113 protein-coding genes (1 of these 113 running past the window's edge) are annotated in these 115,343 nt (G+C 43.6%); 109 read left to right on the top strand and 4 right to left on the bottom strand.

All coding sequences use genetic code 11. The features are described from left to right. From rimM to EJP82_RS09430, 10 genes are all read left to right on the top strand, one after another. Nucleotides 1-401, top strand: partial view of a ribosome maturation factor RimM gene (rimM, locus tag EJP82_RS09475; protein ID WP_127191810.1) — the 3' portion only. 118 nt of this gene lie to the left of the window's left edge; the window shows 401 of its 519 coding nt (coding positions 119-519); the start codon falls outside the window, past its left edge; the stop codon is at nucleotides 399-401. Between the two features lie 2 nt (nucleotides 402-403). Further along, complete coding sequence (gene trmD / locus EJP82_RS09470; protein ID WP_127191809.1) at nucleotides 404-1,189, top strand: tRNA (guanosine(37)-N1)-methyltransferase TrmD; 786 nt, start codon at nucleotides 404-406, stop codon at nucleotides 1,187-1,189. 599 nt (nucleotides 1,190-1,788) lie between these two features. Beyond that, on the top strand, nucleotides 1,789-2,133 hold the full coding sequence (gene rplS / locus EJP82_RS09465) for a 50S ribosomal protein L19 (protein ID WP_127191808.1): 345 nt from the start codon (nucleotides 1,789-1,791) through the stop codon (nucleotides 2,131-2,133). Nucleotides 2,134-2,236: 103 nt separating this feature from the next. Further along, nucleotides 2,237-2,860, top strand: a complete 624-nt coding sequence (gene lepB / locus EJP82_RS09460; RefSeq protein ID WP_127191807.1) for a signal peptidase I — start codon at nucleotides 2,237-2,239, stop codon at nucleotides 2,858-2,860. A gap of 46 nt (nucleotides 2,861-2,906) precedes the next feature. Continuing rightward, nucleotides 2,907-3,770, top strand: coding sequence for a ribosome biogenesis GTPase YlqF (gene ylqF, locus EJP82_RS09455; RefSeq protein WP_127191806.1), 864 nt, complete (start codon nucleotides 2,907-2,909; stop codon nucleotides 3,768-3,770). Nucleotides 3,771-3,918: 148 nt separating this feature from the next. Further along, a complete protein-coding gene (locus EJP82_RS09450) occupies nucleotides 3,919-4,857 on the top strand; it encodes an MraY family glycosyltransferase (protein ID WP_370877744.1) in 939 nt (312 codons plus the stop codon). 639 nt (nucleotides 4,858-5,496) lie between these two features. Then, entirely contained in the window at nucleotides 5,497-6,114 is a 618-nt protein-coding gene (locus EJP82_RS09445; RefSeq protein WP_127191804.1) for a ribonuclease HII, read from the top strand. 57 nt (nucleotides 6,115-6,171) lie between these two features. Then, nucleotides 6,172-8,208: a flagellar hook-length control protein FliK gene (locus tag EJP82_RS09440; RefSeq protein WP_127191803.1), complete on the top strand. Its 2,037-nt coding sequence runs from the start codon at nucleotides 6,172-6,174 to the stop codon at nucleotides 8,206-8,208. Continuing rightward, a complete protein-coding gene (locus EJP82_RS09435; RefSeq protein WP_127191802.1) occupies nucleotides 8,205-8,513 on the top strand; it encodes an EscU/YscU/HrcU family type III secretion system export apparatus switch protein in 309 nt (102 codons plus the stop codon). Before EJP82_RS09440 ends, EJP82_RS09435 begins: the two co-directional genes overlap by 4 nt. Next, nucleotides 8,503-8,895, top strand: coding sequence for a YraN family protein (locus EJP82_RS09430; protein ID WP_246054025.1), 393 nt, complete (start codon nucleotides 8,503-8,505; stop codon nucleotides 8,893-8,895). Before EJP82_RS09435 ends, EJP82_RS09430 begins: the two co-directional genes overlap by 11 nt. Nucleotides 8,896-9,047: 152 nt before the next feature. Here EJP82_RS09430 and EJP82_RS09425 read toward each other — a convergent pair whose 3' ends face one another. After that, on the bottom strand, nucleotides 9,048-10,628 hold the full coding sequence (locus tag EJP82_RS09425; RefSeq protein WP_127191801.1) for a YifB family Mg chelatase-like AAA ATPase: 1,581 nt from the start codon (nucleotides 10,626-10,628) through the stop codon (nucleotides 9,048-9,050). Between the two features lie 618 nt (nucleotides 10,629-11,246). On the opposite strand from EJP82_RS09425, the gene sucC reads away from it, so the two are divergent. The 98 genes from sucC to pduL all read left to right on the top strand — a co-directional run bounded on the left by sucC (nucleotide 11,247) and on the right by pduL (nucleotide 112,312). Continuing rightward, nucleotides 11,247-12,413 carry an ADP-forming succinate--CoA ligase subunit beta gene (gene sucC, locus EJP82_RS09420; RefSeq protein ID WP_127191800.1) on the top strand — a complete coding sequence of 389 codons (1,167 nt, stop codon included), beginning with the start codon at nucleotides 11,247-11,249 and terminating at the stop codon, nucleotides 12,411-12,413. 46 nt (nucleotides 12,414-12,459) lie between these two features. Next, entirely contained in the window at nucleotides 12,460-13,389 is a 930-nt protein-coding gene (gene sucD, locus EJP82_RS09415; protein WP_127191799.1) for a succinate--CoA ligase subunit alpha, read from the top strand. Between the two features lie 152 nt (nucleotides 13,390-13,541). Further along, nucleotides 13,542-14,627 (top strand): DNA-processing protein DprA, encoded by a 1,086-nt coding sequence (gene dprA, locus EJP82_RS09410; protein WP_127191798.1) that lies wholly within the window; start codon nucleotides 13,542-13,544, stop codon nucleotides 14,625-14,627. 86 nt (nucleotides 14,628-14,713) lie between these two features. After that, nucleotides 14,714-16,813 carry a type I DNA topoisomerase gene (gene topA, locus EJP82_RS09405; protein WP_127191797.1) on the top strand — a complete coding sequence of 700 codons (2,100 nt, stop codon included), beginning with the start codon at nucleotides 14,714-14,716 and terminating at the stop codon, nucleotides 16,811-16,813. A 26-nt stretch (nucleotides 16,814-16,839) separates the two neighbouring features. Continuing rightward, nucleotides 16,840-18,165 (top strand): methylenetetrahydrofolate--tRNA-(uracil(54)-C(5))-methyltransferase (FADH(2)-oxidizing) TrmFO, encoded by a 1,326-nt coding sequence (gene trmFO / locus EJP82_RS09400; RefSeq protein ID WP_127191796.1) that lies wholly within the window; start codon nucleotides 16,840-16,842, stop codon nucleotides 18,163-18,165. A 62-nt stretch (nucleotides 18,166-18,227) separates the two neighbouring features. Further along, complete coding sequence (gene hslV / locus EJP82_RS09395) at nucleotides 18,228-18,770, top strand: ATP-dependent protease subunit HslV (RefSeq protein ID WP_127191795.1); 543 nt, start codon at nucleotides 18,228-18,230, stop codon at nucleotides 18,768-18,770. A gap of 217 nt (nucleotides 18,771-18,987) precedes the next feature. Next, the gene (gene hslU / locus EJP82_RS09390; protein WP_127191794.1) at nucleotides 18,988-20,391 is read left to right on the top strand and encodes an ATP-dependent protease ATPase subunit HslU; all 1,404 of its coding nucleotides are present in this window, start codon (nucleotides 18,988-18,990) and stop codon (nucleotides 20,389-20,391) included. 366 nt (nucleotides 20,392-20,757) lie between these two features. Continuing rightward, entirely contained in the window at nucleotides 20,758-21,165 is a 408-nt protein-coding gene (gene flgB / locus EJP82_RS09385; protein WP_127191793.1) for a flagellar basal body rod protein FlgB, read from the top strand. Between the two features lie 29 nt (nucleotides 21,166-21,194). Next, complete coding sequence (gene flgC, locus EJP82_RS09380) at nucleotides 21,195-21,644, top strand: flagellar basal body rod protein FlgC (protein WP_127191792.1); 450 nt, start codon at nucleotides 21,195-21,197, stop codon at nucleotides 21,642-21,644. Between the two features lie 30 nt (nucleotides 21,645-21,674). Continuing rightward, nucleotides 21,675-21,983: a flagellar hook-basal body complex protein FliE gene (gene fliE / locus EJP82_RS09375; protein WP_127191791.1), complete on the top strand. Its 309-nt coding sequence runs from the start codon at nucleotides 21,675-21,677 to the stop codon at nucleotides 21,981-21,983. 32 nt (nucleotides 21,984-22,015) lie between these two features. Continuing rightward, nucleotides 22,016-23,605: a flagellar basal-body MS-ring/collar protein FliF gene (gene fliF / locus EJP82_RS09370; RefSeq protein WP_127191790.1), complete on the top strand. Its 1,590-nt coding sequence runs from the start codon at nucleotides 22,016-22,018 to the stop codon at nucleotides 23,603-23,605. An 11-nt stretch (nucleotides 23,606-23,616) separates the two neighbouring features. Further along, nucleotides 23,617-24,636: a flagellar motor switch protein FliG gene (fliG, locus tag EJP82_RS09365; protein WP_127191789.1), complete on the top strand. Its 1,020-nt coding sequence runs from the start codon at nucleotides 23,617-23,619 to the stop codon at nucleotides 24,634-24,636. Next, nucleotides 24,629-25,480: a FliH/SctL family protein gene (locus EJP82_RS09360; protein ID WP_127191788.1), complete on the top strand. Its 852-nt coding sequence runs from the start codon at nucleotides 24,629-24,631 to the stop codon at nucleotides 25,478-25,480. Before fliG ends, EJP82_RS09360 begins: the two co-directional genes overlap by 8 nt. Further along, a complete protein-coding gene (gene fliI, locus EJP82_RS09355) occupies nucleotides 25,467-26,786 on the top strand; it encodes a flagellar protein export ATPase FliI (protein WP_127191787.1) in 1,320 nt (439 codons plus the stop codon). Before EJP82_RS09360 ends, fliI begins: the two co-directional genes overlap by 14 nt. 10 nt (nucleotides 26,787-26,796) lie before the next feature. Next, the gene (gene fliJ, locus EJP82_RS09350; protein WP_127191786.1) at nucleotides 26,797-27,240 is read left to right on the top strand and encodes a flagellar export protein FliJ; all 444 of its coding nucleotides are present in this window, start codon (nucleotides 26,797-26,799) and stop codon (nucleotides 27,238-27,240) included. A 45-nt stretch (nucleotides 27,241-27,285) separates the two neighbouring features. Next, a complete protein-coding gene (locus tag EJP82_RS09345; RefSeq protein ID WP_127191785.1) occupies nucleotides 27,286-28,230 on the top strand; it encodes a MotE family protein in 945 nt (314 codons plus the stop codon). A gap of 35 nt (nucleotides 28,231-28,265) precedes the next feature. Next, complete coding sequence (locus EJP82_RS09340; RefSeq protein ID WP_127191784.1) at nucleotides 28,266-29,660, top strand: flagellar hook-length control protein FliK; 1,395 nt, start codon at nucleotides 28,266-28,268, stop codon at nucleotides 29,658-29,660. Nucleotides 29,661-29,678: 18 nt separating this feature from the next. Then, nucleotides 29,679-30,221: a flagellar hook assembly protein FlgD gene (locus EJP82_RS09335; RefSeq protein WP_127191783.1), complete on the top strand. Its 543-nt coding sequence runs from the start codon at nucleotides 29,679-29,681 to the stop codon at nucleotides 30,219-30,221. Then, entirely contained in the window at nucleotides 30,218-30,598 is a 381-nt protein-coding gene (locus EJP82_RS09330) for a TIGR02530 family flagellar biosynthesis protein (protein ID WP_211350071.1), read from the top strand. The genes EJP82_RS09335 and EJP82_RS09330 overlap by 4 nt, the downstream gene beginning before the upstream one ends. A 90-nt stretch (nucleotides 30,599-30,688) precedes the next feature. Next, nucleotides 30,689-31,507, top strand: coding sequence for a flagellar basal body rod protein FlgG (gene flgG, locus EJP82_RS09325; RefSeq protein ID WP_127191781.1), 819 nt, complete (start codon nucleotides 30,689-30,691; stop codon nucleotides 31,505-31,507). A gap of 115 nt (nucleotides 31,508-31,622) precedes the next feature. After that, nucleotides 31,623-31,847, top strand: a complete 225-nt coding sequence (locus tag EJP82_RS09320) for a flagellar FlbD family protein (protein WP_127191780.1) — start codon at nucleotides 31,623-31,625, stop codon at nucleotides 31,845-31,847. After that, nucleotides 31,844-32,317, top strand: coding sequence for a flagellar basal body-associated FliL family protein (locus EJP82_RS09315; protein ID WP_127191779.1), 474 nt, complete (start codon nucleotides 31,844-31,846; stop codon nucleotides 32,315-32,317). Before EJP82_RS09320 ends, EJP82_RS09315 begins: the two co-directional genes overlap by 4 nt. Before the next feature lie 40 nt (nucleotides 32,318-32,357). Then, nucleotides 32,358-33,356 (top strand): flagellar motor switch protein FliM, encoded by a 999-nt coding sequence (fliM, locus tag EJP82_RS09310; RefSeq protein ID WP_127191778.1) that lies wholly within the window; start codon nucleotides 32,358-32,360, stop codon nucleotides 33,354-33,356. Further along, the gene (fliY, locus tag EJP82_RS09305; protein ID WP_127191777.1) at nucleotides 33,346-34,524 is read left to right on the top strand and encodes a flagellar motor switch phosphatase FliY; all 1,179 of its coding nucleotides are present in this window, start codon (nucleotides 33,346-33,348) and stop codon (nucleotides 34,522-34,524) included. Before fliM ends, fliY begins: the two co-directional genes overlap by 11 nt. Nucleotides 34,525-34,551: 27 nt before the next feature. After that, the gene (locus tag EJP82_RS09300; RefSeq protein WP_127191776.1) at nucleotides 34,552-34,917 is read left to right on the top strand and encodes a response regulator; all 366 of its coding nucleotides are present in this window, start codon (nucleotides 34,552-34,554) and stop codon (nucleotides 34,915-34,917) included. Between the two features lie 9 nt (nucleotides 34,918-34,926). Then, complete coding sequence (locus EJP82_RS09295; protein ID WP_127191775.1) at nucleotides 34,927-35,460, top strand: flagellar biosynthetic protein FliO; 534 nt, start codon at nucleotides 34,927-34,929, stop codon at nucleotides 35,458-35,460. After that, nucleotides 35,457-36,218, top strand: a complete 762-nt coding sequence (gene fliP, locus EJP82_RS09290) for a flagellar type III secretion system pore protein FliP (protein WP_127191774.1) — start codon at nucleotides 35,457-35,459, stop codon at nucleotides 36,216-36,218. Before EJP82_RS09295 ends, fliP begins: the two co-directional genes overlap by 4 nt. A gap of 36 nt (nucleotides 36,219-36,254) precedes the next feature. After that, nucleotides 36,255-36,524 (top strand): flagellar biosynthesis protein FliQ, encoded by a 270-nt coding sequence (gene fliQ / locus EJP82_RS09285; RefSeq protein ID WP_127191773.1) that lies wholly within the window; start codon nucleotides 36,255-36,257, stop codon nucleotides 36,522-36,524. Between the two features lie 12 nt (nucleotides 36,525-36,536). Beyond that, complete coding sequence (fliR, locus tag EJP82_RS09280; protein ID WP_211350075.1) at nucleotides 36,537-37,325, top strand: flagellar biosynthetic protein FliR; 789 nt, start codon at nucleotides 36,537-36,539, stop codon at nucleotides 37,323-37,325. 20 nt (nucleotides 37,326-37,345) lie between these two features. Then, entirely contained in the window at nucleotides 37,346-38,434 is a 1,089-nt protein-coding gene (flhB, locus tag EJP82_RS09275) for a flagellar biosynthesis protein FlhB (protein WP_127191772.1), read from the top strand. Nucleotides 38,435-38,454: 20 nt separating this feature from the next. Then, nucleotides 38,455-40,491: a flagellar biosynthesis protein FlhA gene (gene flhA, locus EJP82_RS09270; RefSeq protein WP_281278188.1), complete on the top strand. Its 2,037-nt coding sequence runs from the start codon at nucleotides 38,455-38,457 to the stop codon at nucleotides 40,489-40,491. Continuing rightward, nucleotides 40,488-41,864, top strand: coding sequence for a flagellar biosynthesis GTPase FlhF (gene flhF / locus EJP82_RS09265; RefSeq protein WP_127191770.1), 1,377 nt, complete (start codon nucleotides 40,488-40,490; stop codon nucleotides 41,862-41,864). The genes flhA and flhF overlap by 4 nt, the downstream gene beginning before the upstream one ends. Beyond that, nucleotides 41,864-42,751 carry a MinD/ParA family protein gene (locus tag EJP82_RS09260; protein ID WP_127191938.1) on the top strand — a complete coding sequence of 296 codons (888 nt, stop codon included), beginning with the start codon at nucleotides 41,864-41,866 and terminating at the stop codon, nucleotides 42,749-42,751. The genes flhF and EJP82_RS09260 overlap by 1 nt, the downstream gene beginning before the upstream one ends. A gap of 29 nt (nucleotides 42,752-42,780) precedes the next feature. Further along, the gene (locus EJP82_RS09255; protein WP_127191769.1) at nucleotides 42,781-44,214 is read left to right on the top strand and encodes a protein-glutamate methylesterase/protein-glutamine glutaminase; all 1,434 of its coding nucleotides are present in this window, start codon (nucleotides 42,781-42,783) and stop codon (nucleotides 44,212-44,214) included. Between the two features lie 28 nt (nucleotides 44,215-44,242). Beyond that, complete coding sequence (locus EJP82_RS09250; protein WP_127191768.1) at nucleotides 44,243-46,318, top strand: chemotaxis protein CheA; 2,076 nt, start codon at nucleotides 44,243-44,245, stop codon at nucleotides 46,316-46,318. Nucleotides 46,319-46,386: 68 nt separating this feature from the next. Then, nucleotides 46,387-46,848: a chemotaxis protein CheW gene (locus EJP82_RS09245; protein WP_127191767.1), complete on the top strand. Its 462-nt coding sequence runs from the start codon at nucleotides 46,387-46,389 to the stop codon at nucleotides 46,846-46,848. A 23-nt stretch (nucleotides 46,849-46,871) separates the two neighbouring features. Next, a complete protein-coding gene (locus EJP82_RS09240; protein WP_370877725.1) occupies nucleotides 46,872-47,480 on the top strand; it encodes a chemotaxis protein CheC in 609 nt (202 codons plus the stop codon). After that, nucleotides 47,473-47,970 carry a chemotaxis protein CheD gene (locus EJP82_RS09235; protein WP_127191765.1) on the top strand — a complete coding sequence of 166 codons (498 nt, stop codon included), beginning with the start codon at nucleotides 47,473-47,475 and terminating at the stop codon, nucleotides 47,968-47,970. The genes EJP82_RS09240 and EJP82_RS09235 overlap by 8 nt, the downstream gene beginning before the upstream one ends. A gap of 2 nt (nucleotides 47,971-47,972) precedes the next feature. Then, nucleotides 47,973-48,395, top strand: coding sequence for a hypothetical protein (locus EJP82_RS09230; RefSeq protein ID WP_127191764.1), 423 nt, complete (start codon nucleotides 47,973-47,975; stop codon nucleotides 48,393-48,395). 15 nt (nucleotides 48,396-48,410) lie between these two features. Then, on the top strand, nucleotides 48,411-49,199 hold the full coding sequence (locus tag EJP82_RS09225) for a FliA/WhiG family RNA polymerase sigma factor (RefSeq protein WP_127191763.1): 789 nt from the start codon (nucleotides 48,411-48,413) through the stop codon (nucleotides 49,197-49,199). A 34-nt stretch (nucleotides 49,200-49,233) separates the two neighbouring features. Then, nucleotides 49,234-50,631 (top strand): flagellar assembly protein A, encoded by a 1,398-nt coding sequence (locus tag EJP82_RS09220; protein WP_127191762.1) that lies wholly within the window; start codon nucleotides 49,234-49,236, stop codon nucleotides 50,629-50,631. Between the two features lie 56 nt (nucleotides 50,632-50,687). Next, the gene (locus EJP82_RS09215) at nucleotides 50,688-51,008 is read left to right on the top strand and encodes a hypothetical protein (protein WP_127191761.1); all 321 of its coding nucleotides are present in this window, start codon (nucleotides 50,688-50,690) and stop codon (nucleotides 51,006-51,008) included. A gap of 16 nt (nucleotides 51,009-51,024) precedes the next feature. Beyond that, nucleotides 51,025-51,648, top strand: a complete 624-nt coding sequence (locus EJP82_RS09210; protein WP_246054024.1) for a hypothetical protein — start codon at nucleotides 51,025-51,027, stop codon at nucleotides 51,646-51,648. Next, entirely contained in the window at nucleotides 51,645-52,262 is a 618-nt protein-coding gene (locus EJP82_RS09205) for an endolytic transglycosylase MltG (protein ID WP_127191760.1), read from the top strand. Before EJP82_RS09210 ends, EJP82_RS09205 begins: the two co-directional genes overlap by 4 nt. Nucleotides 52,263-52,479: 217 nt before the next feature. Then, complete coding sequence (gene rpsB / locus EJP82_RS09200) at nucleotides 52,480-53,178, top strand: 30S ribosomal protein S2 (RefSeq protein WP_127191759.1); 699 nt, start codon at nucleotides 52,480-52,482, stop codon at nucleotides 53,176-53,178. A 209-nt stretch (nucleotides 53,179-53,387) separates the two neighbouring features. After that, the gene (gene tsf, locus EJP82_RS09195; protein ID WP_127191758.1) at nucleotides 53,388-54,038 is read left to right on the top strand and encodes a translation elongation factor Ts; all 651 of its coding nucleotides are present in this window, start codon (nucleotides 53,388-53,390) and stop codon (nucleotides 54,036-54,038) included. 138 nt (nucleotides 54,039-54,176) lie between these two features. Beyond that, nucleotides 54,177-54,905, top strand: a complete 729-nt coding sequence (gene pyrH, locus EJP82_RS09190) for a UMP kinase (RefSeq protein WP_127191757.1) — start codon at nucleotides 54,177-54,179, stop codon at nucleotides 54,903-54,905. Then, nucleotides 54,905-55,459: a ribosome recycling factor gene (frr, locus tag EJP82_RS09185; protein ID WP_127191756.1), complete on the top strand. Its 555-nt coding sequence runs from the start codon at nucleotides 54,905-54,907 to the stop codon at nucleotides 55,457-55,459. Before pyrH ends, frr begins: the two co-directional genes overlap by 1 nt. Nucleotides 55,460-55,529: 70 nt before the next feature. Beyond that, nucleotides 55,530-56,297: an undecaprenyl pyrophosphate synthase gene (locus EJP82_RS09180; protein WP_127191755.1), complete on the top strand. Its 768-nt coding sequence runs from the start codon at nucleotides 55,530-55,532 to the stop codon at nucleotides 56,295-56,297. A 21-nt stretch (nucleotides 56,298-56,318) separates the two neighbouring features. Next, complete coding sequence (locus tag EJP82_RS09175) at nucleotides 56,319-57,119, top strand: phosphatidate cytidylyltransferase (RefSeq protein ID WP_127191754.1); 801 nt, start codon at nucleotides 56,319-56,321, stop codon at nucleotides 57,117-57,119. Between the two features lie 52 nt (nucleotides 57,120-57,171). Beyond that, on the top strand, nucleotides 57,172-58,311 hold the full coding sequence (locus tag EJP82_RS09170) for a 1-deoxy-D-xylulose-5-phosphate reductoisomerase (RefSeq protein WP_127191753.1): 1,140 nt from the start codon (nucleotides 57,172-57,174) through the stop codon (nucleotides 58,309-58,311). 116 nt (nucleotides 58,312-58,427) lie between these two features. Then, the gene (rseP, locus tag EJP82_RS09165; RefSeq protein ID WP_127191752.1) at nucleotides 58,428-59,705 is read left to right on the top strand and encodes an RIP metalloprotease RseP; all 1,278 of its coding nucleotides are present in this window, start codon (nucleotides 58,428-58,430) and stop codon (nucleotides 59,703-59,705) included. Between the two features lie 33 nt (nucleotides 59,706-59,738). Further along, on the top strand, nucleotides 59,739-61,190 hold the full coding sequence (gene proS / locus EJP82_RS09160) for a proline--tRNA ligase (protein WP_127191751.1): 1,452 nt from the start codon (nucleotides 59,739-59,741) through the stop codon (nucleotides 61,188-61,190). 1,032 nt (nucleotides 61,191-62,222) lie between these two features. Beyond that, nucleotides 62,223-66,542, top strand: a complete 4,320-nt coding sequence (locus tag EJP82_RS09155) for a PolC-type DNA polymerase III (protein ID WP_127191750.1) — start codon at nucleotides 62,223-62,225, stop codon at nucleotides 66,540-66,542. A gap of 228 nt (nucleotides 66,543-66,770) precedes the next feature. Beyond that, nucleotides 66,771-67,232, top strand: a complete 462-nt coding sequence (gene rimP, locus EJP82_RS09150; RefSeq protein WP_127191749.1) for a ribosome maturation factor RimP — start codon at nucleotides 66,771-66,773, stop codon at nucleotides 67,230-67,232. Nucleotides 67,233-67,269: 37 nt separating this feature from the next. After that, nucleotides 67,270-68,367: a transcription termination factor NusA gene (gene nusA, locus EJP82_RS09145; protein ID WP_127191748.1), complete on the top strand. Its 1,098-nt coding sequence runs from the start codon at nucleotides 67,270-67,272 to the stop codon at nucleotides 68,365-68,367. A 27-nt stretch (nucleotides 68,368-68,394) separates the two neighbouring features. Next, on the top strand, nucleotides 68,395-68,709 hold the full coding sequence (rnpM, locus tag EJP82_RS09140) for an RNase P modulator RnpM (protein WP_127191747.1): 315 nt from the start codon (nucleotides 68,395-68,397) through the stop codon (nucleotides 68,707-68,709). Then, nucleotides 68,702-69,025: a L7Ae/L30e/S12e/Gadd45 family ribosomal protein gene (locus EJP82_RS09135; protein WP_127191746.1), complete on the top strand. Its 324-nt coding sequence runs from the start codon at nucleotides 68,702-68,704 to the stop codon at nucleotides 69,023-69,025. Before rnpM ends, EJP82_RS09135 begins: the two co-directional genes overlap by 8 nt. Next, nucleotides 69,018-71,654, top strand: a complete 2,637-nt coding sequence (infB, locus tag EJP82_RS09130) for a translation initiation factor IF-2 (RefSeq protein WP_127191745.1) — start codon at nucleotides 69,018-69,020, stop codon at nucleotides 71,652-71,654. Before EJP82_RS09135 ends, infB begins: the two co-directional genes overlap by 8 nt. A 15-nt stretch (nucleotides 71,655-71,669) precedes the next feature. After that, nucleotides 71,670-72,020, top strand: coding sequence for a 30S ribosome-binding factor RbfA (gene rbfA / locus EJP82_RS09125; protein WP_127191744.1), 351 nt, complete (start codon nucleotides 71,670-71,672; stop codon nucleotides 72,018-72,020). A gap of 19 nt (nucleotides 72,021-72,039) precedes the next feature. Then, a complete protein-coding gene (locus tag EJP82_RS09120; RefSeq protein WP_127191743.1) occupies nucleotides 72,040-73,017 on the top strand; it encodes a DHH family phosphoesterase in 978 nt (325 codons plus the stop codon). Then, nucleotides 73,014-73,934, top strand: a complete 921-nt coding sequence (gene truB, locus EJP82_RS09115; RefSeq protein WP_127191742.1) for a tRNA pseudouridine(55) synthase TruB — start codon at nucleotides 73,014-73,016, stop codon at nucleotides 73,932-73,934. Before EJP82_RS09120 ends, truB begins: the two co-directional genes overlap by 4 nt. Before the next feature lie 38 nt (nucleotides 73,935-73,972). After that, nucleotides 73,973-74,914: a bifunctional riboflavin kinase/FAD synthetase gene (locus EJP82_RS09110; protein ID WP_127191741.1), complete on the top strand. Its 942-nt coding sequence runs from the start codon at nucleotides 73,973-73,975 to the stop codon at nucleotides 74,912-74,914. Nucleotides 74,915-75,110: 196 nt separating this feature from the next. Then, complete coding sequence (rpsO, locus tag EJP82_RS09105) at nucleotides 75,111-75,380, top strand: 30S ribosomal protein S15 (protein ID WP_127191740.1); 270 nt, start codon at nucleotides 75,111-75,113, stop codon at nucleotides 75,378-75,380. 225 nt (nucleotides 75,381-75,605) lie between these two features. Continuing rightward, nucleotides 75,606-77,699, top strand: coding sequence for a polyribonucleotide nucleotidyltransferase (gene pnp, locus EJP82_RS09100; RefSeq protein WP_127191739.1), 2,094 nt, complete (start codon nucleotides 75,606-75,608; stop codon nucleotides 77,697-77,699). Between the two features lie 178 nt (nucleotides 77,700-77,877). Further along, nucleotides 77,878-78,864, top strand: coding sequence for a polysaccharide deacetylase family protein (locus EJP82_RS09095; RefSeq protein ID WP_127191738.1), 987 nt, complete (start codon nucleotides 77,878-77,880; stop codon nucleotides 78,862-78,864). Between the two features lie 128 nt (nucleotides 78,865-78,992). Beyond that, a complete protein-coding gene (locus EJP82_RS09090; protein ID WP_127191737.1) occupies nucleotides 78,993-80,246 on the top strand; it encodes a M16 family metallopeptidase in 1,254 nt (417 codons plus the stop codon). Next, nucleotides 80,236-80,685, top strand: a complete 450-nt coding sequence (dut, locus tag EJP82_RS09085) for a dUTP diphosphatase (RefSeq protein WP_127191736.1) — start codon at nucleotides 80,236-80,238, stop codon at nucleotides 80,683-80,685. The genes EJP82_RS09090 and dut overlap by 11 nt, the downstream gene beginning before the upstream one ends. A 163-nt stretch (nucleotides 80,686-80,848) precedes the next feature. Further along, nucleotides 80,849-81,748 (top strand): dipicolinate synthase subunit DpsA, encoded by a 900-nt coding sequence (gene dpsA / locus EJP82_RS09080; protein WP_127191735.1) that lies wholly within the window; start codon nucleotides 80,849-80,851, stop codon nucleotides 81,746-81,748. Further along, a complete protein-coding gene (locus EJP82_RS09075) occupies nucleotides 81,745-82,338 on the top strand; it encodes a dipicolinate synthase subunit B (RefSeq protein WP_127191734.1) in 594 nt (197 codons plus the stop codon). Before dpsA ends, EJP82_RS09075 begins: the two co-directional genes overlap by 4 nt. 71 nt (nucleotides 82,339-82,409) lie before the next feature. After that, nucleotides 82,410-83,444 carry an aspartate-semialdehyde dehydrogenase gene (locus tag EJP82_RS09070; protein WP_127191733.1) on the top strand — a complete coding sequence of 345 codons (1,035 nt, stop codon included), beginning with the start codon at nucleotides 82,410-82,412 and terminating at the stop codon, nucleotides 83,442-83,444. An 85-nt stretch (nucleotides 83,445-83,529) separates the two neighbouring features. Next, a complete protein-coding gene (gene dapG, locus EJP82_RS09065) occupies nucleotides 83,530-84,753 on the top strand; it encodes an aspartate kinase (RefSeq protein WP_127191732.1) in 1,224 nt (407 codons plus the stop codon). 74 nt (nucleotides 84,754-84,827) lie between these two features. After that, nucleotides 84,828-85,703, top strand: coding sequence for a 4-hydroxy-tetrahydrodipicolinate synthase (gene dapA, locus EJP82_RS09060; RefSeq protein WP_127191731.1), 876 nt, complete (start codon nucleotides 84,828-84,830; stop codon nucleotides 85,701-85,703). Nucleotides 85,704-85,934: 231 nt separating this feature from the next. Next, nucleotides 85,935-87,614, top strand: a complete 1,680-nt coding sequence (locus EJP82_RS09055) for a ribonuclease J (RefSeq protein WP_127191730.1) — start codon at nucleotides 85,935-85,937, stop codon at nucleotides 87,612-87,614. Nucleotides 87,615-87,911: 297 nt separating this feature from the next. Further along, on the top strand, nucleotides 87,912-88,676 hold the full coding sequence (locus EJP82_RS09050; protein ID WP_127191729.1) for a ClpP family protease: 765 nt from the start codon (nucleotides 87,912-87,914) through the stop codon (nucleotides 88,674-88,676). Continuing rightward, the gene (locus tag EJP82_RS09045) at nucleotides 88,673-88,906 is read left to right on the top strand and encodes a YlzJ-like family protein (protein ID WP_127191728.1); all 234 of its coding nucleotides are present in this window, start codon (nucleotides 88,673-88,675) and stop codon (nucleotides 88,904-88,906) included. Before EJP82_RS09050 ends, EJP82_RS09045 begins: the two co-directional genes overlap by 4 nt. A gap of 129 nt (nucleotides 88,907-89,035) precedes the next feature. Then, nucleotides 89,036-91,645 (top strand): FtsK/SpoIIIE family DNA translocase, encoded by a 2,610-nt coding sequence (locus EJP82_RS09040; RefSeq protein ID WP_170220169.1) that lies wholly within the window; start codon nucleotides 89,036-89,038, stop codon nucleotides 91,643-91,645. A 170-nt stretch (nucleotides 91,646-91,815) separates the two neighbouring features. After that, the gene (gene sleB / locus EJP82_RS09035; protein WP_127191726.1) at nucleotides 91,816-92,652 is read left to right on the top strand and encodes a spore cortex-lytic enzyme; all 837 of its coding nucleotides are present in this window, start codon (nucleotides 91,816-91,818) and stop codon (nucleotides 92,650-92,652) included. A gap of 172 nt (nucleotides 92,653-92,824) precedes the next feature. Next, nucleotides 92,825-94,105 (top strand): EF-P 5-aminopentanol modification-associated protein YfmF, encoded by a 1,281-nt coding sequence (gene yfmF / locus EJP82_RS09030; RefSeq protein ID WP_127191725.1) that lies wholly within the window; start codon nucleotides 92,825-92,827, stop codon nucleotides 94,103-94,105. Between the two features lie 3 nt (nucleotides 94,106-94,108). Next, entirely contained in the window at nucleotides 94,109-95,389 is a 1,281-nt protein-coding gene (yfmH, locus tag EJP82_RS09025) for an EF-P 5-aminopentanol modification-associated protein YfmH (RefSeq protein WP_127191724.1), read from the top strand. A gap of 1 nt (nucleotide 95,390) precedes the next feature. Beyond that, entirely contained in the window at nucleotides 95,391-96,158 is a 768-nt protein-coding gene (ymfI, locus tag EJP82_RS09020) for an elongation factor P 5-aminopentanone reductase (RefSeq protein WP_127191723.1), read from the top strand. Between the two features lie 126 nt (nucleotides 96,159-96,284). Next, nucleotides 96,285-96,539, top strand: coding sequence for a DUF3243 domain-containing protein (locus EJP82_RS09015; protein WP_127191936.1), 255 nt, complete (start codon nucleotides 96,285-96,287; stop codon nucleotides 96,537-96,539). 212 nt (nucleotides 96,540-96,751) lie between these two features. Further along, a complete protein-coding gene (locus tag EJP82_RS09010; RefSeq protein WP_127191935.1) occupies nucleotides 96,752-97,522 on the top strand; it encodes a DUF3388 domain-containing protein in 771 nt (256 codons plus the stop codon). 70 nt (nucleotides 97,523-97,592) lie between these two features. Next, nucleotides 97,593-98,570 carry a helix-turn-helix domain-containing protein gene (locus tag EJP82_RS09005; RefSeq protein WP_127191722.1) on the top strand — a complete coding sequence of 326 codons (978 nt, stop codon included), beginning with the start codon at nucleotides 97,593-97,595 and terminating at the stop codon, nucleotides 98,568-98,570. A gap of 82 nt (nucleotides 98,571-98,652) precedes the next feature. Continuing rightward, nucleotides 98,653-98,820 (top strand): hypothetical protein, encoded by a 168-nt coding sequence (locus EJP82_RS27945; RefSeq protein ID WP_170220163.1) that lies wholly within the window; start codon nucleotides 98,653-98,655, stop codon nucleotides 98,818-98,820. A 196-nt stretch (nucleotides 98,821-99,016) separates the two neighbouring features. Next, entirely contained in the window at nucleotides 99,017-99,508 is a 492-nt protein-coding gene (locus EJP82_RS09000; RefSeq protein ID WP_127191721.1) for a YajQ family cyclic di-GMP-binding protein, read from the top strand. A 142-nt stretch (nucleotides 99,509-99,650) separates the two neighbouring features. Further along, a complete protein-coding gene (locus EJP82_RS27940) occupies nucleotides 99,651-99,812 on the top strand; it encodes a hypothetical protein (RefSeq protein ID WP_170220162.1) in 162 nt (53 codons plus the stop codon). 2 nt (nucleotides 99,813-99,814) lie between these two features. Further along, nucleotides 99,815-100,402: a CDP-diacylglycerol--glycerol-3-phosphate 3-phosphatidyltransferase gene (gene pgsA, locus EJP82_RS08995; RefSeq protein ID WP_127191934.1), complete on the top strand. Its 588-nt coding sequence runs from the start codon at nucleotides 99,815-99,817 to the stop codon at nucleotides 100,400-100,402. A gap of 54 nt (nucleotides 100,403-100,456) precedes the next feature. Beyond that, a complete protein-coding gene (locus tag EJP82_RS08990) occupies nucleotides 100,457-101,722 on the top strand; it encodes a competence/damage-inducible protein A (protein WP_127191720.1) in 1,266 nt (421 codons plus the stop codon). An 866-nt stretch (nucleotides 101,723-102,588) separates the two neighbouring features. Further along, nucleotides 102,589-103,650, top strand: coding sequence for a recombinase RecA (recA, locus tag EJP82_RS08985; RefSeq protein WP_127191719.1), 1,062 nt, complete (start codon nucleotides 102,589-102,591; stop codon nucleotides 103,648-103,650). Between the two features lie 121 nt (nucleotides 103,651-103,771). After that, nucleotides 103,772-104,605 carry a regulatory protein RecX gene (locus tag EJP82_RS08980; protein ID WP_246054023.1) on the top strand — a complete coding sequence of 278 codons (834 nt, stop codon included), beginning with the start codon at nucleotides 103,772-103,774 and terminating at the stop codon, nucleotides 104,603-104,605. 299 nt (nucleotides 104,606-104,904) lie between these two features. After that, nucleotides 104,905-106,446 carry a ribonuclease Y gene (rny, locus tag EJP82_RS08975; RefSeq protein ID WP_127191718.1) on the top strand — a complete coding sequence of 514 codons (1,542 nt, stop codon included), beginning with the start codon at nucleotides 104,905-104,907 and terminating at the stop codon, nucleotides 106,444-106,446. 111 nt (nucleotides 106,447-106,557) lie between these two features. Further along, nucleotides 106,558-107,352: a TIGR00282 family metallophosphoesterase gene (locus EJP82_RS08970; RefSeq protein ID WP_127191717.1), complete on the top strand. Its 795-nt coding sequence runs from the start codon at nucleotides 106,558-106,560 to the stop codon at nucleotides 107,350-107,352. Nucleotides 107,353-107,451: 99 nt separating this feature from the next. Beyond that, nucleotides 107,452-107,712, top strand: coding sequence for a stage V sporulation protein S (locus EJP82_RS08965; protein ID WP_127191716.1), 261 nt, complete (start codon nucleotides 107,452-107,454; stop codon nucleotides 107,710-107,712). A 96-nt stretch (nucleotides 107,713-107,808) separates the two neighbouring features. After that, nucleotides 107,809-108,753 carry a dipeptidase gene (locus tag EJP82_RS08960; protein WP_127191715.1) on the top strand — a complete coding sequence of 315 codons (945 nt, stop codon included), beginning with the start codon at nucleotides 107,809-107,811 and terminating at the stop codon, nucleotides 108,751-108,753. A gap of 237 nt (nucleotides 108,754-108,990) precedes the next feature. Next, nucleotides 108,991-110,754 carry a 2-oxoacid:acceptor oxidoreductase subunit alpha gene (locus tag EJP82_RS08955; protein WP_127191714.1) on the top strand — a complete coding sequence of 588 codons (1,764 nt, stop codon included), beginning with the start codon at nucleotides 108,991-108,993 and terminating at the stop codon, nucleotides 110,752-110,754. Further along, on the top strand, nucleotides 110,754-111,620 hold the full coding sequence (locus EJP82_RS08950) for a 2-oxoacid:ferredoxin oxidoreductase subunit beta (RefSeq protein WP_127191713.1): 867 nt from the start codon (nucleotides 110,754-110,756) through the stop codon (nucleotides 111,618-111,620). The genes EJP82_RS08955 and EJP82_RS08950 overlap by 1 nt, the downstream gene beginning before the upstream one ends. A 119-nt stretch (nucleotides 111,621-111,739) precedes the next feature. Beyond that, nucleotides 111,740-112,312, top strand: coding sequence for a phosphate propanoyltransferase (gene pduL, locus EJP82_RS08945; protein ID WP_127191712.1), 573 nt, complete (start codon nucleotides 111,740-111,742; stop codon nucleotides 112,310-112,312). A 75-nt stretch (nucleotides 112,313-112,387) separates the two neighbouring features. Here pduL and spoVAD read toward each other — a convergent pair whose 3' ends face one another. Genes spoVAD through EJP82_RS08930 form a run of 3 tightly spaced genes read right to left on the bottom strand, consistent with a single transcriptional unit; the run spans nucleotide 112,388 to nucleotide 114,754 of the window. Next, on the bottom strand, nucleotides 112,388-113,392 hold the full coding sequence (spoVAD, locus tag EJP82_RS08940; RefSeq protein WP_127191711.1) for a stage V sporulation protein AD: 1,005 nt from the start codon (nucleotides 113,390-113,392) through the stop codon (nucleotides 112,388-112,390). A 1-nt stretch (nucleotide 113,393) separates the two neighbouring features. After that, nucleotides 113,394-113,882: a stage V sporulation protein AC gene (gene spoVAC / locus EJP82_RS08935; RefSeq protein ID WP_127191710.1), complete on the bottom strand. Its 489-nt coding sequence runs from the start codon at nucleotides 113,880-113,882 to the stop codon at nucleotides 113,394-113,396. Between the two features lie 11 nt (nucleotides 113,883-113,893). Further along, a complete protein-coding gene (locus EJP82_RS08930) occupies nucleotides 113,894-114,754 on the bottom strand; it encodes a DUF421 domain-containing protein (protein WP_127191709.1) in 861 nt (286 codons plus the stop codon). A gap of 176 nt (nucleotides 114,755-114,930) precedes the next feature. On the opposite strand from EJP82_RS08930, the gene EJP82_RS08925 reads away from it, so the two are divergent. Then, nucleotides 114,931-115,137, top strand: coding sequence for a DUF1657 domain-containing protein (locus EJP82_RS08925; protein WP_127191708.1), 207 nt, complete (start codon nucleotides 114,931-114,933; stop codon nucleotides 115,135-115,137). Nucleotides 115,138-115,343 lie beyond the last annotated feature (206 nt).

The following is a 115,343-nucleotide window of genomic DNA, read 5'->3' as shown; positions in this document are numbered from 1 at the left end:
TCTTAATAGTTGATGCTGAGAAGAAAATAAAAATTGAAGTTACTGTAGTTTCTGCACGCTCCAATAATGGAACATATATCGTCAAGTTTGAGGGTTTCGACAATATAAACGATGTAGAGAAGTATAAGGGAAGCGAATTGAAAGTTCCTAAAGAGCAGGCGGTTGAGTTGCCGGAGAATGAATATTATTATCACGAAATTATCGGTTGCCGTGTCGTGAGCGATGAAGATGAGGATCTTGGTGTGATTGAGGAGATTCTGCGTCCAGGGGCAAATGATGTATGGGTGGTGAAGCTTCCTTCTGGAAAGCAACTTCTTCTTCCGGTTATTGACGATGTAGTACTTGATGTGGATGTGAAGAATAAACTCGTGAAGGTTCACCTGATGGAAGGACTGTTATAAAAATGCGCATGGATGTCCTGACCTTGTTTCCAGAGATGTTTGAAGGCGTATTCAATAGCAGTATTCTTGGTAAAGCACAGGAGAAAGGCATTGTATCTCTGAATGCGATTAATTTCCGAGAATACTCAGGGAACAAGCACAATAGGGTGGACGACACGCCATACGGTGGAGGCGGGGGGATGGTACTGAAGGCGGAGCCGATCTTTTCGGCTGTGGAAGATGTACTATCCCGAAGGAAAGAGGAGATGGCTTCGGCAACAGAATCAACCTCTCCCCCGCGAGTCATCTTGATGTGTCCTCAAGGGGAGAAGTTTACTCAAAAGAAAGCAGAAGAGCTGGCGCAGGAAGACCATCTTGTCTTTATTTGTGGTCATTATGAAGGTTATGATGAACGGATTCGCGAGTATCTTGTGACGGATGAATTGTCTATTGGTGACTATGTCTTGACTGGTGGCGAATTACCTGCAATGGTAATCATCGACAGTGTTGCACGTTTGCTACCTGGAGTACTTGGTAATGAGAATAGTGCCGTAAGTGATTCTTTTAGCACTGGCTTACTTGAATATCCACATTATACACGTCCTGCTGAATTTCGCGGCTGGAAAGTACCTGATATACTGCTCAGTGGACATCACGCTAATGTCGAGGAATGGCGGCGTAGAGAAGCGCTACGACGGACTTGGCTGCGTCGACCTGATCTACTAGATCAGGTGGAATTATCCCCACAGGATCGAAAATGGCTGTTGCAATTTGAAGTAGAACATGAGAATGAAGTAGATCCGAATTAATTAGTCTATATACGTACACTCAAGAACCGTGATATATGCGGTTCTTTTTATTATTTTGAAGAGGATAAGCACATTATTGATACTTCGGGAATAAGATAACATATTGTCTTTATTTATTCACGAGGTGCATATGGACTCCTATTGGGTAATAACTTAATGAAGGCTTGAAGTAATTACTTGAAGTGATTTGTTAAAGTTGAGTAGGAGGAAGTAACGAATGGAACATTTGGAACAACAAGAGCAACAAACACAAGAGAACGGGCACAAGGAAGAGGATCGTATAAGAACGGTTGATGATATTCTGAATTATTATGCGGGTCAAAATAACTAAGCTAAATATTCCTTAAAATTAGTGACGGATGCTGACATCATAAATTTACCCAAAATTTGAATGTAACTTCTTCAGAGGAGTAGCCATAACATGCACAATTCGTTCTAGTAAAAAGACAATAATGAGTCAAATGCCTTGATATACTGATGAAAGTATGGTAAAATTGCTTTTGTTGTGAATTCGGTGGTCCGCTGCGGATAATGAAGGAGAAGAACATGAGTTTCTCTGGAAGAGGCAAGAACACCTGAGTGGAAGGAGGAAGTCATATATGAATATTTTACAAGCGATTACGCAAGGACAACTTCGCAAAGATATTCCGAGTTTTCGTCCTGGGGACACTTTGAAAGTGTTCGTTAAGGTTATTGAAGGAACTCGTGAACGTGTCCAATTGTTTGAAGGTGTCGTTATCAAGCGTCATGGCGGTGGAATCAGTGAAACCTTTACTGTTCGTAAAATTTCGAATGGTGTAGGTGTGGAAAGAGCTTTCCCAATCCATTCCCCAAAAATCGAAAAGATCGAAGTATCTCGTCGCGGTAAAGTGCGTCGTGCTAAGTTGTACTATCTTCGTGAACTTCGTGGTAAAGCAGCAAGAATTAAAGAAGCGCGTCGTTAATTCATTAACGATCAAGGGGAGCTTGTATTTATTCAAGCTCCTTTATTATTTTTAGAAACCGAATTTTGTTACATATTTTATGACAAAGAGAGGTTACCGATCTATGGAGCAGCAATTTCAACAGGAGCATTCGGGCCATTCGGGGAATCCCCAAGACCCGCCCAAGAAACAGAAAAATGAGGCGATAGAGTGGTTGAAAGCCATCGTAATCGCTGTTGCGTTGGTTCTGCTGATTCGCTGGATTTTCTTCGCTCCATTTATAGTAGACGGTCCGTCGATGCAGCCGAATTTTCATACCGGCGAAAGAATCATCGTCAACAAAATTCTGTATGATGTCAGACAACCAGAGCATGGAGAGGTCATTGTTTTTCATGTACCATCTGAAGGCCGTGATTTTATAAAACGAGTCATCGGGGTTCCTGGTGATACGGTAAAAGTCGAAGGCGATACCATTACGGTTAATGGAAATGTGGTTGATGAGACATACATTAAAGAAGCCGTAGATGAGAAGCATAATAATAATGAACTGTACAATACCGAAGCTAACTTCCCGAATGAACAGTTTCAAGATGGCAAGGTACCTGAGGGTCACGTATTTGTACTAGGTGATAATCGTTCTAACAGTACGGATAGCAGACGTATTGGATTTGTACCTTTTGAAGATATTGTTGGGCGTGCGGATTTAGTTTTCTGGCCCCTTAAAGATATGAAATTTGTTTCGCATTAATGTAATTCGAAAGAAGAGCATAAACGGGAACTAGAGGTGAAAAAATATGACAATTCAATGGTTTCCCGGGCATATGACCAGAGCTCGACGTCAGATTCAGGATAAGCTGAAGCTTATTGATGTGGTAATCGAGCTGCTTGATGCTCGTCTTCCATTGTCCAGCAGAAATCCGATGATCGACGACATCTTACAGAACAAACCACGCTTAATTGTGTTGAACAAAGCAGATTTGGCAGATGCTTCTGTAACACGCGAATGGATTGAGTACTTTAAGAATGAAGGGCATCTAACGATTGCAGCGGATGCTTCAAGCGGTCAAGGGATTAAGGAAATTTCTCAGCTTGCGAAACAACTGCTGAAGGACAAGATCGACAGACAGATCGCGAAGGGTATTAACCCACGGGCAGTGCGTGCGCTTATCGTTGGAATTCCGAATGTAGGTAAATCCACATTGATCAATCGGCTGGCTGGACGCAATATTGCAGCTACGGGCGATCGCCCTGGGGTTACGAAAGGGCAGCAGTGGATTAAAGTGGGCACAGACATGGAATTGCTGGATACACCAGGGATTTTGTGGCCGAAGTTTGAAGACCAGAATGTGGGTTATCGACTTGCTGTTACTGGTGCAATCAAAGAAGAGATTCTTAATGTTGAAGATATCGCCTTCTTTGCTGTAAAGTATTTGTCCAAGTATTATTGGCCACGTATGCAAGAACGGTTCGATTTAGGGGAGCAACCCCGAGATTTTGATACGCCAGATGAGATCGTAGCCATAATGGAAGCGATCGGTCGTAAACGCGGCTGTATTGTAAGCGGAGGGCGTGTTGACCTAGAGAAAGCATCTTCATTGTTCTTGCGTGAATTACGAGCAGGTAAAATGGGAACTTTTTCGATGGAAGCACCATTTTAAATCATGTTGACCGTCCACCTGATAGTGGGCGGTCATTCTATTTTACAGAGAGACATTCATAGGGAATATCGACAATTTTCTCAGGAGAATGTATAATCGTGTTGATTATATATGATGGGGTGTTATTATTTTATATTTAATTTCGTTCGTGTTGTCGTTTCTTATTGTATATATACTTATTCCACCTTTTGCTAAATTGGCATTTCGGATTGATTTCGTAGATAAGCCGCGGAAGGATGTAGAGCGCAAGCTGCATCGTGAACCGATCCCGCTTACAGCGAGTTATGTTATTTTTATTGGTTTTTTTGTTACGTATTTAATCATTGGTAGAGAGTTTAATATGGAAACGTTAGCTATATTTATTGGTGGAATGATGTTGCTCATTATTGGTACTCTTGACGACTGGTACAAGACGAAAGGCAAAGATTTTCCGGCTCTTCCCAAACTGGTAGTTCAAATTATGGCAGCAGTAGTTGTATATGCTTCGGGTATTTCATTTACAGGATTTGTTAACCCATTTTCAGGCGAATATGTACTTCTTCCCGGGATATTACAATTTTTATTAACTATATTGTGGATTTTCGGTGTAACTACGGTTATAAATTTCTCAGATGGTTTGGATGGACTAGCTGGGGGGCTCTCTGCAATTTCGGCGATTACGCTATTCATCGTAGCCATAACCAAAGGGCAATCAAATTCAGCGATTATGGCCATTATTCTCGTCGGTGTCACCCTTGCCTACTTGCGATATAACAAGGCACCGGCAAAAATTTTTATGGGTGATGCAGGGGCAACGTTTGTCGGCTTTATATTAGCTGTTATCGCGCTGGACGGAGCATTCAAGCAAGCCACGGTATTATCGCTGTTTATTCCTGTTCTTGCGCTAGGTGTTCCGATTTTTGATAATTTGTTTGTTATCATCAAGCGTTTTTCACAAGGAAAATCGATTTATGTGGCAGATGCAAGTCAAGTGCATTACCGGTTACTCCGCGCAGGATTGACGCATCGGCAAACAGTCATGATTCTTTGGTTAATTAGTACTTGTCTCAGTTTATCGTCGATTATATTACTGCTAATTCAAACTTAAAGAATGTTCCCGCTGTAGTAGACGGGGCAATCAATAAAATTCAGCGCGCGTCGATATTTTATCGGTGCGCGCTGTTTAATTTCATTTGAAATCCGTTGATCATATCCGGCATCTACGAAGGTAAAGATTCTATATTCAATATTTCATCTAGATTTCATCTAGATGGAATTACTACTGCTAAATTGCTAAAGAAACCATTTTTTTCTTCAATTAAATGGAATAGCTCCAGTAAATTGAACCATCTCCATCTCATTTTCATGAAAGAGACTAATTTTGATGGAGATATTCCAGTTAAGTCACTTTTGGTGGGAAATAATTCATATTAGATGGAGAAATTCCTTTTAATCATTTTCACCGCATCTGTTATGCCAATGTTTCAGTTAATCAAGATAAACTCTATAAGAATAAAGGTGTTATGCCGATAATAGGGTTATAGACAAGAACTCTACCACTTGATAATTTTGTTCAAGATAAGTAAGATTTAAAGAGGTTTTTGGTATACCAATACTTACGAAGTAAGTTTTGTACGTAGAAGAGTCGTTGAAGTAAAGCTAACAAAACTAAGCGAATGCTTACGATGTAAGTTTTGTACGAAGATGAATCATTGAAGTAAAGCTAACAAATCTTTTAGGAGGAACTATGAGTGATTTGCTGACTTATGAGAGGGAGTATTGGCCCTTATATTCGAATATAGCTGGTATAGATGAGGTGGGGCGAGGATGCCTGTTCGGAGATGTTGTAGCCGCTGCGGTTATTTTGCCAGAGGGTCTTATACTAGAAGGTGTAAATGATTCTAAGAAATTAAGCCCGAAGAAACGCGATTTATTATACGATATGATTATGGAGCATGCTCTGGCAGTGGGGGTTGGGCTAGTAGACTCAGAAATGATAGACCGAATCAATATCAAGCAAGCGGCAAGGCTGGCAATGAAGCAGGCAGTAGAACAACTTAAGGTTACTCCTGATTTTTTGCTAATTGATGCAGAGAAGGTGGATGTGAAAATTCCACAGTTGTCTGTAATTAAAGGAGATGCAAACAGTCAATCGATTGCAGCCGCTTCGATAGTCGCTAAAGTAACGAGGGATCGACTTTGCGAAGGAGAATGGGACGCGCTTTATCCAGAGTATGGAATCGCCATACATAAGGGGTATGCTACGAAGTTACATCGCGAACAAATCTTAGCTTTTGGGGCGACGCCTATGCATCGCAAAAGCTTTTTAACTAATTTATTTCTTCAGGAGCAAACTTTGTTCTAAGAGCCCGCCATTGTTAAGGCGGGTTTTCATATAAATCTGTCTGTGAGGGGTGAGTTGATGAATATTGGACCACTGGTCCGTAGCCTGGTGGGAGATACCAAGGCAGGGACACCAAAGACTTTGGAATTAAAGACAGGTCAAGTCGTTAGGGGTACCGTGCTAAGTGTTTCTGACGACGGCCAGGAGGCGGTTATTCAAGTTCAGGGTGTGAAGCTTCACGCAACATTGGAAACCCCGTTGCAACCTGGACAGACGACGCTACTTCAAGTACAACAACCAAGTGAAGAAGGATTGACGGTACTGAAACCGATGGGGTCACTTCCTGGGACGCAAATGTCGGCGACTTCTTTAGGTGAGGTTCTGAAGACGCTGGGTCTGGAGAATACCGCTTCTAACCGGGAAATGATAAGTCAGATGCAGGCTAACGGGTTACCGTTAACGAAGGAGAGTGTCTCGCAAGTTCTACAGACGTTAGTACACAAGCCGGTGGAGGTTCCACTTTCGGAATGGATTCAAGCTGCAGGCATTGCTAATGGCAGAGGATTACCTATAACGGGTGAGACCGTGGCAGGATTGCATCAGGCAGTATTTGGACCACCACTTCATGAGTTGTTATCTTCCCTTGAAGAAGGGATAGCTAATTTATTACGTCAGGATGTAACTAATGGTGCAAAAGCAGATGTAGCAGGAGGGCGTGGAGCTGTAGGGAATACATTGACAGCTCCGAATGGGGATAATCTGCTCACACAGAATAATATTTCAGCTGAAGCGTCCTCGGCTAAAGCGGCGACAGCTACAGGTGCTAATGGTGCTTCAATGAATGCTTCATCAACAGCTGGCGCAAATGCATTGCTTCTTCAAGGTGCGTTAGGTGGGGAGAAGAGCGCTGAAAGTTTATTAGTGAAATTACAGAATGTATTGCTTGAATTACGTGCGGCTGTTCCACAGGAAGCTTTAGCTAGATCTGGTGCGGATCTAACGGGAGCGGGAATAGCAAAGCCGGGGGCGAACTCGCAGGCAGACATGACAAACCCGCAGGCTGGAATGACAAGAGCTGGGGGGGACCCGCAAGCAACGGGTCCGGCAGGTAGTGCTGCCGCCGGGAATTCCCCGGCGGGAAGCGGCCAGGCCGCTGCCAGCGCAGCAGCGGCAGCACCAGCGCCTGCGGCGCCAGGTGAAGCGGGCCAGTTGGCCGCTTCACCAAGCGCGCGTCCCAGCACGGAGGCGGAGCCGTGGGTGGGACGCGTGCTGAAGCTGCTCGGTGCGGAGCACGAGCAGCAGTCGCTGCGCGCGGCTGCGCCTAGCGCGCCGCCGGCGACGGGGTCAGCGCCGCTTGCCGCAGGCGCGGCGCCTCAAGCCACCGCCGGGGGCGCGAATGCGCCCGGCGGGGCCACTGCCGCCGCCACAGACGATGGCGTGGCGGCACCAAACACGCCAGCCGCCACGCTCCCGCTTGGCGGTGCAGACAAAGCCGCAGCCACTACAGCGGCTTTGAATCCGGCGCTACTAGATAATGCGCCGGATGTCGTGGCAAGCACAGGTGCAGCCAAAGAGACTCTGAAGGGACTCCTGCTGCAGATTGCTGCAGCGGATGATATACCAGCTCCCTTGCAAGAAGCAGCACGTCAATTGATTCATCAGTTGACTGGACAGCAATTACTTCTTAATACAGATCGAACCTCGCCCTTTGCTCAAGTGACCATGTTCCTGCCCTTTTTTGGACCGGATGGACAACAAACCGCTTCCGTTCATATTGAATCGAGACGTGGCCATAAAGGGGAAATGGATCCTGCTAATTGTCGGCTGTGGTTTGACCTTCAAATGAAAGCATTGGGACAAATTATGGTCGATGTACAAGTGGCTGATAAGAAGGTTCTATTGAAAATATACAGTGAACATGAAGCTACCGGCGCCTTTCTTGAATCAAGACAAGACGAAATTGAGGGTGCACTTGAAGCCACGGGCTATCGTTTGCTTTCGATGAAAGCAGAACCGTTAATTCAGCCTGATAGTGAAGAAAGTGTAGGAAGCGAATTAGGTTTGTCGGTTTCTTATACACCGACTCCTTATAAAGGGGTGGACTACCGGGTATGAGCGAGCACAAGGAAGAACGTTCCCTCGCTTTCAAAAGAGCTGTGGCTTTGAGATATGAGCCCTCGAAGAGTGAAGCTCCTGTTGTTATCGCTAAGGGTCGTGGGCTTTTAGCGGAGAGGATCATGGAGAAGGCAAAGGAGCATGGGATTCCAGTACAAGAGGATCCCGCTCTAGTTGAAGTGCTCTCTAAGCTCGATTTGGATCAACAAATTCCACCTGAGTTGTATTCTTTGGTAGCTGAAATCCTCAGTTTCATCTATCGTTCCGACAAATTTGCGGAAAGAAGGGCGTCTCGTGAGGGATGAATTTAAGCATGCATCAATACCAGATGGACGCAAAGCCAGAGGGCAATTAGCCGAGCAAGCAGCGGCGGATTACTTAATTGCTCAAGGATATGAGATCGTTGAGAGAAACTGGCGTTGCCGTTCTGGTGAGATTGATCTAATCGCCCTACAAGATGACGTATTAGTTATTGTGGAAGTTCGTAGCCGCAGTAGTTATGCGTCGTCTTTTGGCACGCCGTCTGAATCCATAACGGTTCGTAAAATGAAGCAGGTCCGTGATACCACGGCCGTGTATTTACATAGTGTTCGGAAAAGTAACGCTAACATACGTTTTGACGTAATGGCTATTACTTTTGAACGAGATGACAGCTTAACCTTAGAACATATTATTGCAGCATTTTAGTCGGACCTTTATTAATAGTAAATAGTCAATATACGATGATTAAATTATACTTCGATTATACCATCTACTGTTTCCATACAGCGCTGAATATGTTTTTGGTCCGAATTAAACCCGCCTATGTTTATGAAATGAACTTGCCCCTGCCCCTACACTTACACCAAATCCCTGTTTCGTCGATCAAGCTGACGATATTGGATCGCCTCAGCTATATGATTCGTTGCAATGAAGTCCTTCCCTTCAAGGTCAGCAATCGTTCGGGATAATTTGATGATTCGGTCGTAAGCTCGCATGCTGAGTCCCAGCGCCTCAAAAGACGACTTCAATAGTAATTCTGCTTCCCGGCTCAGATTGGCAAATTTACGGAGTATGCTTCCAGATAACTCGCTGTTATGCGAGAAGGGCTGGCCTTTGTATCGCTGCAATTGAATTTCTCCGGCTGCATATACTTCGCTTCTCATTTCAGCACTGGTAAGCGGGTTGCTATCGTTCTGCCAATCGGCAGGGCGAGGAACTTCTACATGCATATCGATTCGATCTAATAGAGGACCCGAGATGCGTTCGCGGTATTGAGCAATACGAAAAGGGCTACATGTACACATAGGCAGCGGGGGTTCTGAACCCAAATATCCGCACGGACACGGATTTAATGAAGAAGCAAGTAAAAAATGGGCTGGAAAGGTAAAAGATGCCCGTGAACGGCTGATCGTAACCTTATGCTCCTCTAGCGGCTGACGCAACACTTCGAGAACATTTCGCGAAAATTCAGGCAACTCGTCTAGGAACAACACACCTTGATGGGCAAGACTAACCTCACCGGGCTTTGGAATACCCCCACCACCAATCAACCCGCCAGCAGAAATCGTATGATGAGGTGAGCGAAAAGGACGACGTGTGATCAATCCACTCTCGGATCCTTTGAATTTCCCTGCGGAGCTATAAATCTTGGTGACCTCGAGTGATTCCTCTTGCGAGAGCGGGGGGAGAATAGAAGGTAGCCGACGGATGAGCATCGTTTTTCCAGTGCCTGGTGGACCAATCAGCATGATGTTATGCATGCCAGCTGCAGCGATGGTTAGAGCCCTTTTGACATGGCGCTGTCCAAGGACATCACTGTAATCCTCAATAGATTCCTCTACACACGTGAAAGGACGAGGATGCTTTGTCCTGTTGATTTCAAGATGGGCTAGTGAATCTAGAACAAGCGGGGACATCTTTTGAGTTGTTTGGTTAGTAAGTAAAGGCGGAAGATCATTTAAATGTCGTAGTCCATAGACCTTCATACCCTCAATGAGCAATGCCTCTTCTGCATTGTCAGCTGGCAAGAGCACAGAGTTAATCCCCTGGCGAAAAGCATGATCTACCATCGGCAATACACCACGAACTGGACGTAATGCTCCATCGAGAGATAGTTCCCCAATAATAAGAAGTCGTTCGCTGGGCGGAAGAATGACTTGATCACTAGTAGCAAGAATACCAAGTGCTATTGCCAAGTCGAAGGCTGAGCCCTCTTTCCGGAGATCAGCAGGTGCTAGGTTGATCGTGACCCGTTGCAAGGGAAAAGTATACCCACAATTTTTGACGGCTGCTCGCACTCTATCCACGGCTTCTCTCACAGCTGAATCTGGTAATCCTACGATACTCGTCTGGGGAATGCCACTCGACAAGTCTACTTCAACTTCAATCATTACCCCATCAATACCATATAAACACGCACTGTATAATCTTCCATACATAACAAAAAAACACCCCTTCTTCTGATTCTGCTCATAGTGATTTAGAACTCACCGAACGAGAGATACAGAGGTGCTTCCTCATGAGTATTGTCTTTGACCGTATTCTAGGTTTTTGTCTCTTAAAAGTCAAGAGTAGAATGATTGTTGCTGCTCCTTTAACAGTGAAGGTAACATCCTCCAAAACATAACGTTTCTTCTCGCTTTTGGGTCTGCCAACCGCTGTTTTTGGTTTTGAGCCAAAATAACAGAGTTAATTCTAAAGTAGAAATAAAATGCAAGAGGAAAATTCACAATATTTAATTTCGTCATAATAAGACAATTTATGAGCGATTCATCTCAAATAGATATAGTAACTAGGAATGTAAATGAAGGTGAAGTTGGAGTTGAATTTTAAATTTTCAGGAGTTAAAAGGGAGAACTGATAGATATGCTAAGGTTACTACAAATGAATAGTTTCATCTGATGTTAGGAATTGATCTCAATATTAGATGAGAATGATACAAAAAAGTTGTGTATAAATCATGAACTTTTTAAGGAAAGCGTTTTAAAAACATGATACAATGATCTGAGTTTCATCATTTATCCCTAAAACCGCCTGTTGATCGGAGGATTATAATCATGAATATCCACGAATATCAAGGAAAAGAAGTACTGAAGCAGTATGGAGTTGCCGTACCAAAAGGACAAGTAGCATTTACGGTGGATGAAGCTGTGGAAGCAGCGGTAGCGTTGGGAAGCCCGGTAGTGGTAGTTAAGGCACAGATACACGCTGGGGGCCGGGGAAAAGCCGGTGGCGTCAAAGTGGCTAAAAATCTGGATGAAGTACGCAGCTATGCCGAGGAAATCCTAGGCAAGGTGCTCGTGACACATCAGACGGGCCCAGAAGGCAAACAAGTTAAACGTCTGCTCGTTGAGCAGGGATGTGACATCAAGAAAGAGTACTATGTAGGTATTGTAGTAGATAGGGGAACTGGCTGTGTTGTTCTGATGGCTTCGGAAGAGGGCGGAACGGAGATTGAAGAGGTTGCCGCAGCTACACCTGAGAAAATATTTAAAGAAGTGATTGATCCTGCTATAGGTCTTCAGGCCTATCAGGCTCGTAGATTAGCTTACGCTATTCATATTCCGAATGAACTTGTGAACAAAGCTGCAAAGTTTATGTTGGCATTATACGAAGCTTTTGTTGATAAGGATTGTTCGATTGCTGAAATTAATCCACTTGTCGTAACAGGGGACGGCGACATTATGGCGCTGGACGCAAAACTGAATTTCGATTCCAATGCTTTGTTCCGTCATAAGGATATATTGGAGCTTCGTGATTTAGAAGAAGAAGATGAGAAAGAGATTGAAGCTTCCAAGTTCGATTTGAGCTATATCGCCTTGGACGGTAATATCGGATGCATGGTTAACGGGGCTGGTCTAGCGATGGCTACCATGGATATCATTAAATACTATGGAGGCGACCCGGCTAACTTCCTAGATGTAGGGGGCGGTGCAACGGCTGAGAAGGTGACAGAAGCTTTTAAGATCATCTTATCTGATGCTAAAGTAAAAGGGATATTCGTCAACATTTTTGGAGGAATTATGAAATGTGACGTGATTGCGTCTGGTATTGTGGAAGCTGCTCAGCAAGTTGGGTTGGATCGTCCTTTAGTTGTCAGGCTGGAAGGTACAAATGTCGAATTCGGCAAGCGAATTCTAGCAGGTTCAGGTCTAGCTATTGTTTCAGCAGATTCGATGGCTGATGGAGCCCAGAAGATCGTATCTCTCGTAGAGGCAGTCTAGGCAGTCATAATATAATCACCTTAACCATGAAGTGGAGGCTCTTATCATGAGTATTTTGGTCGATAAAAATACAAAAGTCATCACCCAGGGGATTACAGGCAAAACCGCTCTGTTTCACGCCAAGGGCGCCCTGGATTACGGCACACAAATGGTTGGCGGAACTTCGCCGGGCAAAGGTGGCACTGTAGTCGATATTGCGCTAGAAAATGGCAAGACAGTTAGTTTACCTGTTTTTAATACCGTGCGCGAAGCGAAAGAGAAGACGGGAGCTACCGCAAGTGTTATTTATGTTCCTCCCGCCTTTGCTGCAGATTCAATACTGGAAGCGGTAGAAGCGGAGTTCGACCTTGTCATTTGTATCACGGAAGGAATTCCGGTGTTAGATATGGTTAGGGTGAAGCGTTATATGGAAGGTAAGCAAACGGTTCTAATTGGACCCAACTGTCCGGGCGTTATCACTCCAGGAGAATGCAAGATAGGGATCATGCCTGGTTACATTCATTTACCAGGTCATGTAGGCGTAGTATCGCGTAGTGGAACGCTAACGTATGAAGCGGTTCATCAGTTAACTACGCGCGGAATTGGTCAGTCCTCTGCGATTGGTATCGGTGGTGATCCGGTCAAAGGCTCGGAGTTTATTGATATCCTACGTCGTTTTAATGAAGATGACGCAACAAAGGCTGTCATTATGATCGGAGAAATTGGGGGAACCGCCGAAGAAGAGGCGGCTGATTGGATTCGTGATAACATGACGAAACCAGTGGTAGGATTTATTGGTGGCGTAACCGCACCTCCGGGTAAAAGGATGGGGCATGCAGGTGCTATCATCTCAGGGGGCAAAGGAACTGCCGAAGAGAAAATCAATAAATTGGAATCATGTGGAATTAGAGTAGCTCCAACACCATCAGAGATGGGCTCTACTCTAGTTAGCGTACTTGAAGAGCGGGGAATCCTTAATTTGTGCACGACACAGTAATAGAAGACTGATATAATGAAGCAAAGGTAAGCAACCTTCTGGGTCCATTCGGGCCAGAAGGTTGCTTTTTTTTGTTTTTTAAAGGATTTTTTTTCACAAAATAGGATTTTTGATTGTGCAATATACCATGTGAATGAATGGAGGAAGACGAAGTGGAGAAGAAATGGATATTAGCAGGTTTAGATGATAGTCCAGGTTTAGGGTGGAAGAAAATTTCAAATATATTAACTAGGGATGAAGATTGGGTGAATGCTTTTGATTTCAGTCCTGAGGATTGGATGCAGAGGGGGTTAAGTGCGGAATTAGCACAGACGATGGCGACACGTTTTACTGCTCATTGGGTTCAGGAGCGATTAGATAGGATGAGTAAGAAGGGGATCCAAGTGATTACTTATTTTGATGACGAATACCCAATACTAATGAAGGAAACAGATCAACCTCCCTGGATTCTGTATGCTAAAGGTAATATAAGACTGTTATCCACGCTATCTATTGCGATGGTAGGCACTCGTGTTCCGACCGCATATGGACGTAAGGTTGGTGAGATGCTTGTTACGGAGCTCTGTGCTCATGGCGTTACCATTGTGAGTGGGATGGCTAGGGGAATTGATGGCGTGTGTCATGAAGCCGCGCTGAACTGTGGTGGATCCACAATAGCTGTACTTGGTACAGCCATCGACATTGCCTATCCATCTGAACATACAGCCTTATATCAACGAATTGCAGAAAATGGACTGATTCTATCTCAATATCCTATGGGTACTGCGAGCCATCCAGGTTTATTCCCACAACGAAACCGAATCATTGCCGGGATATCTCGCGGAACTGTCATTGTTGAAGCCGATTCACGGAGTGGTTCCCTAATTACTGCTGATCGCGCGCTTGAGGCAAACCGTGATGTTTTCGCTGTTCCAGGGCCAATTACTTCTCCAAAAAGCCGAGGAAGTCTTGAATTACTTAAGCAAGGTGCCAAAATCGTAACGGAACCAAGAGATATTTTAGAAGAATATGGTCTTTGGTCAGGGGGGAAAGAAGATACGAGTGACGGTATGGCAGATTGCAAGTTGACAGATCAGGAGCAGCGCATATACCATATGTTGGAGCAGGGAATCCGTAATTTTGATGAGCTGATGAATTTATCGGCATGGGATTTTGGACTTTTACATTCAGTTCTGTTATCTTTAATCATGAAAAAAGCGGTGGTTCAACTACCCGGTTCTGTTTATAAACTAATATAGTTCATTCCAACTGAGAGTTGCGTAATAATTTGGTTATATGATATTTAGATAAATACATCTGATATGTTTGAGAGGAGGATGAACCAGTGGCGGATTCTCTCGTCATCGTAGAATCGCCTGCCAAGGCGAAAACGATAGGTAAATACCTAGGAAGCAAATTCATCGTGAAAGCCTCCATGGGTCATGTTCGCGATTTGCCCAAGAGTCAAATTGGGGTTGAGGTGGAAAATGACTTCAATCCAAAGTATATTACTATCCGTGGGAAGGGTTCTATATTAAAGGAATTAAAAGATGCTAGTAAAAAGGTTAAGAAAATATATCTAGCAGCTGACCCGGACCGTGAAGGTGAGGCAATTGCTTGGCATCTGGCTCATGCGCTTGATATGGATGAGACAGAAACATGCCGTGTTGTGTTTAATGAAATTACCAAAGAAGCCGTTAAGGATGCATTCAAGACTCCACGTAAAATCAACATGGATCTTGTTAATGCTCAACAAGCCAGACGGATATTAGATCGTCTTGTTGGTTACAAAATTAGTCCGTTGCTCTGGAAGAAGGTTAAGAAGGGTCTATCTGCCGGTCGCGTGCAATCGGTAGCAGTTAAGATCATCCTTGATCGGGAGAATGAAATTTCAGAGTTCGTTCCAGAAGAGTATTGGAGTATAACAGCTAAGCTCAAAATTAAGGAATCTATTTTCGAAGCTAAGTTTCATCATTATAAGGGTGAAAAGTTGGAGCTCACAAACGAAGCTCAGGTTAACGAAATTCTGAAGTCGATTGAGGGCGCTAAGTTTAATGTAACGAATGTGAAAGAAAAGGAACGTCTCCGGCATCCAGCAGCACCGTTTACTACGAGTTCACTGCAACAAGAGGCAGCTCGCAAGCTAAACTTCCGTGCGGCTAAGACGATGTCCGTTGCTCAGCAATTATATGAAGGTGTGGATCTTGGTAAAGAAGGCACGGTCGGTCTAATTACTTATATGCGTACGGATTCGACGCGGATTGCAGTCTCTGCCCAAGAAGAAGCTAAGGAATTCATCGTAGGTAAATACGGTGAAACCTATGCCCCAGAAACACCTCGTCAATATTCTAAGAAAGCTGCTAATGCTCAGGAAGCGCATGAGGCTATACGTCCGACTTCGGCTTTGCGTGATCCTGATTCGGTTAAGGCGGTTACTACTCGTGACCAGTTCCGTTTATACAAGCTCATCTGGGAACGTTTTATGGCTAGTCAGATGTCCTCAGCTATACTTGATACTTTATCCGTTGACATCGCAGCTGAAGAAACGACGTTTCGTGCGGTTGGCTCCAAAATTCGTTTTCCGGGGTTTATGAAGGTTTACGTAGAAGGTAATGACGACGGAACGACGGATGAAGATAAATTCCTGCCACCACTAAAAAGTGGAGATAAACTCAAGACTGAGGCTATCGATCCGAAGCAGCATTTCACCCAACCACCACCAAGATATACGGAGGCTCGTCTGGTGAAGACGTTGGAGGAGCTTGGAATAGGTCGACCAAGTACGTATGCCCCTACTTTGGAGACGATCCAGAAACGTGGTTACGTAGCAATAGAAGAGAAGAAGTTTATGCCAACAGAGCTTGGTGAATTAGTCATTGAGCAAATGGAACAATTCTTCCCAGAAATTCTCAATGCTGAGTTCACTGCTAACATGGAAGGAAATCTCGACCATGTGGAAGAGGGTTCTGAGGATTGGGTAAAGGTCCTGAGTGATTTCTACGAAACGTTTGAAAAGCGACTTGAGGTTGCGGAAGAAGAAATGAAGGAAATTGAAATTGAGGACGAGGTTTCAGACGAGATTTGTGAGAAATGTGGACGACATCTCGTTTATAAACTAGGACGCTTTGGTAAGTTTCTAGCTTGTTCAGGGTTTCCGGACTGTCGGAATACCAAGCCGATCATTAAGGATATTGGGGTACCTTGTCCTAAATGTAGTGACGGGCATGTGGTAGAGCGTCGTAGTAAGAAGGGTAGAGTCTTCTATGGTTGTGACCGTTATCCTGAATGTGACTTTGTATCTTGGGATAGACCTTCAACGAAACCATGTCCAAAATGCGAATCAATGCTTATAGAGAAGCGGAATAAGAAGGGCGCTAAGTTACAATGTACGGCCTGCGATCATGTGGAGCTTATTGAAGAGAACGACGACGCCTCCGACGAATAAAAAACTACAACTGGGGGTTATTCATTATGACAGATTCAATAAATAAGGTTACCGTTATCGGTGCTGGTCTGGCGGGGAGCGAAGCTACCTGGCAACTTGTGAGCCGAGGGATTCCTGTGACATTATATGAAATGCGTCCGGTTGTGAAAACCCCAGCGCATCATACCGATAAATTTGCTGAACTCGTCTGCAGTAACTCTCTGCGGGCGAATGGCTTAACTAATGCAGTTGGTGTACTTAAAGAAGAAATGCGCATGCTGAATTCGCTCGTGCTTGGTGCGGCAGATCGCAACGCCGTACCTGCAGGTGGTGCGCTTGCGGTGGATCGCGACGGCTTCTCAGGTGAAATTACCCGCATGTTGCATGAGCATCCCCTGGTTACCGTAGTGAAAGAGGAGATCAGAGAAATCCCACAGGATGGAATTGTCATTATCGCTACGGGTCCATTAACTTCTCCTGCATTATCAGAACAGATTCAACGGCTAACAGGTCAGGATTATTTCTACTTCTATGATGCCGCTGCTCCGATTGTGGACAAAGAATCTATCGATATGGATAAAGTATATCTTGCTTCTCGTTATGATAAAGGAGAAGCGGCATACCTCAACTGCCCGATGAATGAGGAAGAATTCGATGCTTTTTATGAAGCACTCATCACTGCTGAGGTAGCTCAACTCAAAGAATTTGAGAAAGAAGTTTATTTTGAAGGCTGCATGCCGATCGAGATCATGATGCGCAGAGGAAAACAAACGGCGCTGTTTGGTCCGATGAAACCGGTAGGCTTACCTGATCCACGCACAGGGAAAATTCCGCATGCTGTCGTTCAGCTTCGTCAAGACAATGCGGCAGCAACGTTATATAATTTGGTTGGATTCCAGACTCACCTCAAGTGGGGGGAACAGAGCCGCGTCTTCTCCATGATTCCTGGATTGGAAAAAGCTGAATTTGTACGGTATGGTGTCATGCACCGTAACACGTTCCTTAATTCGCCGAAATTGTTAATGCCGACTTATCAGCTGAAGAGTCAACCTAAGCTGTTTTTTGCCGGTCAGATGACCGGTGTTGAAGGCTATGTAGAATCTGCGGCTTCTGGTCTGGTTGCAGGGATTAATGCAGCACGGGTTGCATTAGGAGAAGAAGGGATCGTTTTCCCAGAGGATACAACGCTTGGAAGTATGGCAAGATATATAACTACTGCCGACTTTGAGAATTTTCAACCAATGAATGCGAATTTTGGATTATTTCCTAACCTAGACACTCGCTACCGAAAGAAAGCAGAAAAGAAAGAAGCGCTTGCTCATCGTGCGTTGGATAGTATGTCTGCTTTTATCGCGCGTAGCAATTTGATTTGAATGGTTCTCTAAATATAGAATATGATTAAGAGTATACAAGAGATGGAAGGAAGCGATATTCTATGATTCCAACTTTTCATGCCACTACAATTTGTGCGGTTCGTCATAACGGCAAAGGTGCGATTGCCGGTGATGGGCAGGTTACCTTTGGGGAAAGCGTTGTGATGAAGCAGACAGCCAAGAAAGTTCGTAGATTATACCGGGGTCAAGTTATTGCCGGTTTTGCGGGTTCAGTGGGTGATGCAATTACGTTGTTTGAGAAGTTTGAAGGGAAACTAGAAGAGCATCATGGGAATCTGCAGAGAGCTGCAGTGGAGCTTGCTAAAGATTGGAGACAGGATCGGGTACTGCGTAAGCTGGAAGCACTACTGATCGTTATGGATCATTCTGGTATGTTGCTCATTTCCGGCGGAGGAGAGGTCATTGAGCCTGATGATGATCTGTTGGCAATAGGCTCAGGGGGGAATTTCGCCCTCTCAGCAGCTAGAGCTCTTAAACGTCATGCTGTGCATCTAGAAGCTAAGGATATTGCCCGTGAGTCTCTACAAGTTGCCTCTGAGCTCTGTGTGTACACTAACAGTAATATTATTGTTGAAGAATTATGATATAAAGCTCCTACCTAGCGATTACTGTTTTCGCGTGGACTGGGATTATCAATCGACCGTCCGGGTTTCCGGACTTTTTTTGAATGAGGGATTGTAAAGTAATTGCAACTTAATTTTCTCGAGCTCGTACTTATAAAGACAACGAAGCCGTTTCTAATTGCGTGAAAGAGAGTAAAGAATTTATCTCAATCAATAAACCTTTCAGGAGGGACGTCTCATGACAAACGAAAATTTAACACCGAGACAAATTGTTGCTGAATTAGATAAGTACATTGTAGGACAGAAGCAGGCCAAGAAATCAGTCGCTGTTGCACTACGTAATCGGTATCGACGTAGTCTCTTAAGCGAAGATGTACGAGATGAGATCGTACCGAAGAACATATTGATGATTGGTCCAACTGGGGTTGGTAAAACAGAAATTGCCCGTCGACTCGCCAAGCTTGTTGGGGCCCCGTTCATTAAGGTGGAGGCTACTAAGTTTACCGAAGTCGGTTACGTTGGGAGAGATGTCGAATCCATGGTACGTGATCTGATTGAAACTGCTATCAGATCTGTTAAGTTGGAACGTACGGAGAATGTAAAAGATAAGGCGGAAGAACTGGCTAATGAAAGATTGGTGCATATTCTTGTTCCTTCGGATAGCAAGTCAAAGAGCGGGCGAAATCCCTTTGAGATGTTGTTTGGCAATAATCAAAATACTACGACTCCAACACATGACGAGGCTGAAGAAGATAGTAGCTTGACCGAACGTCGTCGTCAAGTTCGGTTTAAATTACTATCTGGTCAACTTGAGGATGATGTGATAGAAGTCGAAGTCGAGGATAATGCACCTAGTATGATGGACATGTTTGCTGGTCAAGGTAACGATCAACTCGGCATGAACATGCAAGAAATGTTCGGCAGCCTACTTCCACGTCGTACTAAGAAGCGCAAGCTTAGTGTCAAAGAAGCACGGAAAGTGCTCACTCAAGAAGAAGCTGCAAAATTGATTGATCAAGAAGATCTAACTCAAGAAGCAGTGAAGCGTGTTGAACAGTCGGGGATTATTTTTATCGACGAAATAGATAAGGTAGCCAGCAAGGGGCAAGGTTCTGGTCCGGATGTATCACGTGAAGGGGTACAGCGCGACATATTACCTATTGTTGAAGGCTCAACCGTGATGACGAAATATGGACCGGTTAAGACGGATTATATTTTGTTTATCGCCGCAGGTGCTTTCCATGTTGCTAAGCCTTCCGATTTGATTCCGGAGCTCCAAGGGCGGTTTCCGATTCGGGTTGAACTTAGTAGCTTATCTCTAGATGACTTTGTTTCGATTCTTACGGAGCCAAAGAATGCGTTAACTAAGCAATATACTGAGTTGCTGCGGACCGAGAATATTGATATCCAATTCACAACGGAAGCAATACGGGAGATCGCTGGAATTGCAGCCACTGTAAATAGTAATACGGAGAATATCGGTGCGAGAAGACTTCATACAATCCTTGAAAAATTGTTAGAGGACTTATCATTTGAAGCGCCGGAGCTTACGCTTGATAGCATGGTTATCACCCCGGAATATGTGCGTGAAAAGTTAGGCGATATCGCTAAAGACAGGGACTTAAGCCAGTTCATATTGTAGATTGGGACTTGTTAGAAAAATCACAGTACAAAAAAATAAGGCCGTTAGACCTATAGAAATTGGTCTAACGGCCTTTGTATTTTCTTTCCTAAAAATATCTGATTTTTTTATAAAGAATTTAACCAAATATTTACTTAAAATGAATGGAATTTCATTAGGATTTTTAAAGATAGGGCTTTTTTCTTATTGTAATAATGTCGAATCTGCTAGAAACTTAGGATATACGACATTAATGTGTTTTTTTCAACAGACTTACCTTTGTGGAAATAAAAAAAAGAAATTTTTGTCGAATAAAAGAGGAACTATGGCTTGTTTTGTTGAATAAGTGGAGATGGCAATTTTGGGAAAACATTGGGGGAGATGTAAATGCAAATACTGAGTGGTGTGGGATTCCAAAGGCTTGAAGCCGCAATTGACGCTGCTAATATTAGGCAGAGTGTTATTTCAAATAACATTGCGAATGAGGATACCCCCTACTTTAAACGTTCATCCGTATCTTTTGAGAGTTTATTACAAGATGAAATGAATAGCGAGATGCCAACACTACGTGGTATAACTACAAATCCTAGGCATTTTGTCATAGGGCCTTCAAACAGTAGTATTCCTGATTCTCAGGTGATCACAGATGAGACCACATCGATGAACAATAACTTGAATAATGTGGACATTGATAGTGAAATGAGTTTGCTAGCTGAGAATCAGCTTCGATATAACTCGTACATAGAACTACTTAATTATCAAATCAAGATGAAACAAACAGCAATTTCTAAGTAAAAATACTGTATTGAGAGGAGATCATTGCATTGAATATTAGTAATAGCTTCAATATCAGTTCCTCTGCATTAACTGCACAACGTCTAAGAATGGACGTCATCTCCTCGAACATCGCGAATGCGGAGACAACTAGAGCGAGTGTGGTAGATGGCAAGGCGGTACCGTATCGCCGTAAGGTAGTAGTTATGGAGCCTAAGCAACAAAGCTTCAGCAGTGCATTGGGTGCTGCAATGAATTCAGGGCAAATTGGCCAAGGGGTCAAGATAACGTCGATCGAAGATGATACATCTGCATTCAAGCCGGTTTATAATCCAACTCATCCAGATGCAGACAGCCAAGGTTATGTTTATATGCCTAATGTCGACACGTTAAAAGAAATGGTAGATATGATTTCAGCAACTCGTTCTTATGATGCTAACGTGACAGCACTGAATGCCACAAAAGCGATGATAACAAAAGCATTACAAATAGGGAAATAGATACTATAACTTTGATAGGGGTGTTGTCTGTTGATTCAAGCGATCAATTTTAATGCTATTAAGCCGCTAGACGGAGTTGCTCAACTTAATAAATCTTCGTCTCCAACTCCAGCTGAGACGATAAAGGGATTCAGTTCTTATTTGAGCGATGCACTAGATGGCGTAGCCGCTCAAGAGAAAAATGTAGAAGCATTAAATGGGCAATTTCAGCTAGGCCAAGTCAACATCGAACAGGTAATGATCGCTTCGGAGCAAGCCTTGTTAAGTTTGCAGCTTACTACGCAAGTCCGAAATAAAGTGATAGAAGCTTATCAAGAGATTATGCGTACGCAAATTTAATAGACTATAGCAGCTTCGAATGAGGTGAAAATGTGAATGAGAGAATCACCCAGTATCTGGGGAGAATAACCGGGTACTGGAACAATTTTAGCAAAAAACAGAGAACGCTCTTGATATCATCGCTTGCATTTATACTTATCGCAGTAATCCTACTGACGGTTCAATTCTCCAAGACGGAGTATGAAGTAGCCTTTACGAATTTGGACTCTGCAGATGCTGCAGGTATCATTAACTACCTCGAAACTGGTGGAGTTCCTTACAAATTAGGACCTGATGGAACAAGTATTTCAGTTCCGAGCAAACAATCAGCTCGTGTTAAGGTAGATGTTGGATCTCAAGGGATCGTTCAAAATGGTTCGATCGGTTGGGGAATATTTAACGAAAGCTCATCATTGATTGGAACAACTGATAATGAGTTCAACGTTAAATACAAAAGTGCTCTAAATGGTGAAGTCGAACAGTTACTTGGACGGATGCAGGGAGTCAGCGAGGCGAAGGTGTTGATTAATCTTCCTTCAGAGAACGTTTTCGCAACTGTAGAAGAGCAGGAGAAAGCATCAGCCTCTATAGTAATTAAGTTCAAACCAGGCTATCGAATCACGCAGGAAGCAGTTGATGGCTACTTCAATCTGGTGAAGACATCTGTTCCTAACTTGCCTGTAGAGAATATATCTATATCTGCTAGTGATGACACTGTTCTGTTACCAACAGGTCAAGGAGGCGGACAAGCTGGTTCGCTAACAACTGCAGTACAGGAGAATATGGCTCTGCAGAAAAAATTTGAGAGCGATGTACGACAAAGTGTTAAACAATTCCTATCCAAACTGACAGGTCCAGATAAAATCGAGGTGCTTGTAGCATCGAAATTGAATTTCGACCAAATCAGTGAAAAAGATAATCTTGTTACTCCTGTTGACTTGGAGAATATGAAGGGTATCGAAATTAGTGCCCAGAAACTTCAAGAAAGTTACACTGGCGAAGGTGATGCTAGTGGTGGTGTTCCGGGAACTGGAACCCAGGATGTACCGGGATATCCAACAACGGATACACAGGGCGGTTCAACTTCTGATAAATCGTCCTCGACAATTAATTACGAGGTTAACCGAATTACGAGAGATATTGTGGCCAGTCCATATGTTATTAAAGATTTAACCATTAATGTGGCCGTTGAACCACCTTTAGGACAAGCAACTTTAGATCCTACTACACAAACGGCAATTGAGAATATTCTTAGCAATATCGTTGGTTCATACTTAGCTGACTCAGGTTCTACATATACAGACGCTGAATTACTTAAAAAAGTTGCTGTTTTCTCACAACCTTTTCATAGTGATGTCGTGAACAAAAGCGTGTTGAGTTTGTCTAACCCATGGTTATGGGGAGTTGGCGCAGCTATACTTCTTGCCGGAGCAGGTATTGGAATGCTAGTGTTCCGTCGTCGGAAGAACAAGGAAGAGTTTGAAGAAGAAGCAATTGCACAACCACTTCTTTCAGAGTTTCCTTCCATTAACTTCGAAAGTGTTACAAACGAAAACCAAGTGCGCAAACAACTGGAAACGCTGGCGAAGAAGAAACCTGATGAATTCGTCAACTTGCTTCGTACCTGGTTGTCTGAGGAATAGAGGTGATAGCAATGTCGAAAGTAGCAACGTCTCAAGGTTTAAGCGGAAAACAGAAAGCCGCGATCTTGTTAATTACACTAGGTCCAGAGGTCTCAGCAGAAATCTTCAAACATCTACGCGATGAGGAGATTGAACAGTTAACGTTGGAAATCGCCAATGTTCGAAAAGTGGACGCTAGCGAGAAAGAGATGATCATGGCGGAGTTTCACCAGATTTGTCTCGCTCAAGAATATATCACGCAAGGCGGCATTAACTATGCCAAAGAAATTTTGGAGAAAGCACTTGGTGTATCCAAGGCATTCGACATTATTAATCGCTTGACTGCAACGTTACAGGTTAGACCTTTCGATTTTGCACGTAAAGCGGATCCTAACCAGATTCTCAACTTTATACAGAACGAGAATGCTCAGACGATCGCTCTTGTCCTGTCTTACCTTCAATTTGAACAAGCGGCTATTATTTTGTCCTCGCTCCCTCAAGATAAACAAGCTGAAGTAGCGAGAAGAATAGCGATGATGGACAGTACGTCTCCAGAAGTTATTTCTCAAGTGGAGCGGGTGCTGGAACAGAAATTGTCTGCTACAGTAACTCAGGATTATACAAGTGCTGGCGGACTCGAGTCGATTGTTCAAATTCTGAATGGCGTCGACCGTGGCACAGAACGAACGATTCTCGATTCCTTGGAAATTCAGGATCCTGAGTTGGCTGAAGAAATCAAGAAACGCATGTTTGTCTTTGAAGATATTGTTAACTTGGATAATCGATATATTCAACGGATTATCCGTGATATTGAGAATGCAGATTTGCAACTTGCGCTTAAAGTCGCTAGTGAAGAAGTTCGCGAAGCAGTCTTCCGCAATATGTCTAAACGGATGGCGGAGACCTTCAAAGAAGAAATGGAATATATGGGACCTGTGCGGCTTCGTGATGTGGAAGAAGCTCAGACACGTATCGTAGCAACAATCCGCAGATTGGAAGAGGCTGGAGAGATCATAATTGCACGCGGCGGAGGAGATGACATCATTGTCTAATTTGATCAAGGTGTCCCAGTACGTTCCGGTGGACATTCTGAAACAACTCAATTTGGGCAAGACTTACCTGTCCCCTGATGAACAAAAATTAGATGATGAATCAATGGCCATTGCCGAGGTTGCGGTCACGGTCGAAGATTTGGCCGCTGAAGAAACAAGACGGCAAATGCTGAGTGATGCCAAAGATTTTGCTGAACGTCAAGTGAGAGAAGCTTCAGAACAAAGCGAGCGTTTGCTCGCTGAGGCTAAGGAACAAATTGAGACGTGGTGGCAAGAGCGAAGAGTACAGGACGAAGATTTGATCGAAGCGCTCAAATCTGAAGGCTTCAGTCAAGGGTATGAAGAAGGCAAAGTCCAGGCGGAACAAACGTTACAAGACAAAATCAATGTAATGATGGCCGAGGCGACTGCTGTGCTGGAAGAGGCGCATATCGAGAAAGGCCGAATCATTCAAGAAGCAGAGCCCTTTCTGGTTGAGCTTAGCTGCGCTATTGCGGAGAAGATCATTGATAAGCAACTGGATTTAGAACCGGAGTACACGCTGGAGTTAATTAAGGGAAATCTTTCTCGTAAACGTGAGCAGGGCCTTCTTACGCTTTGTGTTTCACCATCACATTTTGCTTTTGTTCAAGCGGCTAGAGAAGAACTAAGTTTAGCCATCGACTCACAGGCTGAATTGCAGATTTTACCGGATCCTACAGTGAAGGACCGTGGCTGCGTTATCCGATCATCGTTTGGTAGTGTGGATGCTAGAGTGGATACACAATTGTCGGAGATAAAAAAGGAACTGTTACGTATATCGTTGCAGGTTGAGGATCGAGGACATCAACATGACGAGAATTGATCCGGAGCGATATATTGATCACCTTAAGCAGTTGGATCCTGTACGGATTAATGGGAAAGTGACGCAGGTGATTGGGCTGATGGTTGAGTCAGAGGGTCCGGACGCTAGTATAGGTGATGTTTGTTACATTTATCCTAGCAAATCTTCACAGCCGCTTCAGGCCGAAGTTGTTGGATTCCGTGACAATAAAGTGCTGTTGATGCCCCTTGGAGAGTTGCATGCGATTGGGCCAGGGTGTGATGTGGTTGGAACAGGTAAACCTCTAAGCGTTCAGGTAGGGTCGGAATTGCTAGGTAAAGTACTCGATGGGCTTGGACAACCACTAGATGGTTCCATCATCCCATCGCGTATGAATCACTATTCTACTTATAACAAACCGATGAACCCGTTGAATCGGCCGCGTGTGGCTGAGCCGATAAGTATAGGAGTTAGGGCCATAGACGGTCTACTTACGATTGGTAAAGGACAGCGTGTCGGAATCTTTGCTGGTTCAGGTGTAGGTAAGAGTACATTGATGGGTATGATCGCTCGTAACACTGCGGCGGATGTGAACGTCATCGCGTTGGTTGGGGAACGTGGTCGTGAGGTGCTTGACTTCATTGAGCGCGATCTTGGACCGGAAGGTTTGGAGCGTTCCGTAGTCATTGTTGCAACTTCGGATCAACCAGCATTGATCCGGATAAAAGGAGCACTAATTGCGACTAGTATCGCAGAGTATTTCCGTGACAGAGGATTAAATGTCATGCTGATGATGGACTCCGTCACTAGATATGCAATGGCACTACGGGAAGTGGGGCTAGCTGTTGGTGAACCTCCTGCTATGCGTGGTTATACCCCTTCGGTGTTCGCAGCATTACCGAAGTTAATGGAACGAGCAGGGACAGGGCCCACGGGCTCGATTACAGCTTTCTACACAGTACTTGTCGACGGTGACGACATGAATGAACCGATTGCCGATGCGGTACGGGGGATTCTAGACGGTCATATTGTGTTGAATCGAAATATAGCGAACAAAGGACATTTTCCGGCGATTGATATATTGGCAAGCATAAGCCGCGTGATGAAAGATATCGTAACGGAAGAGCAAAGTGATGCAGCGGATAACTTGAAACGTTTACTCGCGGTGTATAAGGACTCGGAGGACTTGATTAACATTGGAGCGTATCAACAAGGATCCAATGCTGAGATCGATGAAGCGATCAGTTATATACATAGCATTTGGGATTTCTCGAAACAGAAAGTGAATGAGAAAGTAACGTTAACAGAAGTACAAGAACGTTTGATTTCTGAATTTGCGAGGAGCTGACCCTTAAAGAATGAGGTTCCGTTATGTTTATCAAAAAGTAGTAGATTTGAAATCGAATGAGAAGACTCAGGCAGAGTGGATGCTTTCTGCAGCCGTGGGTCATTTGCAATCGGAGCAAAGATCATTAGATAGGTTGTTCGAGGACAAGAGAGCTACTTTTAGCGTGATTCAATCGGAGATGGAGAACAAAGCCTCCGTAATTAAGCTACAAGAGCTACAACGGTATGTGGATTATCTTGAGCAATGTATTACGAGCAAATTAAGAGATGTAAAACGTGCTGAGATCCATGTTGAGAATAAAAAGAGTTTCTTGAACAGTAAAATGCTAGACGAGAAAGTATGGTTAAAGGCAAAAGAGAAGGAACAAGACAAATTTCAGCACGAAATGCTTCTTCGGGAACAAAACGAACTGGACGAGATGGCTACGGTCCGGTTTGCCATGAGAGCCCGTTAAAGCTGTAGCGGGCGATAAGAATGGGCTTGCGAAGGAGGGGATAGGATGGCACAGACAGAGTTGGAAGAAGATTATGAAACAGGAAGCGGTTTTTCAAGATTTTTATTCTTTGTGACACCGATACTGTTTACCGTTGTTTTGCTTGGCGTTCTACTGACGTTGTTTAATATGCCTTTCCGTACAACATTACAGGAAATTGCTAACTCAATACCTATTATCAAAAATTTCGTACCTGACCCTGAAGTTGCGATAACGGATAAAAAGGATACTACGAAGGACAAAGAGGAAGATAATAAGAAACAGCAAGCGAGTACGGATGCTACGATCAAACAGCTAAAAGAACAGGTAACTAAGCAAGAAGCCGACCTGGAAGCAGCAAATGCTCAGGTTGTGGAGCAAGAGAGTAAGTTGAAGGATCTTCAAGCAGAGCTAGAAGCGGATCAGCAGGTAACTGCTAATCAAGAACTAGCTGATGAACAAGTTGCTTATCAGAAAGAGGTTAAGAAGCTTTCGCAGTTATACGCGCAAATGAGCCCCAAGAAAGCGGCCGCTATTTTAGAAAAATTGACGACCGATGAAACACTTCAAATGCTCAGTATGATGAATAACGAAAGTAAGGTAGCTATTCTTGAAAAGATGGACGCTCAAAAAGCAGCTGATATTTCTATTAAACTCAAAGATGTCCAACCTTCAGAAGATCTAGCTATTGCTGCATTACAGTCGAGGTTGAAGAAGGACGCTGAAACGGATGCGGCGAGCACACAAGTTAGCACGGGTCTCAGTGATCAACAGTTAAGCGGGACATTTGCTAGCATGTCGGCGGATTCCGCCGCAACACTGATTCTACAAACTTACAAGATTAGTCCGGATAAAGCGCTAAAAATATTAAATTCGGTCGATGACACGACCCGTTCAAATATTTTAGTAGCCATGACTAAGGTAGACGATGCTCAAACAACTAAAATACTTAACAAGCTTGTTAGTAAATAGAGTGACTGATAACAACGTGAAAGGAGGTGAAAAAGATGAGTCAAATACTATCTAATGTATCAACTGGAACTGCTACGAACGGACTCTGGTATGGTGCAAGCGGTAAAGTTGAATCAGGTCAGGCCACAGTACAAGCATTTGATCAAACACTTTTATCGATGATGATGGGTAATTCTCTGTCTGCGGAGGGTCAAACTTCAGCTCAAGCTTTGACTTTAGCTAGTTTGAATTCAACAGTTGATGTTGAAGGTACTGGAACAGAGAGCGAAGGTGACACGATAAATACCTTGCTTGAAGACTTACTACAGCAACTTGATCAAATGGACAAAGCGCTATCAGAGAATCCTTCACTTCTAGAAGTTTTGCAAGGCTGGCTTCAAGGTATTCAAACCTTAATTCCGCAAAATGGGTCAACTGAAAATGACCAAGAAGGCATTGAAGGTACTGAGTTACCACTTTTGGCGCAGCACTCCGAGACGATGCGTTTCGCAATTCAAGATGCTTTAGTACAGATGCTATCCGCAGCAGATGGTCAGCAATCGACGGCAGCAAGTAGTCTAGGTCAAGCACGAGAGGTTATTCAGTCTCTTCAAAGCGTACTGAGTTCACTGAAATCCGTTCAAACTGAGCTGAACCCTACCGTTGGGAAAGAGTCTAACAATAATAATTTCTCTGTCTTAGCAGCCGCTCTTAGCAAGAGTTCTGAAGCTACAACTGGAGGCAACAACCAACAAGCTGTTCGAGATATTGTCGGTACCCAGACTGTACAAAGTAAAGATACCATCATTTCTGTAACAGGCGTAACTTCTCAAGCTTCCGATTCAACAGATAGTGAAGCTACTTCTGAAGGCGAAAGTCGTTTACATTCTGGAAATATTGTTACAGCAGGGGAATTGACCTTACGTCAAGCAGGAACAACACCACTAAAAACGGTTGCTGCACCTGTACCTGTTGAGAATTTCAGTAAAGAGATGAGCGGGTTTCTAGTCAGCAAAATGGATATTGTTAAACTTCAAGGTATTTCCGAAGCTAAGATTTCCCTATATCCGGAGCATTTGGGACAAGTGGATGTGAAGATTACGATGCGTGATGGCCAGATGATAGCCCAGTTCGTAACCGAAACTGCACTGGCTAAGGAATCATTAGAGCAGCAGATGGGTCAACTCAGGTCCGCACTTCAAGCCCAGGGACTTCAGGTTACTAAATTGGAAGTAACACAGAATTCCTCGTTGTCTTCGCACATGTACCAAGATGGGCGCCAACCTGGTAATGGTACAGGGACAGGGCAACAACAGGGAGGCAAGCGTCGTGAGATTCAAGAGGAAGATGCTTTGCTAATTAGTGATCTGAATGAGGAATGGAACGAGTGGATCTCTGAAGTAAGAAGAAATGAAGTAAACTATGGTAGCTCCTTCGTTGCAAAAGCCTAATAGAAAGGAGGTAGCCTCATGGCGGATGTAATACCAACCAATGTATCGTGGCCTAATTACTCAGCAGGAAATGTGGCCAAAGCTAGTGCGAAGAGTTCTAGTTTAGGTAAAGATGATTTTCTAAAGTTGATGATGGCCCAAATGCAAAATCAGGATCCATTATCACCTATGGACAACACACAAATGGTTGCTCAAATGGCTCAGTTTACTTCAGTTGAACAACTTGTAAAGATTTATGATCAATTGTCTGTTATGAGTCAGTCGCTTGGGAATAATTCAGGGTTGATCGGAAAGGAAGTCAGTTGGACTGTACAAACGAAGACTGGTGACTATTCGATTGAAACGGGTAAAGCAGAAGTTATTACCGAGAAAGCAAGCGGAATTGTGGATTCTATCGTTGTTCGAAGTGGTGTTCACTACGTTAAAGTTGGTGAGAAGGAAATCCCGATCGACGAAATTGTACAGGTGGACAATGCTCCTGAAGTTGAAGAACCAATAGTACCGGAAGAGCCAGCAGCACCGGATGTACCAAGTGATACCAACGGAGTTGGAGAATCATGAATCCTATAAAAGTAGGACAGTTATATCCCGGAAGAATTCAGCCGAATACGTTACAACCAACAAAGAACAGTCAGGCTAACGCTGGACAAGGAACCTCTTTCAAGGAAATGCTGCAAGATCGACTCGTATATTTCAGTAACCATGCGGTTAAACGCTTGGAACAACGAGGTATTGAGTTGAAGCCTGAACAATTGAATCAGATCGAAAATGCTATTGATAATGCCGCTGCTAAGGGAGCGAAGGATTCTCTCATTCTGATGAAGGATATGGCCCTCATTGTAAATGTGGATAATCGTACAGTTGTTACAGCGATGGATGGTAATAGCATGAAAGACAATGTTTTTACGAAAATCGATAGTGCAGTTATTATTTCATAATTGGCTGGCCCGGAGACGGAAAGCCATGAGTCGCGGATCGACTGATGCGGCTCAAGCTATTATTTTAATTCCTGGGAGGAATGAGAACGCATGTTAAGATCAATGTATTCGGGCGTTTCTGGGATGCGCGGGTTTCAAACGAAACTTGACGTAATCGGAAACAATATTGCTAACGTAAACACAGTAGGCTTTAAATCAGGTCGAGTTATGTTCAAGGATATTATGAGTCAGACAGTCTCCGGTGTTACTCCACCAGTAGATGCAGAAACTGGGGGTGCGAATGCGAAGCAAATCGGGCTAGGTGTATCGATTGGTTCGATTGATACGCTTCACACTGGCGGTAGTGCGATGACGACGAATAACCCGCTTGACTTACGTGTTGACGGAGATGGGTTCTTTCTAGTGAAGCTGTCGGGGGATCAAGAAGTTCCATTCCTTACGAGAGCGGGCGATTTTCATCTGGATGCAGCACGCCAGCTAGTTACTTCTGATGGTCTGCTCGTGTGTGATGCTGGAGGCGAGCCAATAACAATCGAAGAGGAAGTGACCGCTTTCTCCATTGCGCAGAATGGTATGATCATTCAGAAAATGAACACGGGAGAAACGGGAGAAGGTCAACAAATTGGTTTAGCTAAAGTAACCAATCCCGAAGGCCTTGAGAAAATCGGTGGTAACTTGTACAGAATCACATTAAACGCTAATGCTGAGGGTGCTCTTGAGCCTACAGTAGCGAATAGTGCTGAATTTGGTACAGGCGCAATCATTTCTGGTCAGTTAGAAATGTCTAACGTTGACTTGACTGGTGAATTCACTGAGATGATCGTGGCACAACGTGGTTTCCAAGCGAATTCACGTATTATCACTACTTCGGATGAAGTATTGCAGGAAGTTGTCAATTTGAAACGTTAAGATAGGGAACAGCGGGGGAGGATTTATCTCCTCCTTCGCCTCCTTTATAAGACGATTCAAACGGTGTTTTCGATAAGAAGCGGGATTTTCCCGTTACCAGGATGGGAGGGTTATCATGATTTCTATAACACGTTTAAACGGCTCACAAATGTGGTTGAACGCAATGATGATCGAGACCGTTGAAGAAACACCGGATACATACGTAACCCTTGTTAATGGCAAGCGTATTATCGTTCTCGAGAAGGCTGCTGAAGTTATCGCGAGGGTGAAGGAATATTCCATTGAAATTGGTATACATGCAGCAACTATTAAAGTGCAACAAACGGAGGAATGGTCATGAAGAAAATGCTGCCATGGTTAATTACGATTTTATTATCAATTACGCTGATCGTAGTGGCCGCCGTCTTGCTGATAAGACCTTTAACACAGCCTAGTCCAGGTAATGAGGTTAGAGCCGCCGTCCAGGATGTAACTGTACCATCAGGTTTGTCAGCGGATGAAATTGTTGAAGTAACTTCAACAATAGATGGGATCAAGACGAACTTGTCGGATCCTAGCTATGTAGTAGTAATAGATTTCGCTTTCCAATTGGATCGCAAAACTTCTAAGGAAGCTTTTGACAAAATCAAAGACTTTAAGATTAAGCCACTTATCATTAAGACGCTTGCAGACACTAAGCCAGAGGAATTGAATGGAGCTACAGGTAAAGATAATTTAAGCTCCGAATTAATGAATCTTATCAACAAGTCGCTCCCAGAAGGAAAACTTGTTCAAATCGATATTACTGCTTTCATTATTACAACGATCTAGACGATATCGATAGAATAAATTCTTTGAGGGGGTGAGATGTTTGGTAGATGTATTATCGCAAAACGAGATCGATGCTCTGCTCGCCGCGCTATCTTCTGGCGAAATGGATGCTGAAGAACTTAAGAAGGAAGAAACGCAAAAGAAAATAAGAGCATACGACTTCAAAAGAGCGGTGAGATTTTCCAAAGATCATATCCGCAGCTTAACCCGGATTCATGAGAACTTTGCTCGTTATCTCACCACCTACTTCTCGGCGCAACTTCGTACTTTTGTGCAGATTAGCGTAGTGCAGGTGGAGCAACTCCCTTATGACGAGTTCATTCGTTCCATACCAAAGATGACGATACTTAATATTTTTGAAGCAGAACCCTTAGAAGGAAGAATGGTACTTGAGGTTCATCCCAACGTTGCTTATGCCATGTTAGATAGGCTGCTTGGGGGAATTGGTACAGCTCCTTCCAAGATCGGATCTTTGACCGAGATAGAAACGATTATTATGGAACGTATATTTAGCCGGGCATTTGAGAGTTTGCAAGAAGCCTGGAAGACAATTATAGACATTAAACCGCGGATGGAAGCATTAGAGACAAATCCTCAGTTTATGCAGATTGTCTCTCCGAATGAGACGATTGCGCTCATTTCATTGAGTACCAAAATCGGAGACACAACAGGGATGATAAATTTATGTATCCCTCATGTAGTCATAGAGCCGATTATGCCGAAGCTTTCGGTTCATCATTGGTTTGTATCCCAGAAGAAGTCGCGTATTCCTGAAGAGGTAGAGGCACTTCGAAATCGTGTACACAGAGCAACATTACCGATTATTGCTGAGCTTGGCGAATCACAGCTTACAATTCAAGAATTCTTGGGATTATCACCAGGTGATGTAATTTCCTTGAATAAGCCTGTTCAAGATGGACTGTCCATTATGATAGGAGATAGATTGAAATATATCGGTAGCCCTGGCACGATTAAAGACCGAATCGCCATTCAAATCGATGAAATTGTTAGCGAAGGAGTTGAAGAATTTGACGAGTAAAGATTATTTGTCTCAAGAGGAGATAGACGCTCTGCTCAAGCAGGCGAATCATGATACACCTTCTGAACCAACGGTAGATGACTATTTAACAGCTTTAGAACAAGATGCCCTGGGGGAGATTGGTAACATCACGTTCGGCAGTGCGGCAACAGCTCTTTCAACGTTGTTGAACAAGAAGGTGGATATTACTACCCCTAAAGTATCTATTATTACACGCTCTAAATTTGAAACGGAGTTCCCCAAACCCCATGTGGCGATCCATGTGCAATATGTCGATGGCTTTGAAGGAATGAATTCACTAGTTATCAAGACAAGAGATGCTCAAGTAATTGCAGATCTTATGCTTGGTGGAGAAGGGAATCCGGAAGATGAGGAACTGAATGAAATTCATATCAGCGCCGTTCAAGAAGCGATGAATCAAATGATGGGTTCCTCCGCGACATCGATGTCGACAATTTTCAACCGGTTTGTAAATATTTCACCACCGGGAATCGACATTCTTAATATGTCCAACGGAAACGGGGTAAGCAGTCTTCCTCCCGATGAAACGCTGATCAAGGTATCGTTCAGGTTAATTATCGGAGATTTGATTGATTCGACGATCATGCAGCTTCTTACGGTTAAGTTCTCCAAAGATATGGTAGATAGCCTTATTAATGGATCTTCTGCAGATTCATCACAGAATGAAGTCGCTGCTACAGCGACGCCAGTTGCGCCAGCACAGCCGGTATATGAGTCACCAACGTACTCATCGCCTCCACCTATGCAACAACAGGCTCATTACAATGTCCCTGTAGAGCGCCCTTACAACGAGCCTCAACACTATGGTGGAATGCAAGGACGTAGCTTAAATATTCAACCAGTTCAGTTTTCTAATTTGGGTGCTCCAGGATTCGCGAATGTAGACGACAATAATTTAAATTTATTGATGGACATTCCCCTTAAAGTCACCGTAGAATTAGGAAGGACCCAGAAGCAAATTAAGGATATCTTGGAATTATCTCAAGGTTCAATCATTGAACTAGATAAGCTCGCAGGTGAACCTGTGGATATACTGGTGAACAATAAACTTATCGCCAAAGGTGAAGTCGTAGTTATTGATGAAAATTTTGGTGTTCGTGTTACTGATATTGTTAGCCAATGGGACCGCATACAGAAATTACAATAGTAGAAGTTTAGGGAGGATTTTTAATCAATGGCAAACCGAATTCTAATCGTAGACGATGCTGCTTTTATGAGAATGATGATCCGCGACATTTTATCGAAGAACGGATTCGAAGTTGTGGGTGAAGCGCAAGACGGTGCGCAGGCCATCGAGAAATTCAAAGAATTACATCCAGACCTCATTACGATGGATATCACGATGCCTGAAATGGATGGAATTACTGCACTAAAAGAAATCAAGAAGATCGATCCAAATGCAAAAGTGATTATGTGCTCTGCAATGGGGCAACAAGCGATGGTTATTGATGCGATTCAAGCAGGCGCTAAAGACTTCATCGTTAAACCTTTCCAATCTGATCGGGTTGTCGAAGCTATTAACAAGACACTTGGATTGTAGGTTACGTCCATGCCTGAGATTGAGCCGGATGCTCTACCATCGTATGATATAAATATTTGGGGTAACTTAGTGACGGTCATCGTCGTGTTAGCAATTATTGTTGTTCTAATCATATTGCTGGTCCGTTTCCTAGGGAAAAGAAGTCGTTTTATGTCACAGAGCCGATCGATCCAAACGATGGGAGCTATCGGTCTCGGGCCTAACAAGTCTCTGCAGGTTATTCAAGTAGGAGATAGTGTGTATCTTGTCGGAGTAGGTGAGAACATCTCGCTTGTTGACAAAATTTCTGATCCGAATGAAGTTGCCGTGATTCATCAAGCATTTCAAGAAGAAAACGCTGAGTATCCTGCTTTAACATCGTTGGTGTCCGGCTTCATTTCACGATTCCGCAAGGCACCACAGGAGGCGGAGGAACTGGAGAGTTCGTCCTTCCATGAGGTGTTTCAATCACAGTTGCAAAGAATGCCGAGCCGGACAAGGCAAATGGAAGAACTGTTGAAAGATGAAGAAGAACAATCTATAGATCGGTCGAGGGATTCATGAAGAAGAAGCTCATTATCGTTGGCTTGTTGATTGGGTTATGGAGCATGTTTGCAGTTACCGTAGCCTCGGCAACAACAGTGAATCCGATACCGGATATCGGAATTCAAATCGGAGATTCAGGAGGGGAGCCGAGTACAAGCTCCTTGTCCATCATTCTACTTATCACCGTACTTAGTATCGCACCAGCGATCCTTGTGTTGATGACTAGTTTTACGAGAATAGTTATTGTACTCGGGTTTGTTCGTAGCTCATTAGGGACCCAGCAGATGCCTCCTAACCAGGTTTTAGTGGGATTGGCATTATTTCTGACACTATTTGTTATGAGTCCTACCTTGTCCACGATAAATGAGGTCGCTTTGCAACCTTATCTTAAAGCGGAGATTAGTCAGACGGAAGCACTGAATAAAGCAACCGTACCGATGAAGGAGTTCATGTATACCAATACTCGTCCGAAGGATATCCAATTGTTTATGAGCTACACCAAAACGGAGAAGCCGGCAAGTTATCAGGATATTCCTCTATCAGTGATGGTCCCTGCATTTGCGATTAGTGAACTGAAAACGGCTTTTCAAATGGGATTCATGATATTTATTCCGTTCCTGATTATAGATATTGTTGTTGCCAGTGTTTTGATGGCTATGGGGATGATGATGTTACCTCCGGTTATGATTTCACTGCCGTTTAAAATTTTGTTGTTTGTACTCGTTGATGGCTGGTATTTGATAGTCAAATCTTTGTTGGTCAGCTTCAATACTTGACGAGGCTATTTACTTCTTATTTGAGGGGGAACGGTGATGAGTTCGGAATTTATTATTAGTTTGGCCGGACAAGCCGTTTTTACCGTGCTGAAGGTTAGCGCTCCGATGCTTTTAATTGGTCTGGCTGTCGGCTTAATGGTTAGTATCTTTCAGGCAACAACGCAAATTCAGGAGCAGACGCTTGCCTTTGTACCAAAAATCATTGCTGTATTGGTGGCACTGTTACTATTCGGTCCATGGATTTTATCAACACTTGTTGATTTTACCTATGGAATACTAAACAATCTATCAAGTTTTATCGGTTAGGCTGAAGTGATGATGGAGACTATGATGCAAGGATTATCCGTTTTTATGCTTATTTTTTGTCGAATGACATCATTTTTTGTAGTAGCACCCATATTTGCATCAAAAACGGTACCTAATACGTTCAAAGTCGGGTTTTCCGCTATGGTCGCCTTTCTGATTCTCTTAATTCAGGGAAGCGATCAAGCTATTCCGATGGATCTGACGTATGTGCTACTTATAATTCGAGAAGTGTTAATCGGATTACTTATAGGTTATGTGGCAGCTCTAATGTTTGCTGTTATTCAAATTGCTGGTTCTTTCATCGATATCCAAATAGGATTTGGTATCGCGAATGTAGTAGACCCGATGACCGGAGCTTCTGCACCAGTTCTTGGGAATCTAAAGTATATGTTTGCTACGCTGCTGTTCTTAAGCATGAATGGGCATCATTATTTGCTGGACGCTGTGATTAGGAGTTATAACTGGATTCCTTTATCAAATGATCTTTTTCAACGGATTTACAGTGGGAATTTGGCGGAATTTCTAATCAGGACATTTAGTCAATCATTTCTACTCGCGTTTCAAATGGCGGCGCCACTTGTCGTTGCGCTATTTCTCACAGACGTTGCGCTCGGTTTCCTGGCTCGTTCGGCCCCTCAATTTAATGTCTTCGTGATCGGTATGCCGTTGAAGATAATTGTTGGATTGAGTGTATTACTCTTGTTGGTTACCACCTTCACCTATACGTTTGAACATTTGTTTACTGTATTGTTCAAATCGTTGCAGGAATTACTGGGTACCATTGGGGATCGGCCAAAGTAGGGATCGGAGGAATCAAGAGGATGTTACGGTATCGCCTAGACTTGCAGTTGTTTTCTGGAGAGAAATCAGAGAAAGCTACGCCAAAAAAGAAACAAGATTCCCGTAAGAAGGGTCAAATCGCTAAGAGTCAGGATGTATCGGGAGCACTTATACTTTTGTCCGTCTTTCTTAGCCTGTCGGCGTTTGGTGGTTACATAAAAACTCGACTCGTTTTTTTATATTCGGATGTTTTTTATCACCGTTTGAGTATGGATGTAACGACAGAGAACGTAATGACAATGTTCAGAAGTTATGGAGTCCAAATTCTTTTAGTACTTGCTCCGATTTTTCTAGTAGTAGTAGTAGTTGCTGCTATTGCTAGTTACGCTCAAGTGGGATTTATAATGAGTGGCGAATCACTCAAAATGAAATTCAGTAAACTGAATCCAATAGAGGGTTTTAAAAATATCTTTTCGATGCGCTCCGTCGTTGAATTCTTGAAGTCTATCTTAAAATTGACGGTGATAGGATATCTCGTATTTTCAACAGTCTGGGGTGCAAGAGGATATATTTCCTCACTCAGTCAAGTTACAGTAGAAGCGGCATTCAATTTTACGGCTGAGCTAACGATGAGTTTGGGCATAAAAATTGCCGTTGCTTTGTTCGTATTAGGGGTAATCGATTACATTTATCAGAAATATGATCATGCAAAAAAAATGAGAATGTCAAAACAAGATGTCAAAGATGAGTACAAGAAGATGGAAGGCGATCCGCTCATCAAGGGTAAGATTCGGGAAAGACAACGGCGTATGGCGCTTCAGCGGATGATGCAGGATGTGCCAAAGGCGGATGTAATTATTACGAACCCAACGCATTTTGCTGTAGCACTGAAGTATGATGGATCACAAATGGATGCCCCACAAGTTGTGGCAAAAGGTCAAGACTATGTGGCTCTGCGAATCAGAGAGATTGCTAAAGAACATGGCGTTATAACAATGGAAAACAAGCCACTAGCACGTGCGCTGTTTCAAAGATCAGAAATTGGGGATGTTATCCCTGCGGATTTGTTCCAGGCCGTGGCTGAAGTATTGGCTTATGTATACAGAATGAAGGGTAAGAGTAAATCTTGATGGGAATCGGAGGCGGACCAGTGAAGAAGGCAAAAGATTTATTCATCCTAATGGGTGTAATCGGCATCGTTCTGTTAATGATTCTTCCGATCCCAACCTGGTTGTTGGATATTCTATTAATTATCAATATCTCGATTTCATTGATGATTTTGTTGGTAGCAATGAATACGAAAGAAGCATTACAGTTTTCCATCTTTCCAGCGATGCTGTTAATTACAACCCTATTCCGGTTGGCGCTAAACGTTTCGACCACCAAGTTGATTCTAGGACAAGCAAAAGCCGGTGATGTTGTAGCTACCTTTGGGGAGTGGGTATCTCAAGGGGAACCCGTAATCGGCTTTGTTGTCTTCCTAATCTTGGTGGTCGTTCAATTTATAGTGATTACCAAAGGTTCGGAACGGGTAGCAGAAGTTGCAGCCAGATTTACCTTGGACGCAATGCCCGGCAAGCAGATGAGTATTGATGCTGACCTTAACGCGGGTCTGATCAATGAACAGCAGGCTCGGGATCGCCGCCGCAAGATTGAGAGAGAAGCGGACTTCTACGGAGCCATGGATGGGGCAAGTAAGTTCGTTAAAGGCGATGCTATCGCTAGTATTATCATCCTAGTTATAAATTTAGTCGGCGGTTTCATTATCGGTATGACGATTCATGGGATGGCGTTTCAAGATGCACTATCTACATATTCTATTCTTACGATTGGCGATGGACTCGTCAGTCAAATTCCGGCATTACTTATTTCGACAGCTGCGGGTCTAATAGTTACACGTGCTTCGTCAGAGGGGAATCTGGCTGACGATATTACTTCACAACTATTCACATATCCTAAACTCATCTATATCGTTGCCGGAACGATCACTCTATTAGGTCTATTTACACCTATCGGTCCTTGGACAACTCTACCATTCGCAGGAATAATGGTGTTTGCTGCATTAAGAATGCAGAAGAACTTGAACCGTAAGCAAGTTGAACAGGAACAGCAAGAGGAGGAACAGCAAATCGAGGAGGTTCGGAGTCCCGAGAGCGTTATCAATCTACTACAAGTAGATCCGATCGAGTTCGAGTTTGGATATGGACTTATCCCATTAGCGGATACTAGTCAAGGTGGAGATTTATTGGATCGAATTATAATGATCCGGCGTCAATGTGCCTTGGAAATGGGACTTGTTGTTCCCGTAATTCGAATTCGCGACAATATTCAACTAAAACCGAACGAATATGTCATTAAAATTAAAGGAAATGTCGTAGGCGGCGGTGAATTACTACTTAATCACTATTTGGCAATGAGTCCTGGGATGGAGGATGATTCCATTACAGGAATCGAGACCCAAGAACCTGCATTTGGGTTACCAGCACTATGGATAGACGAATCTACCAAAGATCGGGCCGAGCAATCAGGATATACGGTAGTAGATCCGCCATCTGTTGTGGCAACGCATTTGACGGAAATGATCAAGAAACATGCGCATGAACTGCTTGGTCGTCAAGAAACGAAGACATTGGTAGACAACCTCAAGGACAATTACGCGGTTCTTGTCGACGAATTAATACCTTCCGTTCTATCGATCGGAGAGGTTCAGAAAGTTCTTGCTAAATTGCTTCGCGAAAAAATATCGATTCGGGATATGGTCACTATTTTCGAAACTCTCGCAGATTATGGCACCTATACCAAGGAACCTGATGTTCTGACGGAATACGTCAGACAGGCACTCTCAAGACAAATTACGCAACAATTCACACAACAGGGAGAGACGATGCGAGTAATCACAGTAGGGCCGATGCTAGAGAAGAAAATCGCTGAGAGCGTTCAACAGAGTGATCAGGGGAGTTATTTAGCACTAGATCCTCAGTCAACTCAAACCATGTTTCAGAAGTTGAATGAGCAGGTCAACCGACTTATTCAATCAGGACAACAGCCGATCGTATTAACGTCTCCGACTATTCGTATGTATTTACGACAGGTCATTGAGCGGAGTATGCAGGATATTCCGGTATTGTCATATAGTGAACTTGAACCCAATGTTGAAATTCAAAGTGTCGGAGTGGTGAACTTATGAGAGTGAAGCGGTATATCGTTGACACAATGCCCGATGCAATGCAGAAGATACGAGGAGAACTGGGATCCGACGCTGTAATTCTCAGCACGAAGGAGTTGAGAATAGGCGGATTTCTAGGGATGTTTCAGAAGAAGAAAATAGAAGTTATTGCGGCATCAGAGAGCACGGAAAAGGTAGCGCCAAAGGTCGAAATGAAGCGTCCTTCGGTACCGGCATCTCCTCCTATTACAAGGCAGGCCATACCACAGGCGTACCGCAAATCCTCTGAGATGATGTCAAACTCTTCCTCTGCAATCGGGCTGAAGGAGAGACCGGTAGTGGCTTCACTCGAAATGTCCACGGCTTCAGAAGGTGTTGTTCAGGTCTCTAGAGCTTCACCTACTGTGGATAATACACAACAGCAGATGTTAGACGAAAGATTATCACTCTTTCTCGATTCACAACCTAAGGAGACTGTACCTTCGGCTACTGCGGCTCCACATCTCCATAGAGAGACTAAAGAGGATCGATTATTTGAAGAGATTCAGCAAATGAAATCCATGATGAGCAAGTTAGCTAGGCAGCAGGAAGGAGTTCGTGAACTCCCTGCTGCATTATCCGTTTTTCAGGAGCAACTTCAATCGCATGAGATACTTCCTGAATTGGCAGATGAATGGATTGAAGCTGTTTATAACGAATGGGTAGCTCTTGATCAGAAATTGACGGATGAAGAACTTAATAAGTTGATTCGAATTAAAGTAGGGTCGTTTTTGAGTGATAACATCGGTGCAGGGATAAGTGAGCAGACAAAAATTGTTTATATTGCTGGACCAACAGGTGTAGGTAAAACGACGACAATTGCTAAGCTGGCAGCGGATCAAATCTTTCGTGCGCATAAGAAGGTCGGTTTTATCACTGCAGATACATATCGTATTTCAGCGATCGAACAGCTTCGGACCTATGCTTCAATCCTGAATGTGCCGTTGGAAGTTGTACAATCGCCGGGGGATATGCAGCGTGCAAGACAACGTCTTGCAGGTTGTGATCTGATCCTAATGGATACAGCGGGTAGAAATTACCTGAATGAATTGTTTGTCGCGGAGCTTCACAGTTTATTTAGTCCTTCTGAACAAAGTGAAACCTATCTGGTACTGAGCTTGACATCTAAGATTCAGGATATGAAGAGAATAACGGAGAATTTTAGTAGACATGGACTGCAAAAGGTGATCTTTACAAAGCTTGATGAGACTGAAAGCATCGGTCCATTATACAATCTGTTAAATGAATTTCCTTTGAAAGCTTCATATATTACAAACGGGCAGAATGTACCTGATGACCTACTTTCTGTTGATCTAAAAATGTTAACTAACTTGCTCTTGGACGAAAAATCATGATGAGTGATCAAGCCCAATCGCTCAGAAAACTTGTTTCATCACATGACGAGCCTGCTTCACAACCTTTGGTCCGACAATCCGCGCGAATCATAACGGTGAGTAGTGGGAAAGGCGGGGTAGGAAAATCTAACTTTACATTGAATTTTGCACTTGCATTGAAATCATTAGGTCAAAAAGTTCTTTTGTTTGATGCAGATATCGGAATGGCCAATATTGATGTGCTTATGGGAGTCAGACCCAAGTACAGCTTGTATCATTTATTAAAAGGAGAAAGAGATATTTCAGAGATTATTGAACTCGGAACTCATTCTTTACCTTTTATTGCCGGGGGCTCCGGTATGGCCGATTTATTCTCCTTATCTGAATCTGATCTAAATTATTTCACCACGCAAATTGAGCAGATTTCAGAAGAGATGGATTATATCATTTTTGATACAGGTGCCGGTTTGTCAAAAGAAACACTTAAGTTCATAACGGCTGCTGATGAGTGCTTAGTTGTTACAACCCCAGAACCTACTTCGATCACAGATGCTTATGCATTGATTAAAGTGGTTCACGGGCTGGAGGAGGACGTATCCTTCCGATTGATAGTCAACAGAGTTATTGACCAGAGTGAAGCACGACAAGTTGCCGATAAAATTTCTTTGGTTGCTAATAAGTTTCTGGATATAAACATCCCTTTGCTAGGTTATATGAGTGATGATGCTCATGTAATGCAGGCAGTAAAGAAGCAAGTTCCCTTTTCTATTGCATTCCCTGGTTGTCCTGCTGCACAAGATATATATAGTGTAGCAATGAAATATATAGATGTTCCACGGTTTCAACCAAGAGAAACCTTGTCGGGAATCAAAGGATTTATGCATAAATGGCTTAAACGCACGAAATGATTCTGCTAACTAAGAACAGGGGTGGAACAATGGGGCCTTATCGAATCATGGTGGTTGACGATTCGGCGTTCATGCGAAAAATTGTGTCGGATCTCATTGAACAGGATCCATCATTTAAAGTTGAGGCTACAGCAAGAAACGGGTTTGAAGCCGTGGAGAAAATTGCCGAATTCTCTCCAGACCTGGTGACTATGGACGTGGAAATGCCGGATATGAATGGGTTGGAGGCGCTCAAAATTATTATGGAGCGACACCCACTTCCTGTTATTATGCTCTCTGGTATTAATGAGCAGGGCACGAGAGAAACCATTATGGCACTGGAACTTGGTGCATTTGATTTCATCCGTAAGCCTTCTTCTTCGACCAGTTCCCATGATATCGAGCAAGTCGGACGAGATCTTAGGGAACAAATTGCGGCAGCAATGCTCATGAAAGAAAGACGAGCAGCACGAGAGGCTATCCAAATCATAGAAAAGGAACTCCTTTCTCCAATTCCACAGGAATTGTTTAAGCCCTTGACTCCATTAAAGTCTAGGAATGTACCTTCAGTAGTCAAGAAGCCAGTTAAGACAGATATTGTCCGAAATGGTGGAACGACGAAAAAGGTAGATAGTCAGGAAGGTTCAGTTCATAAACCATTGTCGCCTTCGACACGGAGGAATCCGGATGAAAGTCTTACGAAGATAAATCCGGTTCTAGAGGAACTTCGTGATTACATCGGACAAATCGTCGGGAGAACGTCGAAGAAGGACAAACCTGATCCTATTAGTCAGCGCAAGCGCCAAGAGCTTACGACGAAGATGAATCCTAGCGACTTATTAACTTCCAAAGTAGAATCTAAGGACATGGTTGCAAGGAATGAGATTGGACCTAGTACACATACAAGCTTCACAGATTTGGTAGCGATCGGTACCTCTACAGGTGGGCCTAAGGCGCTGAAAGTAGTGCTCGAGAGAATCCCTGCGGATTTCCCAGCTCCTATAGTTATTGTGCAACATATGCCCGCAAATTTCACGAAATCGTTAGCTCAGCGTTTAAATAGTTTATGCTCTTTGAACGTAGTGGAGGCGGAAGAAGGAATGGAATTGCTCACCGGAACGGCATACATTGCCCCTGGTGGTTTTCATATAAATGTCATAAAAGGTCATGAAGGCAGGCACAGGCTGACTTTATCGAAGCAAGAACTTCGTAATGGGCACAGGCCATCAGTAGATGTCTTGTATGAATCACTAAGACCGTTACACTCGTTGAAACGGCATATTGTTCTTTTGACCGGTATGGGTAGTGATGGGGCGAAGGTTATGAAACAGTTGTACGATGATGGTGTGACCTCGACCATTGCCGAGAGTGAAGAAACCTGTGTAGTATACGGAATGCCACGCTCTGCGATTGAATTAAAATGCGTCACCCACGTTTTACCGTTACATGAGATTGGTCCTAAGCTGGTACAAGTAGTGAAATAACGGAATCTCTTGAAGGAGGTGCCTCACCATGGACATGAATCAATATTTATCCATGTTTATCGATGAGTCGAATGATCACTTACAGTCATTAAATGAAAATATGCTGGGGCTAGAGCAGCATCCGGACGATATTAGTATCGTTCAGGTCATTTTTCGTTCCGCCCATACCCTTAAGGGGATGGCCGCAACAATGGGTTTTGAAGACTTAGCTTCTTTGACGCATCAAATGGAGAATGTATTAGATTTAGTACGTAACGATAAGTTGAAGATGCAGGAAATTATTTTTGATACGTTATTCCAAAGTCTTGATGCCTTACAATCGATGGTACAGGATATTACTCAGGGTGGAGAAGGTAAGGCAGATGTTAGTTCGATCGTGTCCGCTTTACAAGGAATTGTGAATGGAGATATGACTACTGCAGCAAGCAGTACTCCAGCAAATGTAACTTCATCTTCATCTCATGAGGGCACTGCCGTTCAACTTGATGAATACCAATATTCAGTATTGGAGCAATCCATTGCTGAGGGCCATAAGGTGATGTTCATTGAAGTCGCAATTCGGCAGGATTGTCAACTTAAAGCTGCACGCGCATATCTAGTGTTTGACTTGCTAGAGCGTTATGGGGAAGTTGTCAAATCCCATCCGTCAGTACAGGAAATAGAACAAGAGAAATTCGATCGGAGCTTTTCCCTCTATTACATAACTCAGAAAGATTCTTCAGAAATGAAGAGCATGATTCTAAATTTATCGGAAATTGATTCTGCTGAGGTTGTTGCACTTGATCAAGAAACATTAAGTCAACTGTCTTTTGGACACAAAGAAGCTAGTGCAACGTCGGCTCCTTCTATTGAGCCAACTACTCAACCTATTGTTGCGGAACCTGCTTCGAAGTTAGCGGTGACTGAAGAGAATAAAAATGGCGCTCGTGCGACAGGCGGAACGGCAGCAGCTCCTTCACGTACCATTCGAGTTGATATTGAACGACTTGATGTACTGATGAATCTGCTTAGTGAATTGCTTATTGACCGTTCAAGGCTTGAGCAATTAGCCGATGAAGTAAGACGACCAGATTTAACGGAAACGGTAGAGCATATGAGCCGTGTAGGCAGTGATCTACAGAATATCGTATTAAAATTACGGATGGTACCAGTTGATACCGTATTTAATCGTTTTCCTCGGATGGTTCGTGACCTAGCGAAATCGTTGGACAAGAAAATTGATCTTGTAGTTATAGGTGCTGAAACGGAACTAGATCGTACCGTAATTGACGAGATTGGTGATCCACTTGTTCACCTTCTACGTAATGCAGTTGACCATGGCGTTGAACCCACAGCGAAACGTATTGCTGCTGGTAAGCCGGAGACAGGAATCATTGAACTACGGGCATTCCATAGTGGTAATCATGTCTTCATCGAAATTGAGGATGACGGTAGCGGCATAGACCGAGATATCATTTTGGCAAAAGCATTGAAGAACGGCATTGTTACAGAGAGTGAAGGAGCAGCAATGACGGATGAACAGGTCTATATGTTACTGTTCGCTGCTGGATTTAGTACAGCGGAAGTCATTTCTGATATCTCTGGTCGTGGAGTTGGCTTGGACGTTGTCAAAACAAAGATCAACTCGCTTAGTGGCGTGGTATCTGTAACTTCTAAGCTAGGTAAAGGTACTAAATTCTCTGTTCAACTTCCACTTACGCTGTCTATCATTTCTGCGATGTTGATCAAGGTTGGCTCTGAGAAATACGCGATCCCATTGTCCTCTATTATTGAGACGGGTCTAATCAAACGGAACCAAATCCGTAATGTCCATGGTTATACGATGATCCCATATCGTGATACTCATATCCCATTGCTTTCATTGGCTGACCTTTTTCAAGTGAAAGATTTTGATGAGGACAGTGAAGAGGAAACAGAGATTATTGTCATTCATAAAGGTGACAGATTGGCGGCATTGACGGTGGAGGATTTCATTGGACAAAGTGAAATTGTCATAAAACATCTTGGTAAGTATCTACCTTCGATTCAGGGGATTGCTGGTGCCACAATTCTAGGAGACGGGCAAGTAGCACTTATTATTGATTCGAATGCTTTCATTAAATAGGTCGATGGTCGATTTATACTCGGACAGGCTTAAATCACGTCTGACGGGATCATTAAGGAGGGAATTTCATGGGAGTTGAAATTAAAGTCATCGTTTTTAAGTTGGGACAAGAAGAATACGGAATTGAAGTGGATAAAGTACAAACGATCGAGCGTATGATGCCGATTACACGCGTTCCCAAAACACTGGCATTTGTAAAAGGGGTAATTAATCTTCGTGGTGTAGTTATTCCAGTGATTGACCTTCGCGGTCGCTTCGGCATAGCGGAGGCCGATCATACCGATCAGACACGGATCATTATTGTTTCTGCTAATGAAATGGAAGTTGGTTTCATTGTAGATTCCGCTAATGATGTTATTGATCTTAATACAGACATCATTGATTCACCACCGGATGTTGTTGGAGGAATCAAAGCGAAATATCTGCAAGGTGTGGCCCGTATTTCAGAAGAGCGGCTTCTTGTTATGTTGAATTTATCCGAGGTACTTAATCGGAATGAAATCATTCAATTGGAAAGCTTAGAGGGGTAAATGTGGTGAATCTGTTTGAAGGCATGGAAGATTTCAAAATGGATGTACTGAAGGAAGTCGGTAATATTGGAGCTGGCAATGCCGCGACAGCTCTTTCAAGAATACTTGACAAGCCTATTGACATGGCAGTTCCTAAAGTGCAAATGCTACCTTTTGAAGCAATTACAGACCGCGTGGGTGGGGCTGAGAATATTGTACTTGCTGTCTTCTTCCGGGTGGAGGGGGATGCGCCGGGTAACCTGTTCTTCATCCTCAGCCCTGATGCGGCAAAGAATTTACTGCATCGTCTGGCAGGACTCGAAGTCGAAAGCGGGGAAGAATTCTCTGAAATGGAGTGGTCAGCCCTTTCAGAGATTGGCAATATTCTAGCAGGATCCTATTTATCTTCATTGGCTGATTTCACTTCACTCTCGATGATCCCAACAGTACCTGCGCTTGCCATGGATATGGCAGGGGCGATACTCGGCTACGGACTTCTGCAGTTTGGTGAGATGGGGGATTCCGCGCTCGTAATTGATACGACATTTATCGAAGGAAATCATGAGGTGGAAGGACAGTTTTTCCTTATACCTGATCCCGATTCTTTCAGAAAAATCTTCATTGCCTTGGGAGTGCCTATGAATCATGATTGATGAACAGCGGATTGTAAAGGTCGGCATGGCCGAGTTAAACATTATTACTGGGCAGGGATTGATTCGCACAACTGGACTCGGATCTTGCGTGGGATTGACTCTTTTTGATCCGCTTAGTAAAGTGGCTGGCCTTGCGCATGTGATGCTTCCCTCTTCGGACATCGCGCGTGAGGGTGTTCTCAACATTGCTAAGTATGCCGACACAGCTGTACCTGCATTACTAGAGCAATTGCTCAGTATCGGGGCAGCGAAAAGTCGTATTGTTGCTAAGATGGCTGGTGGTTCACAAATGTTTTCGTTTGCAGGTACAGGAGATTCAATGCGAATTGGCCCTCGAAATGTGGAATCTTGTAAAATGAAGCTTTCTGATTTAGGTATCCCACTGCTTGCAGAAGATACGGGGGGAAATTACGGTCGAACCATTGAATTGAATTGTGAATCGGGTATTTTATATATACGTAGCGTACAAAAGGGTGTAAAGGAATTGTAGCCATGACAGGAAAATTGAAATATTGTTGGTTAATTGGTTTTATCGGATTTTTAATTACATTTGCTTCTTCTTCGGGTAATAACTTGTTTATGACGAGTTTGATTCGTGGATTAATTGCTTTTGCGGTTTGGTTTGTACTCTTTTATGCTGCATTTTGGATATTTGGATCTCTCAAAGAATTACCGAATAATTCGGTACAAGAGGAAGAAATATTTGCAGATGAAGAGCAAGGTAAAGGTGGTAGTTTTGATCTAACCACGCCGGATGAGAGTGATGAATTAAATGATCTGTTGAAGCATCCTCCGGCAAATTCAGCACATATCAATGATTTTGCACCATTAAACCCACCAAAATTGGTTAAGACAACTGACGACACAGATACAGAAGAACTGGTTAAGGTCGTTCGTCACCTGACAGAAAAATAAGGAGGGTGAAGGCAATTGAACGAACGGAAGGGATCTACTCTGAATTTCGTTGAGATTTGGGAAAAGTGGAAAGAGCATGGTGATATTGAGGCCAAGAAACAACTTATCGAGAAGTATTTACCTATTGTCGATTATGTTTCGGGACGGCTGGCTGTAGGTCTTCCGAAGAATGTATCTAAAGATGATTTGTCCAGTAACGGTGTTATGGGACTCATTGATGCCGTCGAGAAATTCGACTATAAGCGAGGACTGCAGTTTGAGACTTACGCTTCATGGAGAGTTAGGGGAGCTATATTGGATGGATTACGGCAGGGGGATTGGGTTCCTCGTTCCGTTAGAGAAAAATCCAAAAAGCTAGAAGAGGGCTACCAACAATTAGAGCAACGATATCTTCGCTCAGTAACTGACTCTGAGATGAGCGAGTATTTGAATATTAGTGTGCGAGAGTTTCAAAGTATGTTGCAGGAAGTTGCCGTGATGACGCTTTGCTCTTTGGAAGATCCCATCCGTGAAGAAGAATCGGAAACGAGACTCACGCTTTTAGTGGATGAAAAAGCGAAGAACCCGGATCATAAGGTCCGAGAGTTTTATTTGAAAGATTCTCTTACCAAAGGAATTGAGAAACTGACTGAAAAGGAACGTACAGTAGTCTCCTTGTTGTACTACGAAGATTTATCGCTCAGTGAAATTGCAGAAGTGATGTCTTTGTCACCATCTCGAATTTCACAACTTCATTCTAAAGCTATTTTGCGTCTGCGGGGTAGTTTGGAGAAACATCGTGATTTACTGATGCAGGAAGATTAGTAGGACAGTTTTATGGATGAAAGGGGGACTTATTATGGAACCGATTGGTGAGATTATAAGTGTAACGTTGAATGAAGATAAGACAGTTGCCTACTTGCAATTCTTGAAGAAGGAAGAAAATTTCGCTTGTACAGCGGATGTGTTACGCAATTTTCTTCAGGCAAATGGTGTTAAACATGGTATTCAACAAGACATCGTAGAACGATTTGCAATTAATCCAAGCGAATACTTCTTCAGTAGGACACCGATAGCCATTGGGAGCGAACCTATGGATGGGAGAAACGGGAGTATTCGTTATGCAGTTCGAATGGATGATAACCAACATAAGCCAGCTGAAGATGACGATGGTAAAGTGGATTACAAGGATGTTACGCGATTGAACAATGTTCGCAGAGGACAGATTATCGCGGAACTAGTTCCTGCTGTTCCAGGTCGCCCTGGAATGGCAGTGACTGGAGTAGCCATTCCATGTAAAGACGGGAAACCAGCCATATTCAAACTCGGGAAAAATGTCGTATTGAATCCAGAACAGACTGCGATGTATGCAGCAATTGATGGTCTAGTGACGATGACGGATAAAGGAAAGATGAATGTTTTCCCTATTTATGAAATTAACGGTAACGTCGATTATGGCACCGGTAATATCGATTTTGTAGGTACGGTTGTTATACGAGGAAATGTTCTGACGGGATTCAAAGTTACTGCGGCAGGGGATATTCGTGTAATTGGTGGTGTAGAAGGGGCTGAGTTGTTTGCAGAGGGCTCTATTGAAATCACTGGAGGGATTATTGGCTATAACAAAGGACTTGTTAAAGCCGGACATGTTGTAAAAAGTTCTTTCATCCAAGATGGAAATGTCCAGGCTGGGGAAGATGTGATCGTCTCTCAGAGTATCATGCACTCTAATATCCGCGCTGGTAGGGATGTAATATGTAATGGTACAAAAGGTCTCATTGTTGGTGGTAGTATTCAGGCTGGTGAGAGAGTAAGTGCTAGAATCATTGGAAATCCGATGTCAACAACAACAGTTATTGAAGTTGGGGTTCTTCCGGAACTGCGTAATGAACTGCTTGATTTACGTCAGCAAGTCAAGGATCAATTGGCCAATATGGATAAAACGGAGAAGGCGCTTACACTACTGGATCAATTGGCTTCACTTGGAAGATTGACACCAGATAAAGTGGAGATGCGCTCCAAGCTCGGATCGACCAAGAAGTCGAATGTGCAGGAACTAAATGAAATGAAGGAACGCATGCTTGTCATCGAGAAGACGCTGGAGGATACCGGAAGAGCAAGAGTGGAAGCTCTTAAAATGATCTATGGTGGATCAAAAATCGTTATTGGGCGGTATACGAAATATGTTAAAGAGCCCATTTCGCATATGTCTTTCTACTATAGTGAAGGGGACATTTCTATGTCGTCTTATATCTAGAATTGGCGCCTGAAAGGAAATGGTTTTGTATTCAATTCCTATTATGAGGTGGTCTCATGAATATGAAATCCGTAGAAATGCAAATCGCGATCCCGCGCACTAGCGAAGCGGGCCGTATTCAACAGGATCAACTACAACGACCTCTAAATGAGCAGACTCTGCTGGCGGGACAGAATATAAAGGACAGTGAACTTGAACGTCGGCGGAGCGCAAATGTTGACGAGAGTGCCCATAATACGACCGTAAGGCGAGAAGGAAATGCCTCCTTCAACCAAGAGCAAGAACGAGAACAAACAGAAGAGAAACAGGAAGAGCGAGACAAGAAGCATCCTGCGGAGCATCCTTATAAAGGACGGCATATTGATTTTTCGCTTTAATCTAGGAAGTCAAAAGGTGAGGATAACATTGTCATTTGGAGATCCATGGTTCTATATAGTGCTCATTGGAATTGCTGCAGTTATTTATAGTTTTCTTCTACCAGCGCGGAACACAGCTACTGGTACAAGGAACAATGTTGCGATTGAGCTGGAGACAACGCTTGAACAGTATATGGCAGAAATAGAGAAAGAAAACAAAGAACTCATTGATCTAGTGACACAGATGAAACAAGACTTTACTACCAAACAGTTAGTAGTACAGGAGCAAGTTGCTGAATTACGAGGTCGTATGGTGGAAGTGGAGCATTCAACACATCAAAGTGAGTCCCGACTCGGGATACTCGAAACGGGTTCTCGTAATTTCACGGAGTCTGCAGGGATAATTCATTTGTCTACACAAGAGGACCAGCTTATCAATAGAATGGCAGAGATCGAGGTTGCGGCTGAAGTAGCACCAGTGATATCAGATATTCCTGATCCTGATCCAGAGGCGAAGGAGACAATCCATGACAGATATGCGGAATTGTTCGCTATGTATGAAAGTGGAAGGTCGATTGATATGATTGCTAAGTCTATCGGAATGCAGCGTGGTGAGGTTCAATTGATTTTGCAGTTGGCTAAAAGGGAGGAGTCCCGATGATCAAAAACCGACATTTTATGTTAGGCCTGGGTATTGGTTTGATTATTGGGGCGCTTCTTTTACAGATCATGATGATTGGTCAGGGGAGTTACAAGGCACTAACGACTGTCAAAGAGGTGCAACAAGCTGCAGCTGAGTTAAACCTCAAAGTAGTTGATAATAAAGTGGAATTGCTCACGGAGGACGAGTGGAGAGCGAAATATCCGGAAGATGTCCTGAGCAATGGAGACGTCGAGAAAGGATCGACTGAAGACCCTGTTCAACCGAGTTCTCCAGATTCCCCAACCACACCAGATTCTCCAGTTGAACCAAAAACTGAAACCGATTCCTCGAGTATAAAAAAAGAGGAAGAGATCCAAATTGATACTCCTAAATCCCCAGAAGTACCGGAACCGGTAGTGGTGGAATACAGAATTCGCAGTGGAGCAACGCTTGCTGGTGTTGCAAGTGGTTTGAAAAAAGCAGGAGTCATAAGTGATGAGACTGCTTTTATTAAAAAAGCCTCTGCGAAAGGAATCAATCGTAAATTGCAGGTGGGAACCTACAAGTTTACGAAGGAGGAAGATTTTAACTCTATAATTTCCAAAATTACACTTAAATCGTCAGGAAAGTAATTCGAATTACTTGAACGGACATTAAAAGCCCTAATGGGGCTTTTTTTAGTTCAACTTTGGTTGCATCGACTTCTCATATATGGTATATTAGTTCACGGTGTTATAACGCACGCAGGATGATTTCGCAATGGGTGCTCTCTATATTAGGGAGTCATAGTGAAAGATGAAAACTGCGGAGGAAGCATCAAAAAAACCAAACTATAGGAGGTGCGTGAAGATGGCTGTAATCTCCATGAAACAACTGCTTGAGGCAGGCGTACACTTCGGACACCAGACACGTCGTTGGAACCCGAAAATGGATCGTTATATCTTCACTGAAAGAAACGGAATTTATATTATTGACCTACAAAAAACGGTCAAGAAAGTTGACGAAGCTTATAACTTCGTTAAAAGTATCGCAGAAGACAATGGTACTATTCTCTTCGTGGGTACTAAGAAACAAGCTCAAGATTCAGTTAAAGATGAAGCTGAACGTGCTGGTCAATTCTACATTAACCAACGCTGGCTCGGCGGTACTTTGACTAACTTCCAAACTATTCAAAAACGTATTGATCGTTTGAAAATGTTGGAACTATGGGAAGAAGACGGCACTTTCGCAGTATTGCCGAAGAAAGAAGTTATCCTTCTTCGCAAAGAGAAAGATCGTCTTGAGAAATTCCTTGGCGGAATCAAGAACATGAAAGGTCTGCCAAGCGCCCTGTTCATTATCGATCCTCGTAAAGAGCGCATCGCGGTTGCTGAAGCTCGTAAATTGGGTATTCCAATCGTAGGTATCGTTGATACAAACTGCGATCCAGACGAAATCGACTATGTTATCCCAGGTAACGATGATGCTATTCGTGCGGTTAAATTGTTGACTGCTAAGATGGCTGATGCCGTAATCGAAGGAAACCAAGGCGAACAAACAACAGCGTAATTAAGCCTTATTATGAATAAATTAAATGAGAAAGGGTGGTTGGTAGGTGTCAAACCTCTCACTACCCTTTTTTTTAAAGGATAAAACCTGGAAATTCATACAAACTATATAGACTGACTAAAGTTTCCATGCCCCAAGGATCGACGGGGACTGTTCTCTTTAGATGATTCTATATCTAGAACATATAATTGATATGGAGGTACTTAACAATGGCAGTTGATGCAAAAGCAGTAAAAGAATTACGTGAAAGAACTGGTGCAGGTATGTTGGACTGCAAAAAGGCACTTGAAGAAACTAATAATGATATTACAAAGGCAATCGAATTTCTTCGTGAAAAAGGTCTTGGTGCCGCAGCTAACAAAGCTGGACGTATTGCTACTGAAGGTGTAGTTCAATCTTATATTCACGCTGGAGGACGTATCGGCGTTCTAGTTGAAGTTAACTGTGAAACCGACTTTGTTGCTCTGACAGATCAGTTCAAAGAATTCGCTCGCGACATTGCGATGCATATCGCTGCATCAAACCCTCGTTATGTAAGCCGTGAAGAAGTGCCTCAAGCAGATATTGAGAAGGAAAAAGAAATTCTTAAAGCACAAGCTTTGAACGAAGGCAAACCTGAGAAAATCGTTGAAAAAATGGTTGAAGGTCGCATTGGTAAATACTACGAAGAGTTCTGCTTGATGGAGCAATCTTTTATTAAAGATCCAGATAAAACAATCTCACAATTGCTTAATGAGAAAATTAGCACAATCGGTGAAAACATTTCTATCCGTCGTTTTGTTCGTTACGAACTTGGCGAAGGTCTAGAGAAAAAAGTAGATAATTTCGTAGAAGAAGTTATGTCACAAGTTAACCAATAATAAGCAACTAAGTGCTTCGTATGAATAAAACAAAAAAAGATTTCTTATAATTGAATGTTAGAAAGTTGGAACACGTTGTGTTCCTTCTTTTTTAACCTTATGATGGTTTTAAGGTGCATTCAAAGTGGAGGGTATAATTTGGAACAGCCAGTTTTTAAACGTGTTGTCTTAAAGGTCAGCGGGGAGTCGCTTTCCGGCCAGAACGGCTTTGGGATCGACGCGGATACCATTTCGTCTATCGCTCAGCAGGTGAAGGAAGTGGTAGAGCTCGGCGTCCAGGTCGCAATAGTTTGTGGCGGTGGAAACATTTGGAGAGGTATTGCGGGTAGTGCTAAGGGGATCGACCGTGCTACAGCAGATTACATGGGTATGCTCGCTACTCTCATGAACTCACTCGCATTACAAGATGCTTTAGAGCAAATTGAAGTTCCAACGCGAGTGCAAACTTCGATTGCGATGCATCAAATTGCCGAACCATATATCCGGAGACGGGCGATTCGCCACCTGGAAAAAGGGCGCGTCGTTATTTTCGCCGCAGGAACAGGTAATCCGTTCTTCTCTACCGATACGACTGCAGCACTACGTGCCGCTGAAATCGAGGCAGAAGTCATCTTGATGGCTAAGAACAAAGTAGATGGTGTGTATTCTGCTGACCCATTTGTTGATCCAACAGCTGAGAAGTATGAAGTTCTTACTTATATGGAAGTGCTGAACAAAAACCTGGGTGTCATGGACTCTACAGCTTCGTCTCTTTGTATGGACAATGACATTCCACTCATTGTATTCGCCATTACCGAACAAGGTAATATTAAACGAGTTGTTCTGGGTGAAAAAATCGGAACAATCGTTAAAGGGAGTGTAGATTGATGCCACAATCGGTTAAGAAAAATGCCGAAGAGCGCATGGACAAAGCTATTCAAGCGTTGAAGAGAGATCTTGCAAGTTTGCGTGCAGGGAGAGCAAGCGTTTCGTTGCTCGATCGTATTCAGGTTGATTATTATGGAACTCCAACTCCAATTAATCAGCTTGCAAACATCAATACACCAGATACTCGCACCTTGATGATTCAGCCATGGGATAAATCGTCCTTATCGGAAATTGAGCGGGCGATCCAGAAGTCGGATCTTGGTCTGACACCAGCAAATGATGGTACTATGATTCGTTTATCTATACCAGCATTGACGGAAGAGCGCCGGGTTGATTTAGTCAAAATGACGAAGAAGTTTGGGGAAGAGTCAAAAGTTGCTATTCGGAACATTCGTCGTGATGCTAATGATGATATCAAAAAGTTAGAGAAAAGTGATATTTCTGAAGATGAATCTCACAGATATCAAGAAGATATTCAGAAAGCGACAGACAAGTTTATTGCTGAAGTAGATAAAGTTTTGTCAGCGAAAGAAAAAGAGATTATGGAAGTTTAAGAGACATAAAGCGGCCCCTCCTAATACGGTGGGGTTTTGTCTCTTTTCATCACCGGCTGGAGGAAAAGGAATGATTAAGTTGTTTCAATCCTGGTGGAAAAAAGGGAAGAGCCCACAAATTGCTGAACTATCACCTGATAATGTTCCCGAACATGTGGCCATTATTATGGACGGTAACGGTCGTTGGGCCCGCAGACTTGGCTTGCCACGGATCGTTGGTCATCGTAATGGGATGAAAGCGGTCAAGCGGGCAACTATTGCAGCGGATGATCTGGGTGTCCGGATTTTAACCTTATATGCATTTTCTACGGAAAATTGGAAACGTCCTAAGGATGAAGTAGATTTCCTGATGTCACTTCCCCAAGAGTTTCTGGCGTTGGAACTTGAGGAATTAATTCAAAAAGGTGTTCAGGTTCGCATGATGGGACATACTGAGGATCTTCCTGAACATACCATTAAAGCGATGGAAGAAGCGATTTTCCGTACGAAAGATAATACAGGACTTATTCTAAATTTTGCTCTAAATTATGGTGGACGGCGGGAGATTACTGAGAGCTTAAAGGGTATTGCCCGAAAGATAGAAGCTGGTGAAGTAAGTTCAGTAGATATTACGGAAGATATGGTACAATCCGCTCTATTATCGGCCGAATTACCAGACCCTGATTTACTGATTCGTACCGGAGGCGAGCTTAGACTAAGTAATTTTATGCTCTGGCAAACGGCTTATAGTGAGTTGTGGTTCACGGATTTATTCTGGCCGGAATTTGGACGTGAACATCTAATAGAGGCCGTCGCCGAGTACCAGCGGCGTACACGCCGATATGGTGGGTTATCTTAGCATGATGGAAGGTGTAGAGGCTTGAAGCAAAGGTTGATTACAGGTATAATCGCGGGCGCTTTTTTTCTGGGCCTGTGTTTGATCGGGGGAATTGGGTACCACTCACTGATTATGGTCATGGCATTAATTGGATATTATGAGTTCGTACGCATGATTAAACTGCCCTCTTTGGGAGGAGCGGCGATCCTTGGATATTTGGGTGTTCTCTACTTGACTTTCCCGTGGGAAAGTCTAAGCCTTACCATGCCATTGCAACAAATGCAATTTTTATGGTTGCTGCTGTTGCTGTTTCTTGCGGTTACAGTTTTTACAAAAAACGAGATTCCCATCGGACAAATATCCCTATTATTTGCGGGTATGGTATATATTGGTGTGGGATTTTCTTATATTATCGAAACAAGAAATACGCCAGACGGGCACGGGCTTTTCTGGACATTTCTGATGTTGTCCTCTATTTGGAGCAGTGACGCCGGCGCTTATTTTACGGGACGGAGATTTGGTCGAAATAAGCTTTGGCCAGCAATTAGCCCCAACAAAACGGTGGAAGGTGCGATCGGAGGTATTCTGCTTGCTATTATTGCGGCTGTGATATTCTCATTTGCATCGGGCGGCTTACTTACAATTGGACGGGCCGTGTTATTAGGTGGCTCTGCGGCTGTTGTTGGCCAGATTGGTGATTTAGTGCAGTCTGCTTATAAACGGACTTACGGGATCAAAGATTCCGGCAAGTTGTTACCGGGGCATGGTGGTATATTGGACCGCTGTGATAGCTGGATTACGGTATTTCCGTTCGTACATATTCTAATGTTGCTTCCTTATTAGATAGAGACTGATTGGTAAATGAGGAAGTCATTAAAGATATGAGAGGTGCGTTATGAAGAAGATAGCGGTGATTGGATCCACGGGGTCGGTTGGAACTCAGACATTAGATGTCGCGTTACAGCACCCTGACCAATTTGAAATTGTTGGTCTGGCAGCTGGATCCAATATTGATCTGTTCATGGAGCAGGTAACTCGTTTTCGCCCCAAGAAGGTTTCGATTGGAAATAAAGAACTAGCCGATAAAATCAAGTCAGATCTACCTGCGGGGATAGAACTTTATTATGGCGAAGAAGGACTTGTTGAAATCGCGGCAGGTACCGATGCGGAGATCGTCGTTACTGCTATCGTTGGAAGCAGGGGATTACCGTCTACATTAGCAGCTATTTCCGAAGGGAAAACGATCGGTCTTGCTAATAAAGAGACCCTTGTCACCGCAGGTCATCTTGTGACTGAACTTGCAAGGAAGAAAGGTGTTTCCTTGATTCCGGTGGATAGTGAGCATTCTGCTATTTTCCAGTGTCTAAACGGTGAGAATATCAAAGAGGTTGAGCAGATTACTCTAACTGCTTCTGGGGGGTCTTTCAGGGATCTTACCCGCGAACAGTTGCGTGAGGTAACCGTTGAGGATGCATTAAAACATCCAAATTGGTCTATGGGCGCCAAAATAACAATAGACTCTGCCACGATGGTCAACAAAGGATTGGAAGTAATCGAAGCCCATTGGCTATTCGGACTTCCGTATGAACAGATTGAAGTTCTGTTGCATCCTGAGAGCATCATCCACTCTTTCGTTGAATATCGTGACGGAAGTGTGATTGCACAGCTAGGTACACCCGATATGCGCATTCCTATTCAGTATGCACTTTCCTATCCTAGCAGACTTAAATCAACATCCAAACGGTTATCCTTGGCGGAGGTTGGCAAGTTACATTTCCGTGAAATGGACTACGAACGCTTCCCTTGTTTAAGACTTGCTTACGAGTGTGGTAAAATAGGTGGTACAGCGCCAACAGTGTACAATGCAGCTAATGAGATTGCTGTTGCTCGTTTCTTGAACCGAGAGATTCCATTTTTGCAGATTGAAAATGTCATTGAAAGTGTACTTTCTAAACATGTTTCCGTGTCTAATCCTGATCTGGAAACGATTCAATTTACTGACCAGTGGGCCAGAGAAATCGCTGCATCATTGTAAAATTTTGTCGCTGCAAAGAAAAGTTCCACGCCGGTATTCTCTTGTGTCAGATCGGAGAATAATGATAATCTATAAGAACGTTGGACGATCTGTGGCCAAAAGGAGGATGCTTTCGATTGGAATTGCTGAGAATTATATTTTTGACAGTACTCATGTTCTTCGTCATTGTGACGGTGCATGAATGGGGGCATTATTACTTTGCCAAACGGGCAGGTATTCTGGTGCGGGAATTTGCGATTGGTTTTGGACCTAAGATATTTTCTTATAAACGAAATGAAACGCAGTTTACGCTTCGACTGCTGCCATTTGGTGGATATGCCCGTATGGCTGGAGAAGATCCAGAACTCGTTGCGATTCAGAACGGACAAACCGTTTCGCTTCGATTGGAAGAAGGAAAAGTCCGGAAGTTCTATCTAGACCGCCTGGATAGTCGTAAGAATGTCATTCGTGGCGAAATACTAGATTTTGACTTGGTCGATAATCTACATGTGAAGTTGGATGTGGATGGAGAGAGCATTACGTATCCTGTTCATCCACAGGCTATGCTCGTAGCTAAAGGTAAGGAAACGCAAATTGCACCAAGAGACAGACAATATGGCAGTAAAACGGTTGGACAACGATTCATATCCATTCTTGCAGGACCAGTAATGAATTTTATTCTTGCATTTGTCTTGTTTGCCCTGCACATACAAATGGCAGGAATTGCTCTTGATAAACCTAGCCATTTACAAATTGGCGAAGTGATGAAGGGAATGCCGGCTGCTGAGGCAGGCGTGCAGCAAGGCGATATTATCGAGAAAATTAACGGAAAACCTGTGGGTACAGATGCGGCCGGAATGATTGAATTAATCACTGAATCCAAGGATAAAGAAATGATCTGGACAGTGAAGCGCGATGATCAAACGTTGTCGTTTTCTATCATCCCTCGTGCCGTAGAAGATCAAGGAACTGCCAAAGTAGGTAGTACTATTATAACGTTTTTCCCAACTCGTAGTGCCTCATTGGGTGAGACATTCACCTTTGCAGGGAAAGACATGGTCAACACGACCAAGCTTATTTTCCAAGGGTTTGGGCAGCTTATTAATCAATTCTCGATGGATGATTTAGGAGGCCCTGTTCGTACTTTCGAAGTTACTGGTCAAATTGCTAAGCAGGGGATAGCTCAACTTACTTATTGGGCAGCTATTCTAAGCTTATACTTGGGGATTTTCAACTTGTTCCCAATACCAGCTTTGGACGGAAGTAGACTCGTATTCTTAGGTGTCGAGGCTGTACGCGGCAAACCGATTGATCCAAACCGTGAGGGTATGGTGCATTTCATTGGGTTCGCGATGTTATTTTTGCTGATGATTGCCGTAACATATAATGATATACTACGATTATTTAACGGATAATATTGTGTTTTTTACGGGAGGACAAGAGTACTAATGGCAAATGAGGATAAACAATTCGTAACAGAGATTACCCCGCAAGGAGAAGATTTCTCGCGTTGGTATATCGATGTGATTAAAAAAGCAGATTTAATGGATTATTCACCAGTTCGGGGTTGTATCGTTTTTAAACCGGACGGTTATGAAATTTGGGAACATATTCAACAAGAGCTAGATCGTCGTTTCAAAGAAACAGGACATCGTAATGCCTACTTCCCGCTACTTATTCCAGAAAGTTTCTTCCAGAAAGAGAAGGAGCATGTGGAAGGTTTTAATCCTGAGCTTCCTTTTGTTACAGAAGCTGCTGGAGAGAAGTTGGAGGAACGCCTTGCCATTAGACCGACTTCGGAAACGATGTTTGGTCATATGTACTCCAAATGGATTCAATCTTACAGAGATTTGCCGATGCTGATTAATCAGTGGGCAAACGTGGTCCGTTGGGAGAAACGCACATTGCCATTCTTGCGGACAAGTGAGTTCCTATGGCAGGAAGGTCATACGGCGCATGAGAACGAACAAGAAGCACGTGAAGAAACGATGCGGATGCTGGAGATCTATCGTGATTTCGTAGAGAATTATCTAGCGATTCCAGTTATCGTTGGACAGAAGACGCCTTCGGAGAGATTTGCGGGAGCAGTCGACACTTATTCTATCGAAGCTATGATGAAAGATGGTCGTGCTGTACAAGCAGGAACTTCTCATTATCTGGGCACTAAATTTGCTGAGGCGTTCGATATTCAATATCTGAACCGTGATAATGTACAAGAATATGCTCATACAACATCATGGGGAGTGAGCACGCGCCTAATTGGTTCGCTTATTATGGTTCATGGCGATGATCGTGGACTTGTGCTTCCACCAAAGGTGGCTCCTAAGCAAGTAATGATTATTCCGATTGGACCTCCAAAGACTCGGGATGCAGTCGTTGGACGTAGTGATGAATTGTTCGCTGAGCTTAAGAAAGCGGGAATTCGCGTAGGAATCGATGACCGTTCTGACGTTCGTCCGGGCTGGAAGTTTAACGAATATGAAATGCGTGGAGTACCGATTCGTTTAGAACTGGGACCTCGTGATATGGAGAATGGTGTCTGCGTACTGGTATCCAGAGTGAGCGGCGAGAAGAAGATCGTTCAACAAGATCAGTTGGTAGAAGAAGTTCAGGCTATGCTAGATCAGGTGCATAACGAAATGTTCGAACGTGCGAAAGCATTCCGGGAAGATCATTTCTATTCTGTAGATACACTTGAAGAAATGAAAGCTAGCATTGAAGAGAAACGTGGATTTACGCTAGCTGGCTGGTGTGGTTCTGATGCTTGTGAGCGTCACGTGAAGGATGAGACAGGCGCAACGAGCCGTAACATTCCGTTTGAACCGGCAGTTAAGAAAAGTACTTGTCTTGTTTGTGGAGAAAGTGCTACGGATACCGTTGTTTTTGCCAGAGCCTATTAGTAACAACCTCTATTAATGACTGTTTTTGAGTCTTGGTATGTTGGACGCAAGAGCAAGCGAATATGATACAAGGAGGGCTTCCGGCAGTGAGTTGTCGATGGGTATTAACGCCTGTCGGCCATCTGTCGGAAGCTTTTTTAAGTGAACTGTGAATTAGTCGCGCTACGCAAACCGTTTGATCCTTCGATCGCTGTTGTAGTTGGATTGTCTTTATTTTATAACACCCTATAGGTTACAATCCAACTACAAAGGCGAACGGAGCGAATGCTTCCGAAGTAACTTTCCAATAGAAAGCTTTTAGCTTCTCCAGATTCAAACGGTCCTGCTTCACTATCTATTCACCTAACAATAAAAAAGTGGTAATGGAAATTATTGCGCCCTTGCATGCCTGCGGCCGCTATAATAAAATCTAGACCTAACTCACCAGATGTAAGTTTTGTAGATGTAAGTACAGTAATATAGAGCAGGTCGTATAATGGACTTATATGAATTTCCCTTGCGGCACGGATTGCTGCAAGTAATTTAAAATTAAGGCTCAAGCCCCTAATCATTGTTTGACGCAGTTAGACATCGGTCTAAGGGAATTAGAAGCCCTTATTTTGAGTTTGGAGGGTCAAAAAAAATTCTAACGGAACTGAAAGATCTTATTTCTTCCAAATGATGCTCTAACGCATGAATAATGATGAATAACGTCTGCAGGTTCCGTTACAATCCAGACTAGTGGAATAAACCGCAAATAAGGTCACTGAGTTCCGTTACAGACTCTCAGCCATTCCAACAGCAAATGTGGCTGGAACGCCATTTCGCAATCATTTCGACTAATAGTCAATCGCTAGTTTTGGTTTTCAAGCCACAATTAATAAAGCGAAGTCAAGTTTAGGACGAGCATTACACTGTTAAAAAGAAATTTTGAAGTGTGGTAAGAGAGGGGTTAGAGGTGTGATTCGAAGCCGGAGGAGCTATATGCTAGCGTTCGTTTTTGTCACCGATTGCCCTAATAATACACCACACTTATAGCTAGGAGGGGAATACATGACCGAAATTGGGGATAAGAGAACTAGGTTTGAGCTGTTGATGAAGCAGGCGGAAATCCCAGAATCTCTGATCGATCCATATTTTCTCGATGGGTTCATTGAGCAAGTGGAAGTGAACCGCAGTAATCGGGATTGGAAAATCGCCATTCGCAAGGACAAGCTTGTACCGGCACAGGCTTATCGTACATTCTGTCTTCGAGTTCAGGAACGTATGGCGCATATTGCCCAAGTTTCTTTTCAATTTCGCTATGGAACAGAATTGTCTACGAATGATATCGTGACTGAATACTGGAAGTTATTCATCGAGTGGGTGCAACAGGAAGTACCTTCGGTTAATGGATGGATGGCGAGGGCGACTATTGAAGTGGAGAACGATTTACTTTCGGTGACGCTGAGTGATTCAATGGCGCTGGAACTAGCCCGTAAGAAAAATATAGATCAAGCCCTAATAACATATTTCGAGCGTTTTTTCTCACTTGAATTGCGGGTCAAGCTGCTAACAGGAGCAAAAAGTGCAGAAGCGTTTGAAGAGTTTCAACAACAGATTGTTGATGAAGAACGCGAAGTAATCCAGCAATTGATGGAGAGTAATGCAGTGGATGCTTTACCTGAAGAAGATGATAACGGTGAAGTTGTTAAGCTCCAGATTGGCTATGATATTAAGGAACAAGCAGTTCCTATGCAAGAAATACAGGATGAAGAGAAGAAGATAACGGTTCAAGGAACGATATTTGGTCTGGACAGTAAAGAATTGCGTAACGGAAATACGCTCTTTATGTTCTATCTGACGGATTTTACTGATTCTCTACAAATGAAAATGTTCGCTAAGAATAAAGAGGACCTGAAGGTCATGGGTCAACTTGCGAATGGGAAATGGGTAAGAGCCCGAGGTCGGGTAGAGATGGATCGCTTTATGACGATTCCTGAGTTAGTAATGATTCCGTCTGATCTGTGTGAAGTTCCTGCACCCCCAGCACGAAAGGACCAAGCTGCTGAGAAACGCGTTGAGTTCCATCTGCATACCACTATGAGTACGATGGACGCGGTTACTCCTATAGGCGAATACGTCAAAACAGCAGCAAAATGGGGACATAAAGCAATTGCTGTCACCGATCATAGTGGTGTTCAGTCTTATCCCGATGCTGCTAAGGCAGCCAAGAAACACGGGATCAAGATGATCTATGGTGTTGAAGCCAATGTTGTAAATGATAATGTTGCGGTTGTTCTTAACCCCCGGGAAGAAGATCTCAAAACAACGACATATATCGTATTTGATATTGAAACGACGGGCCTTTCTGTCACTCAGAATAAGATTATTGAAGTCGCTGCTGTGAAAATGGTTGAGGGCAAAGAAGTAGATAGGTATGCTACTTTTGTAGATCCTCACGTACGCATTCCTTATAATATTCAGCAGTTGACTAACATTACGGATGATATGGTCAAAGGTGCGCCCGAAGTGGAAACTGTATTACAGCAGTTTATTGATTTTGCTGGCGACGCTGTGTTGGTTGCCCACAATGCTCGGTTTGACGTTGGCTTTATCAATGCCAAATTGAAAGAGTTTGGTCGACCTCCATTGGAGAACCCAGTTCTTGATACGCTCGAGTTAGCACGGATGTTATTCCCTACAATGAAGAACCACCGCCTAAATACACTGGCGACTAAATATAAAGTATCTCTAGAAAATCATCACCGAGCGATCGATGATACGCTTGCACTTGGAGAAATTCTGAATGGATTGATTGAAGATGCGGCTAAGATTGAAGGTATTAAGACACTTGAGCGGTTAAACGATAAGGTTGGTAAAGAGATATCCAATACGCGTCCTTTTCATTGTGGTGTTTATGCGCTGAATATGATCGGGAAGAAGAACTTGTTCAAGCTAATATCGATGTCTCATACGGAATATTTTAAACGAGTCGCTTGTATTCCTAAATCGAAGCTAACGGAACTACGTGAAGGACTATTGGTTCTGTCGGGTTGCGAGAAGGGTGAATTCTTCGAAACAGTGCTTAATAAATCGGTTGAAGAAGCGGAAGCAGTAGCTGAATTCTATGATATTTTGGAAATCCAGCCACTTACGATGTATATGCATCTGGTTGACAAAGGCCTTGTAGGTAGCGTTGAAGAGTTAAAAACGGCTGTTACTAAGATCTGCGAAATTGGTTTTAAACTCGGAAAACCTGTCGTTGCAACGGGGAATGTTCATTATCTCGAACCACGGGACAAAATATACCGGGATATTACGATTCACGGGATTACAGGATTTAGCCCACTCAAAGATCAAAAGAAACCTGATGCACATTTTCGCACGACGGAGGAAATGTTAGCTGAGTTCGAGTTTTTAGGTAAAGAGAAAGCATATGAAGTTGTTGTGACTAATACTTCGGTACTTGCAGATTCTTTTGAAGAGCTGGAATTGTTCCCTGATAAATTGTTCACTCCGATCATCGAAGGGGCTGATGAAGAGATTCGTCAGACTTGTTACGATACGGCTAAATCAATCTATGGTGAGGAACTGCCGGAGGTTGTTATCGCAAGATTAGAAAAGGAACTAGAACCGATTATAAAATATGGGTTTTCGGCCAACTATTTGATCTCCGAACGTTTGGTTAAGAAGTCAAACCAAGACGGTTATCTGGTTGGATCACGGGGATCTGTAGGCTCCTCTGTTGTTGCTATGTTTCTTGGTATTTCTGAGGTTAACCCACTTCCAGCACATTATATTTGTACAAATTCAGCATGTAGGCATAGTGAATGGTTCCTTGACGGGAGCGTACCTAGTGGGTTTGACTTGCCAGACAAAACTTGTCCCTCTTGTGGTGGTAACTTGAAGGGCGAAGGGCAAGACATTCCATTTGAAACGTTCCTTGGATTTAAAGGGGATAAGGTTCCCGATATTGACCTTAACTTCTCAGGAGAATATCAACCGACTGCTCACAACTATACGAAAGAAATATTCGGTGATAAGAGTGTATTCCGTGCTGGAACGATTGGAACTATAGCGGACAAAACAGCATTCGGATACGCGAAGAAGTACGAGGAAGAGCATCAGAAACGCTGGCGGGGAGCTGAGCTTAACCGACTTGCATCTGGATGTACAGGCGTGAAAAGAAGTACAGGTCAGCATCCCGGCGGGATCGTGGTTGTTCCGGACTATATGGAAGTTGAGGATATTACACCAGTCCAATTTCCGGCTGATGATGTCAATGCGGAATGGAAAACGACTCACTTTGATTACCATGCTTTTGATGCGAACTTACTTAAACTCGATATTCTCGGTCATGATGATCCGACAATGATGCGGATGCTCCAAGATTTGACGGGAGTAGATCCAACGACTATTCCGATGAATGACCCCAAAGTTATGAGCATGTTCAACTCAACGGAAGCGCTAGGAGTTACTCCACAGCAGATACGTTCTGCAGTCGCAACTTTCGGGGTACCCGAAATGGGAACAAAATTCGTTCGTCAGATGTTAGTAGAAGCACAACCAAGTTCTTTTGCCGACTTATTGCAGATTTCAGGGTTATCTCATGGTACAGGGGTATGGCTTGGTAATGCACAAGATTTGATCAAGGGGGGGACATGTAATATCAAGACAGTAATCGGCTGTCGTGATGATATCATGTTGTTCCTGATTTACAAAGCAGGTATGGATGCGGGGTTAGCGTTTAAGATTACAGAGAGTGTGCGTAAAGGGAAAGGTTTAACACAGGAATGGATTGACGAGATGAAGAGATGTAAGGTGCCAGGATGGTATATTGATTCTTGTCTAAAAATCCAGTACATGTTCCCGAAAGCTCACGCCGCAGCTTATGTTATCTCTGCTGTGCGTACAGCTTATTTCAAACTTTATCACCCGATAGAATACTATGCTACTTACTTCACAGTACGGGCAGAGGATTTCGATATTGAGTTATGCTGTCAGGGATATGAAGCTATTTATCGTAAAATTGAGGAAATCGAACAGAAGGGTTTCCAAGCATTACCGAAGGAAAAAGGCATGTTGCCAGTGCTAGAGATGGCATTAGAATTGACGGCACGTGGGTTCCGCTTCAAAGGTATTGATTTGTACCAATCTGATGCGACCAAATTCACAATTGATGGAGATGCCTTGGTTCCTCCGTTTTCTTCACTTGCGGGTATCGGTGATAATGCCGCTCGTAATATTGCTGCAGCGAAGGAACAAGGAGAGTTTCTCTCTATTGAGGATTTCCAACAGAAATCCAAGGCGAGTAAAACTGTGATTGAACTCTTAGGTACGATGGGCTGCTTCCATGGACTCCCAGAAAGTAACCAACTTTCCTTGTTTTAGGAAAATAAATTTCCAGTGGTTTTTCATACTGTGAATGCTTGATTTTTCTCTAATGGGGATGCAAAGGGGCTCTCTTCCCCTCAGGTAAAGGTCTTTTACTTGTCACTGTACCTGGACTATGTTATAATTTTTATGGTAATCATGGAGATAGAACCGTTGTTTAAAGAGTGGGGAAACCCACTCTTTATCTTTGGTATATAGGAAAGAATTGTATGGAGGTATGTACGTTTGAGCACACCGAAGATCAAAGCGGCCGTGGAAGAGATGGTTACGCCTTTTTTAGAGGAGAATGGCTTTGAACTAGTTGACGTGGAATATGTAAAAGAGGGAAACAATTGGTTCTTACGCGTATTCGTAGATAAGGACGGGGGCATCGAAATTGATGACTGCGGTCGGATTAGCGAATACCTTAGTGAAAAGCTAGATGCGAATGATCCAATTCCTGTAGCTTATTTCCTGGAAGTATCTTCTCCTGGAGCGGAACGTCCGCTCAAAAAGGCTGAGGATGTAACCAAAGCCATTGGAAGTAATGTATTTGTAACTACATATGAATCGGTAGATGGCCTGAAAGAATTTGAAGGCCGCCTTCTTTCCTTTGAAAACGAGGAGCTTGTTATCCAAGTAGGGAAGAAAAATCATGCCATTCCATATAGTAAAGTTGCGGCCGCTAGGCTGGCCATTATTTTTTAACCTGTGACGGGATATTGAAGGGGGGAACTCGAGGCAAATGAGTATGGATTTTATCGATGCCTTGAATGAGTTGGAAAGAGAAAAAGGGATCAGCAAAGATATTTTGTTCGAGGCTATTGAAGCTGCGATGATCTCAAGCTACAAACGTAATTTTAACACGGCACAAAACGTGCGAGTGGATATGAATCGACTTACTGGTGTGATTAAGGTATATGCCCGCAAATTGGTTGTGGAGGAAGTCCTTGATCCACGCACTGAGATTTCATTGCCAGCTGCTCGTGAGATCAATCCGAATTTCCAGCTTGAGGACGTTGCGGAAATCGAAGTAACACCTCGTGATTTCGGACGTATTGCAGCACAAACGGCGAAACAGGTCGTTACACAACGTATTCGTGAAGCTGAGCGTGGGCTCATTTATAACGCCTTCGTAGAGAAGGAAGAGGATATCGTCACTGGTATTGTTCAACGTCAGGATTTGCGCAATGTTTACGTGGATCTTGGTAAAGTTGAAGCACATCTCCCTATCAATGAGCTCATGCCAAACGAGAAATTCAAACACGGTGATCGAATTAAGTCGTATATCACTAAGGTTGAGAACACGACTAAAGGTCCACAAATTTTGCTGTCACGCTCCCATCCGGGCCTTCTGAAACGACTCTTCGAGCTAGAAGTTCCTGAAATATTTGATGGTGTTGTTGAAATACGTTCCGTTGCTCGTGAAGCGGGATTCCGTTCCAAAATTGCGGTATTCTCACGTAATAATGAGGTGGATCCAGTTGGATCATGTGTCGGACAAAAGGGTAACCGTGTACAGACGATCGTAAACGAACTACGTGGTGAGAAGATTGACATCGTCCGTTATTCGGAAGATGTTGAGGAATACGTAGCAAATGCGTTAAGTCCTTCTAAGGTGCTTGAGGTTCAAGTATTCGAGGCAGAGAAATTAGCGCGTGTTATTGTACCTGATTATCAGTTGTCGCTTGCAATTGGGATTAAAGGGCAAAACGCTCGATTGGCGGCTAAATTGACAGGTTGGAAAATCGACATTAAGAGTGAGACACAAGCGGAAGAGGAATTCGGAAGAGAAAAAAGTCATCAAGGAGAACTTGATCAAGATTCCATCTCCGTCGATTAATATTACAAGGGACGGAGGGGCTTGAAGATGAAATCCAGAAAAATACCGCTTAGAAAATGTGTTGCCTGTGGTGAGATGATGCCGAAGAAATCATTGATTCGGGTTGTCCGTTCACCGGAGGGTGAAGTATCCATTGATTTGACTGGCAAAAAGTCGGGGAGAGGAGCTTACTTGTGCGGACAAGAGTCTTGTTTCAAGTTGGCTCATAAGAACCGAGCGCTCGACCGTGCACTTAAAGCGACGGTAGGTCCAGAGGTTTACGAACAACTAGCTCGTGATTTTCTAGCAGTTGAGGAAACATTCCTCGCTGAGCGGGATAAGGAAGAGGTAGACGATGAGTAAGGTATTGTCAGGACTCGGCCTAGCTATGCGAGCAGGTAAAGTAGTGACCGGGGATGAGAGCGTTTTGAAGGCCGTTCGGTCTGCTGAGGCTAAACTAGTTATCGTTGCTGGCGATGCATCCGCTAATACTCATAAGAAATTTCGTGACAAATGCGGAACCTATAAAGTTCCTTTAATCATCGGATTTGACCGGGAACGGCTTGGAGCCAGTGTAGGGAAACCGGAACGAATTGTTATTGGTCTCATGGATCAGGGATTTGCTGACATGATTCGAAGAACCATCGTTAAAACGTCGGAGGTGGAGTATATTGAGTAAAGAAGAAAACAAGGATAAGCTCAGAGTATACGAATATGCTAAGTCACTCAATATGAGTAGTAAAGAAATTATTACAATTCTAAAACGTTTAAACATCCCAGTTAACAATCATATGAGTGTAATGGAGAATAACGCCGTTACGCATGTGGAACAATTTTTCAAGGATATTAAGAATAATGCTGCTGCAAAGAGGGAAAATTCAGGACGTAACGATACGCCTGTAAAACCTCCTGTAAAATCTCCCGTTAATTCGTCGGCTCCGGCTTCCGCAGGAGGAAGCCAGACACCGAAAACTCCGGCCGGAGAGGGATCTGGCCAGCGTGGAGAGCAAGGTCAAGTTCAAGGAAATAATAATAGTCAAGTAATTAACAAAAATCAACAAGAAAAGCAGGTAAGTATGAATAATAAACCAAATAACTCTAACCAAGCCACTTCTTCAAGTGGCACTCAGGCAACACAGGAAAGAACCAATCGTCCATCTAACGGTGGCGGACAGGGCGCACGCCCAGCACAAAATTCAAGTGGGCAACCTAATCGTAGCTCGGCACCTAGTAGGACTCCAGGTCAAGGTAGCAGCTCACAATCCGGACCTTCCCGTCAAGGAACAAGTGGTCCGAATCGCAGCGCTCAGCCGCAGGCACGTACTGCGTCTACTGGTGGCCAAGGACAAAGCCAAGGTCAAGGACAACGTAAAGGCAACTACAGCAACAACAACGGTAACAGTAACAACAATAGCAACAGCAGCAGACCTGGTCAGTCAGGACAAAGACGTTTTGATGACAATAGATCAGGTGGTTTCAAGAATAACCGTGGCGGTAAGGGCGGTCGTGGCGGAAGAGGTGGGCAACAACCTCCGCGCGAAAAAATCGATAATACGCCGAAGAAAATTATCGTTCGTGGTAATTCAACGGTTGGCGAAACAGCGAAATTGCTTCATAAGGATGCTTCCGAGGTTATTAAGAAGTTAATTGCACTTGGTGTAATGGCTACTATCAACCAGGAACTCGATATCGAAACCATTTTGCTGCTTGCGGGTGAATTTGGCGTAGAAGTTGAAGTGAAAATTGCGGTGGAAGATGACCGTTTTGAAACAATTGAGGAAGTTGATGAAGAAGCTGATTTGCTTGAACGTCCTCCAGTCGTTACCATTATGGGTCACGTCGATCACGGGAAGACAACACTACTTGATGCTATCCGTTCTACGAATGTGTCGAGTGGCGAAGCAGGTGGTATTACTCAGCATATCGGGGCATACCAAGTTGAAATCAATAGTAAGAAAATCACATTCCTTGATACACCAGGTCACGAAGCGTTTACCGCAATGCGGGCACGTGGAGCGCAGTTAACAGATATCACGATTATCGTGGTTGCTGCAGACGACGGTGTTATGCCACAGACGGTAGAAGCAGTTAGCCATGCGAAAGCAGCAGGTCTACCTATTATCGTGGCTGTTAACAAGATCGATAAGCCGGATGCTGATCCAGATAGAGTAAAACAAGAATTGACAGAACATGGACTAGTACCAGAAGAGTGGGGCGGAGATACTATCTTCGTTAACGTTTCAGCTAAACAGAAAATTGGGCTGGAAGGTCTGCTCGAGATGATTCTGTTGGTTGCGGAAGTTAACGAGTATAAAGCTAATCCGAACAAACGCGCGCGCGGTTTGGTCATCGAGGCAGAGCTTGATAAGAGCCGTGGTCCGGTAGCTCGTGTACTAGTGCAGCATGGTACTCTCAAAGTTGGAGATGCCTTCGTAGCAGGTAACTGTTTCGGACGTATCCGTGCTATGGTGAGTGACAAAGGCCGTCGCCTCAAAGAAGCTGGACCTTCTACACCAGTTGAAATTACTGGACTTACAGAAGTTCCAAAAGCCGGCGATCCATTCATGGTGTTTGAGGACGAGCGCAAAGCCCGTTCAATTGCAGAGAAACGCGCTATTACTCAGCGTCAATCAGATCTAGGTGTTAACACAAGAGTTACACTCGATGATTTGTTCCAACACATCAAAGATGGTGAGATGAAAGAACTTAATGTCATTATCAAAGGTGATGTTCAAGGTTCAGTCGAGGCACTCAAAGGTTCACTTGAGAAGATTGAAGTTGAAGGCGTACGTGTGAAAATTATTCATAGCGGTGCTGGAGGGATAACTGAATCGGATGTTATTTTGGCAGCGGCTTCCAACGCTATAGTAATTGGATTTAATGTTCGTCCTGATCCTCAGACGAAAGCGACTGCTGAACAAGAGAAAGTTGATATTCGTCTTCACCGGGTCATTTATAGCGCAATTGAAGAGATCGAACAAGCGATGAAAGGAATGCTTGATCCTGTCTTCAAAGAAGTTATTATTGGTCATGCTGAAGTACGTAACGTGTTTAAGGTTACTAAAGTGGGTGCCATCGCAGGTTGTATGGTTACATCAGGTAAAATTACACGTTCAGCAGAGAGTCGTCTCGTTCGTGGCGGCATTGTAGTATACGAAGGCAAAATTGATTCAATCAAACGTTTCAAAGATGATGTGAAAGAAGTTGCTCAGGGTTATGAATGTGGTATTACTTTAGACCACTTTAGTGACCTTAAAGAGGGCGACATCATCGAAGCGTTCATCATGGAGACTGTTGAACCGAAGTAAGGTGGGGTGTCATATATGGCAAAAAATCGTACCGGCCGTGTAAGTGAACAAATCAAGAAGGAACTTAGCATACTCATTCAAAGTGAGATGAAAGATCCCCGTATTGGATTTGTCACAGTAACCGGGGTAGATGTTACAAATGATTTGTCACAAGCCAAAGTATATTTGAGCATATTTGGTGACGAAGAGAAGAAAGCTGAGTCGCTCAAGGGAATTGACAAAGCAAATGGATTTCTGCGGACAGAGCTTGGAAAACGAATTCGGTTGCGGCATACGCCTGAACTGATATTCAAAATCGATGAATCGGTTGCCTACGGTAGCCGAATCGAGAAGCTCCTCGTCGATATTACGCATGAAGAAAAATGAGAATTTAAAGGAGACGGCAATGCAGACCAATGAACGGGAGTTCCGGCAGTGTACTGAATTTCTGACGGAACATGATGATTTCCTCGTAGTGTCGCATATACAGCCGGACGGAGATGCAGTCAGTTCTACCCTTGCGGTAGGCTGGCTTCTCTCATGTCTGGGCAAAAATTATGTTATGGTAAACGAAGGCCCTATTCCACGGAGAATGGCCTATTTGTGGGAAAGTGAACAGATCATTGACCTTTCTGTTACACCCTTAGACCATAAGTATAAGCATGTAATAGCTGTAGACTGTGCTGATTTCTCACGTGTAGGGAAAACTCGGGAGTATTTCGCTGAGGATGCACAAATTTTGAATATTGATCATCACCCTACAAATGATGGATATGGGACTACTAACTTAATTGTGCCTCATGCAGCTGCGACCGTAGAAATATTGTTTGATCTTATTCGAGTGCTTGAGCTTCAAATGAATAAAGAAATCGCTACGGCAATTTATACGGGATTATTGACGGATACTGGAGGATTTCGATATGCCAGTACAACACCTAAGGTCATGGAGATTGCATCAAAGTTACTAGAGTATGGTGTCGATGGACCGGGCCTATCAGAACTATTGTTAGAACAAATGACCCTGCCACAACTTCGTTTATTGACGAGAGCCTTGAATCAGTTAGTTATTAGCGAGGATGGCAAGATCAGTTGGGTAACCATTGATGACGAGGATATGAGATTAACGGGAGCTATCCATGAAGATTTAGAGGGGATCGTCAATTACCCACGTAATATTCAGGGTGTTGAGGTTGGTCTATTATTCAAAGTCATCCATGAAAATGCAGTGAAAGTAAGTTTGCGATCGAATGGTAAAGTCGATGTCGCTGAAATTGCCCAAAATTTTGGTGGAGGCGGACATGTCCGTGCTGCTGGTGCTCGTATTGAAGGTACGCTTGAAGATATCATTTCTCGCGTAGTGGAACAGGTGAATTTGCAATTATGAAAACATATGAAGGTATTTTACCGGTGAATAAACCAACCGGATTCACTTCCCATGATGTAGTAGCTAAAACACGCAGAATTCTTAAAATGAAACGAATCGGCCACACTGGTACGCTTGATCCTGCGGTAACGGGTGTACTTCCGTTATGTTTGGGTCGTGCGACTCGAATGGTTGAATATTTGCAAGAACTGCCCAAAGAGTACGAGGCTACATTAATATTAGGTATCGCTACGGATACGGAAGATGCAACAGGTACTGTGGTGGAACGTTTGGATCAAGTTTCTGTAACTGAAGAAGAAGTACGGTTGGTTCTTTCTCAATTTGTAGGAACAATTTCTCAGATTCCTCCGATGTACTCTGCTTTGAAGCAGGACGGTAAACGACTCTATGAACTAGCTCGTGAAGGAAAGACTGTAGAGCGTAAACCACGGGAAGTTACCATCCATGAATTAGAAATGCTCGCCTTCGATCCAGAAGGAGATCATCCAACCATTTCTTTCCGGGCGCTCTGCTCCAAAGGAACGTATATCCGTACATTATGTGTAGATATTGGCCGAGCACTTGGTGTGCCCGCTACGATGTCTCAGCTCAAGCGCACGATGTCTGCAGGAATACCTGAGGCAGAATGCCTCACGCTAGAAGAAATAGCAAAGTACGCAGAGGAAGGAACACTTCAATCTTATTTACTTTCTGTGGATAAGGCGGTGGAACACTTACCTGCACATACCGTAATAACGGAAAAGGTACAATCCGCTCTTCAAGGGCAGAAACTATCCCCGGATGTAATACTTCCTAGAGCTACTCCCGGTGAAATTATTAGGCTGTACAGTCCAGATGAACAGTTTTTAGGTATTTTTCGTATGGAAGAAGACGGACGGATTGTGAAGCCGATCAAAGTTTTCTCTCAGAACGATTAAAGTAATGCCCATCACAGTGAAATTGCAGGTGAACCATTGTGGAAACGATAACTTTATCTTATCCTCTATCAGAAGATATTATTGCTAGAAATACCAGGGCGCAAGTGATGGCCATTGGTCAATTCGACGGTTTGCATCTAGGTCACAACAGTGTTATTAAATCTGCTGTCGACTTAGCGGCAAATATAGGCCTTCCTTCGGCAGTTATGACCTTTCATCCACATCCCAAAGAGGTCATGAAGAAGGGAGATTACGACGGATACCTTACCCCACCCCATGAGAAAGAGCAGCTTCTACGTGAAATGGGAGTTGATTATTTATATATCGTTGATTTTAATGATGCTTTCTCACAGGTGAGTCCACATGATTTTGTATGTGGCATGCTCCTACCGCTACAGGTTCATACTGCAGTGGTTGGATTTGATTTCCGTTATGGTTACCGTGGTGAAGGCCATGCGTCAACGCTTCGTGAATGGAGTGGGAACGCGATGGAAGTTAACACAGTACCTGCATTTCTTATCGATGGAGAAAAGGTTAGCAGCTCTGGAATCCGCAAGGCGCTTCAGGAAGGCGATGTTGCCTTGGCAGACCGTTGGTTAGGTCGTCGCTACAAGATTACTGGATCCGTCATGCATGGGGAGAAACGAGGTCGATTACTCGGATTTCCTACAGCCAATATGAAACCTAATGAGCACTTCGTCCTCCCTGCTAAAGGAGTATATGCTGTAAGTGTCAACGTTGAGGGGAAATGCGTCTCCGGTGTTATGAATGTTGGAGTCAAGCCAACGTTTCACAGTGACGTGGTAGCACCATCGTTGGAAATTCACTTACTCGATTTCAATGACGACCTATATGGTAAGATGTTGGAAGTGGAGCTAGTGGAGTTCATTCGCGAAGAGCACAAATTTGAATCGATTGAGAAATTAATTGCTCAAATTACTAGAGATGCTGAGAGTGCAAGAAAACTGTTGCTGTCCTAAAGATTAAAGCTGAAACAGGGATCAAGTAAAACAGCAGCATTTACTTTCATTAGTCCAATATGGTATACTGATAGACGTTGTTGTGATATGGGATTTTATTATCTTGGATCAGGCAACTATAACCTTAGCTTGGTTAGTCGGTCCTCACCGCCCGATAACGAGGCTAATGGCGATTTATATAAAGGAGGTGAACCGGATGGCATTGACTCAAGAACGTAAACACCAATTGATTGCAGAGCACAAAACTCATGAATCCGATACAGGATCTCCAGAGGTGCAAGTTGCTATCCTAACGGAGAACATCGTGAACTTGACGGACCACTTGCGTACGCACAAGAAGGACCATCATTCCCGTCGCGGTCTTTTGAAAATGGTTGGTCAACGTCGTAGATTGTTGGCTTACTTGAAGAACAAAGACGTGAGACGTTACTCCGCTTTGATTGAGAAGCTTGGATTGCGTCGTTAATTTTCTCATGATTAGCCAAAGCAGCCTGGTGGCCGCCGGTTACGCTATTTAAGCGACGGGGTGTCACTGGGTTGCTTTTTAAAGTCGTGGAAATGAATACGTTATTAAAGTAAGATTTGATTACATCTTCGAGGGGCACCGCAAGGTGCCCTTCTTATGAATTGTGCAAAAGAAGGAAATAATGAACACCGTAACGAACTTTTATTTGTAAGAAGGAGGGATTTCATGGAGAAACATGTGAAAATGCAGTTAGGAGGAAGAACTCTTATACTGGAAACCGGTCGTTTGGCTAAGCAAGCAAATGCAGCGGTAATGGTACGATATGGTGATACAGCTGTATTATGTACAGTAACAGCGTCCCCTGGACCTAAAGATCTAGATTTCTTTCCACTTACCGTTAACTATGAAGAAAAGTTATATGCGGTAGGTAAAATACCTGGTGGCTTCATCAAACGTGAAGGTCGTCCCAGCGAGAAAGCTATTCTTGCTAGTAGATTAACAGACCGTCCAATTCGTCCATTGTTTCCAGAGGGATTTAGAAATGATGTACAAATTGTAAATCTTGTCATGAGTGTGGATCAGGATTGTCAGCCTGAAATTGCAGCTATGATTGGTACTTCTGCAGCGCTAAGTATCTCTGATGTTCCATTTAATGGTCCAATTGGTAACGTAGTGGTTGGACGAATTAATGGAGAATTCATCATTAATCCAGATATCGCTCAACAAGAAATTAGTGACATTTATGTCTCTGTTGCGGGTACTAAAGATGCCATTATGATGGTTGAGGCTGAAGCGAACGAAGTACCGGAAGAAGTCATGCTTGAAGCGATTATGTTCGGTCATGAAGAGATCAAGAATATCGTTGCAGTCATTGAGGAACTCGTCAAAATTGCCGGTAAAGAGAAGATGGAAGTAAAACTTCATACCGTTAATGCCGAAGTTAATTCCGCAGTGCGTGACTTTGCTGCTGAACGTTTGGTGGCAGCTGTGAAAGTGGCTGAGAAGCATGCTCGCCAAGAAGCAATTGACGCTATTAACGATGAGACAGTAACCTACTTCGCGGAGAAGTACATAGAATCTCCGGAGCTTTTGAAAGACGTGAAAGAAGTGCTGCACGACATCGTTAAAGAAGAGGTTCGTCGCTTAATTACACATGACAAAATCCGTCCGGATGGTCGTAAATTGGACGAGATTCGTCCGATTGACTGTGACGTTAACTTATTGCCGCGAACTCATGGTTCAGGTCTGTTTACACGTGGACAAACTCAGGCACTTAGCATTTGTACACTTGGAGCATTGGGTGATGTACAAATCTTGGACGGTATTCATTTGGAAGAGTCCAAACGTTTCATGCATCATTACAACTTCCCTCCATTCAGCGTAGGGGAAGCTCGTCCGCTTCGTCCACCAGGACGTCGTGAGATTGGACATGGAGCACTTGGTGAAAGAGCACTTTCGAAAGTGATTCCATCTGAAACAGAATTCCCATATACTATTCGTCTCGTATCCGAAGTTATTGAATCCAATGGTTCTACTTCCCAAGCGAGTATTTGCGCTAGTACCTTAGCAATGATGGATGCAGGTGTGCCAATCAAAGCTCCAGTAGCTGGTGTGGCGATGGGTCTCATCAAGGATGGAGATCATGTATCGATCCTGACTGATATTCAAGGTATGGAAGATCACTTGGGAGATATGGACTTCAAGGTAGCAGGTACAGCTGAAGGTGTAACAGCTATCCAAATGGACATCAAGATTAATGGTATTGATCGTCAAATCTTGTCTGATGCATTAACTCAAGCTAAAGAGGGACGTTTGCATATCCTCTCTAAAATGATGGAACGTATCAGCAAGCCAAACGAACATTTGTCTAAATATGCTCCTAAGATTATTATTATTAATATTAATCCGGACAAGATCCGTGACGTTATCGGTCCCGGTGGTAAAATCATCAACAAAATCATCGAGGAAACTGGCGTGAAGATTGACATCGAGCAGGACGGCCGCGTATTCATCGCTTCTACAAACGAGGAAATGAATAACAAAGCTCGCTCCATCATCGAAGGAATCGTCAAAGAAGTCGTAATCGGCGAAATTTATATCGGTACGGTGAAACGAATCGAAAAATTTGGCGCATTTGTAGAGATTTTACCAGGCAAAGATGGACTGGTTCATATTTCACAGCTTTCGACAGAACGCGTAGCCAAAGTGGAAGATGTCGTATCAATTGGCGATACAATTACTGTCAAAGTTACTGAAATCGATCCACAGGGACGAGTTAATCTTTCCCGCAAAGTCGTATTAACCAGCCAGTCGGAGTAATGCATAAAGATTTATTATCAGGCCCTACTCTGCTGAAAAGAGACGGAATGTAAACATTCTGGCTCTTTTTTTACATTTAAAAATAGCTCTGCCCTAGAGATTACTCCCTAATTCCGCATAATCATGGACGTGTCCACATATGATGAGGACAAAACCAGGTTGAAGGGATGAGCCTGCCATGAATCGGAAAAAGTTCGCTATTATACTTTTTTGCATGATGTTAGTCTTTGTTATGGGGCAGTTTACCGGGGTAAGAGCTTTTGTAGAAGGTGTGGAGAGAGGCCAAAGTGGAAGTTATGCGTTTGAATTATTTAATGATAGTGAGACTATGGATACGCTAAAGAGCAAAATACAAGAAGAAGCCGCTAAGCGAAAAATCGAACCGGTAGATGCCGTTATCGATCGTGTATGGAAGGCCATCCCGGGTTACAATGGGTTAGAAGTTGATATTGAAAGCACATATCAGAAGACTAAAGCGGGTCCTGAAGGTGCGGAGATACAGTACGTTTACCGGGAGATCAAACCACGGGTAAGTCTTGATGATCTGGAGCCTCAGCCTATCTACCGAGGCAATCCAGCTAAGCCCATGGCTGCTCTGATGATTAATGTTGCTTGGGGTAATCAATACGTGGTGCCGATGTTGGATACATTGGATGAAGCAAAGGTGAAAGCAACCTTTTTTCTGGATGGTAGTTGGTTAAAGAAGAATGTTGAACTAGCACTTGAGATCCAGAAAAGAGGTCATCAGATTGAGAATCATGCCTATTCGCATCCCAATATGAGTCAGCTTGAAGATAGTCGTGCTAGACTGGAAATATCGAAAACAAAAGATTTATTGAAGGAAAAATTAGGTGTTGATAATCGGTGGTTTGCGCCTCCTTCTGGGGATTTTAATGATAAGACAGTTCGCCAAGCGGCAGATCAGGGTCTTAAGACTGTGCTGTGGACTTTGGATACGGTGGATTGGAGAAATCCGACACCCTACAGCATTGTGGCTAAAATATCAAAGAAGGTAGAGCCGGGATCCCTCATTCTAATGCACCCAACGGCATCATCGAGTGAGGCACTAAAGGATATCATTAAAAGCATACAAGATAAAGGGTTGAAGCTAGGGACTGTGGATGAAACGTTATCTCCAAGTCGAGTGGGTACACCCGTGAGTTGAGCATTTGCTCTTTTTTTGATAGGATTAAGACTTGAGCTTATGCTTACGAAGTCAGTTTTGCTTCGCAAAACTAAAGCTTATGCTTACGATGAGAGTTTTGCTACGCAAAACTTATAGGAGGGCCTTTCGTGAAGAAATTACAATTAAAAAACGGCCTCCGAGTGGTTATGGAAACCATTCCAACCTTCCGCTCGGTGTCGTTTGGCATATGGGTTAAAACAGGATCACGTAATGAAAGTCCCGAGATGGGTGGGATTTCGCATTTTATCGAACATATGTTGTTTAAAGGTACGGACCGTTTTGATGCTAAGGAGATTGCTGAAGAATTCGATGCAATCGGAGGAAATGTCAACGCATTTACGTCCAAGGAATATACGTGTTACTACGCGAAAGTACTCGACGAGCATTTGCCGATTGCCGTAGATATATTAGCAGATATGTTTTTCCGTTCACGTTTTGACGAAGATGAGCTGCGTAAAGAAAAGAATGTCATCCTAGAGGAAATCTCGATGTATGAAGATACGCCGGATGACATGGTGCATGATTTGATGTCACGAGCTGCTTATGGCAATCATCCACTGGCTTTACCGATCTTGGGAACGGAAGAAAATCTGCGCAATATGGGGCCGTCACATCTTCGTGAATACATGCGTCAGAAGTATACGATTGAGAATACGGTAATTAGTGTCGCTGGTAATATTGATGATAGTGTTATCGAATTGCTGGAGAAACATTTCGGTGATTTTGCTATTCATGGTATTCAAGAACAACCAGAGCCCCCTATTTTTCTTGGAGATTTTAAGTTTCATCAGAAAAAGACCGAACAAAACCACATTTGTATGTCATTTCCGGGTCTAAAGAGCGGAGATCCAAGGCAATATGCAATGGTTCTACTGAATAATGCACTTGGTGGCGGGATGAGTTCCCGGCTGTTCCAAGAGATTCGGGAGAAGAGAGGGCTAGCTTATTCAGTCTACTCCTATCACAGCTCTCATGCAGACAGTGGACTGTTTACGGTATATGCAGGTACTGCACCTAAACAAAGTAAGGAAGTACTAGATCTGACAAAAGAAATCCTGCACGATGTGTCGATCAAGGGCATTAGTGATAGTGAGCTTCGTAAAGGGAAAGAACAGCTTAAGGGAAGTTTGATTCTAAGTTTGGAAAGTACGGGCAGTAGAATGAACCGACTCGGCAAAAACGAGTTGATGATCGGTAGACATTATACGCTCGATGAAATGATATCCCGGATTGAGGCTGTTACGATGGATGATGTTAATTTTGTGCTGAGAGAAATGTTTAAGCAGCCGTTCTCACTTGCCATGGTTGGCTCATCAGATCGAGTACTGTCGGGAATAAGGAGAGATGAACTTGTCATTTAATGTACAAATTAACCGTCTTGCTGGAAATGAAGATATTGAGCTCCCTCGCAAAATGTCGGAGCTAGCCTCTGGGTTTGATTTATATGCTGCTGTGACTGAAGATATTGTGTTTCTTCCAGGTCAACGTGGGCTTGTGCCGACTGGATTGGCTATAGCGATGCCAGCGGGTTTGGAAGCGCAGATCCGTCCACGCAGTGGATTGGCGTTCAAACATGGTATCACTTGTTTGAATACACCGGGGACAATTGACGCCGATTATCGGGGAGAGATCAAGGTGCTCTTGATCAATCTTGGAGAAGAGCCATTTACCATCAAGCGTAATGAGCGAATTGCGCAAATGGTATTCCAGATTGTGCCTGAAGTGAATCTGATTCCTGTGGATGAGCTTTCTGACACTGAGCGCGGTGCTGGTGGCTTTGGCCATACAGGCAAAAATTAATCTTAACAAGTTATTATCTACAAATTTACAAAAGCTTACAATACTACAGCCAAATGGCTGAGGTATTGTAAGCTTTTTTTGTTAGATGATCAGTTTCACCACTTGATAGGCAATGGCATACGATACTCTATACTGTGTTGCTTTGGAAGGAGTGCCATCCTGAATGCTTACAGGACTTACCATTCTCTTCGTTGGTGGAGATGCACGACAGATTGAAGTTATTAACAAATGTGTTGAAATGGATGCGACAGTACGAGTTGTCGGATTTGACCGATTGGAGTCCCCTTTGATCGGAGTATCTCATGAAACCCTAACACCAGGTCTCCTAGCGGGAGCCGATGTAGTCGTTCTACCAGTAATGGGTTGCGATGATCATGGTGTCATTTCTGCACCGTTCTCAACGGGGGAAGTAGTGATTAGAAATGAGATGTTCGCGGCAATACGGGAGGGCGTCTTGGTGTATACGGGAATTTCCAAGAGCTTCCTGAAAAAAATGAGTATGGAATACGGTTTTCGCTTGATTGAGCTACTAGAACGTGATGACGTAGCGATATACAATTCGATTCCTACAGCGGAAGGCGCCGTCATGATGGCGATACAGAATACGGATATTACGATCCATGGTTCGTCATGTATTGTGCTTGGAATAGGACGTACAGGTTTCACATTGGCGGAAACATTGAAAGGATTAGGAGCGACAGTAAAGGTAGGAGTGCGACGAGAAGACCATGTTGCAAGAGCAGTACAAATGGGCTGGAAGCCTTTTGCGACAACGGATTTGGCTCTTTATGCCGGGGAGATTGACTTGATTTTTAATACAATTCCGACTATGATAGTCACAGCGCAAATCATCTCGAAATTGCCCCGGCAGGCAGTCATTATCGACCTTGCCTCTGCTCCTGGTGGAACGGATTTCCGTTTTGCTGAAAAACGCGGAATCAAGGCTCTTCTTGCTCCTGGTTTACCTGGAATCGTAGCTCCCAAAACGGCTGGAATTATCATAGCGAACTCGTTATGTCAGTCAATTATGGAAGAGTTTCATATACGGGGGGATGAAGAGTGAATTGGCAAGGGAAAACAGTTGGCTATGCCATTACCGGGTCGCATTGTACATTTGCAGAAGTAATGCCACAAATTCAACGATTTGTTGACATGGGTGCGAAAGTTGTTCCGATTGCTTCGCAGACGGTAATGACGACAGATACTCGATTCGGCAAGTCGGATAATTGGCAGAAACAGTTGAAAGATATAACAGGGAATGATATTATTTCTACAATTGTGGATGCTGAACCATTAGGTCCTAGCAAACTTTTGGATGTTTTGGTAGTTGCCCCTTGTACGGGGAATACAACTAGTAAACTGGCTAACGCTATGACTGACAGTCCAGTCTTGATGGCGGTCAAAGCGCAGCTTCGCAACAGTCGGCCCGTGGTACTCGCGGTTTCGACAAATGATGGATTAGGGTTTAATCTGGCGAATATCGCAAAGTTAATTGTTGCTAAGCATATTTATTTTGTGCCGTTCGGTCAAGATAGCCCAGAAGGCAAACCAAACTCGCTTGTCGCCCGGATGGAACTTGTTCCAGAGTCGTGTTATGCAGCACTAGAGGGACGGCAGATTCAACCACTTATTATTGAAAAATTTCGGAACTGAACAACCTTTACTAGTGTATTAACTCATTAACTATTATAAATTGTGATGTAAGAGAAGGGGAGACGTGCCAGATGAGCAAGACGAAATTTAATGTCGCTGTAGTCGGAGCGACGGGAGCCGTAGGAGAACAAATTATCGGATTATTAGAGAAAAGGGACTTTCCGGTAGATAAGCTGAAGTTATTATCTTCGGCACGTTCAGCGGGTACCGTTCTTAACTTTAAGGGACAGGAAATTACCGTTGAGGAGGCTGGCCCGGACAGCTTTGAGGGTATTGATATTGCACTATTCAGCGCTGGTGGAGATGTAAGTAAGGAGCTTGCTCCACATGCTGTGCGTCATGGTGCGGTATGTATTGATAACACGAATGCATTCCGGATGGATCCAACAGCTCCGCTTGTTGTACCTGAAGTGAATGCTGATCAAATCGACAAGCATCAAGGTATCATTGCTAATCCGAATTGTTCTACTATTCAAATGGTCGCGGCATTGAAGCCGCTTTATGATTCATACGGTATTTCACGTATTATTGTGTCAACGTACCAAGCCGTATCCGGTGCAGGTGCTAAAGCAATTAATGAAATGTTGCGTCAGAGCAAAGAGGTATTGGAAGGTAGAGATGCTAACCCGGATATTTTACCGGTTGGGTCATTACCAGTGAAGCACCAAATCGCATTTAACGCAATTCCGCAAATTGATAAATTCCAGGATAATGGATATACACTTGAAGAGATGAAGATGGTACGTGAGACCAAGAAAATTTTTGGAGATGAAGATATTGCTGTGACTGCTACTTGTGTACGCATACCAGTAATATATGGTCACTCTGAATCGGTGTACGTTGAACTGAAGAACGACTACGAACTCGAAGAAGTGAAACAACTTCTTGCGGAGTCACCTGGTATTACACTTGTAGACGATCCGGCAGCTCAAGCTTATCCGCTTGCAACGGATGCAGCAGGTAAAAATGATGTATTTGTAGGGCGGGTACGTCGTGATCTTGGAAATGCACGTGGACTTAATTTGTGGATCGTTTCGGATAATCTGCTCAAAGGCGCTGCATGGAACGCCGTACAGATCGCGGAGATCATTGCGGCGAAGGCGTAAGTTACGCTAACTTCAACATTATAGGCTTATTAAGGAAACGGAATGAAGTTACGCTTTACTCCGCATATGAAACGGGAGGATACCCATGCGCATTTTGGTGCAAAAGTTCGGTGGAACGTCTTTAGCTTCTAAAGAAGCTAGAGGACATGTCATTTCACACATCAAAAGAGAACTTAAGAACGGTTATCGGCTGGTGGTTGTAGTTTCGGCGATGGGGCGTAAGGGAGAACCTTACGCTACAGATACTTTACTCGATTTAATCTCCGCTGGTGGTGGATCGCTGCCAGCTAGAGAACAGGATTTATTACTTAGCTGTGGTGAAATTATATCGGCAACTACACTCTGCAGCTTACTGCAGAGTGAACTTATCTCCTCGGTTGTTTTGACAGGGGCTCAAGCAGGTTTTCGGACGGATCAACAATTTGGAAACGCACGTATTTTAGATATAGTACCTACCAGAGTCTTGGAAGAACTAGAACATAAGGATGTTGTTATTGTTACTGGATTCCAAGGTCAAAGTTTGGATGGTGACCTCACGACTCTCGGTCGGGGAGGTAGCGATACTTCTGCTACTGCGCTGGGTGCAGCTCTCCATGCCGAAATGGTAGATATATATACAGATGTCAATGGGATACTAACGGCTGATCCAAGGATTGTTGAAGATGCACAGCCTTTGGAATACGTAAGTTATGCCGAAATTTGCAATATGGCCCATCAGGGGGCTAAGGTGATTCATCCCCGCGCTGTCGAAATTGCGATGCAATCGGGTATTCCGGTACGGGTGCGTTCTACGTTCTCGGAAAGTGAGGGGACACTTGTAGCGAATCCTGAAGGTTTTAAAGACGTTCAGACTGGAGTTGTAGACCGTTATGTGACAGGGATTGCTTACGTTGCTAACGTAACACAGATTACGGTTGAGTCTCAGAGTAAAACTGGGCACAATCTTCAACTGAAGGTATTTAAAGCTATGGCTGAGAATGACATCAGTGTAGATTTTATTAATGTTACCCCTTCGGGAGCCGTTTATACTGTATTTGATTCCGATTCGGCTAAGGCTGAAGCTATTCTAGAACAGCTAGGACTCGGGCCACGTATCTTAACAGGATGCGCCAAGGTATCCGTCATCGGAGGCGGAATTAACGGTGTTCCTGGGATTATGGCAAAGATTGTCGAAGCCCTTTCAGAGCAAAATGTTCAGATCTTACAGTCGGCGGATTCTAACACAACAATTTGGGTGTTAGTTAATAAGGAAGATATGGTTCAAGCGCTGCGGGCGCTTCATGCAAAGTTTGAACTTGGGCGTTGCTAGTTCAACAAAGTAAATGACGCGGAAGTTTTACCAAGGTAAGATGGGTGTCCGCAGAAGCTGAAGGAGGAGAAGCAATGGATTTCGGAAGATTAATTACTGCCATGGTGACTCCCTTTGATGATCAAGGACTCATCGATTGGGAACGAACCAAACGGTTAATGGATTATCTGATTGAAGAGCAAAGATCTGATGCCTTAGTTGTCTGTGGTACAACAGGCGAGTCGCCTACTTTAAGAGATGAAGAAAAGTTGGAATTGTTTAAATTCGCGGTAGAATACAGTGCAGGTCGTTGCAAAATAATTGCTGGTACAGGAAGTAACGCTACCGCACATTCAATCCACTTAACCCAGGAAGCAGAGCGGCAGGGTGTGGATGGTGTACTACTGGTTGTTCCTTATTACAACAAGCCTAATCAAGAAGGTTTATACCGGCATTTTGAAGCAATAGCGCAATCCACCTCGCTACCGGTTATTCTTTATAATGTACCAAGTCGTAGCATAATCAGCATGAGCGCAGCTACAACTCTTCGATTGGCACAGATTCCTAACATCGTGGCTACTAAGGAATGTGCTTCACTGGAACAGGTAGCTACAATTGCTGCAGAAGCACCAGAAGGCTTCAAGGTGTATTCGGGAGATGATTCGGCGACATTACCTGCTCTATCGGTTGGTGCGTACGGTGTGATTAGCGTTGCAAGTCATATTATCGGTGATAAAATGAAGCAAATGCTTACTTCATTTATAGAAGGACGTGTGCTTGAAGCGGCCAGACTTCATCAAGAAATGTTACCTACGTTTAAAGGCTTGTTCGAATGTCCAAATCCAGTACCAAATCCCGTTGCTGTAAAGTTTGCGCTTAACGAACTTGGGTATTCAGTTGGCTCTGTTCGTCAACCACTTTTACCTCCGACTGAAGAGGAAGAGAGCTTCATTCGTAACTTGCTGAGATAAGCAGGAATTCCAAATTTAAGTCATCCTTCCAAAAACCGTTGCCTCCTTATAGGCATCGGTTTTTTCGTTATGGAACAAGTTAAAGTTAAGCGGCAAGAAAGCGTTTGACTTGTTTTTTGTCAAATTAATCATGTATAATGGTTTCAAGTGACTGGGTGCGGTGAATTTTAATTAAAATTTAATAATAATAAACTATACGACGTCCAAATTAATTAGGAGGGTTAGATTCTTTTGTCCAAAAAAAATAATAATGAAAAATTGATGATCTTTGCATTGGGCGGCGTCGCTGAAATTGGGAAGAACATGTATGTCGTTCAATATGGCAATGATATTGTTGTCATCGACTCCGGCTTGAAATTTCCGGAAGAGGACATGCTTGGTATTGATATTGTTATTCCTGATATCACATACTTGACGGAGAACCGCGATAAGGTAAGAGGCATCGTGCTTACGCATGGTCATGAAGACCATATTGGTGGATTGCCTTATGTACTGAAGAATTTGAATGTTCCCGTTTACGGAACGAAATTGACTTTAGGTCTTGTGGAAAGCAAGCTGAAGGAAGCCAATTTGCTCGGCGAAACAAAACGGGTGCTAATCAATGCTGATTCAGAAATTGAACTGGGAACAACGATGAAGGCTACTTTCTTCAAAACAAATCACAGTATTCCTGATTCTGTCGGTGTTTGCATTGAAACTCCTGAAGGTAATGTTGTGCATACAGGTGACTTTAAGTTTGATCACACACCTGTTAATGATCAATATGCTGATTTGCATCGTATGGGTGAAATCGGCGCAAAGGGAGTACTTGCACTTCTTTCGGATAGTACCAACGCTGAGAAACCTGGATTTACACCTTCAGAGAAAAATGTAGGTATCGTGCTTAATGATATTTTCCGTAAAGCACAACAACGGGTGGTTGTAGCCACATTTGCTTCTAACGTTCACCGTGTTCAACAAGTAATTGATGCCGCTTTTGCAACGGGTCGAAAGATAACAATCATCGGTCGTAGTATGGTTAATGTGGTTTCAATCGCTTCAGAACTAGGATATCTTAACGTACCAGAAGGTATTTTGATTGAGCCAGAAGAAGTAAACAAAATGGCCGCTGACAGAGTTGTTATACTGTGCACAGGTAGCCAAGGTGAGCCTATGTCGGCATTAACTCGTATGGCGCGTTCGACGCATCGCAAAGTAGATATTTTACCTGGTGATACGGTAATTATTGCAGCAACACCTGTACCAGGTAATGAAAAATATGTAGGACGTACTATTGATGAACTGTTCCGCCTCGGAGCAGAGGTTATTTATAGTGGTTCTAATACGGGTGTCCATGTATCAGGCCATGGTAGCCAGGAAGAATTAAAATTAATGCTAAATCTAATGAGACCTAAATTCTTCATTCCAGTTCACGGTGAATACCGTATGCTGCGTAAACATGCGCAACTAGGTCAATCTGTAGGGATCGATCCAGAGAACATCTTCTTGATGGATATCGGTGAGGTTGTTGAAATTGACAATGGTACTGCACGCAAAGCTGGCAAAGTACCTGCTGGTAACGTATTGATCGATGGTTTGGGTGTTGGCGATGTAGGGAATATCGTACTTCGTGACCGCAAATTGTTGTCACAAGATGGTATCTTAGTTGTCGTTGTCACGCTTAGCAAGCAGGATGGTACAATCGTCTCCGGTCCGGATATTATTTCTAGAGGGTTCGTTTATGTAAGAGAATCCGAAGGGCTTCTGGAAGAAGCAAATCGTATCGTATCCAGCACTTTAGAGAAGCTAATGAGTGAGAATGTGAATGAATGGGCTTCCCTGAAAACAAACGTGAAAGATGCACTTGGTCGTTTCCTTTACGAACAAACTCGTCGTAGACCGATGATTCTTCCAATTATTATGGAAGTATAAGTAATAAACGCAAGCAGAATATAATTATAAGTTAGGCACACAGTCGCCTTTTCTCCTACCGGTAACATTGGACGGTTCCTTGTGGGAGAGAAGGCTTTTTTTATAAGAAATTATGTTACGGAGCTAATCTTAACGTAATGGAATATATGTTAAAGAGAAAGCCCTCATGATATGGGGGTTATTTTTGTGCCTTTTTTATGATTAACGTTGCATAGAGGACGGAAGGTTGTCGGCATACTATTATTTGCGATGGTTATAACAATCAAAATGGGCCAGGATGGCCGGGAGGAAGCAAATATGGTGAACAGATATTCTAGGTTACAGTGTGAGAATAATGAGGGGGAGATACCGGCTAATACTCCTGAAAGTGATAAGAAAGCAGTTCCTCCAGTGACAGATATGATTGAACAGTTAGGTCAGACTGCCGTGCCGACACCTGGTGAATCAAACATTCACTGCTTAACGATTATTGGTCAAATTGAAGGGCATATCGTACTGCCTCCGCAGAACAAAACGACGAAATATGAGCACTTACTTCCACAACTTGTTGCGGCGGAGCAGAATCAGAATATTGAGGGTCTGATGATCATTCTGAATACGGTTGGAGGGGATGTGGAGGCGGGACTCGCGATTGCTGAAATGATAGCATCTCTGACCAAGCCAACGGTTACTGTCGTGATCGGTGGAGGCCATAGTATAGGGGTACCGATCGCAGTAGCGTCAGATTATTCTCTTATTGCGGAGAGTGCGACCATGACGATTCATCCGATACGTATGACGGGGCTGGTGATCGGTGTGCCGCAAACCTTTGAATATATTGAGAAGATGCAGGAGAGAGTAGTTCGGTTTGTAACGATGCATTCGAATATTTCAGAAGAAATGTTTAAAGAATTTATGTTCAAAATGGGTGGGCTAAACCGTGATGTCGGCACTGCAGTAGGAGGAACTGAAGCGGTCAAGTATGGATTGATTGACGGAATTGGAGGAATCGGTGAAGGTCTAAAAAAACTGAACTCGCTGATTGAGGCACGGCGAGCAAATGCTGGGGGGATCATTCAATGAGTTATTATACGATTATACCTGAGGAGATGTACGGAGAGAACGAGAATGAGGAAATGAACTATATGTACAGTGAGGTCGAACTAGGAGGAGTTCTGATGCAGGTTAGAATGGATGGGGGGAACCGTGCGACAATCGTTCGTTTGCTGCGCTGTAGTAGCCTTAATGATTATCTAAATCCGGCTTATGCCCCAGGCGGGCAGATTGCTTACATTCCGATGTTACTTAGATAAGAATTAGATTGTAGATCAATCTATCATAGTATAGGAAGCTCCCCAGAAAATATGGTATAATATTCATCTGGGGGGTGTTCCTTTTTGGCAGCGCGTAAACGTAAAAAGAAAAGAGCTAAGCTTGGAAGTATGCTCAAATATGAAATTTATGGAATCATCCTAATTACACTATCGATAATCGCCTTGTCCGGGGAAGCAGCGGTTGGAAGAACTTTGTCCAAAATGTCTGCACTGGTTCTCGGTAAGTTTTACTTTGCTATTCCTCTGATTGGAATCTATGTTGGTCTTGCAGTTATGATAAGTAGAAAGTGGCCATCTCGCTGGGGAACAAGACGGAGTGGAGCTCTTCTTGCTGTGCTTTCACTTGTACTCATGAGCACTATTCTTTCCATGCAACAGAAGCTTGTACCCGCAGTTCCGATGTCGGCGGGTAATATTTTGTCGCAAATTCATCGGGATTTGCAGGGATCGCTCTTTGGACCTGGAATGGGAGACGCTGGATTTGATCTCCTTAATATGAATATCAGCGGTGGATACATAGGTGGATTAGAGTTTGCTTTGCTCTATTCCCTGTTCGGTATAGCTGGTGCTAAGTTAATCATGATCGTTATGTTGGCCATTAGTTTTATGCTGATCACAGGGCTATCATACGTAGAGTTATTTACCCTATTACGCACTAGAGTTGGTGTATTCGCTGAACAGGTTGGTAAGAAAATACGAATGCTTCGTCCTGTGCCCGTACCAGCTAAGAAGAATCAACGCGTAATGAAGCCCGTCCCAATAGTGACCGATGATGACATCGAAGAAGAGGATAATGAGCCTGTTCCAAGAGTGGCGAAAAAGCCATTGTTTTTCCAGTTGCTTGGATTTAAGGGACGTTCTAATCCTGTACAAACGGAACCCGCTGTTCCCGCTGTTCTGAACGAGACAGAACCGCAAGTAAGTGACATTATTGAGCAGGGTCCACCCAGTACTATTAATTGGAATGACCTACAATATGCTGGAACGGGTATGTCCGGGAATTTGCAGAACGATCCTCATGCTAATCTTAATAGTACGGGAGGAGATACGGGACCGATCATCCGTGACTTCTTTGATAATATTCAAAAAGAAAATGGGTTCAGCAAGGATGAATTTGAACTTGATGAACAAACAGATGGGCAACAGGTCTGGAATGTTCAAACCGAAGAGAGTGCTAGTCTGAGTCCGGATACAGAAGCCATCGATACTGTGCAAGAAGATGGGGAAACCTCATCTCCAGTGCCAACGGAAGATGTCGTAGAAGCAGTTGTACTTCCACCTAAACCGGCTCCAAAGCCGTACCAACTTCCTTCTTTTCGATTACTCTCTAAGCCTGCAGGTGCCTCAAAATCGGGAGATCAAGCTGACTACATGCAGACAGCACGTAAGTTGGAAGCTACACTAGAGAGCTTTGGTGTAAGAGCTCGTGTACTCGAAGTAGTGCGAGGCCCCGCGGTAACGCGTTATGAAATCCAACCTGATATCGGAGTTAAGGTTAGTCGGATCGTGAATTTAACTGACGATATTGCTCTGGCTTTGGCTGCTAAAGATATTCGTATGGAGGCGCCAATTCCAGGTAAATCAGCTATTGGTATTGAAGTACCCAATAGTGAGGTGTCACTTGTAACTATGCGTGAAGTTATGGAGACATCTACATTCTTGGAGGCGGAATCCAAGCTGTCTATTGCATTTGGACGCGACATATCAGGAGCGACAATCGTAGGCAACCTAACGAAAATGCCCCATCTACTAGTTGCTGGAGCTACTGGCTCAGGGAAATCGGTGTGTATTAATGGTATTATCACGAGCATTCTGTATAAAGCAAAACCTAACGAAGTGAAATTTCTGATGGTCGATCCGAAAATGGTCGAGTTGAATATGTACAATGGGATTCCCCATTTGCTAGCGCCTGTGGTCACAGATCCAAGACGAGCCTCGTTGGCATTAAAGAAAATCGTTGTTGAGATGGAGAAACGTTACGAGTTATTCTCTAAATCAGGAGCACGGAATGTTGAAGGGTATAACTTGATGATGAAGGATAACCCTGATGCTGTACTTCCGTATATTGTCGTTATTGTGGACGAGTTAGCAGACTTAATGATGGTCGCTGCTAAAGATGTGGAGGATGCAATTGCCCGTCTCGCTCAAATGGCCCGGGCTGCGGGTATTCATTTGATTATTGCGACGCAGCGTCCTTCAGTTGATGTTATTACCGGCGTGATCAAAGCAAACATTCCTTCACGGATTGCGTTTGGTGTATCATCTCAAGTTGATTCACGCACTATTCTTGATATGGCTGGCGCTGAGAAACTACTGGGTCGAGGTGATATGTTGTTCATGCCAATGGGCGCATCCAAGCCTGTTCGTGTTCAAGGAGCGTTTATGAGCGATCAGGAAGTGGAGGCCATCGTGGGTTATGTCCGTGGTCAAGGACAAGCCGAGTATGATGAAAGCCTTGTTCCTGAAGTGGAGGATGAGGTTCAGGGAGAAGAAGAAGTGATGGACGAGCTGTACGATCAGGCGGTTCAGATCATATTGGAGGCTAAGCAAGCCTCTGTCTCACTGTTACAGCGTCGGATGCGTGTGGGTTATACTCGTGCTGGCAGGCTGATCGATTCGATGGAGGCCAGAGGTATCGTAGGCCCTTACGAGGGCAGTAAGCCAAGAGAAGTTCTGATCTCCATTGAACAATACAAGATGGGTAGGATCTCTTCCTGAAGTATGGATATGGGTTATAATAGTTGTATGAGGTTGTCTAAAAGCCGTGGATATGGCTTTAGGACAACCTCTTTTTTTTGTCTTTGCGTAGTGCATAGGAAGAGGCAACGCTTGTCATACTAAAGTCAACCATTCATGTTAATCCACAAAAGAAAGGTAGAGCTAAACGTATGAAAAAAGCGAAAATTTGGTTTGCTGGCGGTTTAGTGCTGCTTCTATTCGGACTTGTATACGGGCTTGTGGGACTCCGGCAAACTACCGAAGTAACGTCGGCAATAGAAGAAAAAGCTGCTGAACCCTCACCACCAGCTATTCCGGTATTCAGTTCTCAAGTCATCACTTATGGAGCGTTTGGTGATGATGTATATGAACTTCAGGGCCGACTGTCTTATCTCGGTTTTTATTACGGTAAGTTAGACAGTATTTTCGGTTCGAAAACTCGTGATTCACTCAAATGGTTCCAATCCGAGTTTGGAATGAAGGTTGACGGCTTAGCTGGACCGAAGACTAAACTTAAGCTTTATAATGCTACAAAGGATTGGAAGTGGGGGCAAACTAACACGGGAACAACAGCTAAACAACCGGCCAAAACTCCAGCCAAGACAGAAACAAAGAAAGAGTCACAATTGGCTCAATCCAATCGACATGGACTTTCCGAAAATGATTTGAAGATCATGGCCAATGCTGTATACGGGGAAGCACGCGGGGAGCCATTTGAAGGTCAGGTTGCAGTTGCCGCTGTTATTCTCAACCGCGTTAAGTCACCAAGCTTTCCGAATACCGCTTCTGGCGTTATTTTTCAGCCGGGTGCATTTACGGCAGTAGCAGATGGGCAAATATATCTTGAGCCAAATGAAAGTGCAAGAAAGGCTGTTCAACAAGCTTTGAACGGTTGGGATCCGTCAGAGGGATGTTTGTACTATTTTAATCCCGAAACAGCTACATCCAAATGGATTTGGACTCGTCCACAGTTGAAGACCATCGGGAAACATATCTTTTGTATGTGACAGATTATGCCGCCCTGTCGCACTTGGGCTGACAATCTGTCTATAAATACCGTTTGACAGGAAGCAGCCGCTGGTTTCATCAGGTTGCTTCTTTACTTTGGGATGGTATAGAATGGAACTACAATTTTAACAATAGAGTGTAATATCAGTCTCTCGTAAAGGAGTTTTGAGTTTGAATAAAACACGATTTGAGCGTGGCAGTGCAGGTCATATTCGGATTCACGTCCTGCCAACTAACAGATTCAAAACCTTCGCTATCTCACTGTTTGCGGGAATCCCGCTACATGAGGATACGGTTACAACTACCGCCCTAACACCGTTTGTGCTTCGACGTGGAACAGAGTCCCATCCAGAGACGATTGAGTTTAAAGAGCAACTTGAGCATTTATATGGCGCAGGTTTTGGCTTCGACGTGTATAAGCGGGGAGATTATCAAATCGTTCAGTTTAGAATGGACACCATTAATGACTCGTTTGTTAAGAGCGAGGAATCCATGCTCGAAAAGACAATTTCCTTTTTAGGTGAAGTCGTAACTAAACCTGTAACTGAAAATGGTGCATTCCGCCACTCATATGTGGCAACAGAGAAGGAAACCGTGCGCCAAAAATTAGAATCGATCATAAATGATAAGATACGTTATGCAGCTGAGCGCTGTATTGAGGAAATGTTCAAGAATGATCCTTATAGGCTTCATCCGCTAGGGCAGCGTAAAGAGCTTGAAGGAATTTCATCGGAGCTACTGTATGTGGCATATCAACAATGGTTACAGCAGGCAAGTTTAGATCTATACGTTGTTGGTGATACAACGCTAGCTGAAGTGCAGGAACTGGTGGAAACAAAGTTCAATCTGAATCGTTCTACTACGCCAGACTATGCCCGGGTAGTTAATGATGTCACAGCTAGAGAAGTTCAAACGGTGGAAGAGGTCCTTGATGTCAACCAGGGTAAGCTCAACCTTGGCCTGCGCACACCGATTACTTATGGTGACGATCGATATGCCGCTGCCTTGTTGTATAACGGTATTCTTGGAAGTTACCCTCACTCTAAGCTGTTCATTAACGTTCGAGAGAAGGAAAGTCTCGCTTATTATGCTTCTTCGCGGTTTGACGGGCATAAAGGCATCATGACGATTCAATCTGGAATAGAGATGGAGAACTATACTAAAGCGCTAGATATTATCAAAGCGCAACTTGAGAGTATGCGCAGCGGCGAAATTAGTGAGCTTGAAATGTCCCAAACAAAAGCGATGATCCGCAATAGTTTGCTGGAGATTGGGGATTCTGCGTTCGAAATGATTGCTTACGATTTCAATCGTGTCCTATCTAACAAGGACCGTCCAGCGGAAGAATTGTTAAATCAAGTGGAGCGGGTTACTCCAGAAGATGTTGTTGCTGTGGCTGGAGAATTCCATTTGGATACCATTTACTTTTTGACTGGGAAGAGAGAGGTGTAGCTGGTGGAAGTCATCAAATATGATGCATTACAGGAATCTCTATATCATGAGACAATGGAGAATGGCCTTCAGGTTTATGTGCTTCCGAAACCAGGGTTTCAGAAGACATATGCCACTTTTTCTACGAAATACGGCTCGACTGACAATCATTTTCAGGTGGAGGGCGAGGAAGAAGTTTCCGTACCTGATGGCATTGCTCATTTTCTAGAACATAAGATGTTTGAGGAGCCGGAAGGTGATGTGTTTGCTAAGTTTGCCTCACAAGGTGCCTCTGCGAATGCTTTCACGAGCTTCGACCAAACCGTGTATCTGTTCTCCGCTACGGAGAATATTCCGGCAAATCTAGAGACCCTGATTGATTTTGTGCAGAATCCGTATTTTACGGATCAGAATGTGGAGAAAGAAAAGGGGATTATTGGTCAGGAAATCGGAATGTATCGAGATAATCCGGATTGGAGAGTTTATTTTGGGTTAATCGAAGCGATGTATGAGCTCCATCCTGTTCATATCGATATTGCCGGAACGGTGGAATCTATTGCGACCATTACCAAAGAAACTTTATATACATGTTATAACTCGTTCTATCATCCCAGCAATATGCTGCTCTTTGTAGTGGGGGGTGTAGATGCCGAGGAAGTATTTGAACTGGTTCGTAAAAATCAGTCGAGTAAGAAATATACGCCACAAGGTGCTATCAAGCGATTGTTCCAGCAAGAACCTACAAAGGTTCATGAGAAATTGCGTGAAATCAAACTTCCAGTCTCGTTACCTAAATGTCTATTCGGTTTCAAGGATAAGCAGATTGGGCTGACAGGTGAAGCATTGATCCGGCGCGATTTAACTACAAAACTGGCGCTGGATTTGTTGTTTGGTTCTAGCACTAAGCTGTATCAGAAGTTATATGACATGGATTTGATTTCCGACAGTTTCGGGCATGAATACAACAGTGATCCGAATTATGGATTCTCAGCTATTGGGGGAGATACCAAGGATCCTGATGCCCTATTGAAGATCATCACCGAAGAAGTGAAGGCTATGACTGCTTCTGGCTTCAAGGAGGAGGACTTCGAACGGACTCGGAAGAAGAAAATTGGCGGGTACTTAAGAATGCTCAACTCACCGGAGAATATCGCTCACGAATTCACGAAATACCGCTTTCGCGGGGGAGATCTGTTCTCCATACTTGCGATTTATGAATCTTTAACGCTGGAAGAAGTGAATGCTCGGCTACGAGATCATATTGATTGGGAGCAGTTAGCAGTTTCACTTGTGGTGAGTCCTTAAAATGACAATACATCATGGGGTTGAGAAGGAAATTGGTGAAATGACCGTTCTGATTACCGGAGCGAGTCGGGGAATAGGAGCTCAGGTGGCACTAAGATTTGCCGCGGTTGGCATGAACATTGTTATTCATTATTTGAACTCACATGAAGCCGCTAATGAAGTGGCACGTAAGTGCATGGATTTAGGGGCTAAAGTGTATACAGTAACCGCAGACCTAAGAAGTAAAGAGCAAATTATGCGGATGAAAGAGAGACTGGACACCCACGGTATGCGACCTGATATTGTGGTGAATAATGCAGGGATTTCACATTATGGACTGCTCTCTGATGTAGATGAAGAGCAGTGGGATGAAGTGATGGATGTTAATTTGAAGAGTGTTTTCCTATGTAGTCAAGCTTTTATGCCGTATATGATTCAACAACGGTTTGGCCGGATTATTAATGTGTCCTCAGTTTGGGGAATATCTGGTGGCTCGTGTGAAGCCGTTTATTCGGCTGCTAAAGGTGGCGTAAATGCATTTACGAAAGCGTTGGCTAAAGAATTGGCTCCTTCCGGGGTTACAGTTAATGCAGTGGCTCCTGGTGCAGTGAAGACAGATATGATGAGTCGGTTTACCGATGAGGAACTTAGACTCCTTGAAGAAGAAATTCCAGTGGGACGACTTGCTGCGCCCGAAGAGATATCTTCGCTAGTTTATTTTCTGGCTTTGCCGGAATCGGGTTATATCACGGGACAGATCATTAGTCCAAACGGAGGCTGGATGACCTGACTAAAGAGTCCAAGAAATAATTGGTCAGGAGCAGATGGCTCTTTCTAAGTATAAGGTTATCGGAAAAATCACATATTACAACTGTTGATTTTAAATCTCATGAGCCAAGCGAAGGAGGATTTAATGATGTCAACAGTACTCAAAAATTTCGATACCTGGAAAAATTTCTTAGGTGAACGTGTTAAGAGTGCGGAGAAAGCAGGTCTCAGCGAAGAGGTTATCGCTAATCTTGCCTATGAGATTGGTGGTTTCCTTGATGAGAAAGTCGATCCGCAAAATTCTTCAAACCGTGCCCTGAAGGAAATTTGGGATGTAGGCGATGAAGAAGAGCGTAAAACCATTGCTCGTTTAATGGTGAAGTTGGCGAAGAAAAACGCATAGCTTGGCGCCGAAAAGCTCCCCTATTTAGGGGGGCTTTTCTCCCATTTTTTTCTGTGGCTTGCCTTTCAATTTCTTTTTATATATCATAAAATACGAATTGCTTTTTTAATACTGCATTTTGGGAGTAAAGATGTAGGCTATTTTAAAAATTAAGCAGGAAATAAGTCCTAAATTGTCGAAAGAGGCAGTAGGATCTAAAGAAGGTGTTCATGTTGAAACAGAAACAGTGGTACTTGGAATATAAGATACATAAAAACCGTCCAGGTTTGCTCGGTGATATTGCTTCGATGCTTGGTATGCTTGAAATTAATATCTTAACAATTAACGGTGTTGAAGGTGAGACTCGTGGTATGCTGATTGAAAGCGATGATGATGAGAAGATCGCTCTGATCGGCAATATGTTGGGAAAGGTGGATAGCATTACCGTAACCGCTTTGCGTAGTCCACGATTGGTCGATCTTTTAGCTGTACGGCATGGACGTTATATAGTTCGCGATTCTGATGATGATAAGACATTTCGGTTCACGAGAGACGAACTTGGGTTATTAGTCGACTTTTTGGGTGAAGTATTAAAGAGAGAGGGTCATCAAGTAATTGGATTACGAGGTATGCCCCGAGTTGGCAAAACGGAATCCATTATTGCAGGAAGCGTCTGCGCCATGAAACGTTGGACGTTCGTATCATCGACTCTGCTTCGGCAGACAGTCCGTAGTCAATTATCTGAGGATGAGCTCAGCCCTAATAATGTTTTTATTATAGACGGTATTATTAGTACACTACGCACCAATGAAAAACACCATCAATTGCTTCAAGAGATGATGGCTATGCCCTCAACTAAAGTAATCGAGCATCCTGATGTATTTATCAAGGAAACAGAATACGGATATGACGATTTTGACATAATTATCGAATTACGTAACAATCCCGATGAACAAATCGTATATGATTCGTTCACAACAATGTATGGTGATGAAGATTTATAGGTTTTTTAGAGTTTCTTTGACCAAAATATAGGGTAGTACCCATATAAATTATTTACTGGAGGTGATGGTTGTGTCGGATTTGGGCCAGCAATTGAAAGAAGCACGCCTTGCCAAAGGCTTGTCGCTCGACGATGTTCAGGAAGTAACAAAAATTCGCAAGAGATATTTGGAAGCCATCGAGGCAGGAGATTACAAAGTATTACCAGGGAGCTTTTATGTACGGGCCTTTATCAAAACTTATGCTGAAGCTGTAGGGATTGATCCTGATGAATTGCTTGCCGAACATAGCCAGCACGTTCCGGCTACAGCGTCGGAGCAGCAAACGATGGAACCTGTGATTCAGAAACGGCGTAGTAGGGTGGCATCGGAACGCAATTCTAAGTGGTTATCGACTACATTGATGTGGTCTTTTGCTGTCTTGATCCTTGTTGTGATTTATTTGTACTTTTCGTATGGCAGTAATTCAAAAGATGCGGGGAAAGACCAGCAAACGGACCCTACGAAGCTTACTCAAGATCAACAAGACCCAACGAAAGTTGATAACACGAACACCCCTTCCAATGGAAACGGGCAGAATGGAACGGGCAATGCTGGTAATGGTGATGGTACAGATACTCCGGGGAATTCGGGAAATGGAACTGAGGGAACCGAAGGCGAAGGTGATACTCCTCCAGAATCGCCAGTAGACATAGTTGTTGTTCCCGATGGAACGGAAGGAAGTACAACTAAGTTCAAAGTTCAGAATTCGAATGGTCAACCAGTACAAGTAGTCATTACTGCGACAGGTCGGAGTTGGATGGACATCCGTAAAGGAGACAAGAATGGTGAGAAGCTGTTCTTTGATACTACGGCCGATGGGGATGTTAAGACCTATGAGCTGGGACCTGAAGGGTTGTATATTAAGTCAGGTGCTTCTCCTTATACTACGATCACAGTTGCTGGAGTGGTAGTTGAAGACGGTAAGAATACGTCGAAAATACAATTGAATCTGGATATGGGTGAAGATACAAGCGCTGATGATACAAGCGCGAATGATACCGTAGAATAAGGACACATCCTTTAGGAAAGGATAAATTTGCAGGTAAAGGTACCAGCAAGTGAATCCTTCTTAAAGGTGAGGTGTTTAATCCATGACAATTAGTTGGATTGTTACCGTTGTGGGAATTGTTGTTTCCCTTATTGGGTATTATTTGACCCCTGGTGCTTGGGGCTACGGTATTCTTGGATTCGGTTTAGCTCATGTTGTACTTGGTATCCTGGATATGTTCCGTAGCCCAGAACGGCAGAGGAGAAAATAACTAAAACAATATTAAGCAGGCGTTACAGTAAGTTATTCACTGAACGCCTGTTTTTATTTATTTGGGTCTGAACTCTTGTCGTCTATCGTCCATTGGAGTTAGCTTATTAATGAATTAGAGATCAAGCTAAGTGGACAGGGCTTGACCATCCGTCATATAATTAATGTATATAGGAATAAGGAAGGGATTGTGAAGTATGGCATCAGAAAGCTCATATGATATCGTTTCAAAAATGGATATGCAGGAATTAGCTAATGCTATTGATCAGACGGAACGAGAAATCGCTAATCGATTTGACTTCAAAGGCAGTAAAAGTGAACTTAAGATCGAAAAAGATGTATTGGTTATCACCTCAGATGATGAATACAAATTGAATGCAGTTATCGACATTTTGCAGTCTAAAATGATCAAACGGGGATTGCCGATTAAAAATTTGGACTATGGCAAAATCGAACCGGCATCTCTAGGTTCTGTGCGCCAGCGTATCAACTTGAAGACAGGTATCGATCAGGAGAATGCGAAGAAAATTAACATTCTAATTCGCGATTCAAAGCTGAAAGTCAAAAGTCAGATTCAAGGTGATTCCATCCGGGTAACCGGTAAAAGTAAAGACGACCTGCAAGAAATTATGCAGTTACTTCGTAAAGCTGATTTGTCAGTTGATTTGCAGTTCAACAACTTTAAATAGTTTAGTATTAGGTTTGGTCTCCCGCGGCGTAGAACACTTTGCGAGGGACCTTTCTTTCTTTTTGACAGGGCCTGTTTCTAAATATTATACTTGTAGGGGAAAATAGAGGAAACGTTGTTCTAATTACTGGGGGATGGGACTCATGACAGAAAGAGTGAAGAGCACAAGACTAGGGAGTCAACTGATCCTGGCTCAAAAGATTGATGGAGATGTTCACATGAAAAAGTGTCTCACAGAGAGTAATGAAGTATCGCAGGTACAAGGTATTCGTACTCAAGAATTATCAGGGGAGGGTGTTCTGTGAATCTGAATCTGCCTAATCGTATTACGCTTGCGCGTATTTTTATGATTCCACTAATGTTAGTAGCCCTGCTTCTGGATTATGGGTGGTGGACTCGTGAAATCATTTTAGGAGATTATCACCTCCCACTCAACCAATTGATTGGTGCACTACTGTTCATTATTGCTGCTAGTACGGACGGTATAGATGGTTATATTGCTCGTAAGCGAAATATGGTTACTAATCTAGGTAAGCTGCTCGATCCACTGGCTGACAAACTTTTGGTTGCGGCAGTGTTGGTTGCGCTCGTATCTATGGGGAAACTCGATTCTTGGATGGTCATCATTATTATCAGCCGTGAATTTGCAGTGACGGGTTTGCGTGAGGTGGCACTATTAGAGGGTTCTGTTATTGCTGCCAGTAAGTGGGGGAAAGCGAAGACAATTACCCAGATTGTCGCGATTTCGGCATTACTACTGAACAACTTCCCGTTTGAATGGTTACATATTCCGTTTGATGATATCGCTATATGGTTTGCAGTGTTGATTACGATCTATTCCGGTATCGACTATTTCGTCAAAAACAAAGGGCTGTTCTCATTTTCTAAGGCTTAAGATACTTTAAAAGCAGCTTTGCCTTATAGCCCGTATAAGGAGACATGGCAGATTATGAAAGCGGAAATTATTGCAGTCGGTACAGAGCTATTACTGGGTCAGATCGTAAATTCTAATGCACAATATTTATCACAAGAACTGGCTTCTCTCGGAATTGATGTCTATTTCCAGACCGTGGTTGGCGACAATATGAATCGGCTCTGTGAGGCGACGCGTCTTGCTTCTTCTCGGGCTGATCTCATGATATTCACCGGTGGGATTGGACCAACTCAAGATGACATTACGAAGCAGGCCTTAGCTACTGTACTCGGAAGGTCTCTCCATATCGATCGTATGGCTATGGACAATTTAGATCGTTTTTTTAAGGATCGCGCACTTCCGATGACTGAGAACAATCGTCGTCAGGCGTTAGCTATCGATGGTGGTACACCTCTACCGAATGAGACTGGACTGGCCGTGGGAAATGCCCTATCTGAAGATGGGAAGTATTATATTGTGCTCCCGGGTCCTCCGAGTGAGATGAAACCTATGTTTCAGAATCAGGCCAAACCTTGGATTCTTGGACACGTTCTGACAAATGAGGCTCCGATATATTCTAAAATGCTCAAATTTGCTGGTATTGGCGAATCTTTGCTCGAGACCAAGTTGATGGATCTAATTGAGAACCAAAGCGATCCTACGATAGCACCCTACGCTAAAGAAAGTGAAGTCACGATCCGTATTTCGACAAAAGCGGAAAGTGATAGCGAGGCGCAGGAAAAGCTGAATACAATGGAACAGGAAATCACAGCTCGGCTGTCAGACCATCTCTACGCAAGCGAGGACGTTCCGATTGAGAAGGTCATCATCGATATGATGACAGAGCAGGGACTTACGCTTGGTATCGCTGAGAGCTGCACAGGCGGTATGTTGATGGAGACGATAACCTCAATTCCGGGTAGTGCTACAGTGTTTATAGGCGGGATTGTATGTTATTCCAATGCGATGAAAGAGAAGCTGCTTAACGTACCACGCGATTTGTTGGAAGGTGATGACGCGCCTGGTGCTGTCAGCGCCGAGACGGCCCGTGTGCTTGCCGAGCAAGTTCGTATGGTTGTAGATACCGACTTTGGCTTGTCCATTACTGGTGTGGCCGGTCCTGGCTATTCTGAGCGGAAGCCAGTTGGTCTCGTCTACATCGCCATATCCCGTAGAGGCGGCGACACACTTGTCATGGAGCTCAACCTGAAGGGGAACCGCGATACCATCCGTATCCGCTCCGCCAAAACGGTTCTCTATCATTTGTGGAAGCAGCTTAAGGAGAACGAAGTTCGGAATTAATCCTCTCTTGCGTGTCACATAGGCTAGATGTATAATCAAGTCACGGAAGAACCGTAGCTAACTGACCAAGTTATGCTGCGGTTCTATTTTTGTTGTCTGTATAAGTAAAACTGTGGATTGTGAGTAGGCTACGATAGCGAAATGTTCTTACGATCGCTGTTGTCCCCGAATTTCTTGATTGAATTGTAATAGAGGTAGAAATTCGGGGACAAAGGCGAACGAAGCTTATGCTTCCGATGTAGCTTTCCCAAGGAAATCTTTTAGCTTCTTCAGAATCATTTCGCTATCTCCGCAGTCACTTTTTCTTTAGCTTTACTTATACATTCTTAAAAAACAGAAGCGAAGATTAATTTGTAGCTATATGACTTCTGTTGCCGACACATCTGATTTCTCATTAAGCACTGAGTATGGTTATGAGTCTATATTTCCACGAAAGGGAGGTGCTGTACTATTAAATACAGTAGGTAAACAAGGCTGTTCAGTTCTGCATGACTAATACATGTAGGAAGATGTATCCCTAAAGGGGCAGTCGCCTCGAAATAAGTAGTGGCATATTAGCGTTAGAGTACGTCTCTACAACGCAGGAGAACATCTGTAAGAGCTTACCCGAAGGAGAAAAGCGAGCCACGCACCAACGTCAAGCGCATCCCCGGAGGGGAGAGCGATCAGGAGCGCCTCTACAACTCTAAAGTTTCTTAAAAGCCGGAGTCCAGAGGGTGCAACCCTTGGGGCCCTCCCTTAGGACAAGGGAGGGTTTGGGAGGGATGTGACAATACCCGAATGTATGTTCGAAAAAATGCTTGGCAAACGTATCGAAACAAGATACAATTAGTTTAGAGATTAATCATGATAAGGATGTGAGTTGAATGTCAGATCGTCGTGCAGCGCTGGATATGGCGCTTCGTCAAATAGAAAAACAATTCGGTAAAGGTTCGATTATGAAGCTCGGAGAATCCACTCATATGCAAGTGGAAGTTGTACCCAGTGGAGCGTTGGCATTAGATATCGCTTTAGGTATAGGGGGCTTTCCCCGTGGTCGAATTATTGAAGTATACGGGCCAGAATCATCCGGTAAGACGACGGTGGCATTGCACGCCATCGCTGAAGTTCAGAAAGCAGGGGGACAAGCAGCCTTTATTGATGCAGAGCATGCACTTGATCCTGCCTATGCAAGCAAGCTAGGCGTGAATATTGATGAATTGCTGTTATCCCAACCGGATACAGGTGAACAGGCCTTGGAAATCGCTGAAGCGCTGGTACGAAGTGGAGCGGTAGACATTATTGTTGTTGACTCCGTGGCAGCACTGGTTCCTAAAGCTGAAATCGAAGGCGATATGGGAGATTCCCACGTTGGTTTACAAGCAAGATTGATGTCTCAAGCACTTCGTAAATTGTCTGGTGCTATTAGTAAGTCGAAGACAATCGCTATCTTTATTAACCAGTTGCGTGAGAAAATTGGCGTTATGTTTGGTAACCCAGAGACAACTCCAGGGGGACGGGCATTGAAGTTCTATTCAACAATTCGTCTTGATGTACGTAGAGTTGAAGCGATTAAGATGGGCAATGACATGGTGGGTAACCGGACACGGATTAAGGTCGTGAAGAACAAGGTGGCTCCTCCATTCAAGCAGGCTGAAGTTGACATTATGTATGGTGAAGGTATTTCCAGAGAAGGAAGTATAGTTGATATTGGTGTCGAACTCGATATCGTAGATAAGAGTGGTGCTTGGTATTCTTATGCAGGAGAACGGCTTGGTCAAGGGCGTGAGAATGCTAAGCAATATTTGAAAGATCATCCAGAAATAGCAAGTGCAATTGAACAGAAGGTTCGTGAGGGTAGCAATTTAACGACAGTGATTCCTCCGACTTCTGATAGTGAATTGGAGCAGTCATTGAAGGAAGAGGAAGAACTTCTCGAAGACGAATAATTTAGAAGTAGTTGATCGCTCTGATACCCGGTGTATTTGCCGGGGCAGAGCGTTTTTGTTATCCAGAATATTATGGTCTTAATTGGAATTAACTTCATTAAAATGCAAGGGAGCGGACTGAGTGGATTATCGACATGGCGGTTGGGGGAAAAGGCAGCAACAGGATAGACCTAAGGCTGGAGAAAGTCGTGCTAGTGAGGTCGTGGATATCTCCGATGAGAGGTCTTGGGACCAGCCGATTGAGAAACCGAGTCAAGAAGAAAATGGAATATCGGCTATGCCGGATAATGTAGATCTGACGATCACTTCTGTTATGCTTCTAAAACGTCCTAAATTTCGCTACCGAATCTTCTTTGGTCAGTATGCACTAGATGTACATGAAGATGTAATGATTAAATATCGAATGATTCAAGGGGCTGTATTTACTAAAAGCGATCTCGAGGAAGTCGTGTCGGCTGACGAACGGCAGAGAGGGTATGCAGATGCACTACTCTATTTGAGTCGGAAACCTCGTACATCTCATGAAATTGGAGTTCGTCTAGGAGAAAAGGGCTGGAGCAAAGATACGATAGAGAAAGTTCTTGAGCGGCTTATTAGAGAGAGATTTGTAGATGACGCTGCATACGCTCAGGAGTGGGCCGGACAGCGTGTTAAGAATCGAGGCAAGGGAAAGATGTGGATCCGGCATGAACTGCGTCAGAAGGGGGTCTCTAAGCCTCTCATTGAGGAAGCACTGAATGAGGTGAGCGAGGAAGATGAATTCGACAGCGCATTACAAATTGGCGTTAAGAAGTGGAAGGCAACAAAGGGAGAGCCACTAGAAAAAAGACGAAAAACCGGCACGTTTCTCATGCGTCGTGGATACTCTGGAGGGCTGGTTTCTAGGGTGATAAGCGAGTTAAGTCGCCGAGATGGAGTGAATGGGGAAGAGGACTGGGAAGAGGAATACAACTAAAAGATGACTTATCTTGTCATTTGCTTGACAACTTCTTTCGTCAAATAATAAAATGAATATGAATCTATATGTAATGGAGTCTTTTTTCCTTCCAAAATTATGGCTCTATAGAGATTCTGTTCGCCAATCATGAAGGTCTGCACTTCCGTATCTTTCAACGGAACGACCATGCTGCTGCATGGACAGCCTACCTGAATCGGCCTATAATCGATTCTTAGTATGATGATGAATGAGAAAGTTAATTACAATTGAAACAATCCCAAGGAATAGCTTGGAGGAATCAGCGGGGAGGTGAACAGATGCATACAGTAATCTGGATCGTTCTCGTTGCAGCCGCTTTATTCTTGGGGTTCGTGGTCGGGTATTTTATTCGAAAATCTCTTGCGGAAGCTAAAATTTCCAGTGCGGAGCATGCTGCAAGTCAAATCTTGGAGGGTGCAAAGAAAGAAGCAGAAGCACTGAAAAAAGAAACGGTTCTGGAAGCCAAAGATGAGATTCATAGGCTCAGAACTGAAGCTGATAAAGACATTCGTGAACGTCGAAATGAAACTCAACGGCAGGAAAGACGATTGTTGCAAAAAGAAGAGTCGCTGGATAAAAAATTAGATTCACTTGAGCGAAAAGAAGAGCAAGTGGCAGGCAAAGAGAAACGAATTGAAGAAACTCAGCAACAAATTGACCTGATTTACAAGAGCCAGGTTCAAGAATTGGAACGTATCTCGAATTTAAGTATGGAAGATGCCCGTACCATTATCTTGAACAATGTTGAGCAGGAAGTTCGCCACGAGTCGGCACAGTTGATCAAAGACATTGAACAGCAGGCAAAAGAAGAAGCGGATAAGAAAGCCCGTGAAATCATTACGCTCGCAATTCAACGTTGTGCAGCTGATCATGTTGCGGAAACTACGGTATCGGTAGTAACCTTACCGAACGAAGAGATGAAGGGACGGATTATCGGACGCGAAGGCCGTAACATCCGAGCTCTAGAAACTCTAACTGGAATAGATCTTATTATCGATGATACACCGGAAGCGGTTATTTTGTCGGGATTTGATCCAATTCGTCGGGAAATCGCACGTACAGCACTGGAGAAATTGGTGGCTGACGGACGTATCCATCCGGCACGGATTGAAGAGATGGTTGAGAAGTCTCGTCGGGAAGTGGACGAACGTATTCGTGAATATGGTGAGCAAGCTACATTTGAAGTTGGAGTACATGCGCTGCATCCGGATCTAATTAAGATCTTAGGGCGACTCAAATTCCGGACAAGCTATGGCCAAAACGTGCTGAAGCATTCGATGGAAGTCGCGTATCTGACTGGATTGATGGCTGCTGAGCTAGGTCAAGACATTGTACTTGCTAAACGTGCTGGTCTATTGCATGACATCGGTAAAGCGCTTGATCATGATGTGGAAGGATCTCATGTCGAAATCGGCGTAGAACTAGCTAAGAAGTATAAAGAGCATCCGGTGGTTATCAACAGTATTGCTTCCCATCACGGGGACTGTGAAGCCACATCCGTTATAGCCATGTTGGTCGGCGCAGCTGATGCTTTATCAGCAGCAAGACCAGGTGCGAGACGTGAAACGTTGGAAACATATATCCGACGGTTGGAGAAACTCGAAGAAATATCCGAATCGTTCGAAGGCGTTGAGAAGTCGTTTGCCATTCAAGCGGGGCGCGAGGTTCGGGTAATGGTACAACCTGACAAGATCGATGATGCGGAAGCATTCCGTCTTGCTAGAGACATCACGAAGACAATTGAAAGTGAACTGGATTATCCAGGTCATATCAAGGTTACCGTCATTCGCGAAACACGAGCGGTTGAATACGCAAAGTAAAGGTTATGATGAGAGTGGCCCCTTTGAGGGCCGCTTTTTCATTTTGCTAATAGTAGCTGCGAAGGTAATAAAAGCTACCATAGGTGTGCTACTTAAGAGGAGGTAATTATCATTAAAGTACTATTTATTGGAGATATTGTTGGTAATACTGGACGTAAGGCCTTGAAAGAAACTCTTCCCTATTTGAAATCAAAATATAGCCCACATATCATTATTGCTAATGGAGAGAATGCTGCAGGCGGCCGAGGCATCACCGGAGCTATTGCTAGAGAGTTTTTTGAAATGGGGATTCACGGTTTAACGATGGGTAACCATACTTGGGATAATAGAGATATATTTGATTTCATCGATGATGAGCCACGGATGGTTCGCCCGGCAAACTTCCCACCAGGGACTCCAGGACTGGGTCATACGATTATTAAGGTCAACAATAAAGAACTAGCGGTGGTTAATCTGATGGGCCGTACTTTTCTACCGGCGATTGATGACCCATTTCGTGCAGCTGACGAGATAATTGATAACTTGTCCAAAAAGCATAAACATATCTTGGTGGACTTCCATGCTGAAGCAACTTCGGAGAAAATATCCATGGGTTGGTATCTCGATGGCCGTGCTTCCCTAGTGGTTGGTACACATACACATGTACAGAGTAATGATGATGTCATTTTGCCGCAGGGAACTGCTTATTTGACGGATGCTGGAATGGTTGGTTCACGTGAAGGTGTGCTCGGAATGGAACGGGACGCTGTCTTGCGTAAGTTTGTAACCCAGTTGCCAGTACGCTTCCAAGTGTGTGAAGGTAAATGGCAATTCCATGCCGTATTAGTTGATTTGGATGATGTAACTGGACGTGCTAAGAAGATTCAAAAAATCCGTATTCTTGAAGATGAGTGGTTAATGGATTAGTCCTGCGGTACCTCTGGGAAAAATAAGGAATGTATCTGACACTCCCGAATATGCTCTAAGTAGTGGGATTCAACCATTATTCCCAGGGAGGTACTTACTATGGATGTATTAAAAGTTTCAGCAAAATCCAATCCCAACTCCGTTGCGGGTGCGTTAGCTGGGGTGTTAAGAGAACGTGGCAATGCCGAACTTCAGGCTATCGGGGCTGGCGCTCTTAACCAAGCCATCAAAGCAGTAGCGATCGCTCGAGGATTTGTAGCGCCAAGTGGAGTCGATTTGATTTGCATTCCGGCATTTACTGATATTGTGATTGATGGTGAGGATCGTACGGCAATGAAATTAATCGTCGAACCTAGATAAAGAACTCAATAATGACAATGATACCTGTTTACGATTGTAGACAGGTTTTTTTGTGTTCAGGGGCATAATAATCCTATTTTTCTAGGAGGGATAGAAATGGGGTATAAGGTAGTAGATTTTCACTGTGATGCTCTATGTAAAATGCAACTTAATCCTAAGCTTGATTTCGGTCAAGATCGTAAATTGGACGTATCGCTGAAGACAATGACTCAGGGAGGAGTCATGTTGCAGTGTTTCGCTATTTTTGTATCACAGTCTCTTGGTAAGCCGAAAATAGGACATATATTGGATCAAATCGATATTTTTCATCAAAAAGTTGTGACAAAAGGAATCAACCCCATTCGTACCGCGGAGGATCTAGTGTCGCTCGAGCAAACGGGAGGTAGGGGAGGGATTCTCTCTGTTGAGGGGGCGGATGGCCTCGAAGGTAATATGTTTTATGTACGTTTGTGTTATGAGCGTGGCGTTCGATTTCTCGGCTTAACATGGAATTTCTCTAATTGGGCTGCAGATGGTATCATGGAAGTAAGGAATGGTGGCTTCACACCACAGGGTGTGGAACTAGTTAAGGTTTGTAATGAGTTGGGGATTACGTTGGATGTTTCTCATCTATCACAAAAGGGATTCTGGGAACTGGTCGAACTCTCTACGGAGTCCGGGCGGCCTTTTATTGCGTCGCATTCCAATGCCTATCAAGTTTGTGCTCATGCGCGTAACTTACGAAACGAGCAAATAAAAGCGATAATTTCGTTAGACGGCCGGATTGGTCTGACGTTTGTCCCTTGGTTTGTACAAGAAGGAAAACATCCCTCAAGCAAAGATTTATTGCTTCATATTGAACATATCTGTTCACTTGGTGGTGAACATACGTTGATGTTCGGTTCGGATTTTGATGGTATCGAAACTTATCTTAGCGATTTGAAGCATTCAGGAGATTATGCCAGATGGGTAGAAACACTACTCGTACACTATCCAGAAAAGCTTGTAAGGCAATGGTTGTACGGAAATGCAGTCTCATTTTTAAAAATTTGGCTCCCTTAAGCAAAAGAAAGCGCTTTAATCAATGTCATTACGAGAACGGTATGATCGAAAACTACTATATGAAAAAGGGCTAGAAAACGCTTGCTTTTTATTGTTTTCCGACATAAAATTGACATGACTCAGAAACAAAATGTTCACAATTACAGGGAGACAAAATGATTTTTTTATGAGTCTATATTCTAGCGGCATTATATTTCTATTACTTTTATCGCGATACGAGTAAAGGGGTGGGCGATCTTGATTAGTCAATTGTCTTGGAAGATCGGTGGTCAGCAAGGGGAAGGCGTTGAAAGTACAGATCGGATTTTTTCGACGGCTTTGAACAGATTGGGATATTATTTATATGGTTATCGACATTTTTCTTCCCGTATCAAAGGCGGTCATACAAACAACAAAATCCGGATTAGTACCAAGCCGATTCGTGCAATTTCCGACGACTTGGACATCCTAGTCGCTTTTGACCAAGAAAGTATCGATTTAAATGCACGTGAACTTCGAAGCGGTGGTGTCATCGTCGCAGATGCGAAGTTTAGTCCAACTGTACCTGAAGGTGTAAAGGCTACTCTATTCTCTGTACCCATTACAAGCATTGCAGAAGAACTCGGTACTTCACTCATGAAGAATATGGTCGCTTCCGGTGCATCATGGGCCTTACTTGGTCTACCGATTGAGGTATTTAATAAAGCGGTGCAAGAAGAATTTGGTCGTAAAGGATTAGCGATTGTAGAGAAGAATATCGAAGCGGTGAAACGTGGCGCAGAATTTGTGCTTGAGCTTGCCGGTGGACCGATCGAAGGCTTCAAGCTTGAGCCAGCTGATGGTAAACCGAAGATGTTCATGATCGGTAACGACGCCATTGGACTCGGTTCAGTTGCTGCGGGATGCCGGATTATGAGTGCATACCCGATTACACCTGCTACAGAAATTATGGAATATTTAATTAAAAGACTTCCGAAGTTTGGTGGAACCGTAATCCAAACGGAAGATGAGATTGCTGCAATTACGATGGCTATTGGATCAAGTTATGCCGGTGTGCGGACTATGACAGCATCAGCTGGCCCTGGTTTGTCTCTGATGATGGAGGCAATTGGTCTGGCAGGTATGACAGAGACCCCGGTCGTTATTGTCGACACACAGCGCGGTGGTCCTAGTACAGGACTTCCTACTAAGCAAGAGCAAAGCGATATCAATGCGTTGATCAACGGTACACACGGCGAAATACCAAAGATTGTGCTTGCTCCAAGCTCCATTGAAGAATGCTTCTATGATACGATCCAGGCATTTAACCTTGCTGAGAAGTATCAGGTTCCTGTCATTCTGGTAACGGATCTTCAACTTTCCTTAGGTAAACAATCTTGCGAAATACTGGATTATAACAAAATAAATATTGACCGCGGTTATATTGTTAAGGATATTCCTGAACGTGAAGATAAGAGCATGTTCAACCGTTATGCCGTTACTGAGAATGGCATATCGCCTCGTGTTCTTCCAGGTGAGAAGAATGGGATACACCATGTTACTGGTGTCGAGCATGATGAGTCTGGTCGTCCTTCAGAAAGTCCAACTAATCGCAAGAAAATGATGGATAAACGCCTTCGCAAATTGAATAAGTTACAATTGAATGATCCGATTCATCTGCAGGCGCCACATCTTGATCCAGAAATTTTAATTATCGGTATGGGATCTACGGGCGGCACAATTGATGAAGCTCGTCGACGCTTGGAAGAAGACGGGGTCGAGACTAACCACATGACGGTTCGGCTGTTGCATCCTTTTCCAATCAACGAAGTGTTGCCGCAAATCGAAAAAGCCAAAAAAGTACTTGTCTTGGAGAACAATGCAACGGGTCAGTTAGCTAACTTGATCAAAATGAACGTTGGTCATCACGACAAAATCGTGAATGTGCTTAAATATGATGGTAATCCGTTCCTTCCTTCGGAAATTTATAGCGAGTGCATGAAAGCCGCGCATAATAAATCACAGGAGGAGTTGGTTAAGTAATGGCAACCTTTAAAGAGTTTCGTAACAATGTCAAACCTAACTGGTGTCCTGGATGTGGAGATTTCTCTATCCAAGCTGCGATCCAACGGGCTGCTGCTAACGTAGGATTAGAGCCTGATGGGCTAGCTGTTATTTCAGGAATTGGTTGTTCGGGCCGGATCTCAGGTTATATTAATGCATATGGCCTTCATGGAATTCACGGGCGTTCACTGCCTATCGCACAAGGAGTTAAGCTTGCAAACCGTGATCTGACGGTTATCGCTTCTGGTGGGGATGGGGACGGTTTTGCGATTGGGATGGGTCATACTATCCATGCGATTCGCCGTAACGTCAATATTACGTATATAGTTATGGATAATCAGATATATGGCTTGACTAAGGGCCAAACTTCTCCGCGTAGTGGAGAGGGCTTCAAGACGAAGAGTACACCGGAAGGATCGATTGAATCCACATTGGCCCCACTGGAAATAGCTCTCTCTGCTGGAGCGACCTTTGTAGCCCAATCCTTCTCAAGTGATCTGAAACAATTGACTTCTTTGATTGAGCAGGGGATACAACATGAGGGATTCTCGTTCATCAACGTGTTCAGCCCTTGCGTCACCTTCAACAAAGTCAACACGTACGACTGGTTCAAGGAGAACATCATCAATCTGGACACGATTCCAGATTACGATCCAACGAATCGTCTGGGAGCTATGACGAAGCTGATGGAGACGGGGAGCATGATCACTGGACTTATCTATCAGAACAAAGAGCGTAAGTGCTACGAGGATCTCATCCATGGCTTCCGTCAGGAGCCTCTGGCTAGTCAACCATTAGCATTATCGGAGAGTGAGTTTGACAATCTTGTTGCAGAATTCAGATAATTTAGCAAAAGGTGTCCGTTTATTGCGGATGCCTTTTTCATTTTGGGTGTATTAGGTGTATAATGAGATTGATGTGAATCGTCATCGACATAGAGAATATACGAGGAGTGTTTGCAAAAATGAGTAAAACAGTACCAGTCGGCGTTTCTGCACGTCATATCCATTTGACACAGGAACATATTGAAGCTTTGTTTGGACAAGGCTATCAGCTTACAGAATTTAAACCATTATCCCAACCTGGACAATTTGCTGCTAATGAAACAGTAGCTGTCGTTGGATCAAAAGGTCAATTCGACAAAGTTCGTATTTTGGGACCCGCTCGTCCATCTTCACAACTTGAAATTTCCCGTACGGATTCTTTTGCAATCGGCGTAAAAGCTCCAGTTCGTGAATCAGGTAATATTGATGGAACTCCAGGTGTCCTTCTAAAAGGACCAGCAGGTGAAGTTCAATTGGAGCAAGGCGTTATCATTGCCGCACGTCACATTCACTTCCATACGTCTGATGCAGCAAAATGGGGCATTCAAGATAAACAAATGCTCAAAGTTCGCCTTGGCGGCGAACGCGGAATAGTATTAGAGAATGTTGTTGCCCGCGTTTCTGATTCTTTCGCTTTGGATATGCATATTGATACGGATGAAGCGAATGCTGCTGGTGCTAACAATGGCGATACAGCTGAAATCGTAGAATAATAAGTTTAATAACGAAAGAGACGAGGATTTATATCCTCGTCTCTTTTTGTTTATATGCAACTGCGTTAAGCGTGCTCACCGCTCAATGGAGACCGCGTGAGCGATACAAGGAATACTCTCACCTTGTTGGAATGATATGGGGGAGAGCAAGGCGCCTGTTGCGACGACTAGGATTCGCTTCAGATCGCCCTTACGAATCCGGTTTAATAGATGTCCGTAAGTGACGACTGCAGAACAGCCGCAGCCACTTGCGCCGGACTGAACTTTTTGTTTGTTATAATCGTAGATCATCATTCCACAATCTTTATAGGTGGTTTCCTCCATCGGAATGTTATGTCTTTTGAGTAAATCCTCGGCGATTTCATACCCGACTTTAGATAAGTCTCCTGTCACAATCAGATCATAATGGGAAGGCTTGATTTGTAGATCGCGAAAGTGAGCCTCAATCGTATCAACTGCAGCAGGTGCCATAGCTGCACCCATATTAAAGGGGTCGGTAATTCCCATGTCGATAACCCGGCCTATAGTAGCTGAAGTTACGGAGGGTCCATCTCCTTCAAGCGACACTACAGCCGCTCCTGAGCCAGTCACCGTAAATTGTGCTGTAGGTGGCTTCTGTGAACCATATTCCGTAGGATAGCGGAATTGCTTCTCTACGCTTGCATTATGACTGCCAGTTCCAGCTAACGCATACTTGGCCCCACCGTGATTGACGATGAAAGATGCCAGTGCCAAACTTTCCATGGACGTCGAGCAGGCACCAAACATGCCGATATAAGGGATGCTAAGCGTCCGGGCAGCAAAGCTACTACTGATGATCTGATTCATCAGATCCCCTCCAAAGTAAAACTGGATCTGTTCTTTAGTTAACCTTGCCTTTTCTATCGCTAACTGGGTGGATTCTTCGAGGAGTACTCTCTCCGCTTTCTCCCAACTATCCTGTCCTAAATACAAATCCCCATGGATGATATCGAAATCATTGGCCAGGGGGCCTTGACCCTCAAATGGCCCTACTACTGTTGCAGTACTTATAATTTTAGGCTTTTTCTCAAATATCCAGCTTTGATGTCCTTTGAGCATCTTAGTGGCCACCTCCCGCAAAGCCTGGGACGAATAGAGCATAAATCAGGCCAATGATAAATGCGGCCACTGTTCCAAAGACGATAACCGAGCCTGCTAGTTGGAACATACCGGCGCCAACGCCTAGAACTAAACCTTCGGCACGGTGCTCTATGGCAGAAGACGCCATCGAGTTGGCGAATCCCGTGACAGGCACGGCAGACCCAGCTCCGGCCCATTGTGCGATTTTATCGTATACACCTAGACAGGTCAGTATAACCGACAAGATGATAAGAACAGCAACAGTGGGGTCGGATGCTGTCTTCTCAGTAAAGCCACCGTAAGTTATGAAAGCCTTGCGAATGCATTCTCCAAGCAGACAAATGAATCCGCCGGATAGGAAAGCACGGAGACAATTGACTGCTACAGGTCGTTTTGGCTCACGTGAACTGGCCAATCGTTGGTATTGTTGTTGTGTTGGAGTGAGTTTCTTGCTCTTCTTGTTTGACATGCTCAGGCCTCCTATTGTGACAATATGGGCTTAACTTCATCGATTACTTGCTGCAGCTTTGTAGAGCAAGTCCCATACATCGCTTTGACGGTGGGATCTTGTGTTGAGAGGGCGAACATTTCGAGATCAGCCTCACACTTTTTGATTTGCGCTAGCAAGGATGCTTTTACTTGGGGTTCGGGGACTTGAACAAGATCATCGTACAGATCGACAAATAATTGACCGTATCCGTCCACTTGAGCAAGATAGACATTGTCTAATGAAACGCCTATTTTTTCTAATTCGGTATTGAGCCATTGTCTGTTTAATTTCAATGTTGAAAGTGGCTCGTCCATAATTTCCCCATCCAGAATAACGGCCTGCGGTTCAGGTTCTGGGGATACTTTAATGCCAAGGTGAGAAGGTGTTAGGGGTTGATATTCATTTTTGAGTAATGCATTAATTTCTCCATCCGGCTCCATGACAGCAAATTCTACCTCAGCGGCTTTAAAAATACTCTTTTTCCGAAGCTGCTCAAGTAAATCTTCATTCGTCAGACGTTCCTTTTTCAGATTATCTTCGAGGATTTTGCCATCTTTAATCAGTACGGTCCCCTTACTGTCAATCAAGTTTCTAGCTTTCTTACTTTTCATTTGTAGAATTTCAATGCCAAGCGAGACAAGCACCCATACACCCATAGAGATCAATCCAAGATACCAATCTGTATCGATGTCAATGGAAACGTAAGCTGTAATACTGCCGAGGGTTATCCCTGTGATATATTCAAAGAAGGACAACTGGGATATTTGTCTTTTCCCTAGAAGGCGGGTTAGACCGAATAAGACAACAACAGAAATCAATGTTCGAATAATAACTTCTAGCCATTGCGGCATGTCCATACTCCTTTCGATTAGAACTTTTAACATACGAGTAATTCAATTGTGCGCATATCTCATGTTTTTTACTAAAATAAAAAATGGAAATAGTGAAGTTGAATCTTTTGTGAAATAGAAGGACAAATTATAGTGCGCAAGAAAAGATCCCTAAAAACAAAAAGGTGGTGATATTTTTGACAGTAGCATCCCAAGTTAAAACGACGTTGGCATCCCTGAAAAGTGCTCAAGCGAGTCTTGAGACTTTCGCACTCGGTACAGAAAATAAAGAGGCAAAAACTATGTTTACGAATTGTGCTGAGCAAACACAACAAATCGTAACGCAGGTGGAGAGCCGGGTACAACAATTAGAAAATGAGGAGCCTCAATACAAAGGTTTCTAAATATCAATAGTTGAGTATCTCGACGTTTGTCCCTATATAGAACATCAAAAGAGCTGCCCTCAAAGTAGAATGAACTGTGACCCGTAAGATGGAAACTTTGAAAAAAGTGACCCTCTTACGGGTCATTTGTGTTTTAATCGAACTATTGAAACAAAACCGTGGAAGAACTCATCAATAAAACGAGAGGTGATTTAAAGATGTTCAAC

It is taken from the genome of Paenibacillus anaericanus (genome assembly GCF_003994475.1).
GTDB lineage: Bacteria > Bacillota > Bacilli > Paenibacillales > Paenibacillaceae > Fontibacillus > Fontibacillus anaericanus.
Note: the sequence above shows the minus strand (reverse complement) of the source record. Positions and strands in the feature narration are given on the sequence as shown.

Bases quoted from the DNA above. Each gene is read 5' to 3' on its own strand.
- EJP82_RS09050 (WP_127191729.1), top strand. From the start codon at position 87,912: ATGGTGAACAGATATTCTAGGTTACAGTGTGAGAATAATGAGGGGGAG.
- recA (WP_127191719.1), top strand. From the start codon at position 102,589: ATGTCAGATCGTCGTGCAGCGCTGGATATGGCGCTTCGTCAAATAGAA.
- flhF (WP_127191770.1), top strand. From the start codon at position 40,488: ATGAGAGTGAAGCGGTATATCGTTGACACAATGCCCGATGCAATGCAG.
- EJP82_RS09435 (WP_127191802.1), top strand. From the start codon at position 8,205: ATGAGCGAGCACAAGGAAGAACGTTCCCTCGCTTTCAAAAGAGCTGTG.
- lepB (WP_127191807.1), top strand. From the start codon at position 2,237: ATGGAGCAGCAATTTCAACAGGAGCATTCGGGCCATTCGGGGAATCCC.
- EJP82_RS09245 (WP_127191767.1), top strand. From the start codon at position 46,387: ATGGGAGTTGAAATTAAAGTCATCGTTTTTAAGTTGGGACAAGAAGAA.
- sucD (WP_127191799.1), top strand. From the start codon at position 12,460: ATGAGTATTTTGGTCGATAAAAATACAAAAGTCATCACCCAGGGGATT.
- EJP82_RS09320 (WP_127191780.1), top strand. From the start codon at position 31,623: ATGATTTCTATAACACGTTTAAACGGCTCACAAATGTGGTTGAACGCA.
- EJP82_RS09255 (WP_127191769.1), top strand. From the start codon at position 42,781: ATGGGGCCTTATCGAATCATGGTGGTTGACGATTCGGCGTTCATGCGA.
- rnpM (WP_127191747.1), top strand. From the start codon at position 68,395: ATGAAATCCAGAAAAATACCGCTTAGAAAATGTGTTGCCTGTGGTGAG.
- rplS (WP_127191808.1), top strand. From the start codon at position 1,789: ATGAATATTTTACAAGCGATTACGCAAGGACAACTTCGCAAAGATATT.
- rbfA (WP_127191744.1), top strand. From the start codon at position 71,670: ATGGCAAAAAATCGTACCGGCCGTGTAAGTGAACAAATCAAGAAGGAA.
- EJP82_RS09220 (WP_127191762.1), top strand. From the start codon at position 49,234: ATGGAACCGATTGGTGAGATTATAAGTGTAACGTTGAATGAAGATAAG.
- flhB (WP_127191772.1), top strand. From the start codon at position 37,346: ATGTTACGGTATCGCCTAGACTTGCAGTTGTTTTCTGGAGAGAAATCA.
- sucC (WP_127191800.1), top strand. From the start codon at position 11,247: ATGAATATCCACGAATATCAAGGAAAAGAAGTACTGAAGCAGTATGGA.
- EJP82_RS27945 (WP_170220163.1), top strand. From the start codon at position 98,653: ATGACAATTAGTTGGATTGTTACCGTTGTGGGAATTGTTGTTTCCCTT.
- EJP82_RS09155 (WP_127191750.1), top strand. From the start codon at position 62,223: ATGACCGAAATTGGGGATAAGAGAACTAGGTTTGAGCTGTTGATGAAG.
- EJP82_RS09120 (WP_127191743.1), top strand. From the start codon at position 72,040: ATGCAGACCAATGAACGGGAGTTCCGGCAGTGTACTGAATTTCTGACG.
- EJP82_RS08965 (WP_127191716.1), top strand. From the start codon at position 107,452: ATGGATGTATTAAAAGTTTCAGCAAAATCCAATCCCAACTCCGTTGCG.
- EJP82_RS09240 (WP_370877725.1), top strand. From the start codon at position 46,872: ATGGAAGATTTCAAAATGGATGTACTGAAGGAAGTCGGTAATATTGGA.
- tsf (WP_127191758.1), top strand. From the start codon at position 53,388: ATGGCAGTTGATGCAAAAGCAGTAAAAGAATTACGTGAAAGAACTGGT.
- EJP82_RS09095 (WP_127191738.1), top strand. From the start codon at position 77,878: ATGAATCGGAAAAAGTTCGCTATTATACTTTTTTGCATGATGTTAGTC.
- EJP82_RS08990 (WP_127191720.1), top strand. From the start codon at position 100,457: ATGAAAGCGGAAATTATTGCAGTCGGTACAGAGCTATTACTGGGTCAG.
- EJP82_RS09015 (WP_127191936.1), top strand. From the start codon at position 96,285: ATGTCAACAGTACTCAAAAATTTCGATACCTGGAAAAATTTCTTAGGT.
- EJP82_RS08960 (WP_127191715.1), top strand. From the start codon at position 107,809: ATGGGGTATAAGGTAGTAGATTTTCACTGTGATGCTCTATGTAAAATG.
- dapG (WP_127191732.1), top strand. From the start codon at position 83,530: ATGCGCATTTTGGTGCAAAAGTTCGGTGGAACGTCTTTAGCTTCTAAA.
- EJP82_RS09045 (WP_127191728.1), top strand. From the start codon at position 88,673: ATGAGTTATTATACGATTATACCTGAGGAGATGTACGGAGAGAACGAG.
- fliR (WP_211350075.1), top strand. From the start codon at position 36,537: ATGGAGACTATGATGCAAGGATTATCCGTTTTTATGCTTATTTTTTGT.
- hslU (WP_127191794.1), top strand. From the start codon at position 18,988: ATGACAAACGAAAATTTAACACCGAGACAAATTGTTGCTGAATTAGAT.
- pnp (WP_127191739.1), top strand. From the start codon at position 75,606: ATGGAGAAACATGTGAAAATGCAGTTAGGAGGAAGAACTCTTATACTG.
- dpsA (WP_127191735.1), top strand. From the start codon at position 80,849: ATGCTTACAGGACTTACCATTCTCTTCGTTGGTGGAGATGCACGACAG.
- EJP82_RS09235 (WP_127191765.1), top strand. From the start codon at position 47,473: ATGATTGATGAACAGCGGATTGTAAAGGTCGGCATGGCCGAGTTAAAC.
- EJP82_RS09180 (WP_127191755.1), top strand. From the start codon at position 55,530: ATGATTAAGTTGTTTCAATCCTGGTGGAAAAAAGGGAAGAGCCCACAA.
- EJP82_RS09330 (WP_211350071.1), top strand. From the start codon at position 30,218: ATGAATCCTATAAAAGTAGGACAGTTATATCCCGGAAGAATTCAGCCG.
- fliI (WP_127191787.1), top strand. From the start codon at position 25,467: ATGACGAGAATTGATCCGGAGCGATATATTGATCACCTTAAGCAGTTG.
- EJP82_RS27940 (WP_170220162.1), top strand. From the start codon at position 99,651: ATGACAGAAAGAGTGAAGAGCACAAGACTAGGGAGTCAACTGATCCTG.
- trmFO (WP_127191796.1), top strand. From the start codon at position 16,840: ATGACAGATTCAATAAATAAGGTTACCGTTATCGGTGCTGGTCTGGCG.
- EJP82_RS09335 (WP_127191783.1), top strand. From the start codon at position 29,679: ATGGCGGATGTAATACCAACCAATGTATCGTGGCCTAATTACTCAGCA.
- EJP82_RS09170 (WP_127191753.1), top strand. From the start codon at position 57,172: ATGAAGAAGATAGCGGTGATTGGATCCACGGGGTCGGTTGGAACTCAG.
- EJP82_RS08930 (WP_127191709.1), bottom strand. From the start codon at position 114,754: ATGCCGCAATGGCTAGAAGTTATTATTCGAACATTGATTTCTGTTGTT.
- EJP82_RS09440 (WP_127191803.1), top strand. From the start codon at position 6,172: ATGAATATTGGACCACTGGTCCGTAGCCTGGTGGGAGATACCAAGGCA.
- spoVAC (WP_127191710.1), bottom strand. From the start codon at position 113,882: ATGTCAAACAAGAAGAGCAAGAAACTCACTCCAACACAACAACAATAC.
- hslV (WP_127191795.1), top strand. From the start codon at position 18,228: ATGATTCCAACTTTTCATGCCACTACAATTTGTGCGGTTCGTCATAAC.
- EJP82_RS09070 (WP_127191733.1), top strand. From the start codon at position 82,410: ATGAGCAAGACGAAATTTAATGTCGCTGTAGTCGGAGCGACGGGAGCC.
- EJP82_RS09250 (WP_127191768.1), top strand. From the start codon at position 44,243: ATGGACATGAATCAATATTTATCCATGTTTATCGATGAGTCGAATGAT.
- EJP82_RS09295 (WP_127191775.1), top strand. From the start codon at position 34,927: ATGCCTGAGATTGAGCCGGATGCTCTACCATCGTATGATATAAATATT.
- fliG (WP_127191789.1), top strand. From the start codon at position 23,617: ATGTCGAAAGTAGCAACGTCTCAAGGTTTAAGCGGAAAACAGAAAGCC.
- EJP82_RS09315 (WP_127191779.1), top strand. From the start codon at position 31,844: ATGAAGAAAATGCTGCCATGGTTAATTACGATTTTATTATCAATTACG.
- EJP82_RS09000 (WP_127191721.1), top strand. From the start codon at position 99,017: ATGGCATCAGAAAGCTCATATGATATCGTTTCAAAAATGGATATGCAG.
- fliP (WP_127191774.1), top strand. From the start codon at position 35,457: ATGAAGAAGAAGCTCATTATCGTTGGCTTGTTGATTGGGTTATGGAGC.
- rny (WP_127191718.1), top strand. From the start codon at position 104,905: ATGCATACAGTAATCTGGATCGTTCTCGTTGCAGCCGCTTTATTCTTG.
- EJP82_RS09260 (WP_127191938.1), top strand. From the start codon at position 41,864: ATGAGTGATCAAGCCCAATCGCTCAGAAAACTTGTTTCATCACATGAC.
- truB (WP_127191742.1), top strand. From the start codon at position 73,014: ATGAAAACATATGAAGGTATTTTACCGGTGAATAAACCAACCGGATTC.
- rpsO (WP_127191740.1), top strand. From the start codon at position 75,111: ATGGCATTGACTCAAGAACGTAAACACCAATTGATTGCAGAGCACAAA.
- proS (WP_127191751.1), top strand. From the start codon at position 59,739: ATGGCAAATGAGGATAAACAATTCGTAACAGAGATTACCCCGCAAGGA.
- trmD (WP_127191809.1), top strand. From the start codon at position 404: ATGCGCATGGATGTCCTGACCTTGTTTCCAGAGATGTTTGAAGGCGTA.
- EJP82_RS09205 (WP_127191760.1), top strand. From the start codon at position 51,645: ATGATCAAAAACCGACATTTTATGTTAGGCCTGGGTATTGGTTTGATT.
- spoVAD (WP_127191711.1), bottom strand. From the start codon at position 113,392: ATGCTCAAAGGACATCAAAGCTGGATATTTGAGAAAAAGCCTAAAATT.
- EJP82_RS08950 (WP_127191713.1), top strand. From the start codon at position 110,754: ATGGCAACCTTTAAAGAGTTTCGTAACAATGTCAAACCTAACTGGTGT.
- ymfI (WP_127191723.1), top strand. From the start codon at position 95,391: ATGACAATACATCATGGGGTTGAGAAGGAAATTGGTGAAATGACCGTT.
- EJP82_RS09345 (WP_127191785.1), top strand. From the start codon at position 27,286: ATGGCACAGACAGAGTTGGAAGAAGATTATGAAACAGGAAGCGGTTTT.
- sleB (WP_127191726.1), top strand. From the start codon at position 91,816: ATGAAAAAAGCGAAAATTTGGTTTGCTGGCGGTTTAGTGCTGCTTCTA.
- EJP82_RS09215 (WP_127191761.1), top strand. From the start codon at position 50,688: ATGAATATGAAATCCGTAGAAATGCAAATCGCGATCCCGCGCACTAGC.
- rpsB (WP_127191759.1), top strand. From the start codon at position 52,480: ATGGCTGTAATCTCCATGAAACAACTGCTTGAGGCAGGCGTACACTTC.
- nusA (WP_127191748.1), top strand. From the start codon at position 67,270: ATGAGTATGGATTTTATCGATGCCTTGAATGAGTTGGAAAGAGAAAAA.
- ylqF (WP_127191806.1), top strand. From the start codon at position 2,907: ATGACAATTCAATGGTTTCCCGGGCATATGACCAGAGCTCGACGTCAG.
- EJP82_RS09135 (WP_127191746.1), top strand. From the start codon at position 68,702: ATGAGTAAGGTATTGTCAGGACTCGGCCTAGCTATGCGAGCAGGTAAA.
- fliQ (WP_127191773.1), top strand. From the start codon at position 36,255: ATGAGTTCGGAATTTATTATTAGTTTGGCCGGACAAGCCGTTTTTACC.
- pduL (WP_127191712.1), top strand. From the start codon at position 111,740: ATGAGTAAAACAGTACCAGTCGGCGTTTCTGCACGTCATATCCATTTG.
- EJP82_RS09230 (WP_127191764.1), top strand. From the start codon at position 47,973: ATGACAGGAAAATTGAAATATTGTTGGTTAATTGGTTTTATCGGATTT.
- EJP82_RS09300 (WP_127191776.1), top strand. From the start codon at position 34,552: ATGGCAAACCGAATTCTAATCGTAGACGATGCTGCTTTTATGAGAATG.
- fliJ (WP_127191786.1), top strand. From the start codon at position 26,797: ATGAGGTTCCGTTATGTTTATCAAAAAGTAGTAGATTTGAAATCGAAT.
- frr (WP_127191756.1), top strand. From the start codon at position 54,905: ATGCCACAATCGGTTAAGAAAAATGCCGAAGAGCGCATGGACAAAGCT.
- flgG (WP_127191781.1), top strand. From the start codon at position 30,689: ATGTTAAGATCAATGTATTCGGGCGTTTCTGGGATGCGCGGGTTTCAA.
- EJP82_RS09340 (WP_127191784.1), top strand. From the start codon at position 28,266: ATGAGTCAAATACTATCTAATGTATCAACTGGAACTGCTACGAACGGA.
- EJP82_RS09445 (WP_127191804.1), top strand. From the start codon at position 5,497: ATGAGTGATTTGCTGACTTATGAGAGGGAGTATTGGCCCTTATATTCG.
- dapA (WP_127191731.1), top strand. From the start codon at position 84,828: ATGGATTTCGGAAGATTAATTACTGCCATGGTGACTCCCTTTGATGAT.
- EJP82_RS09040 (WP_170220169.1), top strand. From the start codon at position 89,036: ATGCTCAAATATGAAATTTATGGAATCATCCTAATTACACTATCGATA.
- EJP82_RS09425 (WP_127191801.1), bottom strand. From the start codon at position 10,628: ATGTATGGAAGATTATACAGTGCGTGTTTATATGGTATTGATGGGGTA.
- flgB (WP_127191793.1), top strand. From the start codon at position 20,758: ATGCAAATACTGAGTGGTGTGGGATTCCAAAGGCTTGAAGCCGCAATT.